The 113719-nt window shown below is 60.1% G+C and carries 112 protein-coding genes, 4 tRNA genes and 2 rRNA genes (1 of these 118 only partly in view); 32 read left to right on the top strand and 86 right to left on the bottom strand.

What is annotated here, in order from left to right; all coding sequences use genetic code 11:
• The first annotated feature begins 103 nt into the window (after positions 1–103).
• The 7 genes from DOCECA_RS25710 (at position 104) to DOCECA_RS25680 (ending at position 9278) form a co-directional block, all read left to right on the top strand.
• On the top strand, positions 104–760 hold the full coding sequence (locus DOCECA_RS25710; RefSeq protein ID WP_434562106.1) for a DedA family protein: 657 nt from the start codon (positions 104–106) through the stop codon (positions 758–760).
• Positions 761–767: 7 nt separating this feature from the next.
• Entirely contained in the window at positions 768–1580 is an 813-nt protein-coding gene (locus DOCECA_RS25705) for a M90 family metallopeptidase (protein WP_420767355.1), read from the top strand.
• A 121-nt stretch (positions 1581–1701) separates the two neighbouring features.
• Entirely contained in the window at positions 1702–2229 is a 528-nt protein-coding gene (gene ppa, locus DOCECA_RS25700) for an inorganic diphosphatase (RefSeq protein WP_003205933.1), read from the top strand.
• Positions 2230–2422: 193 nt separating this feature from the next.
• Positions 2423–3154 (top strand): LexA family transcriptional regulator, encoded by a 732-nt coding sequence (locus DOCECA_RS25695; RefSeq protein ID WP_420767356.1) that lies wholly within the window; start codon positions 2423–2425, stop codon positions 3152–3154.
• Between the two features lie 463 nt (positions 3155–3617).
• Positions 3618–8465, top strand: coding sequence for an RHS repeat-associated core domain-containing protein (locus DOCECA_RS25690; RefSeq protein WP_445571270.1), 4848 nt, complete (start codon positions 3618–3620; stop codon positions 8463–8465).
• On the top strand, positions 8462–8860 hold the full coding sequence (locus DOCECA_RS25685) for a hypothetical protein (protein ID WP_445571269.1): 399 nt from the start codon (positions 8462–8464) through the stop codon (positions 8858–8860). Before DOCECA_RS25690 ends, DOCECA_RS25685 begins: the two co-directional genes overlap by 4 nt.
• A 181-nt stretch (positions 8861–9041) precedes the next feature.
• The gene (locus DOCECA_RS25680) at positions 9042–9278 is read left to right on the top strand and encodes a hypothetical protein (protein ID WP_420767578.1); all 237 of its coding nucleotides are present in this window, start codon (positions 9042–9044) and stop codon (positions 9276–9278) included.
• A 13-nt stretch (positions 9279–9291) separates the two neighbouring features.
• Here the strand turns inward: DOCECA_RS25680 and DOCECA_RS25675 are convergent, their stop codons facing one another.
• Positions 9292–9750, bottom strand: a complete 459-nt coding sequence (locus DOCECA_RS25675) for a GNAT family N-acetyltransferase (RefSeq protein ID WP_445571268.1) — start codon at positions 9748–9750, stop codon at positions 9292–9294.
• Positions 9751–9906: 156 nt separating this feature from the next.
• Between DOCECA_RS25675 and DOCECA_RS25670 the strand changes: the two genes are divergently transcribed.
• The 6 genes from DOCECA_RS25670 to DOCECA_RS25645 all read left to right on the top strand — a co-directional run bounded on the left by DOCECA_RS25670 (position 9907) and on the right by DOCECA_RS25645 (position 15843).
• Entirely contained in the window at positions 9907–10530 is a 624-nt protein-coding gene (locus tag DOCECA_RS25670; RefSeq protein ID WP_420767576.1) for a CDP-alcohol phosphatidyltransferase family protein, read from the top strand.
• A 10-nt stretch (positions 10531–10540) separates the two neighbouring features.
• The gene (locus DOCECA_RS25665) at positions 10541–12298 is read left to right on the top strand and encodes a bifunctional alpha/beta hydrolase/class I SAM-dependent methyltransferase (protein WP_445571267.1); all 1758 of its coding nucleotides are present in this window, start codon (positions 10541–10543) and stop codon (positions 12296–12298) included.
• A complete protein-coding gene (locus DOCECA_RS25660) occupies positions 12298–13635 on the top strand; it encodes a phosphatase PAP2/dual specificity phosphatase family protein (protein ID WP_434609314.1) in 1338 nt (445 codons plus the stop codon). The genes DOCECA_RS25665 and DOCECA_RS25660 overlap by 1 nt, the downstream gene beginning before the upstream one ends.
• A complete protein-coding gene (locus DOCECA_RS25655) occupies positions 13632–14096 on the top strand; it encodes a hypothetical protein (protein WP_445571266.1) in 465 nt (154 codons plus the stop codon). The genes DOCECA_RS25660 and DOCECA_RS25655 overlap by 4 nt, the downstream gene beginning before the upstream one ends.
• A gap of 192 nt (positions 14097–14288) precedes the next feature.
• Entirely contained in the window at positions 14289–14909 is a 621-nt protein-coding gene (locus tag DOCECA_RS25650) for a lysophospholipid acyltransferase family protein (RefSeq protein ID WP_420767573.1), read from the top strand.
• A 1-nt stretch (position 14910) separates the two neighbouring features.
• Complete coding sequence (locus DOCECA_RS25645; RefSeq protein WP_445571265.1) at positions 14911–15843, top strand: phosphatidate cytidylyltransferase; 933 nt, start codon at positions 14911–14913, stop codon at positions 15841–15843.
• Between the two features lie 142 nt (positions 15844–15985).
• Here DOCECA_RS25645 and cyoD read toward each other — a convergent pair whose 3' ends face one another.
• The 12 genes from cyoD to DOCECA_RS25585 all read right to left on the bottom strand — a co-directional run bounded on the left by cyoD (position 15986) and on the right by DOCECA_RS25585 (position 31634).
• Positions 15986–16315, bottom strand: coding sequence for a cytochrome o ubiquinol oxidase subunit IV (gene cyoD / locus DOCECA_RS25640; protein WP_420767572.1), 330 nt, complete (start codon positions 16313–16315; stop codon positions 15986–15988).
• Positions 16315–16929, bottom strand: a complete 615-nt coding sequence (gene cyoC, locus DOCECA_RS25635) for a cytochrome o ubiquinol oxidase subunit III (protein WP_434609307.1) — start codon at positions 16927–16929, stop codon at positions 16315–16317. The genes cyoD and cyoC overlap by 1 nt, the downstream gene beginning before the upstream one ends.
• 2 nt (positions 16930–16931) lie before the next feature.
• On the bottom strand, positions 16932–18905 hold the full coding sequence (gene cyoB / locus DOCECA_RS25630) for a cytochrome o ubiquinol oxidase subunit I (protein ID WP_434609305.1): 1974 nt from the start codon (positions 18903–18905) through the stop codon (positions 16932–16934).
• A gap of 22 nt (positions 18906–18927) precedes the next feature.
• The gene (cyoA, locus tag DOCECA_RS25625) at positions 18928–19854 is read right to left on the bottom strand and encodes a ubiquinol oxidase subunit II (RefSeq protein WP_445571264.1); all 927 of its coding nucleotides are present in this window, start codon (positions 19852–19854) and stop codon (positions 18928–18930) included.
• Positions 19855–19868: 14 nt separating this feature from the next.
• On the bottom strand, positions 19869–20111 hold the full coding sequence (locus DOCECA_RS25620; protein ID WP_420767568.1) for a YdcH family protein: 243 nt from the start codon (positions 20109–20111) through the stop codon (positions 19869–19871).
• Between the two features lie 163 nt (positions 20112–20274).
• Positions 20275–21159, bottom strand: coding sequence for an MBL fold metallo-hydrolase (locus tag DOCECA_RS25615; RefSeq protein ID WP_445571263.1), 885 nt, complete (start codon positions 21157–21159; stop codon positions 20275–20277).
• 273 nt (positions 21160–21432) lie between these two features.
• Positions 21433–22263 (bottom strand): YfaP family protein, encoded by an 831-nt coding sequence (locus DOCECA_RS25610; protein WP_445571262.1) that lies wholly within the window; start codon positions 22261–22263, stop codon positions 21433–21435.
• Positions 22264–22266: 3 nt separating this feature from the next.
• Entirely contained in the window at positions 22267–23886 is a 1620-nt protein-coding gene (locus DOCECA_RS25605) for a DUF2300 domain-containing protein (RefSeq protein WP_445571261.1), read from the bottom strand.
• Between the two features lies 1 nt (position 23887).
• Positions 23888–28456 carry an alpha-2-macroglobulin family protein gene (locus DOCECA_RS25600; protein ID WP_445572191.1) on the bottom strand — a complete coding sequence of 1523 codons (4569 nt, stop codon included), beginning with the start codon at positions 28454–28456 and terminating at the stop codon, positions 23888–23890.
• Positions 28453–29112 (bottom strand): DUF1175 domain-containing protein, encoded by a 660-nt coding sequence (locus DOCECA_RS25595; RefSeq protein ID WP_420767564.1) that lies wholly within the window; start codon positions 29110–29112, stop codon positions 28453–28455. The genes DOCECA_RS25600 and DOCECA_RS25595 overlap by 4 nt, the downstream gene beginning before the upstream one ends.
• Entirely contained in the window at positions 29097–30806 is a 1710-nt protein-coding gene (locus tag DOCECA_RS25590) for a DUF2138 domain-containing protein (protein WP_434609293.1), read from the bottom strand. Before DOCECA_RS25590 ends, DOCECA_RS25595 begins: the two co-directional genes overlap by 16 nt.
• Positions 30807–30842: 36 nt before the next feature.
• On the bottom strand, positions 30843–31634 hold the full coding sequence (locus DOCECA_RS25585; protein WP_420767584.1) for a YfaP family protein: 792 nt from the start codon (positions 31632–31634) through the stop codon (positions 30843–30845).
• Positions 31635–32069: 435 nt separating this feature from the next.
• Between DOCECA_RS25585 and DOCECA_RS25580 the strand changes: the two genes are divergently transcribed.
• The 4 genes from DOCECA_RS25580 (at position 32070) to DOCECA_RS25565 (ending at position 37238) form a co-directional block, all read left to right on the top strand.
• Positions 32070–32312, top strand: a complete 243-nt coding sequence (locus DOCECA_RS25580; RefSeq protein WP_003185917.1) for an exodeoxyribonuclease VII small subunit — start codon at positions 32070–32072, stop codon at positions 32310–32312.
• Complete coding sequence (ispA, locus tag DOCECA_RS25575) at positions 32309–33196, top strand: (2E,6E)-farnesyl diphosphate synthase (RefSeq protein WP_420767562.1); 888 nt, start codon at positions 32309–32311, stop codon at positions 33194–33196. The genes DOCECA_RS25580 and ispA overlap by 4 nt, the downstream gene beginning before the upstream one ends.
• Before the next feature lie 113 nt (positions 33197–33309).
• The gene (gene dxs, locus DOCECA_RS25570; RefSeq protein ID WP_445571260.1) at positions 33310–35208 is read left to right on the top strand and encodes a 1-deoxy-D-xylulose-5-phosphate synthase; all 1899 of its coding nucleotides are present in this window, start codon (positions 33310–33312) and stop codon (positions 35206–35208) included.
• Positions 35209–35357: 149 nt separating this feature from the next.
• Complete coding sequence (locus DOCECA_RS25565; protein WP_445571259.1) at positions 35358–37238, top strand: TonB-dependent receptor domain-containing protein; 1881 nt, start codon at positions 35358–35360, stop codon at positions 37236–37238.
• 137 nt (positions 37239–37375) lie between these two features.
• Here the strand turns inward: DOCECA_RS25565 and DOCECA_RS25560 are convergent, their stop codons facing one another.
• The 12 genes from DOCECA_RS25560 to nrdR form a co-directional block, all read right to left on the bottom strand.
• Complete coding sequence (locus tag DOCECA_RS25560) at positions 37376–38161, bottom strand: cobalamin-binding protein (RefSeq protein WP_434562080.1); 786 nt, start codon at positions 38159–38161, stop codon at positions 37376–37378.
• Entirely contained in the window at positions 38161–38580 is a 420-nt protein-coding gene (locus tag DOCECA_RS25555; protein ID WP_420767558.1) for an MFS transporter, read from the bottom strand. Before DOCECA_RS25555 ends, DOCECA_RS25560 begins: the two co-directional genes overlap by 1 nt.
• Positions 38577–39194: a GTP cyclohydrolase II gene (gene ribA, locus DOCECA_RS25550; protein ID WP_420767557.1), complete on the bottom strand. Its 618-nt coding sequence runs from the start codon at positions 39192–39194 to the stop codon at positions 38577–38579. The genes DOCECA_RS25555 and ribA overlap by 4 nt, the downstream gene beginning before the upstream one ends.
• A gap of 109 nt (positions 39195–39303) precedes the next feature.
• Entirely contained in the window at positions 39304–40062 is a 759-nt protein-coding gene (locus DOCECA_RS25545) for a substrate-binding periplasmic protein (protein ID WP_420767556.1), read from the bottom strand.
• An 11-nt stretch (positions 40063–40073) separates the two neighbouring features.
• A complete protein-coding gene (locus DOCECA_RS25540; protein ID WP_420767555.1) occupies positions 40074–40577 on the bottom strand; it encodes a phosphatidylglycerophosphatase A family protein in 504 nt (167 codons plus the stop codon).
• Positions 40574–41539 (bottom strand): thiamine-phosphate kinase, encoded by a 966-nt coding sequence (thiL, locus tag DOCECA_RS25535; RefSeq protein ID WP_445571258.1) that lies wholly within the window; start codon positions 41537–41539, stop codon positions 40574–40576. Before thiL ends, DOCECA_RS25540 begins: the two co-directional genes overlap by 4 nt.
• 22 nt (positions 41540–41561) lie before the next feature.
• The gene (gene nusB / locus DOCECA_RS25530) at positions 41562–42062 is read right to left on the bottom strand and encodes a transcription antitermination factor NusB (RefSeq protein ID WP_039594265.1); all 501 of its coding nucleotides are present in this window, start codon (positions 42060–42062) and stop codon (positions 41562–41564) included.
• Positions 42059–42535: a 6,7-dimethyl-8-ribityllumazine synthase gene (gene ribH, locus DOCECA_RS25525; RefSeq protein ID WP_039594266.1), complete on the bottom strand. Its 477-nt coding sequence runs from the start codon at positions 42533–42535 to the stop codon at positions 42059–42061. The genes nusB and ribH overlap by 4 nt, the downstream gene beginning before the upstream one ends.
• A gap of 89 nt (positions 42536–42624) precedes the next feature.
• Entirely contained in the window at positions 42625–43716 is a 1092-nt protein-coding gene (gene ribBA, locus DOCECA_RS25520) for a bifunctional 3,4-dihydroxy-2-butanone-4-phosphate synthase/GTP cyclohydrolase II (RefSeq protein ID WP_420767553.1), read from the bottom strand.
• Between the two features lie 16 nt (positions 43717–43732).
• Positions 43733–44395 carry a riboflavin synthase gene (locus DOCECA_RS25515; protein WP_445571257.1) on the bottom strand — a complete coding sequence of 221 codons (663 nt, stop codon included), beginning with the start codon at positions 44393–44395 and terminating at the stop codon, positions 43733–43735.
• 46 nt (positions 44396–44441) lie between these two features.
• A complete protein-coding gene (gene ribD, locus DOCECA_RS25510) occupies positions 44442–45575 on the bottom strand; it encodes a bifunctional diaminohydroxyphosphoribosylaminopyrimidine deaminase/5-amino-6-(5-phosphoribosylamino)uracil reductase RibD (RefSeq protein ID WP_445571256.1) in 1134 nt (377 codons plus the stop codon).
• A complete protein-coding gene (nrdR, locus tag DOCECA_RS25505) occupies positions 45572–46036 on the bottom strand; it encodes a transcriptional regulator NrdR (protein ID WP_013694316.1) in 465 nt (154 codons plus the stop codon). The genes ribD and nrdR overlap by 4 nt, the downstream gene beginning before the upstream one ends.
• Positions 46037–46164: 128 nt before the next feature.
• On the opposite strand from nrdR, the gene DOCECA_RS25500 reads away from it, so the two are divergent.
• From DOCECA_RS25500 to trxA, 3 genes are all read left to right on the top strand, one after another.
• On the top strand, positions 46165–46629 hold the full coding sequence (locus DOCECA_RS25500) for a YbaY family lipoprotein (protein ID WP_434675446.1): 465 nt from the start codon (positions 46165–46167) through the stop codon (positions 46627–46629).
• A complete protein-coding gene (locus DOCECA_RS25495; RefSeq protein ID WP_420767549.1) occupies positions 46626–47285 on the top strand; it encodes a class I SAM-dependent methyltransferase in 660 nt (219 codons plus the stop codon). The genes DOCECA_RS25500 and DOCECA_RS25495 overlap by 4 nt, the downstream gene beginning before the upstream one ends.
• A gap of 186 nt (positions 47286–47471) precedes the next feature.
• Positions 47472–48344: a thioredoxin gene (gene trxA / locus DOCECA_RS25490; RefSeq protein ID WP_434609276.1), complete on the top strand. Its 873-nt coding sequence runs from the start codon at positions 47472–47474 to the stop codon at positions 48342–48344.
• On the opposite strand, the gene DOCECA_RS25485 is transcribed toward trxA, so the two are convergent.
• Positions 48338–48682 (bottom strand): hypothetical protein, encoded by a 345-nt coding sequence (locus DOCECA_RS25485; RefSeq protein ID WP_445571255.1) that lies wholly within the window; start codon positions 48680–48682, stop codon positions 48338–48340. The two genes, trxA and DOCECA_RS25485, sit on opposite strands and share 7 nt — an antisense overlap.
• A 120-nt stretch (positions 48683–48802) precedes the next feature.
• Between DOCECA_RS25485 and DOCECA_RS25480 the strand changes: the two genes are divergently transcribed.
• The 5 genes from DOCECA_RS25480 to DOCECA_RS25460 all read left to right on the top strand — a co-directional run bounded on the left by DOCECA_RS25480 (position 48803) and on the right by DOCECA_RS25460 (position 52879).
• A complete protein-coding gene (locus tag DOCECA_RS25480; RefSeq protein ID WP_445571254.1) occupies positions 48803–49399 on the top strand; it encodes a DUF2796 domain-containing protein in 597 nt (198 codons plus the stop codon).
• A 136-nt stretch (positions 49400–49535) separates the two neighbouring features.
• Positions 49536–50246: an ABC transporter ATP-binding protein gene (locus DOCECA_RS25475; protein ID WP_434562066.1), complete on the top strand. Its 711-nt coding sequence runs from the start codon at positions 49536–49538 to the stop codon at positions 50244–50246.
• A 1-nt stretch (position 50247) separates the two neighbouring features.
• On the top strand, positions 50248–51513 hold the full coding sequence (locus DOCECA_RS25470; RefSeq protein ID WP_445571253.1) for an ABC transporter permease: 1266 nt from the start codon (positions 50248–50250) through the stop codon (positions 51511–51513).
• Positions 51514–51524: 11 nt separating this feature from the next.
• The gene (locus DOCECA_RS25465; protein WP_420767543.1) at positions 51525–52043 is read left to right on the top strand and encodes a DUF3299 domain-containing protein; all 519 of its coding nucleotides are present in this window, start codon (positions 51525–51527) and stop codon (positions 52041–52043) included.
• Positions 52044–52180: 137 nt separating this feature from the next.
• The gene (locus DOCECA_RS25460) at positions 52181–52879 is read left to right on the top strand and encodes an OmpW/AlkL family protein (protein ID WP_434562060.1); all 699 of its coding nucleotides are present in this window, start codon (positions 52181–52183) and stop codon (positions 52877–52879) included.
• Between the two features lie 204 nt (positions 52880–53083).
• Here the strand turns inward: DOCECA_RS25460 and DOCECA_RS25455 are convergent, their stop codons facing one another.
• Together DOCECA_RS25455 and DOCECA_RS25450 are read right to left on the bottom strand one after the other, a co-directional pair.
• Complete coding sequence (locus tag DOCECA_RS25455; RefSeq protein ID WP_420767541.1) at positions 53084–54013, bottom strand: NAD-dependent epimerase/dehydratase family protein; 930 nt, start codon at positions 54011–54013, stop codon at positions 53084–53086.
• Positions 54006–54890 carry a sugar nucleotide-binding protein gene (locus tag DOCECA_RS25450; RefSeq protein WP_420767540.1) on the bottom strand — a complete coding sequence of 295 codons (885 nt, stop codon included), beginning with the start codon at positions 54888–54890 and terminating at the stop codon, positions 54006–54008. Before DOCECA_RS25450 ends, DOCECA_RS25455 begins: the two co-directional genes overlap by 8 nt.
• A gap of 339 nt (positions 54891–55229) precedes the next feature.
• Between DOCECA_RS25450 and DOCECA_RS25445 the strand changes: the two genes are divergently transcribed.
• Positions 55230–59543 (top strand): Lhr family helicase, encoded by a 4314-nt coding sequence (locus DOCECA_RS25445; RefSeq protein WP_445571252.1) that lies wholly within the window; start codon positions 55230–55232, stop codon positions 59541–59543.
• A 180-nt stretch (positions 59544–59723) separates the two neighbouring features.
• Here the strand turns inward: DOCECA_RS25445 and DOCECA_RS25440 are convergent, their stop codons facing one another.
• Positions 59724–61769, bottom strand: coding sequence for a mechanosensitive ion channel family protein (locus tag DOCECA_RS25440; RefSeq protein ID WP_445572190.1), 2046 nt, complete (start codon positions 61767–61769; stop codon positions 59724–59726).
• 362 nt (positions 61770–62131) lie between these two features.
• Here DOCECA_RS25440 and DOCECA_RS25435 point away from each other — a divergent pair, with 362 nt between their 5' ends.
• Genes DOCECA_RS25435 through DOCECA_RS25420 form a run of 4 tightly spaced genes read left to right on the top strand, consistent with a single transcriptional unit; the run spans position 62132 to position 66156 of the window.
• Positions 62132–63058 (top strand): DUF72 domain-containing protein, encoded by a 927-nt coding sequence (locus DOCECA_RS25435; RefSeq protein WP_420767538.1) that lies wholly within the window; start codon positions 62132–62134, stop codon positions 63056–63058.
• Positions 63055–63873 carry an endonuclease/exonuclease/phosphatase family protein gene (locus DOCECA_RS25430; protein WP_420767537.1) on the top strand — a complete coding sequence of 273 codons (819 nt, stop codon included), beginning with the start codon at positions 63055–63057 and terminating at the stop codon, positions 63871–63873. The genes DOCECA_RS25435 and DOCECA_RS25430 overlap by 4 nt, the downstream gene beginning before the upstream one ends.
• Positions 63870–65168: a cardiolipin synthase ClsB gene (gene clsB, locus DOCECA_RS25425; protein ID WP_420767536.1), complete on the top strand. Its 1299-nt coding sequence runs from the start codon at positions 63870–63872 to the stop codon at positions 65166–65168. The genes DOCECA_RS25430 and clsB overlap by 4 nt, the downstream gene beginning before the upstream one ends.
• Complete coding sequence (locus tag DOCECA_RS25420; RefSeq protein WP_420767535.1) at positions 65155–66156, top strand: lysylphosphatidylglycerol synthase domain-containing protein; 1002 nt, start codon at positions 65155–65157, stop codon at positions 66154–66156. The genes clsB and DOCECA_RS25420 overlap by 14 nt, the downstream gene beginning before the upstream one ends.
• A gap of 44 nt (positions 66157–66200) precedes the next feature.
• Here the strand turns inward: DOCECA_RS25420 and DOCECA_RS25415 are convergent, their stop codons facing one another.
• The 3 genes from DOCECA_RS25415 to DOCECA_RS25405 form a co-directional block, all read right to left on the bottom strand.
• The gene (locus DOCECA_RS25415; protein ID WP_305498458.1) at positions 66201–66959 is read right to left on the bottom strand and encodes an alpha/beta hydrolase family protein; all 759 of its coding nucleotides are present in this window, start codon (positions 66957–66959) and stop codon (positions 66201–66203) included.
• Complete coding sequence (locus DOCECA_RS25410; protein ID WP_420767534.1) at positions 66949–68058, bottom strand: DUF3182 family protein; 1110 nt, start codon at positions 68056–68058, stop codon at positions 66949–66951. The genes DOCECA_RS25415 and DOCECA_RS25410 overlap by 11 nt, the downstream gene beginning before the upstream one ends.
• A gap of 190 nt (positions 68059–68248) precedes the next feature.
• Positions 68249–69244 carry a GlxA family transcriptional regulator gene (locus DOCECA_RS25405; RefSeq protein WP_434649890.1) on the bottom strand — a complete coding sequence of 332 codons (996 nt, stop codon included), beginning with the start codon at positions 69242–69244 and terminating at the stop codon, positions 68249–68251.
• 98 nt (positions 69245–69342) lie between these two features.
• Between DOCECA_RS25405 and DOCECA_RS25400 the strand changes: the two genes are divergently transcribed.
• A complete protein-coding gene (locus tag DOCECA_RS25400) occupies positions 69343–69900 on the top strand; it encodes a cysteine hydrolase family protein (RefSeq protein WP_434649889.1) in 558 nt (185 codons plus the stop codon).
• 91 nt (positions 69901–69991) lie between these two features.
• Here DOCECA_RS25400 and DOCECA_RS25395 read toward each other — a convergent pair whose 3' ends face one another.
• Positions 69992–70507: a single-stranded DNA-binding protein gene (locus tag DOCECA_RS25395; protein WP_024778338.1), complete on the bottom strand. Its 516-nt coding sequence runs from the start codon at positions 70505–70507 to the stop codon at positions 69992–69994.
• Between the two features lie 9 nt (positions 70508–70516).
• Positions 70517–71914 carry an MFS transporter gene (locus DOCECA_RS25390; protein WP_434609258.1) on the bottom strand — a complete coding sequence of 466 codons (1398 nt, stop codon included), beginning with the start codon at positions 71912–71914 and terminating at the stop codon, positions 70517–70519.
• A gap of 168 nt (positions 71915–72082) precedes the next feature.
• On the opposite strand from DOCECA_RS25390, the gene uvrA reads away from it, so the two are divergent.
• On the top strand, positions 72083–74917 hold the full coding sequence (gene uvrA, locus DOCECA_RS25385; protein ID WP_420767530.1) for an excinuclease ABC subunit UvrA: 2835 nt from the start codon (positions 72083–72085) through the stop codon (positions 74915–74917).
• Between the two features lie 78 nt (positions 74918–74995).
• Here uvrA and bfr read toward each other — a convergent pair whose 3' ends face one another.
• The 52 genes from bfr to DOCECA_RS25125 form a co-directional block, all read right to left on the bottom strand.
• A complete protein-coding gene (bfr, locus tag DOCECA_RS25380) occupies positions 74996–75460 on the bottom strand; it encodes a bacterioferritin (RefSeq protein WP_420767529.1) in 465 nt (154 codons plus the stop codon).
• A 158-nt stretch (positions 75461–75618) separates the two neighbouring features.
• A complete protein-coding gene (locus tag DOCECA_RS25375) occupies positions 75619–77067 on the bottom strand; it encodes a catalase (protein WP_445571251.1) in 1449 nt (482 codons plus the stop codon).
• 240 nt (positions 77068–77307) lie between these two features.
• Positions 77308–77694 carry a 50S ribosomal protein L17 gene (rplQ, locus tag DOCECA_RS25370; protein WP_003176402.1) on the bottom strand — a complete coding sequence of 129 codons (387 nt, stop codon included), beginning with the start codon at positions 77692–77694 and terminating at the stop codon, positions 77308–77310.
• Between the two features lie 42 nt (positions 77695–77736).
• The gene (locus DOCECA_RS25365) at positions 77737–78738 is read right to left on the bottom strand and encodes a DNA-directed RNA polymerase subunit alpha (protein ID WP_420767527.1); all 1002 of its coding nucleotides are present in this window, start codon (positions 78736–78738) and stop codon (positions 77737–77739) included.
• A 22-nt stretch (positions 78739–78760) separates the two neighbouring features.
• Positions 78761–79381, bottom strand: coding sequence for a 30S ribosomal protein S4 (rpsD, locus tag DOCECA_RS25360; RefSeq protein WP_003176404.1), 621 nt, complete (start codon positions 79379–79381; stop codon positions 78761–78763).
• 18 nt (positions 79382–79399) lie between these two features.
• A complete protein-coding gene (rpsK, locus tag DOCECA_RS25355) occupies positions 79400–79789 on the bottom strand; it encodes a 30S ribosomal protein S11 (RefSeq protein ID WP_002555466.1) in 390 nt (129 codons plus the stop codon).
• A gap of 30 nt (positions 79790–79819) precedes the next feature.
• On the bottom strand, positions 79820–80176 hold the full coding sequence (gene rpsM / locus DOCECA_RS25350; protein WP_009045849.1) for a 30S ribosomal protein S13: 357 nt from the start codon (positions 80174–80176) through the stop codon (positions 79820–79822).
• A 130-nt stretch (positions 80177–80306) separates the two neighbouring features.
• Entirely contained in the window at positions 80307–80423 is a 117-nt protein-coding gene (gene rpmJ, locus DOCECA_RS25345; RefSeq protein ID WP_002555468.1) for a 50S ribosomal protein L36, read from the bottom strand.
• A gap of 30 nt (positions 80424–80453) precedes the next feature.
• Positions 80454–81782 (bottom strand): preprotein translocase subunit SecY, encoded by a 1329-nt coding sequence (gene secY, locus DOCECA_RS25340; RefSeq protein ID WP_018612224.1) that lies wholly within the window; start codon positions 81780–81782, stop codon positions 80454–80456.
• Complete coding sequence (rplO, locus tag DOCECA_RS25335) at positions 81783–82220, bottom strand: 50S ribosomal protein L15 (RefSeq protein WP_003186032.1); 438 nt, start codon at positions 82218–82220, stop codon at positions 81783–81785.
• A 3-nt stretch (positions 82221–82223) separates the two neighbouring features.
• The gene (gene rpmD / locus DOCECA_RS25330; RefSeq protein ID WP_003176408.1) at positions 82224–82400 is read right to left on the bottom strand and encodes a 50S ribosomal protein L30; all 177 of its coding nucleotides are present in this window, start codon (positions 82398–82400) and stop codon (positions 82224–82226) included.
• Between the two features lie 2 nt (positions 82401–82402).
• A complete protein-coding gene (gene rpsE, locus DOCECA_RS25325) occupies positions 82403–82903 on the bottom strand; it encodes a 30S ribosomal protein S5 (protein WP_003186035.1) in 501 nt (166 codons plus the stop codon).
• Positions 82904–82906: 3 nt separating this feature from the next.
• Complete coding sequence (rplR, locus tag DOCECA_RS25320; protein ID WP_003186037.1) at positions 82907–83257, bottom strand: 50S ribosomal protein L18; 351 nt, start codon at positions 83255–83257, stop codon at positions 82907–82909.
• A 10-nt stretch (positions 83258–83267) separates the two neighbouring features.
• Positions 83268–83801: a 50S ribosomal protein L6 gene (gene rplF / locus DOCECA_RS25315; RefSeq protein WP_003186039.1), complete on the bottom strand. Its 534-nt coding sequence runs from the start codon at positions 83799–83801 to the stop codon at positions 83268–83270.
• Positions 83802–83813: 12 nt separating this feature from the next.
• On the bottom strand, positions 83814–84206 hold the full coding sequence (gene rpsH / locus DOCECA_RS25310) for a 30S ribosomal protein S8 (protein WP_017848802.1): 393 nt from the start codon (positions 84204–84206) through the stop codon (positions 83814–83816).
• Positions 84207–84416: 210 nt separating this feature from the next.
• On the bottom strand, positions 84417–84722 hold the full coding sequence (gene rpsN, locus DOCECA_RS25305; protein WP_003186042.1) for a 30S ribosomal protein S14: 306 nt from the start codon (positions 84720–84722) through the stop codon (positions 84417–84419).
• A gap of 13 nt (positions 84723–84735) precedes the next feature.
• Positions 84736–85275 carry a 50S ribosomal protein L5 gene (gene rplE, locus DOCECA_RS25300; RefSeq protein ID WP_030140492.1) on the bottom strand — a complete coding sequence of 180 codons (540 nt, stop codon included), beginning with the start codon at positions 85273–85275 and terminating at the stop codon, positions 84736–84738.
• Positions 85276–85295: 20 nt separating this feature from the next.
• A complete protein-coding gene (gene rplX, locus DOCECA_RS25295) occupies positions 85296–85610 on the bottom strand; it encodes a 50S ribosomal protein L24 (protein WP_003186046.1) in 315 nt (104 codons plus the stop codon).
• An 11-nt stretch (positions 85611–85621) separates the two neighbouring features.
• Positions 85622–85990 carry a 50S ribosomal protein L14 gene (gene rplN / locus DOCECA_RS25290; RefSeq protein WP_420767526.1) on the bottom strand — a complete coding sequence of 123 codons (369 nt, stop codon included), beginning with the start codon at positions 85988–85990 and terminating at the stop codon, positions 85622–85624.
• Positions 85991–86013: 23 nt separating this feature from the next.
• Positions 86014–86280 carry a 30S ribosomal protein S17 gene (gene rpsQ / locus DOCECA_RS25285; protein WP_003194644.1) on the bottom strand — a complete coding sequence of 89 codons (267 nt, stop codon included), beginning with the start codon at positions 86278–86280 and terminating at the stop codon, positions 86014–86016.
• Between the two features lie 2 nt (positions 86281–86282).
• Positions 86283–86474, bottom strand: coding sequence for a 50S ribosomal protein L29 (rpmC, locus tag DOCECA_RS25280; protein WP_002555481.1), 192 nt, complete (start codon positions 86472–86474; stop codon positions 86283–86285).
• A complete protein-coding gene (rplP, locus tag DOCECA_RS25275; RefSeq protein WP_003186052.1) occupies positions 86474–86887 on the bottom strand; it encodes a 50S ribosomal protein L16 in 414 nt (137 codons plus the stop codon). Before rplP ends, rpmC begins: the two co-directional genes overlap by 1 nt.
• A 12-nt stretch (positions 86888–86899) precedes the next feature.
• Positions 86900–87586 carry a 30S ribosomal protein S3 gene (rpsC, locus tag DOCECA_RS25270; RefSeq protein ID WP_003176422.1) on the bottom strand — a complete coding sequence of 229 codons (687 nt, stop codon included), beginning with the start codon at positions 87584–87586 and terminating at the stop codon, positions 86900–86902.
• A gap of 13 nt (positions 87587–87599) precedes the next feature.
• A complete protein-coding gene (gene rplV / locus DOCECA_RS25265) occupies positions 87600–87932 on the bottom strand; it encodes a 50S ribosomal protein L22 (protein ID WP_003103908.1) in 333 nt (110 codons plus the stop codon).
• A gap of 11 nt (positions 87933–87943) precedes the next feature.
• Positions 87944–88219, bottom strand: a complete 276-nt coding sequence (gene rpsS / locus DOCECA_RS25260) for a 30S ribosomal protein S19 (protein WP_002555486.1) — start codon at positions 88217–88219, stop codon at positions 87944–87946.
• 16 nt (positions 88220–88235) lie between these two features.
• Positions 88236–89060 (bottom strand): 50S ribosomal protein L2, encoded by an 825-nt coding sequence (gene rplB / locus DOCECA_RS25255; protein WP_007924198.1) that lies wholly within the window; start codon positions 89058–89060, stop codon positions 88236–88238.
• A 14-nt stretch (positions 89061–89074) separates the two neighbouring features.
• Complete coding sequence (rplW, locus tag DOCECA_RS25250) at positions 89075–89374, bottom strand: 50S ribosomal protein L23 (RefSeq protein WP_002555488.1); 300 nt, start codon at positions 89372–89374, stop codon at positions 89075–89077.
• Positions 89371–89973 carry a 50S ribosomal protein L4 gene (gene rplD, locus DOCECA_RS25245; RefSeq protein ID WP_003186057.1) on the bottom strand — a complete coding sequence of 201 codons (603 nt, stop codon included), beginning with the start codon at positions 89971–89973 and terminating at the stop codon, positions 89371–89373. The genes rplW and rplD overlap by 4 nt, the downstream gene beginning before the upstream one ends.
• 12 nt (positions 89974–89985) lie before the next feature.
• Complete coding sequence (rplC, locus tag DOCECA_RS25240; protein ID WP_003186059.1) at positions 89986–90621, bottom strand: 50S ribosomal protein L3; 636 nt, start codon at positions 90619–90621, stop codon at positions 89986–89988.
• A gap of 80 nt (positions 90622–90701) precedes the next feature.
• Positions 90702–91013, bottom strand: a complete 312-nt coding sequence (rpsJ, locus tag DOCECA_RS25235; protein WP_003186070.1) for a 30S ribosomal protein S10 — start codon at positions 91011–91013, stop codon at positions 90702–90704.
• Positions 91014–91168: 155 nt separating this feature from the next.
• Positions 91169–92362 carry an elongation factor Tu gene (tuf, locus tag DOCECA_RS25230; RefSeq protein ID WP_339481469.1) on the bottom strand — a complete coding sequence of 398 codons (1194 nt, stop codon included), beginning with the start codon at positions 92360–92362 and terminating at the stop codon, positions 91169–91171.
• 31 nt (positions 92363–92393) lie between these two features.
• Entirely contained in the window at positions 92394–94499 is a 2106-nt protein-coding gene (gene fusA, locus DOCECA_RS25225) for an elongation factor G (protein WP_434562044.1), read from the bottom strand.
• Between the two features lie 30 nt (positions 94500–94529).
• Entirely contained in the window at positions 94530–95000 is a 471-nt protein-coding gene (rpsG, locus tag DOCECA_RS25220) for a 30S ribosomal protein S7 (RefSeq protein WP_003186074.1), read from the bottom strand.
• A 102-nt stretch (positions 95001–95102) separates the two neighbouring features.
• Entirely contained in the window at positions 95103–95474 is a 372-nt protein-coding gene (gene rpsL / locus DOCECA_RS25215; protein WP_003186084.1) for a 30S ribosomal protein S12, read from the bottom strand.
• Positions 95475–95690: 216 nt separating this feature from the next.
• Entirely contained in the window at positions 95691–99890 is a 4200-nt protein-coding gene (rpoC, locus tag DOCECA_RS25210) for a DNA-directed RNA polymerase subunit beta' (protein ID WP_420767525.1), read from the bottom strand.
• Between the two features lie 64 nt (positions 99891–99954).
• Positions 99955–104028, bottom strand: coding sequence for a DNA-directed RNA polymerase subunit beta (rpoB, locus tag DOCECA_RS25205; RefSeq protein ID WP_420767524.1), 4074 nt, complete (start codon positions 104026–104028; stop codon positions 99955–99957).
• 220 nt (positions 104029–104248) lie between these two features.
• Positions 104249–104614 carry a 50S ribosomal protein L7/L12 gene (gene rplL, locus DOCECA_RS25200; RefSeq protein WP_007970414.1) on the bottom strand — a complete coding sequence of 122 codons (366 nt, stop codon included), beginning with the start codon at positions 104612–104614 and terminating at the stop codon, positions 104249–104251.
• Between the two features lie 78 nt (positions 104615–104692).
• Positions 104693–105193 carry a 50S ribosomal protein L10 gene (gene rplJ, locus DOCECA_RS25195; protein WP_003206099.1) on the bottom strand — a complete coding sequence of 167 codons (501 nt, stop codon included), beginning with the start codon at positions 105191–105193 and terminating at the stop codon, positions 104693–104695.
• 197 nt (positions 105194–105390) lie between these two features.
• On the bottom strand, positions 105391–106086 hold the full coding sequence (gene rplA, locus DOCECA_RS25190; protein ID WP_030138521.1) for a 50S ribosomal protein L1: 696 nt from the start codon (positions 106084–106086) through the stop codon (positions 105391–105393).
• Entirely contained in the window at positions 106086–106517 is a 432-nt protein-coding gene (rplK, locus tag DOCECA_RS25185) for a 50S ribosomal protein L11 (RefSeq protein ID WP_003176435.1), read from the bottom strand. Before rplK ends, rplA begins: the two co-directional genes overlap by 1 nt.
• Before the next feature lie 117 nt (positions 106518–106634).
• Positions 106635–107168 (bottom strand): transcription termination/antitermination protein NusG, encoded by a 534-nt coding sequence (gene nusG, locus DOCECA_RS25180; RefSeq protein WP_010443972.1) that lies wholly within the window; start codon positions 107166–107168, stop codon positions 106635–106637.
• Between the two features lie 9 nt (positions 107169–107177).
• On the bottom strand, positions 107178–107546 hold the full coding sequence (gene secE / locus DOCECA_RS25175; protein ID WP_024776457.1) for a preprotein translocase subunit SecE: 369 nt from the start codon (positions 107544–107546) through the stop codon (positions 107178–107180).
• Positions 107547–107591: 45 nt separating this feature from the next.
• A tRNA-Trp gene (locus tag DOCECA_RS25170) sits at positions 107592–107667 on the bottom strand.
• 53 nt (positions 107668–107720) lie between these two features.
• Complete coding sequence (gene tuf, locus DOCECA_RS25165; RefSeq protein WP_339481469.1) at positions 107721–108914, bottom strand: elongation factor Tu; 1194 nt, start codon at positions 108912–108914, stop codon at positions 107721–107723.
• A gap of 84 nt (positions 108915–108998) precedes the next feature.
• Positions 108999–109074 (bottom strand) — tRNA-Thr (locus DOCECA_RS25160).
• 26 nt (positions 109075–109100) lie between these two features.
• A tRNA-Gly gene (locus DOCECA_RS25155) sits at positions 109101–109174 on the bottom strand.
• Positions 109175–109198: 24 nt separating this feature from the next.
• A tRNA-Tyr gene (locus DOCECA_RS25150) sits at positions 109199–109283 on the bottom strand.
• Positions 109284–109425: 142 nt separating this feature from the next.
• Complete coding sequence (locus DOCECA_RS25145) at positions 109426–109881, bottom strand: hypothetical protein (RefSeq protein ID WP_445571250.1); 456 nt, start codon at positions 109879–109881, stop codon at positions 109426–109428.
• A gap of 7 nt (positions 109882–109888) precedes the next feature.
• Positions 109889–110638 (bottom strand): pantothenate kinase, encoded by a 750-nt coding sequence (locus DOCECA_RS25140; RefSeq protein ID WP_445571249.1) that lies wholly within the window; start codon positions 110636–110638, stop codon positions 109889–109891.
• Complete coding sequence (gene birA, locus DOCECA_RS25135; protein ID WP_445571248.1) at positions 110628–111584, bottom strand: bifunctional biotin--[acetyl-CoA-carboxylase] ligase/biotin operon repressor BirA; 957 nt, start codon at positions 111582–111584, stop codon at positions 110628–110630. The genes DOCECA_RS25140 and birA overlap by 11 nt, the downstream gene beginning before the upstream one ends.
• Positions 111585–111718: 134 nt before the next feature.
• Positions 111719–111834, bottom strand: a 5S ribosomal RNA gene (gene rrf, locus DOCECA_RS25130).
• Positions 111835–111988: 154 nt separating this feature from the next.
• A 23S ribosomal RNA gene (locus DOCECA_RS25125) occupies positions 111989–113719 on the bottom strand; it runs 1161 nt beyond the window's last position.

Here is a 113719-nt window from a genome sequence, read left to right as displayed (position 1 = left end):
CCGCTCTTCCCTGCTTGTAAGAAAAAGCTACACACCCTGTAGCCCATACTCAAAGCCAGACCCACCAGCCCCGCCGAGTCGGGCCGCCACCAAGGTGTTACACATGGATTTCAACCCCCTCGACCTCATCCTGCATCTCGACGTCTACCTCGACATGCTGGTGACCAACTACGGGACGTGGATCTACGCCATCCTGTTCCTGGTGATCTTCTGTGAAACCGGCCTGGTGGTCATGCCGTTCCTGCCGGGCGACTCCCTGTTGTTCATCGCCGGCGCCGTAGCCGCCGGTGGCGCCATGGACCCGGTACTGCTGGGGGGCCTGTTGATGCTCGCGGCCATCCTCGGCGACAGCACCAACTACCTCATCGGCCGTACCGCTGGCGAAAAACTGTTCAGCAACCCCAACTCGAAAATCTTCCGCCGCGACTACCTGCAGCAGACCCACGATTTCTACGATAAACACGGCGGCAAAACCGTGACCCTGGCGCGCTTCCTGCCGATCATCCGCACCTTCGCGCCCTTCGTCGCCGGCGTCGGAAAGATGAACTACCTACGTTTCTTCGGCTTCAGCGTCCTGGGCACCATCCTATGGGTTGGCGGCCTGGTGACCCTCGGCTACTTCTTCGGCAACGTGCCCTTCATCAAGCAAAACCTGTCGCTGCTGGTGGTGGGCATCATCCTGCTGTCGTTGCTGCCGATGATCATTGGCCTGGTGCGCAGCAAGATGAGCCAGCGCGGCTCAAAAGCCGAAACGCGCTGATCGCTCCATGTGGTCCTTGAGCAACTGGCGCCGCCGACGCGCCCTCGCCAAACACCCCGTGGCCGAGGACACCTGGCAACGGGTGCGCCAGCAATTGAGCTTCCTCGACGGCATCAGCGCCGAAGAAGACCAATGGCTGCGTGAAGCCTGCGTACTGTTCCTGCACGACAAACACCTCACCGCCCTGCCCGGCGTCGAACTGCACCAGGAACAACGCCTGCTGCTTGCCGCCCAGGCCCAATTGCCGCTGATGCACCTCGGCGACCTGAACTGGTACCAGGGCTTCCACGAAATCGTCCTCTACCCCGACGACTTCCTCAGCCCCCAGCGCTACCGCGACGCCAGCGGCATCGAGCACGAGTGGGACGGCGAACACAGCGGCGAAGCCTGGCCCCAAGGCCCAATCATCCTGGCCTGGGACGGCGTGATGGCCAGCGGCGGCTGGGACGGCTACAACCTGGTGATCCACGAACTGGCGCACAAACTCGACATGCTCAACGGCGACGCCAACGGCCTGCCACCGCTGCACGCCGACATGCGCGTCAGCGACTGGGCCGACGCCATGCAACATGCATTCGATGATCTGGACCGCCAACTCGACCACAACCCCGACGCAGAGACCGCCATCGATCCCTATGCCGCCGAAAACCCCGCCGAGTTCTTCGCCGTCACCAGCGAATACTTCTTCAGCGCCCCGGATCTGCTGCACCAGGCCTATCCTCGGGTGTATGAACAGCTCAAGGCGTTTTACCGCCAGGATCCGTTGGCCCGGCTGCGGCAACTTCAGGCCGAAGATCCGGTCTATCAGGCGTCATACTAAGGTCTAGGGCAAAGCCCAAGACCCTGGTAGCGTGGCAACAGCGGCCGAATATGCCTATAATCGCCGCCACTTTTTGGTCAATCCGACCAGTCATCTGGTCAACTAACGGGGGCACCGCCCAATGAGCTACAGCAAGATTCCGGCTGGCAAAGACCTGCCGAACGACATCTACGTCGCGATCGAAATCCCGGCCAACCACGCCCCGATCAAATACGAAATCGACAAAGACAGCGATTGCCTGTTCGTTGACCGTTTCATGGCCACCCCGATGTTCTACCCGGCCAACTACGGTTACATCCCCAATACCCTGGCCGACGACGGCGACCCCCTCGACGTGCTGGTCGTAACCCCTTACCCAGTGGCTCCAGGCTCGGTCATCCGCGCCCGTCCAGTCGGCATCCTGAACATGACCGACGACGGCGGCGGCGATGCTAAAGTCATCGCAGTACCCCACGACAAACTGTCGCAACTGTACGTCGATGTGAAGGAATACACCGACCTGCCACCACTGCTGATCCAGCAGATCGAGCACTTCTTCGCGAACTACAAAGACCTCGAAAAAGGCAAGTGGGTCAAGATCGAAGGCTGGGCCGGCGCAGACGCCGCCCGCGAAGCGATCACCAAGTCGGTTGCCGCCTACAAAGGCTGAGACCGAACTTAAAAAGAACCCCGGTTAACCGGGGTTTTTTTATGCTTGGACCCTGGCTAATACAACTTCGTATTACCAGCGTTTACCTGCGTTTATCCCACTAGTTTTGGTTCCTGCAAACGGAAAGATCATCTTATAAATTCACACGACATGTTTATTGCCGAAAGCACAGTCGCCCCTAAACTTTCCGTTTATGAAAATACATTCCAGTGGCGACCGCTTCAGAGCCCTTCTCAAAGAAGCCAACATCCGATCCGCCGACTTCGCGAAGTTGTACGGCGTAAAATCGCAGCATGTAAATAACTGGTTCAACCGTGGCATCCCACCGGGACGCATCTACAGCATCGCCGGCCTGCTCACCGTCAGCCCGCAATGGCTCGCCACCGGCGAAGGCCCGCAAACCCCACTGGGCCTCGGCCCCGGCACCACCTATGAAGCCGCCGAAAACGACGGCGTCTACAGCGTGGCGGAAACCACGGACATCGAACTGCCGTTCTACAAGGAAGTCCCGATTGCCCCCGGCGAAACCAAAACTTACATCACCGAAATCCCCGATCAATCCATCCGCCTGCCCCGCACCCACCTAGAATCCCTGGAAATCGACCCCAGCGACGCCATCTGCACCACCATGGTCGGTGACAGCATGGCCGAACGCATCGAAGACGGCTCCACCCTCGCCATCGACCGGGGTCTGACCCAAATCGTCGACGGCCAAATCTACGCCCTCGAACACGACGGCATGCTGCGCATCAAATACCTGCACCGCATCCCCGGTAACCGACTTCGGCTGCGCAGCCACAACAGCGCCGCCTACCCCGACGAAGTCTTCAGCGCCGAACAGATCGACGCACAACACATCCACGTGATCGGCTGGGTGTTCTGGTGGTCAACCCTCAACAAACAGAGACCGCCGGTGTCCGATTGACTTCCCAACGGCAGGGATCGCTTTTCGTGGCGAGGGAGCTTGCTCCCGCTGGGCTGCGCAGCAGCCCCCTGCTTTTCCCCTGATTCACCCCTAACCCAATGATTCCACACCACTTACCACTGGGATTCCAAAGCAAACCCGCGTATCCTCCGCCCCACATTTGCGAGCCCACGCCTCGCACCGACAAGGCAGATCACTTTCTGACCAAGTCCCACAGCCGGCCGCAAGAGCCGGATGTACGTTTTGAAGGCTGGTAAGGTTTGTCAAAAACGAACTGAATCAGTCAACGAGAAGCCGGCCATAAGCCGGCTTTTTATTGTCTGAATTCCAAGGGGTCCAGCGGGTTCTTGCCTATCCGGAACCAATTAAAGATTTGCCCTACAGACCCTGCCTCTTTCCCTGACTTATTTCTCCAGCCATCCCCGGCAAAGTCTCGCGCCTTCCTGCGTTGCGAGATGTCTGAATGCGTTTCCCTGACAAGACCCCGTCTCTAAGCGGCGCCATTGGTTCGCTGGTCCTGGCCGTCATGAACAAACCCAATGTCGAGGCGGTGCTACAGGATTTTCGCAATTGCCTGGGCGACTACGACACCTGGGCGCAAAAGTTCTGGAACGGCCAGACGCTGGACATCGAGCAGGTGTTCAAGGTCGGCAATGAGGTCTCGCTCGCGCCTACGAAGGACGGCGGCAAGCAAGTCAGTGCCGTGGTGGCGAGCTGTCCGGCACAAGGTCCATTGACCCTTGTGCATATGTTCCAGGCATCACGTTTCGTGCCAATCGGCGACACACCGGTGGTGCTCGAGCCCATCATTCGGGACGCGCTGGGGAAAGAAACGTTTGGCGATCCAATCCCATACGTCATCGGCCCCAGCGGCATCCTGGAAATCCCTGAATGCGACCGCGGCCAGCGTTACCGCATCAGCTTTTTTCCGAATGTCACGAGCGATCACGTCAGGGCGCTGTATGCCTCTTATCAAACAGCGATCGCCGAGCTCGAAGGTTGGCTGAAAGCCGAGTGGAACGAGTTTCAACCGCTGTGGAAAGAGTTCACCGAAAGCGGTTTCGTGAAGCGTTTTAACGTGTTGCAAGAAGCCGAACAGCGCGATTTTGAAAGAGTCCTCCGTGGACTGTGGGACAACGTCAAACAGATTTTCAATCTGCTGGCGGACCTTCAGGCCAACAGTGAAAAGCTCCTGGAATACCTCACCGGGGCCGAGCTTGAGCAACTGCTGGAAACTTCGTCAGAGGCGATCGCCAAAGCGCTGATGATTGTGAGCGATGAGCCCTTGCTCTTCGTTTACACGGCGGCGTTCACCAGTTGGCTGCGGATGTTGCCACCGCAATATTTGGCCGAAGTCATGGGGGAGATGCGCGCCGAGATTCTGATCAATTTCCTATTGGCGGCTGTCACCGGCGGCCTGGGTTTGGGTCTGCGCCTGAGCGGCAAGGCGCTGCGCTTGGTTCGCTCGGAACGAGCCCGCGCATGGTTGCAGGCCTCGAGCCAACGCCTGGGCCAACTCGGTGGCGACAGCCTTAACGCTCATGCCGATGTGCTCAAGCCGGTCGTGATTGCGGGGCGAGGACCTTCAGTGGGGCCGGCGCCTGTCAGACCCTTGCAAATCACCACGGGAGACTCCCCACCTCTGTCGGTCAGCAATCCTGCCGCGATCGTGCGGGAAAAATCCCAGCCTTCCACTCAGCTAAACAAGTACGAGCCCCACGACGACGCCCCCGCCCAATCGAAAAACCCCAACGGCGACCCCGCCGACAGCGCCGCCCAGACCCGCACCGACGGTTGCCCGGTGTCCATGGTCACCGGCGAAGAGCTGCTCACCCTCGAAGACGGCACCCTCGACGGACGCTTGCCCTTCGTCTTCACCCGCCTCTACCGCACCAGCGCCGCCGACCTGGACATCGGCCTCGGCCGCGGATGGACCCATGCCCTGGCCCATCGCCTGTTGATCGACGGCGAGCAGGTTACCTGGGTCGACCAGGAAAACCGCCGCACCACGTTTCCCCGGCCCAGCCTGCAACGCCCCGCCATCCACAACAGCCTGGCCCGCGCGGCGATTTACCTGAGCAACGAGCCGGACGAATTGATCGTCGCCCAGCCCGGCGAAGACGCTCCTTTCCTACATTTTCGCGACGGTCATCTGACGGCCCTGAGCGATCGGTACGACAACCGCCTGACCGTCCAACGCAACATCTACGGCGACATCAGCCGTCTGGACAACGGTGCCGGCCGCTGTTTGCGTTTGCGCTACGAACATCGGCACCTGGTCGCCATCGACTATCAGAGCTTCCACCCGGCGCTGACCCTTGACGAAGCCTGGCGCACTGAACAGACCCTGGTGACCTACCGCTACGATGCGCGTTCGCGCCTCATCGAAGCGACCAACGCCGCCGGCGAGAGCGAGCGCTACGACTACGACGACCAGCACGTCATCCTCCAGCGGCAACTGGCCGGGGGCGCGAGTTTCTACTGGGAGTGGCAAGGCCTCGGCCCGGCGGCGCGCTGTGTCCGGCATTGGGCCTCGTTCGCGCAGATGGACAGCCGCTACACCTGGGGCGACGACGGCAGCGTCACGGTCCGGCATATCGATGGCAGCCAGGACGTGTATGTCCACGACGACCACGCGCGGCTGGTGCGCCAGGTCGATCCCGCCGGCGGCGAACACCTCAAGGCTTATGACGAACAGGGCCGGCTGATCGCCGAGCAAGACCCGCTGGGCGCCGTCACCGAATACCGCTACGACGAAGTCGGACGGCTGGTGGCGCTGATTCCGCCGGAAGGCGAGCCCACGTCCTACGAATACCGAAACGGTTTCCTACACGCCCGGACTCGCGGCAAGGCCGTGTGGACCTACTGGCGCAATGCCCAGGGCGACATCATCGAAGTCGTCGACCCGGCTCGCCAAAGCACCTGGTATCACTACGACGACCAGGGGCAACTGAATACCATCAGCTACCCGGACGGCGGTGCCCATCATTTTGTGCGAAACCCGTTGGGCCAACTGACGGAAGAAATCCTGCCGGACGACGGCCAGCGAGTTTTTTCCTACGACGCCCTGGGCCGTCTGCTGACCCGTCAAGACGAACGCGGCGCCGTCACCCATTACCAATGGGACGCCGTGGGCCGCTTGCTACAGACCACCCTGCCCACCGGCGCGACCCGTGCATGGAGCTACAACGCCTACGGCAAGGTCACCGCGGAGCGGGACGAACTGGGGCGCATCACCCGCTACGAATACGCCGACGATCTGCACCTGGTCAGCCGCCGCCTCAACCCCGACGGCAGCGAACTGAAGTACCGCTACGACTCGGCGCGGCTGTTGCTGACCGAAATCGAGAACGAATCCGGCGAAAAATATCAGCTGGACTACACGCCCAACGGACTGATCCGACAGGAAACCGGCTTCGACGGCCAGCGCACCGGCTACGCCTACGACCTCAACGGCCACCTGCTGGAAAAGACCGAGTTCGGCGCCGACGGCAGCCAGCGGATCACCGGCTACCAACGCGACACCGCCGGCCGCCTGCTGCGCAAGACCTTGCCCGACGGTGCCATGGTCGAGTACGGCTACGACGCCCTCGGGCGGTTGATCAGCATTGAGGACGGTCATTGGCCGCTGGCCTACGAATACGACAACCAGGACCGCCTCGTCGCCGAACATCAGGGTTGGGCGAGCCTGCATTATCGCTACGACAATGTCGGCCGGTTGGTCCATTGTCGCCTGCCCGATCGCAGCACCCTGGATTACCGCCACCTGCGAGGCGGGGCGCTGATCGCCATCGACCTCAACGGCACGTGCCTGACCGAACACCGCTTCAAGGGCGGCCGCGAACGCCAGCGCCAGCAGGGCCAGTTGCTCAGCGACTACAGCTACGACGAACAGGGTCGCCTCAAGGCCCAGACCGTGTGGCAAAGCCAGCAAAAACAACTGTTCTGGCGTGACTATTCCTACACCGCCAACGGCAACCTCGCTGCGCTTTCCGACACGCGAAACCGACGCGGCTACCAGTACGACGCGCTGGATCGCCTGGTGCGCATCGACTACGCCCACAGCCAACCCCCGGAACACTTCTCCCACGACCCGGCCGGCAATGTGTTGTTCAACGACCGTCCCGGCCCGACCACCCTCAAGGGCAACCGCCTGCTGATGGAGGGCGATCGTCACTATGACTACGACGCCTACGGCAACCTGGTCCGCGAACGCCGCGGCCATGCCCAGTGCCTCGTCACGCAGTACCGCTACGACAGCCAACATCGGCTCATCGGCGTCACCACCCCCGACGGGAGCGAAAGCTCCTACCGCTACGACGCCTTCGGCCGACGCATCGAAAAGACCGAGGACGGCCTCACCACGGAATTCATCTGGCAGGGCGACCAGGTCATCGTTGAAAGCAGCGACCGTCACTACCAGAGCTACGTCTATGAACCCGGCACCTTCCGCCCCCTGGCCCTGCTCGAAGGCGCAGGGCCGGAAAAAGCCACGCCGTTCTACTACCACCTCGACCACCTCGGCACCCCTCAGGAACTGACCAGCCACCAAGGCGAAGTCGTCTGGGCCGCGCGCTACAACGGCTACGGCAAACTCACCGAACTGCGCCACGGCGACGGCAAACGACTGGAACAACCGCTGCGCTTTCAGGGGCAATACCACGACCGGGAAAGCGGCCTGCATTACAACCGGCACCGGTACTACAATCCGGAGACGGGTCGGTATTTGACGCTGGATCCGAGCAAGCTCAAGGGTGGGCTCAATGGGTATCGGTACACCCTGAACCCGACGGGGTGGGTGGATCCGTTGGGGTTGGTGGATTGTCCTGGGACCGGTGGGTGTAAGCCGGCGGTTGGGGTTGAGGAGCCGACAGATAAGGTTGGGGTGAACGAAGGTGAAACATCTCCTCCAAAACCACCGTACCTTTATCGAGGAGACTCAAGAGGGCCCGAGGTCATATTTAAAGAAGGCTTCGTTAGCTTAGGAGAAAGCACCGACCTATTACTTCATGCATTAGATAATACGAATCCACCGAGCAAATATGTCAGTGCGACTACTAACGTCGATGTCGGGATCGATTTTGGATCAAGATACGGGACTCGGAAGGGATACTTATACGTGCTCAAGAGAATTCCTGGCCGTGATGTTAACAAGGAGTTACCCAAAAAAGACATTCCTTTTAGCTATGAACATGAGATTGCGATTCCCGACCGCATAAAACCCGAGGACATCATAGGCGTGACACCTTTGAAAAAAGACGGCTCCTATGTAGGCTATTCACTGCCCAACCCTCAAAGGAAACAGCCATGACAGATAAAAAGATTATTTGGGTTATCAGGAATGGGCACAAAGAAAAAGCCCAACTCGATATTAATGAAAAAACATGCAGTATCTTGCTAACTTTCCAGGATGGCTGGGCGAAAAATTACACAGATCTAAACATCTATAATTGCTTGGGAAATATTATAAAAGAGCATTCAGACGTGAATTTTTTATGCAAGGGGGCGAAGCGAAACGTGCGTCCTTCAAGCATGTCCGCTCAGATGACATCAGGAATCATGGCCTACGAAAACACTTTGGGTGAGCCAGCTTCTAGGCAAAATCTCGTAAACATATTTGATTTTGATGATCAGGACATCATTAACGATCCCCAATTACAGAAAAATTTTTTCTCTGCTTGGATGAAATCGATACAGATAGATTAGTTAACCGTGTCTAGTTTGTACGTGTTTATCGCGAGCAGCTCACCTCCACCGAGGGAGGCAACATTGCTGCCAGAGCCGTACTTCGAACCGGCCGTTGAGCCAACAATCAAAAAAACGGAACCCAATCCCAGCGGCCCCGCTCAATTTTAAAGAGACCAACCCAAGACGGAGCCCCGCCGCCATGAACAACCCTACCCTCACCTTCGCCCAACTCCACCCCGGCGACCGCTTCACCCTACCGGCCGATCACCGTTTATTCACCAAGCTCACCGACAGCACCGCCCGAGAGCACAGCGTGCATTCGATCAATCTGAAGGAAGAAGGCTACGGCTACGCAGAAGACCCAATAAAACCCCTGCCCGAGGAAGCGCCGGTCGAGTACGTCCCGGTAGGTGGCCCGCTGCGGGCTGGAGGCTAGCGCTCAATCGACATTACAAACACCGCACCATCAGCCATTGCTCCTTGCCCCAAGCCTCGAAGCGCTCCAGCACTTCCCAGCCAAGCTTGGCGTAGTAATCCCGTTCACTGTGGGTGTGCAGGAACAACGTCGCAAAACCTGCTTCTTTGCCATGGTTGCAGATGCCTTCGATCAACCGCGCGGCGAGGCCTCGGCGTCGGGCATCCGGGTGGACGAATACGCAGGCCAACCACGGGCCGAGCTCGGGGTGGTCGGGCAGGTCGTCATGTGCCAGCGAGGCACCGCCCAGCAGTTGGTCCTGTTCCATGGCGATCAGGCATTTCCAGCGGCCATCGCGCTGGCCTGCCGAGAATTCCTCCTGCCAGTGGGCCAATGATTGGTGGGCGAATTCATAGCTAAATTCTCGATACAGCCATTCGGCCATCAGGTTGCATTTATCCATGTGGTTGAGGAGCCAATCCACTTGCAGCATCTTAACCATCCTTCTGTAGTCTTTTTCCACCGCGTATACGGCGCAGATGCCTACCCGCGCTCATTCCCAGCAAATACCCACCTGCAAGGCCTCAACCTATCGTAATCTCGCAGCTGAACAAGCCCAGCCCCGAATCCGGCCGAGATCTCATTTCACATGCCTTCCATTTATCAACTCAAGCCTGCCTTCCAAAACCTGCTTCGTCCCACCGTACAACGCCTTTACGACAAAGGCATCACCGCCAACCAGGTGACCTTGCTCGCCGGCTTCGTTTCCGTGCTGGTGGGGGCGGTGATTGCATGGTTCGCCAGCCATCCGTGGGTTTTCGTCCTGGTGCCGGTGTGGATGTTCCTGCGCATGGCGTTGAATGCGGTGGATGGCATGCTTGCGCGGGAGTTCGGCCAGCAATCGAATCTGGGCGCCTACCTCAATGAGCTATGCGATATCATCGCCGACGCGGCCTTGATCCTGCCTTTTGCCCTGTTTCCCGATACCAGCCTGTTGCTCGTGTTGTTGGTCACGCTGTTGGCGTTGTTCAGCGAATACGCTGGCGTGCTGGGCGCGATGGTCGGGGCTTCGCGGCGCTATGACGGGCCGATGGGCAAGAGTGACCGCGCGTTTGTGTTTGGCGTGCTGGCGACCGGTATTGCCCTGGGTTGGCTCGGGGCGCTGTGGGTTGATGGTGTGATGGCGGTGGTTGCCGCCCTGCTGGTTTATACCTTGGTCAATCGGGTCCGCCATGGCCTGAGCCAGGTGTCGGAAAACGCTCCCTCAGCATAAGGAAATTGCAATGCGTGAAGCCCAGGCACTGACGTTCACCACCCACGACGGCGTGGAGTTGTTCTACCGGCACTGGCCGGCTGTCGAGGCCACGGCGGGTGAACCCCGTCAGGCTGTGTTGTTGTTTCACCGCGGTCATGAACACTCGGGGCGCATCGCGCACCTTGTGGATGAGCTGGATCTGCCCGGGTTCGAATTTTTCGCCTGGGACGCACGTGGCCACGGCCAGTCGCCGGGCGAGCGCGGCGACAGCCCTAGCTTTGCTACCAGCGCCCGTGACGTGCAGACTTTTTGCGATCACATCGGCGCCACGCACCAGATCGACGAACAGAACATCGCCGTGGTCGCGCAAAGCGTCGGCGCGGTGATCGCGTCTACCTGGGTCCACGACTACGCGCCGCGCATTCGCTCGCTGGTGCTGGCGTCGCCGGCCTTCAAGGTCAAGCTCTACGTACCGTTCGCCCGTCCGGGCCTGGCGCTGATGCGCAAGTTCCGTGGCAACTTCTTCGTCAACAGCTACGTCAAGGCCAAGTTCCTCAGCCATGACCCGGAGCGGGTGGCGTCCTACGACAGCGATCCGTTGATCACCAAGGCCATTTCGGTGAACGTGCTGCTGGGCCTGTACGAAGCGGCCGACCGGGTTGTAGCCGATGCCCAGGCGATCCAGGTACCGACGCAGCTGTTGATCTCCGGTTCCGACTTCGTGGTGCATCGCAAACCCCAGGAGCAGTTCTTCGAGCGCCTGGGCAGCCTGCACAAGGAGAAGCACATCCTGCCGGGCTTCTTCCACGACACTCTGGGCGAAAAGAACCGTGCGCCAGCCATCGCCAGCGCCCGTCGTTTCATCCTGCAGAATTTTGCCCGCCCGCTGGAGCGCCCTTCCCTGCTGGACGCCGATCGCCTCGGCGTGACCTGCGCCGAAGCCGAAACCCTGGCGACGCCGCTGCCGCACAACTCGCTGCGTGATCTTTACTGGCGCATGACCCGCGCCAGCATGCGCTTTGGCAGCAAGCTGTCTGCCGGCGTGAAACTGGGCTTCGACACCGGTTTCGACTCTGGCAGCACCCTGGACTACGTCTACCGCAACCGCCCCACCGGCACGTCGGCGCTGGGCAAGATGATCGACCAGAACTACCTGAACTCCATCGGTTGGCGCGGTATTCGCCAGCGCAAGGTGCACGTCGAGGAGTTGCTGCGCCTGGCGATGGCCGAGTTGCGCGCCCAGGACCGCGAGGTGCGCATCGTCGACATCGCCGCCGGTCATGGCCGCTACATTCTGGAAGCGCTGCAAGGCGTCAGCCCGTTGCCGGAGTCGATCCTGCTGCGCGACTACAGCGACATCAACGTGCGCGACGGCAGTGCGCTGATCGTCGAGAAGGGCTTGGGCGACATCGCCCGATTCGTCAAGGGCGATGCCTTCGACCGCCAGGACCTGGCGGCGCTGGAGCCCAAGCCGACCCTCGCCGTGGTGTCCGGCCTGTACGAATTGTTCGCCGATAACCAGATGGTCGGCGGCTCCCTCGCGGGCCTGGCCGAAGCGGTGGAGCCCGGCGGTTTCCTGGTCTACACCGGTCAGCCGTGGCACCCGCAACTGGAACTGATCGCCCGCGCCCTGACCAGCCACCGCGCCGGCCAGGCCTGGGTGATGCGTCGGCGCACCCAGGCGGAAATGGATCAGTTGGTCGAGGCGGCGGGCTTTCGCAAGATCACACTGCGTGTCGATGAGTGGGGCATTTTCAGCGTGTCGCTGGCGCAGCGGGTCCAGTAATGAGCGCCGTCATCGCTCCGGTCCGCGAACCCGCGCTGCTGAAACCGGCGGTGCTGTGGCTGCTGTTGCTGGCGCCGCTGTTCTTCACCACGTACGGCTTCGCCACCTGGGTCACGGCCCAGCGTGACGACGTCGGCAGCCTGGTGTTCGGCTGGGAAAGCCACATGCCGTTCATGGCCTGGACGATCGTGCCGTACTGGTCGATTGACCTGTTATACGGCCTATCACTGCTGTTGCCCAACAGCCGCGACGAACTCAAGCGCCACGCCTTGCGCCTGCTCACGGCCCAAGGAATTGCCGTCAGCTGCTTCCTGCTCTGGCCGCTGACTTTTACCTTCCCTCGGCCGGAAATGGACGGGGTGTTCGGCTGGATGTTTGACGTACTGGCCGGCTTCGATAAGCCGTTCAACCAGGCGCCGTCGCTGCACATCGCGCTGCTGGTGGTGCTCTGGGTCTGTTATGAGCGCCACCTGCAAGGCGTCTGGCGTTGGCTGATGCACGGTTGGTTCGCGTTGATCGGCGTGTCGGTGCTGACCACTTACCAACACCATTTCGTCGACGTGCCGACCGGCGCGCTGGCCGGGTGGTTGTGTGTCTGGTTGTGGCCGCTGGACCGGCCAAGTCCGCTGTTGAGTGCGCGCCTGGCGACCGATCCAGCCCGTCGACGCTTGGCCATGCGTTATGGCTTGGGCGCGGCGGCGATGTTCATCCCGGCGTTTGCCTACGGTGGCGCGTGGCTCTGGCTGATATGGCCGGCGGTGGCGCTGCTCATGGTGGCACTGAATTATCTGGTGTTCGGCGCGAGCGGGTTCCAGAAACGTGAAGACGGCCGGCTGAGCCCGGCGGTGCGCTGGTTGCTGGCGCCTTATCTGATGGCGGCGTGGATCAATTCCCGCCTGTGGACGCGCAAGCACCCGCAACCTGACCAGATCATGGATGACGTCTGGCTCGGGCGGATTCCTACGTCGACAGCGCTGAAGGACAGCCCGTTCAACGGGGTGCTCGACCTGTGCGCCGAGTTGTCCATGGACAGCACGGCAATCGCTTATCGCACCTTGCCTGTGCTCGACCTGACCGCACCGACCACCGAGCAATGCCTGGAGGCCGCGCAGAAAATCGAGCACCTGCGCCAGCACGGGCCGGTGCTGGTCTGCTGCGCCTTGGGTTATTCGCGCAGCGCCACCGCCGTGGCGGCGTGGTTGCTAAGCACTGGCCGTGCTGCCAGTGTCGACGCAGCCATTGCGCAGATCCAGCGTGTGCGCCCGCGTGTCGTCCTGCACCCGGCCCATCGCCAGGCGTTGGGGCAAATATCCGCAGGGTTCGGGGAATGGTCATGAGCAGTGACATCGAACTGCACACCGTGGCGAGCTTGTTGCGCCGGGGTCATTCGCTGGATCAGCTTTCCACTGGCCTGACCCTGTTGGCGGCGCTGATCGGCCTGGGCCAATGGCTGGTGGGCAGCGTCGATCCGTGGCTGCTGTTGCTGAGCTTCGGCGTGTTCGTCCTCGGCATGCAGGAAAAATATTTGGCGTTTCGCGTGGCCTTTGATGCCGATCTGTTTCAAATCGTCGCGGATGCCGGCAAGCCACTGACCGAACGCACCCAAGCATTGGACGAGGCCCTCGCCAATCTCGGCCTGCAACCGGCCGAGCGTGGCGGGCGGTCGTGGTCCGAGCGCAGCCACGGCTCGATGCGCCTGCTTCGCCGCCAAGCCTGGCTGGTGTTTACGCAAGCTTTGTTGACGGTGAGCTTCGTCCTGGCCAGTCCCTGGCTGGTTTATTCGGGTCTGGGTGTTTAAGCAATTAATTGGAGATGAACGCCTTTGTGGCGAGGGGATTTATCCCCGCTGGGCTGCGAAGCAGCCCCCGAACCAGGCAACTCGGTGTGCCAGCAAGATTGAGCTAGCTGTTTTAGGGCCGCTTCGCAGCCCAACGGGGATAAATCCCCTCGCCACAGTGATTACTCATGTTTCTCAGGACAAGGAATCCTCATGTTCGAACCCGTGGTCGCCAATCTCATCACCTCCGCCGCGCGGATGGTCACCGGCGCTCGCAGCCTGTGGCTCGGCTGCGCGCCGACGCCGGTACAGCGGATCTATTTCGCCAACCACAGCAGCCACGGTGATTTCGTGTTGCTCTGGGCCTCGCTGCCACCGGCGCTACGCAAGCTCACCCGCCCGGTTGCCGGGGCCGATTACTGGCAAACCAGCCCGGTGCGCCGCTACATCATCAACCGGGTGTTCAACGGCGTGCTGGTGGATCGCGAGCGCAAGGACCCTGCCTACAATCCATTGCAGCCGATGCTCGACGCGCTGGAAAACGGCGACTCGTTGATCATCTTCCCCGAGGGCACGCGCAACCCGGACGAAGGCCTGCTGCCGTTCAAGAGCGGGATCTACCACTTAATGAAAAGCCACCCGGAGGTGGAGGTAATCCCGGTGTGGATCGCCAACCTCAACCGCGTCATGCCCAAGGGCCGCGTGCTGCCCTTGCCGCTGCTGTGCACCACCAGCTTCGGCGCGCCGCTGTGCATCGAGGAAGGCGAAAGCAAAGAGCAATTTCTAGAACGCAGCCGTGCCGCGCTGCTGGCACTGGCCCCGGAGCACGTCTGACATGGATCGATATACCTTGATGTTGTTTGGCGGGATCGGCGCGATTCTGCTGCTGGCTTCGTTGATCGGTTTCATTCTCAAGCTGCGGACCAAAGGCGCGCCGAACTCAGTCATCGAGAACCTCAACGCGCGGATCAACGCCTGGTGGATCATGGTGCTGGTGATCGGCATCGCGTTCTGGCTCGGCAACGCGGCGGTAATCCTGCTGTTCTACGCCGTGTCGTTCTATGCGTTGCGCGAATTCCTGACCCTGACGCCGACCCGGCGCAGTGACTATCCTGCCCTCGTGGCGGCGTTTTACCTGGCACTGCCGCTGCAATACCTGCTGATCTACTACGACTGGTACGGGCTGTTCTCGATCTTCATTCCGGTGTACGTGTTCCTGCTGTTGCCGATCCTCGCGTCGCTGGGCGGCGACAGCACGCACTTCCTCGAACGCGCGTCGAAAGTGCAGTGGGGGTTGATGATCGCGGTGTTCTGCATTTCCTTCGTGCCCGCCCTGCTGACCTTGGACATTGCAGGTTTTGAAGGGCGCAACCTGTTGCTGATCGCCTACCTGGTGATCGTGGTGCAGCTTTCGGATGTGTTGCAGTACGTCTGCGGCAAGTTGTTCGGCAAGCACAAGATCGCGCCGAACCTGTCGCCGTCGAAGACCGTTGAAGGTTTTGTCTGCGGCATTTTCCTGGCCTCGCTGATCGGCGGCGCGCTGTGGTGGATCACGCCGTTCAACCCCTGGCAGTCATTCCTTATCGCTTTGCTGATCAACCTGCTTGGGTTTGCCGGCGGCATCGTCATGTCGGCCATCAAGCGCGACCGGGGCGTGAAGGATTGGGGCCACATGATCGAAGGCCACGGCGGCATGCTCGACCGCTTGGACTCGGTGTGCTTCGCCGCGCCGATCTTCTTTCATCTGGTTCGGTATTGGTGGACTTGAGATAACCCTGACCTGAGGCACCGCTTACCTGTGGCGAGGGAGCTTGCTCCCGCTGGGCTGCGCAGCAGCCCCCAGATCTTAGGGCCGCTCCGCGCCCCAGCGGGAGCTTGCTCCCTCGCCACAAAAGCGGTGTGGTGCACATTCAATGCGCCAACATATTGTGATGCACGCTGTACATGATCCACAGCGACAGCCCCACCAGCAGCGCAATCACCACCGCTGAGAACGCCAGCGCCGTCAGGTTCCAGCGTTGCTGCGGTGAGAAGTTCAGGTGCAGGAAATACACCAGGTGGACGACGATCTGGATCACCGCGAATATCGCCACGATCCCGGCCGTCACGGGCTTGGGCAATGTGGGATACATCACCAGGGCGAAGGGGATGACGGTGAGGATGACCGACAGCACGAACCCGGTGAGGTAGGATTTTGCGCTGCCATGGCTGGCATCGACGCTGCTCTGATGACTGCTCATTACATCACTCCAAACAGATAGACCACGGTAAACACACAAATCCACACAACGTCGAGGAAGTGCCAGAACAGGCTCAGGCAGCCCATGCGGGTCGCGTTGACGGTGGTCAGGCCTTTGCGTTGAACCTGGAACATAACGACAGCCATCCACAACAGGCCGGTGGCGACGTGCAGGCCGTGAGTGCCCACCAGGGTGAAGAAGCCCGTGAGGAAGGCGCTGCGGTTCGGGCCATAGCCTTCGGCGATGAGTTTCTCGAACTCATGGATTTCCATGCCGATAAACGCAAGGCCGAGAAGGAACGTCACGCCGAGCCAGGCCAGCACTTTTTGCTTCTGGCCAGCGCTCAGCGCGAGCATGGCGAAACCGTAGGTGATGCTGCTGAACAGCAGGATGAAAGTTTCCGTAAGGACGTAGGGCAATTCGAAAATGTCGGCGGCGCCAGGGCCACCGGCGACGCTTTGCCCCAGTACCGCATAGGTCGCAAACAGCGTTGCGAACAAGATGCAGTCGGTCATCAGGTAGATCCAGAACCCGAACAGGGTCATGGAGCTGGCGTCCGAGTGCCCGTGTTCGGATTCCGGCGCGGTGGCGTTGGGTTGAACGAGATTGGACATGATCAAGCCTCCGCCAACATCTTGATGCGTTGATTTTCGATGCGCGCCACCTCCTCGGCGGGCACGTAGTAATCGATGTCGTCATCGGCGCTGCGCCAGATCACGCCGCCGATGGTCGCGACCAACCCGACAATGGCCAGCCACCAGATATGCCACACCAGGGCAAAGCACATGATCAGGCTGAACAGGCTGATGACCAGTCCCATGGCGGTGTTTCGCGGCATGTGGATGGCTTGGAAGTCGGCTTCGATGGCAGTTTTCTGCCCACGCTCCTTAATGCCCCAATAGGCGTCGATGCCCTCCACCACCGGTTGCTGGGCGAAGTTATAGAACGGCGGCGGTGACGCCGTGGACCACTCCAGCGTGCGACCGTCCCATGGGTCGCCCGTCAGGTCGCGGTTCTGGTGGCGGTGGCGGATGCTGAAGTAGAACTGCAAGATCTGGCAGACCACGCCGCACAGGATGATGCCGACACCGATCAACTCCAGCTCCAGCCAGGGCCGCCACTGCGGAACATCAAAGTGGTTCAAACGCCGCGTCATGCCCATGAAGCCCAGGAAGTAGGACGGCATGAAGGCGAAGTAGAAGCCGACAATCCAGCACCAGAACGCCGCCCGTCCAAAGCCGTCATGGAGCTTGAAGCCGAATGCCTTGGGAAACCAATAGGTCAGGCCGCACAGGTAGCCAAACACGGCGCCACCGATGATCACGTTGTGGAAGTGGGCGATCAGGAACAGGCTGTTGTGCAGCAGGAAATCCGCCCCGGGCACCGCCAGCAGCACGCCGGTCATGCCACCGATGCTGAACGTGACGATGAAGCCCACCGTCCACAGCATCGGCGTTTCAAAGCGAACTCGCCCGCGGTACATGGTGAACAGCCAGGTGAAAATCTTCACTCCCGTAGGCACGGCGATGATCATGGTCATGATGCCGAAGAAGGCGTTGACGTTCGCCCCCGAGCCCATCGTGAAGAAGTGGTGCACCCAGACGATGAACGACAGGATGGTGATGACGATTGTCGCCCACACCAGCGAGTGATAGCCGAACAGACGCTTGCGGCTGAAGGTGGACGCCACCTCGGAAAAGATGCCGAACGCCGGCAGGATCAGGATGTACACCTCCGGGTGGCCCCAGGCCCAGATGAGGTTGACGTACATCATCGGGTTGCCGCCCAGCTCGTTGGTGAAAAAGTGCATGTCCAGGTAGCGGTCGAGGCTGAGCATGAACAGCGTCGCGGTAAGAATCGGGAACGATGCAAGAATCAGCACCGCCGTGCACAGCACCGTCCAGGTGAACACCGGCATGCGGAAAAGCGTCATACCCGGTGTACGCATTTTCAGGATCGTGACGAAGAAATTCACCCCGGTGAGCAACGTTCCGACCCCGGATATCTGTAATGACCAGATGTAATAGTCCACCCCGACCCCGGGGCTGTAGGAAAGCCCCGACAACGGCGGATAAGCGACCCAACCGGTGCGGGCGAACTCACCGACCGCCAGGGAAATGTTCACCAGCATCGCGCCGGCCACGAATAGCCAGAAACTCAACGCGTTGAGGAACGGGAACGCAACGTCCCGGGCACCGATCTGCAAGGGCACGACGATGTTCATCAACCCCACCACCAACGGCATCGCCATGAAGAAAATCATGATCACGCCATGGGCGGTGAAGATCTGGTCGTAGTGTTCCGGTGGCAGGTAACCGGGCGAACCGTCGGACGCCATCGCCTGCTGCGTGCGCATCATGATCGCGTCGGAAAACCCGCGCAGCAGCATCACCAGGCCCACGACGATGTACATCACGCCGATGCGCTTGTGATCGACCGAGGTGAACCACTCTTTCCACAGGTACGTCCATTTGCGGCGGTAGGTGATGGCGCCGATGCCCGCCAAGGCGACCAGCCCCACCACCGCGAGGGTCCACATGATGATGGGCTCATCCGTCGGGATCGCCTCAAGGTTGAGTTTTCCAAACATGCTGTTCTACTCCAGGATCTTGTTACTGCCCTTGCGGGGCCCCGGCAGGTGATTCGATGCTGCCTTGCATGTGCTCCATGCGATGCTCGACCTCACGGGATCGGTTCATGCCTTCGTACTTATCGATGATGCTCTGGAACAAGTCCGGCTGGACCGAGGCGTAGTGCTCCACCGGGTGCTTGACCGTGGGTCGGGCGAGTCGGGCGTAACTGTCCTTGTCCAACCGCCCTTGCCCTGCGCGGACGTCGGCGACCCACTTGTCGAAGCCCGCCGCATCGGTGGCCAGGGTTCGGAAGTGCATGTCGGAAAAACCCGGGCCGTTGTAGTTGGCGGCGATGCCCCGGTATTCCCCGGCCTCGTTGGCAATCAGGTGCAGTTGGGTCTGCATGCCGGCCATGGCGTAGATCTGCCCGCCCAGTGCCGGTATGAAAAACGAGGTCATGGCACCGTCGGACGTCACGCGAAAGTTCACCGGTGTGTCCAGCGGCATCGCCAACTCGTTGACCGTAGCGATCCCCAGTTCCGGATAGATGAAGACCCACTTCCAATCCGCCGCGATGACCTGCACCACCAGCGGCTTCACGTCCGAATCCAGCGGCCGGTAAGGGTCCAGCGCATGGGTGGACTTCCAGGTGACCACGCCCAGAATGATGATGATCACCAGCGGGACACCCCAGACCACCGTTTCGATCTTTCGCGAATGCGCCCACTCCGGCGTGTATTTCGCCTTTGTGTTGGAAGCGCGGTACTTCACCGAAAAGACGAACGCCATGACGATGACCGGCACCACCACCAGCAACATCAACAGCGTCGAGAGAATGATCAAGTTGCGTTGATCAACGCCGACCTGTCCCTTGGGATTGAACAACACCATGTCGCAACCGCCGAGCAACAGCATCCCGCCGACCAGCAACAACCTTGATAAGTAACAAGGCAGTCGAGTTCGCATGTCTTACGCTTCGCTTATTGAGTGTTTGCCAGTTGCTGCGCGATCTTGTCTTTGATCGACAGGCGCTGTTCCTTGAGCTTACGGATATCGTCACCCTCGACATTGCCCGCCGAAATCGATTCGGCCGCTAGCACTTGGTTATCCAAATCCGTGTATTCATCGAGCAGGCGATCAAGTTCCGGATCCTGCTGACGACGTTGTTGAACCGCCTCTTTGCTGCAATTCAAATCCTGATAAAGATCATGAGAAGCAGGCATGGCCTTCTCCTTTTAACGGTGTTGTTGGGGTACACGATTTTTAGAATTGGCCCCTTCGGCTAAGTTGAAAGAAACATCTGGAAACGGTGACGAACGGCATCGTGAACAAAAAAAAGCCCACGAGACGTGGGCAAAGGGAAGAGTCGTTTTGACTTGGATCGGGTCAGGAAGATTGTTTGCCGGTGGCCGACGGCATTGCATTGGAATCGACACGGACCGGGTGCCGCTGGACGGCCCGCTCCCATTCCTTGGCATCGTGACTGCAGAAAATTTCCACGTGCCCATCCTGGACCCGTGCCAGCTCCCGCAGCCGTTGCTGATTGCGCATCCGCGCCGAACGATAGGTGTCCATCATGTATTGATAAAACTTCAGCCCCGGCGGACAGCGACGCTCGGCTTGATGGACTTCATCGTGAAAAAAATAGGCATCGCCGGCGTGCAGCAACCAGCCGTCGGACGTGCGCACGGCAATGCCCGCGTGCCCGGCGGTGTGGCCTTGGAGCGGCACCAGGAAAATGTCCTCTTCTTCCGCGCCGATTAATGCGCGCACCGAGTCGAATCCGAACCAGGTGTCGCCATCCGGGGCATAAAACTCCCAGTTATCGACGCCCTGCCACTGACGCGCCTGGAACCGGCGTCGACTGATCCAAGTGTCGGCGGTGCGGGCCGCCGCCATTTCGTCGCGCATGACGTGAACCCGGGCCTGGGGAAAATCCTGCAGCCCGCCGGCGTGGTCGAAATCCAGATGGGTAACAAGAATGTGCCGCACGTCGTTGGCATCGAAGCCCAGGCGCCGCACTTGCTCCAATGCAGTGAGGCGATGCTCGAACTTGATGTTGTTGAACGCGCGGAAAAAACGACTCAGACGCTCGGGCGTCTGCACATCGCGCTGGCCAAAACCGGTGTCCACCAGTATCAGACCGTTGGTGTCGGTTTCAATCAACAGGCAATGACACACCAGGCACGCCGTCAGCCCCCGGCTGTAACCGTCGAACAGCTTTCCGCCCACCGGGCACATGCAACCGCAGTTGAGGTGGTGGATATGCATGGAGGCCTCCTGCACGAATGGCGCGTCGATTTCTGGTTATTTCCGGACTCTAAGAAATCGACAGGAAGGCGACAGGCTCAATTCCGCAAAGGCGACAGGCGGTGCCCATGCCTGGCCAAACCACGGATTGGGCGGGAGCGAGCCTGCTCGCGAAAGCGCTGGGTCAGCTTGCATTGATGTTGAATGTGCCCTCGTCTTCGCGAGCAGGCTCGCTCCCACAGGTATTTTTGGTGTTTGAGCGCTCCCTCACCACAGGGATCACAGCCCACAGGTTTATGGGTAGCTGAAGCTCTTCACCAACGTCAGCTCCCCCACCGCCCGCATGGGCACCACGAAGGTTTCCATCTTCTCGCTCGGCGTGCCTTCTTCGGTGATGACGGTAACTTTCGCCGTGGTCAGGGCCTGTTGCGCCTGTTCGACTTGTTCGCCATCGCCTTCTTCATCCTCGTCACTGCGATAACCGCCGCCGTAGTAGTTCACATACACCAGGTATTGGCCTTTGATCGGCGCGGGCATGGCGAAGATTTCCGGGCCGTAGCCGGTGGTGACGTCGACGTCGAGGGCGGCGCCATTGGCGACGGCGCGGTCGCCGTACCAGATGTGGGCGCCGTCGGGCGTAACCAGGTGCAGGTCCAGGTCGGTACCATCGCTGTCCCAGGTCAGCAATACCCGCAGCTTGGCCGGGGTCGCGCCGCCGCTGGTGTTGAGGAATTGCGTGCGGTGGCGCTGCTGGCCATCGGCGCTGCGCACTTCCACGCTGTTGCTGCCGTTGGGGAACGAGAACGGCCGATCGAAGCGGCCTTCCTCATCAACCTTCAACGGCAGGCTCACACCGTTGACGATGAGTTGGCCTGGCTCATTGCTCTTCGGCGTGCCTTTGATCTGACCGCTGATACGCGCCGTGTTCGCCTGGCCCTGGGGCGTGTTGACCGACGAGGCCGGGTAGTTGACGGTCTGGCTGAAGCTTTCGCCCTCGCCGCCCGGCGCGCCGCTGCGCCAGCCGCCGACTGGGGTTTCTAGCTTGATCGGGTCGGCGGCCATGGCCGATGGCAACGCAGCGAGGCCGCAAAGCAACAGCAAGACCTGTGGATAACAGAGTGTCATGGTCTATTCCAGCAAGAGGTGACGGGCGAGCCCTTCGATATAGGTTTCGTCCTGGCCGTTGGGGTGAGCTTCAAAGGCCAGGTGCAGATATTCATGGGTCAGGTCGAGGCGGTCTTGCAGCGACAGCACGCCGCGCACGTAGATGCGCTGGCGCTCGCGGTCCACATACGGCCGGCCGAAGGCGACGCGGCACACCGCGAAGGCACTGATTTCGTTGTAGCCCACTTCGCTTTCCAAGCGTTGACGCCAGCCACGTCGCTGCTTCAGCAACCATTCCTGGGCGGCGGGCAATGCTTGGCAGGATGCCACCGGATTGTCCCAACGGCTGAGGCTCGCGCGCGGATAGGCATGCAGCAGGATCGCGTCGTAACGCTGGCCGTCGTGGGCTTGTTCGACGGCTTGGGCCCAGGATAGTTTGTCCGGGCCGGGTTGATCGGAGTGATAAGTGACGTCGGTGCCAGCCAGGACCAGGTCGCTGGTCCAAGCGGCAATGGCCCGGGTTTCAGGCGCCGCCGGACGTGGCGCGACGCGCTGGCGATGGCTGCTGTCGTCGATGCTCAGGCAATCGCCGTTGCGCTGGGCATTTTGCAGCAGGTAGGTGCGAATCGCCACGGCCAGGGCTTTGGCCGCTTCGGCGGGTTCGGCCTTGGCTTCGCGTTGCAGGACCCGGGCGACGTACTCCTCCCGGTCCAGTCGCGCCACCAGTTTGCCCGGCAGCAGGAACAGTTCGCCGTCGCTGTGGATGTCCAGCTGGTTACCGTTGGTGAACTCGACGCGGTAGTCGCCGCGCAACTGGCCCGGCGTGGCGGGTCGCTCGCCAGCCATCACCCGTTGCAACGGGTAACGGGCAAACAGGTCGACTTCCACGCAGCGTCCGGTGTCCACAGGCCAGCGGGACGGCAGCGCCGTGGCCAAGCCATCGCCGTATTTCTTCAGGACCTGCTGACTGGTGCCGCGGCCACCGGCCCACACCGGGGTGCCATCAGCCAGCCAACCGGCGAAACCGCCTTGGCGCGACGAGGGCCCCTGGTCGCCCAACCAACTCCAGGTCTTGACCCGCAGGCGAGCGCCCAACTGGCCGACCAACCGACCATCCGCCGCGCCGAGCACCACGTCGAGCAATACCCGACGGGCCTGCTCCTGGGCCGGTAGCATCGCCAGCGCCTTGAGCAGTTCCGCCACCGGCACCTGGGTTTGCGGCTGCAAGGTCGGCAGGTCCAACAACCATTTCGGCGCCTGGCGCGCCTGCCAGTAATCACGCCATCGCGGCGCGGAAATCCCGAGTCGCTGGGGTTCGAAATACAAACCACAGGACTTCACCAGCGCCTGATCGCGGCCGATGCTCTGCCCAGCGTTGCAGCAATAGACCTCTTCCTTCGATTCGCCGCGGCATTCGTAAACCGGCTCGCGAGCATCGGTGTCCACCAGCCAGGCGTAGACGAAGAGTTTCCACAAACTGCCCAACGGTGCCTGCAAGGAATTGGTCAACGGCTGGCGATCCAGCACCTGGGTCTGGCTCACCCGCAACAGTTGACCGTCGAAGGCCAGGCGCAACGGCTCCTCCTGCGCTGTCGTCAGCGCAGGAATCAGGCACAACCACCACCAGCCCCAAGCCCTGCGCATGTCAGTTGACCGTCACCTGACCCAGCGCCGGTTTCTGTTCCCGCGCCTGGTTCTGTGGCGCATAGACCTGGGTGAAACGCACCGGCGGCAAGGTGAACTGACCCTTCTGGGAGAAGCGCACCAAATGTCGCAGGCGCAACTCGCCACTGAGGGCATCGACCGGTACCGCGTAGGCCATCTGGCCCGGCTCGAAGCGCGCCTTTTCCAGGGAAGTTGGCTCGCTGTCGGCCATGCCCATCAACTGGATGCCCCACGTGGTGCGCTCCACATCGGCGCCCGGTGGCAACGGCACTTCGAGCATGCCGTAGCGCAGCGGTGTCGCGGCCTTGCTGTTGATGATCACTTCATCCAGGTAGAGGGCGTCGCTGGACAACGGCTTGTTGCCCACGGCTTCAAGCTTGAAGGTGAAAGCCTCGTCGCCCGGCACCAGGCGCGACAGGCGGCGGGTGATGGACACCGCCATCGGCGCGACGGGCGCTTGCTGACTCTGGAAGCTCAATGCCGCTTGCAACGGACGCTCCTGGGCGCCGCTGAGCGTCAGCAAGGTCGGCAACTGCGCGCCCTGCCATTGCCAATAGGTTTCACCCGTGGCGCCTTGCTGGGCTTTCCAACCTTCGCCCGGCGTCAATGCCACGGCCGGCGCGGCCTGTTCGATGCTGCGTTGCAGCCAGGTCAGGGCCAACGCGCGTTCCAAGGTGGATTGCTGCGGCAGCACGCGCTCCAGCAATGCACTGGCGCGGGCCTGATCGAAGCCCTGCAACGACAGCAGCAGTGCTTCCACGAACGGCTGCGAGCTCAGCTCCAACTGCTGTTGCGCGGCCTCGGCCTGACGGCTGAACGCTGCGGGCAACGGCACCTTCGCCTGCTTGGCGAGGGATGCGGTCAACACCCGGGCGCTGGCCAGGCCGAGGGCCGAATCCGGCGCGTACATGACCAGGCTGTCTTCACCGCTGTCCAGCACGCTCTCGGTGCTGTCTTCACTGGCTTTCGCCAGGTCGTCCATCAGCCCGCTGAGCAAGGTATTCACCGGCAGTTGCATCTGCTTGGCGAACGACAGGATCAACGCCCGCTGCAACAGCGGCGTGTCAGCGGCCTGCTTGGCATAGACCTCCAGCACCCGCTGCCAGTGTTCCGCCGGCAGGTTCAGGTCCAAAGCCTTGCTGGCGTGCCAGTCGGCGTAATAGGCATAAGCGGTGAGGAATGCATCCGGCTCGCCGTCCTGGCCCCACCAGGTGAAGCTCGCCGACGGCCCGGCCATCTGCACCAGGCGCAAGCGGCTGTTCTGCATGATCAACCGCAAGCGGTCGCGGATCTGCGGGTTCGACGCCAGGGTCGGATACGCGATGCTCAATGGCAACAGGCGGCTGGCCGTCTGCTCGACGCCGCCGTACGGGTAGCTCAGCAATTCGTCCAGGGCAGAACGGAACAGCGCTTGCGGGCTATCGTCCAGGCGCAAGCGGATATCGCTGGCGTCGGCCGGCAGGTTCAGTGGTGTGTCGCCGCCGGCCACATCGAGGCGCTGGCTCTGGGTGACTTGCCAACCGTTGCCGATGGCATTGAGGTGCATGGCCAGGGCGTCCTGGGTCTCACCGTTCAACTGCAACTGGACGCTCAAGTCGCCGCTGCTCAGTTCCAGGGCCGGCAACGCTACGTAGTTGATGCCATTTTTCAGTTCCGCCACCACGCGCTGTTCGGCGCCGGCGTAGCGGATCAGCAGCTCGGCTTTCAAAGGTTTCTCGGACTGGCTGAAAGTGAACAGGCCCAATTGCGGCTTGTCGCCCGTGCGGAAGCGGGTCGGGCCGCTCCACTTCAGGTACAGCGGTTTTTCCGACGCGATGAATTGCTTCTTCTGGCCCACCTGGCCGTCGTCCGCGATTGCCTTGGCGGTGATGCGCCAGCGGGTCAAGGAGTCAGGCATCTTGAAGGTGAAGCGGGCCTTGCCGTTGGCGTCAGTGACCAGCTCCGGTTGCCAGGCTGCGGTGTCGACATCTTCGCGACGCGGCCGCTCCAGCACCTTGACCCCGCGCTCGCTGCGGTTGGCCTTGCCCGGCGCGCCGGGGCTGCCCGGCAGTGCCACGTCGTAGCTGATGAACGACAGGCTGGCGCTGGTGCGCACGTTGTTGCGGCGCGGGTGATAGAAGAATTGGTCGATGGTTGGCGCGACTTCCGGTTGCAGCGCGTAGACCATCTCATCGACAACGCTGACGGTCAGGTGCGCCGGGATCGCCTTGCCTGCGAACTGGGTGCCCAGGTCGACGGTCACCGTGTCGCCGGGGCGATAGGTCGCTTTGTCGGTGGTGATCGCTACGTCGATCTGCGGCGCGACGACCTTGATGCCTGCGTTCTGGAAACTGTACTGGCCGCCCTTGGTGTACAGCACGGAGAAGGTCAGGTTCGGCGCGAAATGATCCTTCACGGCGATGCGTGCGCGGTACTGGGTATCGCTGAGTTTTTCCATCTTCAGCCAGTCGGCGCCCTTGGAGAGCATCGCGGTGGCCTCGACCTTGTCCCGCTCCAGTGACAACAGCGCGTCGCTGACCGGCTCCGGGAAGGTGATCAGCGCCAGGGCTTCGTCACCCGTCTTGTACTCGGCTTTATCGAGGACGATTTCGACCGTGCCCGGCACGGCCTTGATGCCTTCGCCCGTCACCGCATGGCTGGTCGCGCCGATGGCCCGGCCATGGTCGTCCTTGAGCGTGAGGTTGTAGGTGCCGGGACGGTCGAAGGTCAGGCTGAAGCCCTTGTCGTTGGCGGCGAGCTTGCCTTCGCCGGTGGTCTGGTCTTCCAGACGCACCCAGGCGTAGCTGCCCGGTGTCACGGCCTTGCTTTGTTCGCTGCCCCCTTCGTTGGCGTAGCTGAACGCGACTTTCTCGCCGGCTGCGCTGAAACGTCGAGGCGCGCTCAGGCGGAAATTCGCCGCGCCACGGTCGATGAGGATTTCCTTGGTGGTCTTGACCCGATACGCCGCGCCATCACTGGCGAACACCGTGAGCGTGTAGCGGCTCGGTTTGTCGGCGGCCGGCAAATCGAGCGTGGCGTTGCCCTTGTCATCGGTGGTCACTTCGCTGCTGGTCAGCTCGACCGGGAATTGCCCAAGGTATTGCAGCTCGTTATCCACCATCGACAACTGCTGGGCCCGCAGGCTCAGGCTGACCTTGGCGTTCGCCACTGGCTTGCCGTCCGGGTACAGCAGCACCAGATTGCCCTTGACCGGCTCACCGGTGCGGTAATCCTGCTTGGCCAGGTTCAGCGCGATCTCGAAATGCGGCTTGATGTATTCGGCCACGCGGAAGGCGCTGCTGTAGAGCTGGTCCTTGTAGCTGAAGCGCAATTCATAACCACCGGCCACGGCATTTTCCGGCAGTTGGAAACGACCTTGTGTACCGGCCTTGGAATCGAGCTTCAGGGCCAGGGTTTGCAACGCCGTGCCGGTGGCATCGAGCACGCTGACGTTGACGTCGGCGGCCGCTGGTTGCACCGAGTCGCGGGCGTTCTTGAACTCGCGACCGACGATTTTCAGTGACACCCAATCTCCTGGCCGGTACAGCGGCCGGTCAGTGAAGGCGTAGAGCTTGGTGTCGTAGATTTCGCTGTCGTAGTAAAAGTTTTCCGAGACGAATACTCCGCCCTCTTCGTCTTCACCGATGACAAACGAACGCTCCGGGCTGACGTGCTTGAGACGCACCAGGCCGTCTTCATCAGTGGCACCGCTGCTCATCACGCCCAGGCCGTCGGTCCACAGCACATTGACCTTGGGTACCGAGCGCCCTTCATGCTTGCGCGCGGCCCAGACCAGCAATTCGTCCCCGGCGATCTTGCTTACGGCCACGGTATTGGACACGAAAACCATGGTGGTCGCGCGGTATTTGCCAATCAGCGCTTCCACCAGGTACAGGCCCGGTTTCAACTGCCCCAACGGCACGTAGACGTTACCCGGCGCGACGCTGACGAACTCGCTGGACGAACCGGCCAGGTTGACGCCGGCTGGCGGCTGGATCGGCTTGGCCTGCCACAGCGGATAGCGGAACTGGCTGACCACCGGCAAACCGGGGATCAAGGCGAATTGTGCCGGCGCATCGTATGGCGTCGGCGCGATCAGGGCGTTGCCGATCTTCAGCTCCGGCACCTCTTCGGTAACCTGCTGGCGGGATTCGTAGGAGAACGCCCGCTGCATCACGCGACGGGATTTGCGGTACCAGTTGTCCCACAGGTACGCGAGGGTGTTGGACAGGCCTTCACCCTTGAACTGGCCGTCGCTGACCACCCTGTGGAGGTTCTTTTGGCGCTTGAGGAACTCCAACGGCTTTTCGATCCGATAGACCCGGATATCAGCACCGCCGTAGGGCTCCATGCGAAACCGTCGGTAATCACGCCCCGGGGCTTCGAGGCGGACCATCGCCTGCTCGTCGCTGGCGAAGCTGCTGTCGGCCAGCAGGAAAAAGCTTTCGCCGGACACCGGCGTATAGCCGCTGGGCTCCACGGTGTCTTCGGCATTCACGAGGGGCGCCAACAACAGAGCAAACAGCAGGGGCAGTTTCGAACACAAGCGCAGCATGCGGGCACCGGTCATTGGGTGAGAAAGTTGAGTCGATAGACGCCGATGAAGTTGGGGTTGGCTGCGTCGGGTATCCATCGGGTGTCCTTCCAGTTCATGAGTTGTTGCAGGCTTGCGGAGCGCATGCCGTTGTCGGTTGGGGTGGTGGTGCCGGTGTGATAGGCGATGTAGCGGCCCATCCAGATCATCAAGTGTTGATCGTCGCCCTGATCGAAGAACATCAGGTCGCCGGGGCGGGCCTGGGTGACATCCCGGCCCACCAGGCGGCTGTTGAACTGGATCAGCTTGATCGCATTGACGTAGGGCCCGATCTTGCCGCCGCCCTGTTGCCATTGCTGGGCGAGACGCCGTTGCGCATCGCTGAGGGGCAGTTCCGGCGGCAGGTAGCGATTGGACAAGCCATTGCTGCGCAGCCATTTTTCATCGTGGACCTTGAGCGCTTCGTTGGCCGCGAAACGCACCAGCCCGGCGCAGTCCTGCTGGTACCAGCGCGGGCTCGGGCCTTTGGTCAGCTGTTCCTGGGCGATGCGCACGAACCAGGCGCGAAAGACCTGGGATTGCTGTGCATCCAGCGCCGGCGCCTCGACGGCAAGCGCCGGCCCGCCGAGCAGCAAAGCCAGCAGCAACGCCCATGCGCGGTTGCGAATCAATCCCGTCACAGCGCTTTCCATTCCAGCGGCAACCACTGCCAGCGACCGTCCGGCTCGCTGCCTTCAGGCAATGTCAGGGCGTATTTGCCGTAGCCGCCGAGGGTGCGCAGTTTAGGGATCAGGTAGGTTTGCGCGGCGTTGTAGAACACCGGCTCCATGTCTTGAGGCAGGCTGTCGAGGGTTTCGCGTTGCATCAGTTGCGCCATGGAATCCGGGCCGAAGTAGACCGGCATCAGCAAGTCCTTGGGCACCACGTCGGCCATGGGCGGGAAGCGCTTGTCGAGGGTACCGAGGGCTTTGTCGACCAGCTTGTCATCAAGGGAGAACAGCAACGTCGAACCGTGGCGCGCCAGGCTCACGCGCATGAACGCCTTGCCGGTGATCGCTTCAGGCTGCTCCGCCTCTTTGGCCGCGTAAGGGCCGAAGTTGGTGCTGACCTGGCGTTGCCATTGGTGCGTCGAACCTTGTTGTTTCTCTACCACCGGGAACGCGTGTTCAGCGACATTGTTTTCATATGCCCCCACCATCGAACCAAACAGGTTGCCCAAATCGGCGTCGAGCTTGCCATCGTCTTCGTTCAGGCTCGCCACCAGCAATGGCGTGTACAGGCGAGAATCGGCGTACCAGCACAGGCCCGCCGCGCCCGCCACATGATCAACCATGGCCTGGGCGGCTTTTTCCTCGGCGCCCAGTTTCATCAGCAACGGTTTCTGCTGCTCGGCGGCCAGGGGCAACGCTACGCAGGCGCTGGCGCCCATGGGCATGGCTTGCCAGATCGGCTTGAAATCGAAGTCCGGCTGGTTTTCCAGTTCGTCCATGGCCAAAAAGCTGTGCCAGCCCTTGTCGTCCATGTCGAAGCGCAAGCCGGCGAAGTTCGGGATGAAACGCTGGTAGCCCATGGCAAGCACACTGGCGTTGACCGAGATGCGCTGCTTGACCTCGGGTGCCTTGGCCGCCAGGCCGAATGCTTCGGGGAAGAGTTTTTCCCCCGCCAGCAGGGCTTCTAAGGCCTGGGTCGAAACCATGCCGGCTTCATCGGTAGGGCCATGGCCTTGGTCGTACAGCTTGCTCGGGTTGGAGAGCACGACGAGTTTGTCGCCGTGGGAGGCGAAAACCAGGGATTTGCTGGCGTTATAGCTCAGTTGATAGAGTGCGACCTCATCGCCGCTCACCTTCAGGTCGCCGAGCTTGCTCAACTGGGTGTCATCCAGGGCGACTTTCGCCAGCGGTTCCAGGACCTTGGCCAACCCGCCGCGATCCATCACCAGCAGGAAATCCTTGAGACGACCGTCCGCCCCGCGCCACAAGGCCACGTCCGCCGGCTGGTCGAAAAGCTGCTCGATCAGGCTGTCCTGCAGCTTGAGGTCATGCTCGTAGATGATCCGGCGCAGGCTGCCGATCAGGCCGAGACGGTCGGCGTGGGCTTCGTAATAGAAGACAAAATCTTCGGTGAGCGTGGCCTTGAGAAACGGCACCGTTAACAGGTCCTTGGGCAACTGGCTCAGGGAATGCGCCTCGATCAAGCCGTCGGGACGACTCACGCCGAGTTTTTCCAACGCCAGCGCCATGGGCGGGGCCTTGGGCTTGGTCATGAACCAGCCCAACCCGGCGGCAGCGCCGGCCACCAGGCACAGCCCGATCAGAATCGCCGGCCAACGGCGCCCAGGTTTGGCGACAGGTGTCGGCGTGGTCGGGGAAGCAGTGTTGTCGCTCATATTCACAAGGGCCTATTCATCCGTGGAGCGGAGTACTTAGTAGTTGAACGTCTTGACCAGCAGCAGATCGCCAATGGCGCGCAGGGGCACGACAAAGGTTTCGCGTTTTTCATCGACGGTGTTTTCGTTGAGCACCAGGTTGATCTGCGAGGTGATTACCTCGTTCTGGTTGCTGGCTTCGTCGAAGTTGTAGCCGCCGCTGCCGTAGTTGCCCCAATAGTTCACGTACACCAGGTAAGTGCCGTGCATGGGTGCGGTCATGGTGAACATCTCGGGGCCGGGGCCGTCGACGCCGTCCGGGTCGAGGCCGCCGCCGTTGGTCAGGGCCGGCCGGCCGAAAAAAGCATGTTGGCCGTCGGGTGTGACGATATGCAGGTCGAGTTCGGCTTTCGGATCGTCCCAGCCCAGCACCACGCGGATTTGCGCCGGAGTGCGCAAGTTGTTGGCTTCATAGAATTGCACGCGCTTGAGGGACTGGCCTTCGGAGCTGCGCACCTCGACGCTGTTGGAGCCGGCGCCAAACGCGTACGGCCGGGCGAAACGCCCCTCGTCATCGGTGTAGAGATTCAGCGGGTTGCCGTTGACCGACAAACTATGGGGCTGGCGCGCCGTGCCCATGTCCTTGATCCGGCCTTCGATCATCGTGCGGTTGCGCTGCACGCCCCGATCGATCGGTGGCGTGGGGTAGGCGACTTGCGGGTTTTGCGTGCGATCGAGCAAGCCGTGGTAACGCCAGCCGCCGACCGGCTCCGACATTTCAGCCGAAGGCCCGGCCCACGCCAGCGGCGCGCCGAGCAGCACGATCAACAATGAAAGAAAACGCACTATGCCTCCTGCCATGCACGACGCAACCCGGCGCCCTTCCTCGGCGCTGCTTGTCATTGTTCGGGTTTCGTCTGAAGGCCCCGTCGCAAGAGGGCCGTAGATGGCGCGAAGAGTAGCCATTTGACGGATTTTTCACAATCGGGGGACGCGCGATTCTGTGTGGGAAATCACGTATCGAAGCTGATGTGAGCCGAATACGGAACCCGACGTCACTTCTGACGAAGTCCCGTGGCGAGGGAGCTTGCTCCCGCTGGGCTGCGCAGCAGCCCCAAACCCGCCGTGTTGATCCAGTTTGCGACCGCTGCGCGCGCGAGCGGGAGCAAGCTCCCTCGCCACAAAAGCACTGGATCATAGCCTGCGTTACCCCGCCCTGATTTGCCCGAGCACCCCATGTCTGCTAGTGTCGCGCCGGTTTAACAGTCAACCGGAATAGCCGCCATGGCCCGCAAAAAAGCTGCATTGGATTTCGAACAATCTCTGGCCGACCTGCAGACGCTGGTCGAACGCCTGGAGAACGGCGAACTGTCGCTGGAAGACTCGCTGACTGCTTTCGAGCAAGGTATCGGCTTGACTCGCGACTGCCAGGCAGCGCTGGCCCAGGCCGAGCAGAAGGTACAATTGCTGCTCGAACGCGACGGCGAGCTGACCGAAGAACCTTTCGACGCGGAACAGCCTGAATGATCGGCGCCTATCAGGCCAGCAGCCAGGCCCGGGTCAATGCTGCACTGGAGACCCTGTTCAGCGCCCCGAGCCCGGAACTGGCGCGCCTGTACGAAGCCATGCGCTACAGCGTGATGAACGGCGGCAAGCGTGTGCGCCCGCTGCTGGCCTATGCCGCGTGCGAAGCCCTTGGCGGCGTGGCCGAGCAGGCCAACGGCGCGGCCTGCGCGGTCGAGCTGATCCATGCCTATTCCCTGGTGCATGACGACCTGCCCGCCATGGACGACGACGACCTGCGTCGCGGCCAGCCGACAACCCACAAGAAATTCGACGAAGCCTGCGCAATCCTTGCGGGCGACGGTTTGCAGAGCCTGGCTTTCAGCGCCCTGCTGGACCCGACCCTGAGCGAATGCCCGGCGCAGGTTCGCCTGGACATGGTCAGCGCCCTGGCGTTGGCGGCGGGCCCGGCCGGCATGGTGGGCGGCCAGGCCATCGACTTGGGTTCGGTGGGCCTGAAGCTGGATCAGAGCGCGCTGGAATACATGCACCGGCACAAGACCGGCGCTCTGATCGAGGCCAGCGTCCGGCTCGGCGCCCTGGCCAGCGGCCGGGCCACGCCGGAACAACTGCAAGCCTTGCAGACCTACGCCCGGGCCATCGGCCTGGCGTTCCAGGTTCAGGACGATATCCTCGACGTCGAAAGCGATACCCAGACCCTGGGCAAGCGCCAGGGTGCCGACATTGCGCGCGACAAGCCGACCTATCCGGCCTTGCTCGGCCTCGATGCAGCCAAGGCCTACGCCCTGGAACTGCGCGACCAGGCCCTGGCCGCGCTGCGACCCTTTGACGCGGCGGCCGAACCGTTGCGCGATCTGGCGCGTTATATCGTCGAACGACGCAGCTGATCCACGGTCAACCCATTTAAGTGCGTATCGGCCAAGTTCCGGCCGACGCGTGGGCAGCTTGCGATGCATAAGGTAAACTGCCGCCTCTTTCTATACCTATAACGATTCGCCTGATGCCCACGACGTTTCAAGAGATCCCCCGCACACGCCCGACCACGCCCCTGCTGGACCGCGCCAACACGCCGGACGGCCTGCGTCGACTGGGTGAAGCCGAGCTGGAGACCCTGGCCGATGAGTTGCGCCTGGAACTGCTCTACACGGTCGGCCAGACCGGTGGGCACTTTGGCGCGGGCCTGGGTGTCATCGAGCTGACCATCGCGTTGCACTACGTCTTCGACACCCCGGACGACCGGTTGGTGTGGGACGTCGGGCACCAGGCGTATCCGCACAAGATCCTCACCGGTCGTCGCGACCGCATGGGCACGTTGCGCCAGAAGGACGGTGTCGCCGCCTTTCCGCGCCGCTCCGAGAGCGAATACGACACCTTTGGCGTCGGTCACTCCAGCACCTCCATCAGCGCCGCCCTGGGCATGGCGATTGCCGCCCGCCTGCAAAACAGCGAGCGCAAGGCGATTGCCGTGATCGGCGACGGTGCACTGACCGCAGGCATGGCCTTCGAGGCGCTGAACCATGCGCCGGAGGTCAACGCCAACATGCTGGTGATACTGAACGACAATGACATGTCGATCTCGCGCAACGTTGGCGGATTGTCCAATTACCTGGCGAAGATCCTCTCGAGCCGCACCTACGCCAGCATGCGCGAAGGTAGCAAGAAGGTCCTGTCGCGCCTGCCGGGCGCCTGGGAAATCGCCCGGCGCACCGAAGAATATGCCAAGGGCATGCTGGTGCCCGGCACGCTGTTCGAGGAGCTGGGCTGGAACTACATCGGCCCCATCGACGGCCATGACCTGCCCACGCTGATCGCCACCCTGCGCAATATGCGCGATCTAAAGGGCCCGCAGTTCCTGCACGTGGTCACCAAGAAAGGCAAAGGCTTCGCCCCGGCGGAAGTCGACCCGATCGGTTACCACGCCATCACCAAGCTTGAACCCCTGGATGCCCCGGCCGCCGCGCCGAAAAAGACCGGTGGGCCGAAGTATTCCGGCGTGTTCGGCCAATGGCTGTGCGACATGGCCGCCGCCGACCCGCGCCTGGTGGGCATTACCCCGGCGATGAAGGAAGGCTCCGACCTGGTGGCGTTCAGCGAACGCTACCCGCAGCGTTATTTCGACGTAGCGATTGCCGAACAACATGCCGTGACCCTTGCGGCCGGCATGGCCTGCGAAGGCGCCAAGCCGGTGGTGGCAATCTATTCGACTTTCCTTCAGCGCGGCTATGACCAACTCGTCCACGACGTGGCTGTGCAGAACCTCGATGTGCTGTTCGCCATCGACCGCGCCGGCCTGGTGGGCGAAGACGGCCCGACCCACGCCGGCAGCTTCGACTTGTCCTACCTGCGCTGCATCCCCGGCATGCTGGTGATGACGCCGAGCGATGAAAACGAACTGCGCAAGATGCTCACCACCGGCCACCTGTTCAATGGCCCGGCGGCAGTGCGCTACCCTCGCGGCACCGGCCCGAACGCGACGATCGAGGCTGACCTTGAGCCCATCGAGATCGGCAAGGGCGTGATCCGCCGTCGAGGCAAGCAAGCGGCCCTGTTGGTGTTTGGCGTGCAGTTGGCCGAAGCCTTGAAAGTCGCCGAAAAGCTTGATGCCACCGTGGTGGACATGCGCTTTGTCAAACCCCTCGACGAAGACCTGGTGCGCGAGATGGCCGACAGCCACGAACTGCTGGTGACCATCGAGGAAAACGCCATCATGGGTGGTGCCGGCGCCGCGGTCAGCGAATTCCTGGCGCGGGAAAACATCCTCAAGTCGGTACTGCACCTTGGGCTGCCGGATCTCTACGTCGAACACGCCAAGCCTGCGCAAATGCTGGCCGAATGCGGGCTGGACGAGGCGGGGATCGAAGCGGCGGTGCGACTGCGGTTGCAGCTGTTGGGCCTGTAACTCTTCAGACCACACGGCCCCCCTGTGGGAGCGAGCCTGCTCGCGATAGCGGTAGACCAGTCGATGCTGTGCTGACTGACCTACCGCTATCGCGAGCAGGCTCGCTCCCACATTGGTTTCTGTGTGGACCACGAAATCATGGAACACCAATGAAACGCCGCCTCGCCCTCGCCCTCGCCCTGCTCCCCACCCCCGACCTGCTGGCCAATACCTTCGAACGCGACCAAGCCCTCAAGCTGCCCGACATCCTCATCAGCGCCAACCGCCAGGTAGAGGCCCGCAACGACAGCAGCGCCGCCAACACGGTATTCACCCGTGACGACATCGACCGCCTGCAACCGGCCAGTGTCACCGACTTGCTCAGCCGCGTGCCGGGCGTGCAAGTGGCGCCATTGGGCGGGCGCGGCAGCCTGCCGGGGATTTACATCCGCGGCACCAAGTCGGCCCAGAGCCTGGTGTTGGTGGACGGCCAGCGCATCGGCAACGCCACCTCTGGCGACAGCAACCTGCAACGCCTGAATATCAACCAGATCGAGCGGGTAGAAGTGTTGCGTGGCTCGCGCTCGGTGATCTACGGCGCCGATGCGGTGGGCGGGGTGATCCAGATCTTCACACGGCGCGGCAACGATCAAGGGCTGCGACCACGCCTGCACCTGGGTATTGGCAGCCACCAGACCTGGGAGCGCAGCGTGGGCATGTCCGGAGGCGACGAGCAGACGCGTTTCAACCTCGGCGCCAGCCTGGACGAAACCGCAGGAAGCAATCGGACCCACGAGTCCTACGCCAGCGACCGAGACGCCGACGCCAACCGCAACCGGTCCTTCAGCCTGAGCTTGAGCTATGCCGCCAGCGACGATCTGGAGCTCGGCCTGAACCTGCTGGATAACCGTGGCAAAAGTGAATACGACAACCCGTTCGGCCGCTTCGACCCCAGCACCTTCGAGTCCTTGCCCCAGCAGCCGTACAGCGAGTTTGCGGTAAGCAGTTTCAGCAGTTACGCGGACGCTCGGATCAACGACGCCTGGACGTCCCGCCTCGAACTGAGCCACAGCGAGAACCGTGAGAAAACGTTCGACAAGCTCAGTGATGTTCGCGAAGTCTTCAACACCTACCGCGATTCGGTGAATTGGCAGAACGACGTGACACTGGACGAGCGCAACAGCCTGATCGTGGGCGGCGACTGGTATCAAGACCGGGTCAACAGCAGCACGCCGTTCGAGGAAGACAGCCGCTGGAACCGCGCGGCGTTTATCCAGCATCGCTACCAGGCCGAAACCTTCTCGACAGAGTTGGGCCTGCGCCGCGACCAGAACCAGCAATTTGGTGGCCAGAACAGTTGGAGCGGCACCTTCACCTTGCCAGTGAACTCGGACAACGACGTATTGCTGACCTACAGCGAAAGCTTTCGCGCCCCCACATTCAACGACTTGTATTACCCGGACTTCAGCAACCCAGACCTGAAACCCGAAACGGCCAAGAGCTACGAAGTGCAATGGCGCAGCCAACTTAGCGACAGCGCCCGCCTGGAGGCTTCGCTGTACCGCACGGACCTGGAGGACGCGATCATCTTCGGCAGCGGCTCACGCCCGCAGAACGTTGCGTCGGCGCGGATCAATGGTTTCGAAGCGGCCTTGCGGCAGGAATTGTTCGGTTGGCAGGGCAACCTGGGCCTGGCCTTCATCGACCCACGGGACCGTGACAGCGGCCACACCCTGGCCCGCCGCGCTCGTCGCACGTTGAGCCTGGACCTGGACCGACAATTCGATCGCCTGGGTTTCGGCGCCTCCTGGCAAGCGGTGAGCAGCAGCTATGACGACGAAAACAACCGCAATGCCCTGAGCGGCTATGCCCTGCTCGGGTTGCGCGGCAGTTGGGCGCTGAGCCGGGAAGTGAAGTTGGAGATGAAGGTGGATAACCTGTTGGACAAAGGTTACAGCCGGGCGCTGTATAGCCATGAGGGGTTGCAGCACGGGTATCGGGAGGAGGGTCGGGCGTGGTTGTTTGGGGTGACCTGGACCCCGGAATTTTGATCCAGAATCTGTTGTGCCTGGGCCGCCCCCATCGCGAGCAGGCTCGCTCCCACAATTTGATTCGATGTGAATCCAAAATCAGCGGCGCTACGAATCCTTGTGGGAGCGAGCTTGCTCGCGATTGAAGGCACCGCGGTCTACCGGTCGGGCGCAATCAACCCGCACAGCCGCGCTGTCGCCTCGATCATCTGCCCACTGGGCCGCTCCAGCCCTTTGTCATCCACCAGCAAAAGTCGCCCCTGCGCCACCGGCCAGGCTTTCCAGGCATCGAGCTGTGCCTGATCCGTGGCGAGGATCATCTGCGGCTGGCGCTGGAGTACCGATTCCACACTCACTTGCGGCGCCGGTACGCTCAGGTCGGCAAACACATTGCGCGCGCCGCATATCGCCAAGGCGTCACTGATGATCTGCCCACCGCCGACGGTATACAGCGGCCGGTCCCAGACCTGATAGAACACCGGCACAGGCCTCTCCCGTCGGTAGCGTTGGCGTAGCGCCTCCAGGCGCTGGCGCAGTTGCGCCGCTCGCTGCACGCCCCGCTCCGGGCGGCCGAGTTGGGTGGCTATATCTTGAATTTGCGTAATGAGTTGATCGAGATCGTGGGGCTCGGCGATGTAGATCGGGATGCCCAACGCCTTGAGCTGCTGGCGCTGGGCCGGGCCCACGCTGCCTGGCCAAAGCAGGAGCAGATCAGGCTTGAGGCTGAGCAGGCGTTCCATATCCAGTTGGCCGTAACGCCCAACGGAAGGCAGCTCTTTGAGGGCCGGCGGACGTTCACCACCGTCCAACACACCCACCAGCAGGTCAGCGGAGTCCAACTCAACGACTATTTCAGAAAGCGAGGGCGCCAGGCTGACAACGCGCGAAGCCGCCATCGTCGAGGCGCTGGCGGCCAGCAGGAGGACCGCCAGCCAGAGACGCATCAACCGAGCTGACGCGGGATGCGATACAGGTAGAACAGCACGGCGGTGGATAACGCCAACAGCATCAGCGGCACCGCTTCGAGGCCGACGAATACCGCCAACGCGCCAATCCAGGCCGGCAGGCCTGCCACCAGGAAAGCTGCGCGACGCCGGGCTGCCAGGGTGATCCAGGCCTCGGGTTCTTCAGGCGTATCGAGGGATTTTTGCGTGGCGATCAATGCATTTTTATAGCCGCCGAAAAACCGCAGGCTGACAAACATCGACGCCACGCCCGCGATGAACAGCGGCATCGCCAGCACCGGCAGGATCGCCTCGCCCTGACCAAATACCGTGTTGATCACAAATAATGGCAGCAAGGCCAGCGCCAGGTACTGCCACCAACTGACGGCCAGCCGCCGCCGAACCTGGCCGCGCGTCACGCCCGGTCGACCTCGCCCTGGTGCTCGTTGCCCATCATGTGGTCGAGTTTGCTGGCTTTGGTCGCCAGGTAGAGCTTGTTGTGAGGGTTGTGGCCGGTGTGCAGCGGCACGCGTTCAGCCACCGCGATGCCCATGTCGGTCAGTGCCTTGACCTTGCGCGGGTTGTTGGTCATCAACCGCAAGGCCTTGACGCCCAGGTGTTCCAGCATCGGCAGGCAGATGCTGTAATCGCGCAAATCGGCGGCGAAGCCGAGGCGCTCGTTGGCTTCCACGGTGTCGGCCCCGCCGTCTTGCAATTCATAGGCACGGATCTTGTTCAACAGGCCAATGCCGCGCCCTTCCTGGCGCAAATACAGCAGCACGCCGCGACCCTCACGGGCGATGGCTTGCAGCGCGGCTTCAAGCTGCGAGCCGCAATCACAGCGCTGGCTGAACAACGCATCGCCCGTCAGGCATTCGGAGTGCAGGCGACCGAGTACCGGAGCGCCGTCGGCGAAATCACCCAGGCTCAGCACGACGTGCTCGCGACCGGTGGCTTCATCGAGAAAACCATGCATGGTGAATTGAGCAAAAGGCGTTGGCAGCTTGGAAGCGGCAACAAAAACGACAGGCACCGGTGTGCTCCTGATCTAGTACTGGAGATTCGCAGAGGCGGGCATTGTAACAGCACGATCCGATGGGCGCTTAGGCTGAATTATCACGCATAACCATCGAAAAGTTTGATCACAACTTCGGTGGTTTGCCGTGCTCGTCGAAGGGATAGGGTTGATTCCAACGCTCGAAAATCGGTTTCAGCTCACCGCTCTTCACTAACACTTCCATGCGTCGGTCGAACAGCGCACGCAGCACGCGACCGTTTTCGTTGTCGGCGAAGCCCAGGTACAGCGGTAGATTGATCAGCGGCGACATTTTGAATTGCTGGGGATCGTCGGCCTTGGCGAGCACCTCCTCGATCTCCATGGAAGCATCGATATAAAAATCGGCACGGTCATGGGCCAGCATCGGCAGGATTCCCACGGCGCGATGAATTTCGTTGAAACGTCGTACGTTGGGCAGGTAGTTGTCGTACTCGTAGCCGCGCATCCACACCAGTCGATAGTTGCCGATGGTGGCTAACGTTGGGGACGGCTTGGAGGCCAGTCCGAGGGCATAGATATGATCAACATCGTAGTGCCACTTTGGGTAAAGCACTCCTGCGGACTCATTCCGATAGGCGCCGACCTGCACATCGACCTCGCCGCGCTGCACCAACCCGATCGAGCGCGTGTAGGGCACGCTACGGGTTTCCAGCTTGACGCCTTCGGGCTCGAATACCGCGCGCAAAAGCTCCCACCCCATGCCCTGCCCATCGGCCTGTGTGTAATCGGCCCACTCTTCACTGGCGGCGCGAATCTTGCCGGGCAGCGGCGCCGACTCGGCCACCCGAACGCCGAACAACGCTCCGATACACAGCAACAGCAAAAGTGCGCGGCTTACGCCCATGCCTCGTTCCCTCAGGTGAAACACCACACCAACCCTTGCATTGCAAGCCAGGCAAAAACGCCGGCCAACACGTCGTCAAGCATGATGCCGACACCCCCGTGTACCTTCCGGTCGATCCAGCGGATCGGCCATGGCTTGAGGATATCGAAGAAGCGGAACACCAGGAAACCGGCCAACAGCCATTGCCAACCTTCAGGCACCAGCCACAAGGTGATCCACATGCCGACCATTTCGTCCCAGACGATGCCTTCGTGGTCGTGTACCCGCAGGTCATCCGCCACTTTGCCGCACAGCCAGAAGCCGAACAGCATGGTGATGCCCAGCATCAGCCAGTAGCCCCAATCCGGCAACATCTGCCACAACGGTATAAAGGGTAGCGCAACCAGCGAGCCCCAGGTGCCCGGCGCCTTGGGCAAGGTACCCGAACCGAAGCCGAACGCCAGGAAATGCCAGGGATTGCGCCAGACCGAGGGCGGAACGAATTCGGCCGGTACCTGGTTGGGATGATCTGTCACGGTGTCTCCCCAAAATGTTGATAGCCCCGTGTTTGCGGGGTGATGTCGCGCCCGAGGTCGTCAACCAGCATGACGCCCTGCCCCTGCGTGACACTGCCGACCACATGGATCGGCCAGCCTTCGGCCAGAAGTGCCGACAATCGGACCGACGGCAGGGTGAACAGCAATACATAGTCGTCCCCGCCACTCAGGGCGGCGTGTTGCGCGCCTGACGGGCCGAGCAACGCCAGAAGTGCATTGGACAGCGGAAGCCGGTCACGTTCAACCGTCAACGCCACGCCGGACGCCAGCGCGATATGCCCACAGTCGGCCAGCAGGCCGTCGGAAATGTCCATCGCCGCGCTGGCCTTGCCCCGCAGTGCCAGGCCGAGGTCGATCTGCGGTCGCGGCGCCCAGTAATGGCCCAGCAATGGCTCGGCGACTGCAGGCTCAGCGCTGCGCTGGCCGAGGACCAGCGGCAACGCGCCGGCGGCATTGCCCAGCTCACCGCCGACACACAGCAGATCGCCGGGCTGCGCGCCGCCGCGGGTCAAGGCCTGGCTGGACGGGACGCGGCCGAACACGGTCAGGGTCAGGCTCAGGGGCCCCCGCGTGGTATCGCCGCCCACCAACGCCACGCCGCATGCCCGGGCCATCTGACTCAAACCATGGGCATAGGCTTGCAGCCAATCAGCGGCAATCATCGGCAAGGTCAGGGCAAGGGTAAAGGCGAAAGGGCTCGCGCCCATGGCGGCCAAGTCACTGACCGCCACGGCCAGCGAGCGCTGGCCGAGCAGGAACGGATCGCAAGGATCCGGGAAATGCACACCGGCGACCAGCGTGTCGGTGGAAACCGCCAGCTGTTCCCCGGGAGGGACGGCCAGCAAGGCGCAGTCGTCGCCGATCCCCAGCGCAACGCCCTCGCCGCCCTGCGCGCATGGCGCAGCGGCGAAGTAGTTACGGATCAGCTCGAATTCACCCATAGTCAGTCGTCACAAACGCCAATCAGCGCTTGAACGCCTTCACTTCGGCTTCACGCAGGCGCGGGGCGAGCTTGTCGAGCACACCGTTGACGAACTTGTGGCCGTCGGTGGAACCGAAGACTTTCGCCAGCTCGATCCCTTCGTTGATCACCACGCGGTACGGCACGTCGACGCGCTGCATCAGCTCCCAGGTGGACAAGCGCAACACCGCGAGCTCGACTGGGTCCAGCTCATCGATGGTCAGGTCCAGGCAAGGTGCCAGGGCGTTGTCGATTTCAGTCTTGTGGGCGGGGACGCCGTGCAGGATCTCGCGAAAGTACGCACCATCGACATCACTGAAATCGTTATCGACGCGAAACTGCGCTTCGATCTCGTTCAGCGATTGCTTGGCCATGTGCCACTGATACAGGGCCTGGGTCGCGAGCTGACGGGCTTCGCGGCGCTTGACGCTTTTCGAAGGCTTGCCGGCGTCCGCAGGCTTTGGATCGCGCGGGTTGAAACGATCGCTCTCGTCGCTAATCACTTGGCCTCCAACTGCGCCAGCAGGCTGACCATTTCCAGGGCGGACAAGGCAGCTTCGGCACCTTTGTTACCGGCCTTGGTGCCGGAACGTTCGATGGCTTGCTCGATGGAATCAACGGTCAGCACGCCGAAAGCGACCGGCACGCCGAACTCCATGGACACCTGGGCCAGGCCCTTGGTGCATTCGCCGGCCACGTATTCGAAGTGCGGAGTACCGCCACGAATGACCGCACCGAGGGCGATGATTGCCGCAAATTCGCCCTTTTGGGCGACTTTCTGCGCAACCAGCGGGATTTCGAAGGCGCCAGGCGCGCGGATGATGGTGATGTCGCCTTCGCTCACGCCATGGCGAACCAGCGCATCCACCGCGCCGTCGACCAGGCTTTCAACCACAAAGCTGTTGAAACGGCCGACTACCAGCGCGTAGCGGCCCTTGGGGGCGATGAAGGTACCTTCGATGGTCTTCAGGGTCATTCGTCAGATCTCTTAAAGAGCCGGAGCACGTTCGATACGCGCTCCTCAGTGATATTAGCCACGAATACAGGGGGGGAAATCCCGGGCCATTATTCGGAGGGCACGTATTCTACAACTTCCAGGTCGAAACCGGATATCGCATTAAATTTCATCGGCGCGCTCATCAGACGCATCTTGCGCACGCCCAGGTCGCGCAGGATCTGCGAACCGGCACCGACAATGCTGTAGGTGGTCGGTTTTTTCACCGGTTGCTGCTCGGTGGTCTCACGGATGTGGGCCAACAGCACGTCACCATCGAGTGGATGCCCGAGCAACAGCACCACGCCGCTGCCCGCCTCGGCCACGGCGGCCATGGCCGCGCGCAGGCTCCAGCGGCCCGGTTGCTTGACCATCAGCAGGTCGCGCAGAGGGTCCATGTTATGCACGCGGACCAGGGTCGGCTCTTCAGCACAAACAGTGCCCAGGGTCAGCGCCATGTGCACGTCGCCTTCCACCGAGTCGCGGTAGGTCACCAGGTTGAACTGGCCCAGTTCGCTGTCCAGCGGCTGCTCGGAAATCCGCTGAACGGTACGTTCGTGGATCATTCGGTAGTGAATCAGGTCGGCGATGGTGCCGATCTTGATGTTGTGCTCGGCGGCGAACGCTTCCAGCTCGGCGCGACGGGACATGGTGCCGTCGTCGTTCATCACTTCGCAGATGACGCCGGCGGGCTCGAAGCCGGCCATGCGCGCCAGGTCGCACGCCGCCTCGGTATGGCCGGCGCGGGCCAGGGTGCCGCCGGCCTGGGCCATCAACGGGAAGATGTGGCCGGGGCTGACGATGTCTTCGGCCTTGGCGTCGGCGGCCGCGGCCGCTTGTACGGTGCGCGCGCGGTCAGCGGCGGAGATACCGGTGGTCACGCCCTCGGCGGCCTCGATGGACACGGTGAACTTGGTGCCGAAGCCCGAGCCATTGCGCGGCGCCATCAGCGGCAGCTTCAGCAGCTCGCAGCGTTCGCGGGTCATCGGCATGCAGATCAGGCCGCGGGCGTGCTTGGCCATGAAGTTGATGTGTTCGGCCTTGCAGCATTCGGCGGCCATGATCAGGTCGCCTTCGTTCTCGCGGTCTTCGTCATCCATGAGGATGACCATCTTGCCTTGGCGGATGTCTTCAACCAGTTCTTCGATGCTATTGAGCGCCACGCGGCACCCCCTTGGGTCAGGATTTGAGATAGCCGTTAGCGGCCAGAAAGCTTTCAGTGATATTGCCGGCTGCTGGCTCCGCGGCCTTGTCGCCCAGCAGCAGACGCTCCAGATAGCGGGCCAGCAGGTCGACCTCCAGGTTGACCCGACGACCAGGCCGGTACGAGGCCATGATGGTTTCGCTCAGGGTATGGGGGATGATCGTCAGCATGAACTCAGCGCCGTCCACCGCGTTGACCGTCAGGCTGGTGCCATCGACGGTGATCGAGCCTTTATGGGCGATGTACTTGGCCAGCTCTTTCGGGGCCCGGATACGAAACTCCACGGCCCGGGCGTTATCGGTACGCGAGACCACTTCGCCGACACCGTCGACGTGGCCGCTGACCAGGTGCCCGCCGAGGCGCGTGATCGGCGTCAGGGCTTTTTCCAGGTTGACCGGGCTGCCACTCTTGAGATCGTTCATCGCGGTACAGTCGAGGGTTTCGCGGCTGACGTCAGCCAGGAAGCCATTGCCGGGCAGCTCGACGGCAGTCAGGCAGACGCCGTTAACGGCGATGCTGTCGCCCAACTTGACGTCGCTCAGGTCGAGCTTGCCGGTTTCGACATGCACCCGCACATCGCCGCCCTTGGGGGTGAGTGCGCGGATACTGCCGATGGATTCGATGATGCCGGTAAACATGGAGTCCTCCTCGAGAACGGGCCGCCGCTTGAGCGAAAGCCGGGAATTATACGCTGGCCGATGAAACGGGAACGGCGATGACTCGCCAGTCATCGCCCACGGCGCGGATTTCGGTGATTTTCAGCGGCGCGGCGTCCTTCATCTGCGCCAGCGGCCAGTCCAGCAGCGGTCGCGCCGAGGAGCCCAGAAACTTGCCGGCGATGAAAATCTGGAACTCGTCCACCAGGCCCTGACGGGCAAAGGCTCCCGCCAGGCGCGGGCCGGCTTCCACCAACACTTCGTTGACGCCTCGGGCCGCCAACTCCGCCAACAGGCGGCGCAGATCGACCTGACCGTCGTCACCCGCCACGATCATGCATTCGGGGCCGTTGGCGTACTGTTCTTCCACCGCCATGCAGGTAGCGACGAGCGCCGGGCCCGCCCTGAAAAACGGCGCATCCAGCGGCACTCGCAAGCGGCCGTCCACCAGCACCCGCAGCGGCGGACGGCTCATGGTCAGCGCGGTCTGCTCGGCGTCCAGCCCGAGCTCGTCGGCACGCACGGTCAGCCGGGCATTGTCCGCCAGCACCGTATCGGCGCCGGTCAGCACCACGCTGGCCTGGGCCCGCAGGCGTTGTACCGCCGAGCGCGCGGCGGGGCCGGTGATCCACTGGCTCTCGCCACTCTCCATGGCGGTGCGCCCATCAAGGCTCATGGCGAGCTTGACCCGCACGAACGGCAGGCCATGTTCCATGCGCTTGAGGAAACCTTCATTGAGCTTGCGCGCTTCGCCTTCCAGCACGCCGCTTTCTGTGGCGATGCCGGCCTGGGCCAGCCGCTGCAGGCCGCGCCCGGCGACTTCCGGGTTCGGGTCTTGCATCGCGGCCACCACCCGCGCCACCCCGGCGGTGACCAACGCATCGGCACAGGGCGGTGTGCGCCCATGGTGGCTGCACGGTTCGAGGGTCACGTAGGCCGTGGCGCCCCGGGCATTTTCACCGGCGGCGCGCAGGGCATGGACTTCGGCATGGGGTTCGCCAGCGCGGATGTGCCAGCCTTCGCCGACGACTTCGCCGTCCCGCACGATCACGCAACCCACCCGTGGGTTGGGATGGGTCGTGTAGTGACCGCGTCGCGCCAATTCCAGGGCGCGGGCCATGTAATGGGCGTCGAGGACGGCTTGTTGCGCCGGGCTGGTCATTCTTTCACCGGCTCGCGGGCCAGGCGGTCGATTTCCTCGCGGAACTCATTGAGGTCCTGGAAACGCCGGTACACCGAGGCGAAACGGATGTAGGCCACTTCATCGAGCTTCTGCAGCTCGGCCATCACCAGCTCGCCGACCACCAGGGATTTGACCTCGCGCTCGCCGGTCGCCCGCAGCTTGTGCTTGATGTGCACCAGCGCGGCTTCCAGGCGTTCGACGCTTACCGGGCGTTTTTCCAGGGCGCGCTGCATGCCGGCGCGCAGTTTTTCTTCATCGAACGGCTGGCGACTGCCGTCGGTCTTGATCAGGCGCGGCAACACCAGTTCAGCGGTCTCGAACGTCGTAAAACGTTCGCCGCAGGCCAGGCATTCGCGGCGGCGGCGGACCTGTTCGCCCTCGGCGACCAGTCGCGAGTCGATGACTTTGGTGTCGTTGGCACCGCAGAAGGGACAGTGCATGGTGGGCAGGCAACAAAAAAAGGGAGGGCCATGGTAGCGCATCCCACTGGCAAGACAAGCCATAGGGTTTACGGTATACAGACGGGCTTAACGCCAGATCCATCGAATTCACCTTGCTGGAGCTACCCATGCCGCTACGACCCATTGTTCTGCTCAGTCTCTTCAGCCTGCTGATGGCGTGCAGCAGCGACGCCCCGAAACCCGCCGCGCCAGCCCCGGCGCCCGCGCCTAAACAGGCTCAGGAAAAGGCCCGCCAAGCCACCGAGCTTGGGCCGCTGCCGGCGCATCAGCGAGAACTGAGCGGTACCTTGCAAGGCGTGCCGGCAGGGGCCGAGGTGGAACTGGCGCTGCTGGTGATCGATGACAAGGATCGCCCGCAGCAACTGCTCGCCAGTTCCAGCCTGATCGGCACCAACCAGGCACTGCCCTTCCGCCTGCGCTTCAACCCCGAAGCCTTCCCCGTTGGCGCCCGCGTGGAACTGCGCGGCCGGGCCAGCCAGTCGGGCCAGTTGATCCTGCACCTGCCGGAGCAACGCATCAGCCAACCGACCACCCAGGCGCTGGGCGTCCTGCAATTCGTCAAAGCGCCATGAGGCCACCGCAGGACCTGCAACAAGCGCTGGACGAGTTACTTGGCGATGCACGTTTGGTGGCCTGTGCGCTGCCGGACACAGACTTGAAGCTGTGGTTGATCGACGGCGACAACATGGACCGAGCCTTCAGCCCGGAAGAAACCCGGCGCATCCTCCACGAGCCGCCGTATTGGAGCTTCTGCTGGGCCAGCGGCCTGGCGATGGCGCGCTATCTGGCCGAACAGCCACAATGGGTCGAGGGCAAGCGAGTGCTGGATTTCGGTGCCGGCTCCGGCGTGGCGGGCATTGCGGCGGTCAAGGCCGGGGCGCTGGAAGTGGTGGCCTGCGACCTGGATCCGCTGGCGCTTGCCGCGTGCCAGGCCAATGCAGTGCTTAACGGCGTGACGTTGGGTTATTCGACGGATTTTTTCGCCGAGGCTGATCGCTTCGATCTGATCCTCGTCGCCGACGTGCTCTACGACCGGGCGAACCTGCCGCTGCTGGACCAGTTCCTCAGCCGTGGCCGCGAGGCACTGGTGGCGGATTCCCGGGTGCGGGACTTCCAGCATCCGCTGTACCGACGCATCGAAATGCTCGAGGCCATGACCTTGCCGGACCTGGCTGAGCCGGAGGAGTTTCGGCATGTGAGCCTGTACCACGCGCGGCGCCTGTCTTAAAGCATCGCGAGCAGGCTCGCTCCCACATAGAACTTTGTTCAGTTCATGAAAAATGCAGGCAGCATAAAACACGGTGGGAGCGAGCCTGCTCGCGATAGCGGTCTATCAGGCGCCGCAAGCCCCCGCTTTCAGCCACCCCCACCAAGCCGTATAGTTGCCCCATTCAAGCGTTCTACGAGATTCCCCATGACCCAGGACACGTCTTACATCTTCGACGCCACCACGGCCGATTTCGACCAGTCGGTGATCGCCAACTCTTTTCAAAAACCGGTGCTGGTGGATTTCTGGGCCGAGTGGTGTGCGCCCTGCAAGGCACTGATGCCCATGTTGCAAGGTATCGCCGAGAGCTATCGGGGCGAACTGCTGCTGGCCAAGGTCAACTGCGACGTCGAGCAAGACATCGTCGCCCGCTTCGGCATTCGCAGCCTGCCGACCGTGGTGCTGTTCAAGGACGGCCAGCCGGTGGACGGCTTCGCCGGGGCTCAACCGGAATCGGCGGTGCGGGCAATGCTCGAACCCCATGTGCAGATGCCGCCTCCAGCCGCAGCCGACCCTTTCGAACAGGCCCAGGCGCTGTTCGATGAGGGCCGCTTCGCCGATGCCGAAGCCGTGCTCACCGTGTTGCTGGGCGAAGACAACACCAACGCCAAGGCGCTGATCCTTTACGCACGTTGCCTGACCGAGCGCGGCGAGCTGGGCGAGGCACAAACAGTGCTCGACGCCGTGAAAAGCGATGAACACAAGGCCGCACTGGCTGGCGCCAAGGCGCAGATCCAGTTTCTCGGCCTGGCCAAGGATCTGCCGGACGCCGCCGACCTCAAGGCGCGGCTGGCGAAAGATCCTCAGGACGACGAGGCGGTGTATCAACTGGCGATCCAGCAACTGGCGCGCCAGCAGTACGAGCCAGCGCTCGAGGCGCTGCTCAAGTTGTTCATCCGCAATCGCAGCTACAGCGAAGGCCTGCCCCATAAGACGTTGCTGCAAGTGTTCGAACTGCTGGGCAACGATCACCCGCTGGTGACGACCTACCGTCGCAAGCTGTTCGCAGCGCTTTACTGACCGATCCAGCTGTAGAGCGGCGTATCCCCGCCGCTCAGCACCTTGACCTCGGCGCTGTGGCGCAGGCGCACCAGCAAGCGCTTGCCTGACGAGGCGCTGCCGGTCAGGCCCTCAAGCTGTTCGAGCAAGTCCGGGCCGCTCAGTTGCCCGGCCTTGCGCAACAACTCCCGGGCGATCTGCCACTGGGCGTCATCCTGATTCGTCGACTTGGCGGGCGCCGCCGCGCCTTCGGACTTGGCCACTTGCAACCGCGCGCCGAGCTGCGCCCAGTCGCCTTCATCCATCTCTATCGTCAAGTCCACCGGCCAATCACCGACCGTCCCGCGTATCCGCAACATCAGCGTGCTCCTGAAGATTTCATCTGCCCATGCTCCCATGGGCCTTGCGCGACGCCAAGCAGATGGTCAAACTCCTCGCACTATCGTTATAAGATTACATAACCTTTCTGGAGATTCGTCATGCGTCGTTTGCTTCTTGCCCTGCCATTCGCCCTGCTGCCATTGGCTGTCGCTCACGCGGCGGTGGAGCATGACCACGATCATGAGCATGAACACGAGCACGGCAGCCTGGGCGCCCATGAGCACGGCGTCGCCCGGTTGAATGCGGCCCTGGATGGCCAGACCCTGGAATTGGAATTGGAAAGCCCGGCGATGAACCTGGTGGGCTTCGAACACGCCGCCAGCAGCGATGCCGACAAAGCCAAGGTCGCCGCCGTGCGGGCGCAGCTGGATAAACCCCTGGCGTTGTTCAACCTGCCGGCCGCAGCCAAGTGCACCGTGGCCCAGCAGGAATTGGAAAGCCCGTTGTTCGGTGATGAGCCGGACCACGAAGACCACGACGAAGAGGCAGATGGCGACGAGCACCATGGCGAACACAGCGAGATCCATGCCGACTATCAATTCACTTGCACGGCCCCTGGCGCCTTGAAGAACCTGGATCTGGCGACACTGTTCAAAACCTTCCCGGCCACGCAGAAAATTCAGGTACAACTGATCAGCCCGAGCGGCCAGCAAGGCGTGGAAGTGACGGCCAAGGCGCCAGCGTTGAAATTCTGATTCACCGCAAAAACCATGTGGGAGCGAGCCTGCTCGCGAAGGCGCCGGCACATCCAAACCGATGTTGACTGACTCACCGCATTCGCGAGCAGGCTCGCTCCCACAGGAATTCCCGTTAACCTGAAAAACCGGCGATATGACCCAAGCACTCATCGAACTGTCCGACCTGGGCTTCAGCTGGCCCGGGCATCCGCCACTGCTGGACATCCCGGCGTTTCGCCTGGATGCCGGCGAAACCTTGTTCCTCAAGGGGCCGAGCGGCAGCGGCAAGACCACCTTGCTGGGGCTGTTGGGCGGTGTGCAAACGCCGGATCGCGGCAGCATCCGCCTGCTTGGCCAGGAGCTCACCGAATTGGGCGCGGGCAGCCGCGACCGCTTTCGCGTGGACCACACCGGCTACATCTTCCAGCAGTTCAACCTGCTGCCGTTTCTCTCGGTGCGCGAGAACGTCGAACTGCCTTGCCATTTCTCGAAATTGCGCGCGCAACGGGCCATCCAGCGCCACGGGAGTGTCGATCAAGCCGCCGCCACATTGTTGGCCCACCTGGGGCTGAACGATACGAACCTGCTGGAGCGCCGGGCCGACTCGCTGTCCATCGGCCAACAACAACGGGTCGCCGCCGCTCGGGCCTTGATCGGCCAACCGGAACTGGTGATCGCCGACGAACCGACCTCAGCCCTGGACTACGACGCCCGGGAAAACTTCCTGCGTCTGCTGTTCGCCGAATGCCGCGAAGCCGGGTCGAGCCTGTTGTTCGTCAGTCACGACCAGAGCCTGGCGCCGCTGTTCGACCGTCACCTCTCGCTGGCCGATCTGAATCGCGCCGCCAAGCCACTCGAGGTCTGAGATGTATTTGCTCCGTCTAGCCATGACCAGCCTGGCGAACCGTCGCTTCACCGCGATCCTTACCGCTTTTGCCATTGCCCTCTCGGTGTGCCTGTTGCTCGCGGTGGAGCGAGTGCGCACCGAGGCGCGGGCCAGCTTCGCCAGCACCATCAGCGGCACCGACCTGATCGTCGGCGCCCGCTCCGGCTCCGTGAATCTGTTGCTGTACTCGGTGTTTCGCATCGGCAACGCCACTAACAACATCCGCTGGGACAGCTTCGAGCAGTTCGCCAACAACCCGAAAGTGAAGTGGGCGATCCCCATGTCCCTTGGCGACTCCCATCGCGGTTACCGGGTGATGGGCACCACCGAGGCCTACTTCGAGCATTACCAGTACGGCCGCCGGCAACACCTGGCGTTGGCCGATGGCCGCGCGTTCGCCACCGACCCATTCGAAGTGGTGCTCGGCGCGGAAGTGGCCGAGGCGCTGCATTACAAACTCGGGGAAAAGCTGGTGCTGGCCCACGGCGTGGCGGCGATCAGCCTGGTCAAGCACGACGACAAACCCTTTACCGTGGTGGGGATTCTCAAGCGCACTGGCACGCCGGTGGATCGCACGCTGCACATCAGCCTCGGCGGCATGGAGGCCATCCATATCGATTGGAAAAATGGCGTGCCGGCCCAGGGCAATGGGCGCATCAGCGCCGACCAGGCCCGCAACATGGACCTCACGCCGAAAGCGATTACCGCGTTCATGCTTGGCCTCAACAGCAAGATTTCCACCTTCGCCTTGCAACGCGAAATCAATGAGTTTCGTGGCGAACCGCTGCTGGCGATCCTGCCGGGCGTGGCGCTGCAAGAACTGTGGAGCCTGATGGGCACGGCGGAAAAAGCCTTGTTCGTGATCTCGCTGTTCGTCGTGCTGACTGGCTTGATCGGCATGCTCACGGCGATTCTCACCAGCCTCAACGAGCGGCGCCGGGAGATGGCGATCCTGCGTTCGGTGGGCGCGCGGCCCTGGCATATCGCGAGCCTGCTGGTACTCGAAGCCTTCGCCCTGGCATTGGCCGGGGTCACCGCCGGGCTGGCCTTGTTGTACATCGGCATCGCCGCCGCCCAGGGTTATGTGCAGTCGGCCTACGGTTTGTACCTGCCATTGGCCTGGCCGAGCGAGTATGAATGGGCGCTGCTGGCTGGCATTCTGGTCGCCGCCCTGCTGATGGGCAGCGTGCCGGCCTGGCGCGCCTATCGCCAATCGTTGGCCGATGGCCTGTCGATCCGTTTATGAGGACGTTGAAAATGCCCCGCGCCCTGCTTGCGCTGTTGATGATGGTTTCCCTGCCGCTGTGGGCGGCCGAGCCGAGGGACCTGGCCTGGTCGGAGATGATCCCACCGGATGCGCCGCCGGAAGTGCCGAACATGACGCCCCTGCACGACCTGTCGAAGATGAGCGATGCCTTGGCCGCCGAATCCGCCCCGGCGGCCAAGCAGGACCTGCCCAATGCCCCGGTGGTCAAGGCCCTCGATGGCCAGCAGATCCGCTTGCCCGGTTATATCGTGCCGCTGGAAGTCAGCGAGGAAGGCCGTACCACCGATTTCCTGCTGGTGCCGTATTTCGGCGCCTGCATCCACGTGCCGCCCCCGCCGTCGAACCAGATCGTGCATGTGAAAAGCGAAGTCGGGGTCAAGCTCGACGAGCTGTACCAACCGTACTGGGTCGAAGGGCCGATGCAGGTCAAGCCGTCCACCAGTGAACTGGCCGATGCCGGGTATCAGATGGAGGCGCAAAAGATTTATGTCTATGAACTGCCGGAGTGACCCCGCAGTGATGCGTTGTTTTTGCGATAGCTTGCTCGCGATGGGCTTCATCACATTTTCATTGAGCTGAGTCAAAAGACCGGACCAGACGGCTCCGTACCATGGGACATCAATTTTCGATGCCTTCTGGAGCCCCCATGCACAAGTCTCTGCTCAGCGCCTCCCTCATCGCGCTAGCCCTCGCTGCGCCGTTTGCCCAAGCCCATACCGCCGGCGACATCATCGTTCGCGCCGGCGCGATCACGGTCAACCCGGACGCCGACAGCTCCAGCGTCAAGGTCGACCGTGGCCCGCTGGCCGGCGCCGACCTGGGCGGTAAGGCGACCCTGAGCAGCGACACACAGTTGGGCCTGAACTTCGCCTACATGCTCACCAACAACTGGGGAATCGAATTGCTGGCGGCCTCGCCATTCGAGCACGACGTGAAACTCAAGGGCACCGCACTCGGCGCCGCCAACAACAAGCTCGGCACCCTCAAGCACCTGCCGCCGACCCTGAGCGTGGTCTACTACCCGCTCGACGCCAAGTCGGCATTCCAACCCTATGTCGGCGCCGGCATCAACTACACCTGGATCTATGACGAACACGTCGGCAGCGAAGCCAGCGCCAATGGATTCAGCAACTTTCGCGCGAAAAACAGCTGGGGCATGGCGTGGCAAGTCGGTGCCGACTACATGCTGACAGACAACATCATGATCAACGGCCAGATCCGCTACATCGACATCGACACCACGGCCTATGTCGACAACAACGCCGTGGCCGGCGGTACCCGGGCCAAAGTGGACGTCGATGTGGACCCGTTCGTCTACATGGTTGGGTTGGGTTACAAGTTCTGACCCCACACGACATTGACATGCCTACACACCCCGTGGCGAGGGAGCTTGCTCCCGCTGGACTGCGAAGCAGGCCCGACGAATTTGCGACCGCTTCGCGCCCGAGCGGGAGCAAGCTCCCTCGCCACAGGTTTCACTTGCCACAAAAGCGATGCATGACTCACAAAAAAGGCGCCCCGAAAGGCGCCTTTTTTTCGGCTGCGAAACTCAGCGCCCCAACAACCGCGCCAGCCCCACGCTCATCGGCGTCTGCTTCGGGACGTTGAAGCGCTCCAGTAAACGAGCATTGTTTGCCCGCGAATGGCGGATGTCGCCGGAGCGCGCCGGGCCATGGCTGATCGTAGGTAAATCGCCCACCACCACGGCCAGGGCCTGGAGCATCTGCTTCAAGGTCGTGGCCTGGTTCCAGCCGACATTCACCGCGCCGACCTCCACTTCCGGTTTTTCGATGGCCTGGACCAGCACGTCCACCAGATCCTCAACGTAGACGAAATCCCGAGTCTGCTCGCCGTCGCCGAACACGGTGATCGGCAGGCCTTTCTGCGCCCGTTCGCTGAAGATACTGATGACGCCTGAATACGGCGAGGATGGATCCTGGCGTGGACCATAGATGTTGAAGAAGCGGAACACCACCGGCTCCAGTTCATGCTGGCGACGATAGAAGTCGAAATAGAATTCGCTGGCCAGTTTGTCTGCCGCATAAGGCGTCAACGGCGCCTTGGGCGTCTCTTCGTCGATGGACTGGCCTTCGCCATTGTTGCCGTAGACCGCGGCGCTGGAGGCGAACAGCACCCGCTTCACCCCGGCCTGGCGCATGGCTTCGCAGACGTTCAGGGTGCCGATGAAATTGCTCTGGTGCGTGCGCACCGGGTCGTCCACCGAGGCTTGCACCGAGGCCACGGCGGCCAGATGCGCCACGGCGCTGCAACCGGCCACGGCCCGGGCGACCAGCGCGGCGTCGGCGACATCGCCCTCGATCAGCTCCAGAGCCGGGTTATCCAGCGGCAGGTTGCTGCGCTTGCCAGTGGACAGGTCATCGAGAATGCGCACCGAATGCCCTTTGGCAAGCAAGGCGTCGGTCAGGTGCGAACCAATGAAACCCGCGCCGCCGGTGATGAGAACTGGGCCTTCAGCCATGGCGATAGAACCTATCCAGTAGGGCCGGGAGTGCGGCGCGCCAGGCGCGGGGCTTGATCCCGAAGGTGTGCAGAATTTTCTTGCAGGCCAATACCGCGTGCTGCGGTTCTTCCGCCGCGTCCGGCCTTGCGGCGTGGGCCTGGGGCGTCGGCGACTCGATGGCCAGCGGGTGCAGGGCGCGGGCTTCGGTGAGGATCGCCTGGCCCAAAGCCAGCGGCGTGGTCGCCTCATGCCCGGCGTAATGATAGGTGCCCCACAGCGGCGCCGCGCAATCGAGTTGCTTGAGCACCGAGATGATCACCCTCGCGGCATCGTCCACCGGCGTGGGGTTACCCCGACGGTCGTCGGCCAGCAACAGCTCTTCAGGCTGCTCGGCCCGGGCCAGGAAACGGCCGAGGATGCCGTCGGCGCTGTCGTCCAGCAGCCAGCCAAAACGCAGCAGAACATGTTGCGGGCAAGTGGCGCGCACGCTTTGCTCGATGCGCCACAACGCCTGGCCACGCAGGCCCAGGGGCACCGGTTCATCCTTTTCGCTGTAGGCGGTGGCGCGGGAGCCGTCGAACACGCGATAGCTCGACGGTTGCAGCAAGACAATGTTGTGATGCTGGCACAGTTCGGCCAGGCGCTCGACCGCCCGCTCTTGGCTGGCCAGGCGTTGCTCGCTGACGGTTTCGGCCTGGAACCAGTCGAAGTAGTACGCCAGGTTGATCAAGGCGTCCGGCCGGGTGTCGTCGAGCAACTGCGTGAGGCTCGCGGCATCCCAGCCGTCTTCGGGGGGGCGGGGGGCGAGAAAACCGATGTCTTCTTCCGCACCGAGGCGAATCAGCGCCTGCCCAAGGGCATTTCCGCCGCCCAGTAACATAAGGCGCATTCGCATAAAGTCAGCAGGCCCAGTCTGTTGGCACAAGAATTTGGTCGACAACGCCCGAGGGCGTCGCCGGAATCGTTGCATTTTGCGGGTTTAGTGCGCAACCGTCATCCGTAATGTGTAGATCGCCGGGTTTGCCGTCTTCCAAGGCGGTTGCCGAGCTCTTGTGGCGAGGGGATTTAGCGAAACGTCGCACCGCCCCGCTGGGCTGCGCAGCAGCCCCAACCAAGCAAATGAGGCGAGCCTGACCCACCCAGGTGTTAATCAAAGGGACTGCTGCGCAGTCCAGCGGGGATAAATCCCCTCGCCACTTGCATCCTCCCCACCCCACCCGCCTAAACTGCCCCCATGAATCTGCCCCTTGCAGCCGACCACGCCATGGCAGGCTTTCATCCCGCCGTTCGCGCCTGGTTCAGCCAGACATTCCCGGCCGTCACGGCCGCCCAGGCCCGGGCGTGGCCGTTGATCGGCCAGCGCCGCTCGGTGCTGGTCGCCGCGCCCACGGGTTCGGGCAAGACCCTTACTGCATTTCTCGCGGTCCTGGATGACTTGGTACATCGCGGCCTGGAGCAAGGCGGGCTGCCGGACGAGACACTCGTGGTCTACGTCTCGCCGCTCAAGGCCTTGAGCAACGATATCCAGATCAACCTGCAGAATCCCCTGGCCGGCATCACCGAGCAATTGCAGCGAATGGGGCTGCCGCCCTTGCCCATCACCACCGCCGTGCGCACCGGCGACACGCCGCAAAAAGAACGCTCGGCGATGCGCAAGACCGCGCCGCACATCCTCGTGACCACGCCCGAATCGCTCTATGTGCTGCTCGGCTCCGATTCCGGCCGGCAGATGCTTGCCAGCACCCGCACGGTGATCGTCGATGAAATCCACGCCATCGCCGCCAGCAAGCGCGGCAGCCATCTGGCCTTGAGCCTGGAACGGCTGCAAGCGCTGTGCGCCGAACCGTTGGTGCGCATCGGCTTGTCCGCCACGCAAAAGCCCATCGAGGCGGTATCGCGGTTTCTCGTCGGTGAAGGACGCGCCTGTGAAATTGTCGACATCGGCCACGCCCGCCCCCGCGACCTGGACATCGAGGTGCCGCCGGTGCCGCTTTCTGCGGTAATGGCCAATGACGTCTGGGAACTGGTCTACAACCGCCTCGCCGAGCTGGCCCGGGCGCACCGAACCACACTGGTATTCGTCAACACCCGGCGGCTGGCCGAACGCCTGAGTCGTCACTTGAGCGAGCGCCTGGGCAAAGACTCGGTGGCGGCCCACCACGGCAGCCTGGCGAAGGAGTTTCGCCTCGACGCCGAGCAACGCCTCAAGCGCGGCGAGCTGCAGGTACTGATCGCCACGGCGTCGTTGGAGTTGGGCATCGATATCGGCGACGTCGACCTGGTCTGCCAGATCGCCTCGCCCCGTTCGATCTCGGCGTTCCTGCAAAGGGTTGGCCGCTCCGGTCACCAGGTCGGCGGCACGCCCAAGGGGCGCCTGTTCGCTACCACGCGCGACGACTTGATCGAGTGCGCCGCCCTGCTCGATTGTGTGCGCCGTGGCGAGCTGGACATCCTGCACATCCCCAAGGCGCCGCTGGACGTCCTGGCCCAGCAGATCGTCGCCGAGGTCAGTTGCCAGGAATGGCATGAGCAGGCGTTGCTGGAGATGTTCCGCCGCGCCTCGCCCTATGCCGGGCTCGACGAAGATCATTACCAGGCCCTGTTGCAAATGCTCGCCGAAGGCCTCAATGGCCGGCAAGGCGTACGCAGTGCCTACCTGCACCGCGATGCCGTGACCCGGACCTTGCGTGGACGGCGGGGTAGCAAGCTGACGGCCGTGACCAGCGGCGGCACCATCCCGGACAACGCTGACTACAGCGTGCTGCTCGAACCGCAGGGCTTGAACATCGGCAGCGTCAACGAAGACTTCGCCGTCGAGAGCATCGCCGGCGACGTCTTCCAACTCGGCAATACCTCGTACCGGATCATCCGCGTCGAGACCGGCCGCGTGCGGGTCGAGGACGCCCAGGGCCAGCCGCCCACCATTCCATTCTGGCTCGGCGAAGCCCCAGGGCGCAGCGCCGAACTGTCCCTGGCCGTGGCCCGCCTGCAAGCCCAGCTGGATCAGTTGCTCGGCGCCACGCCGGGCAACCTGCAACCGGCCCTCGACTGGCTGACCGGCACCTTGCACCTGAACCTCGCCAGCGCCGAACAGATCCTCGATTACCTGGCCCCGGCGCGCCTGGCCTTCGGCGCCCTGCCCTCCCAGGACACATTGGTGATGGAACGGTTTTTCGACGAATCCGGCGGAACCCAACTGATCATCCACACGCCTTTCGGCAGTCGCATCAACCGCGCCTGGGGCCTGGCCCTGCGCAAGCGTTTCTGCCGCACCTTCAACTTCGAATTGCAGGCCGCCGCCAGCGAGGACGCCATCGTGCTGTCGCTGTCCACCAGCCACAGCTTCGAACTCGACGAAGTCTGGCGCTACCTCAACAGCCAGAGCGCCGAACAGATCCTGGTCCAGGCGGTGCTGGACGCGCCGTTGTTCGGCGTGCGCTGGCGCTGGAACGCCGGCGTGGCCCTGGCGTTGCCGCGCTACACGGGCGGGCGCAAAGTCGCGCCGCAGATCCAGCGCATGAAAAGTGAAGATTTGATCGCCAGCGTATTTCCCGACCAGATCGCGTGCCTGGAAAACCTCGCCGGCGAGCGTGAGATTCCCGACCACCCGCTGGTGGAACAGACCCTCGACGATTGCCTCCATGAAGCCATGGACAGCGAAGGCTGGCTGGCCCTGCTGCGACGGATGGAGGCGGGCGAGATACACTTGGTCAGCCGCGACCTGCCTGCGCCCTCGCCCCTGGCGGCAGAAATCCTCAGCGCCCGGCCCTATACCTTTCTCGACGACGCGCCGCTGGAAGAACGCCGCACCCAAGCGGTGATCAATCGACGCTGGAGCGATCCGCAGTCCACCGATGACCTGGGCGCATTGGACGCCGATGCCATCCAGGCCGTGCGGGAAGAGGCCTGGCCGACGCCGACCAGTATCGATGAAATCCACGAAGCGCTGATGAGCCTGGCCTGCATCGCCGACAGCGAAGCCAGCGCCGAGCCGTCGTGGCGGGAGGGGCTGCAAACCCTGGCCGAGCGCGGCCGCGCCAGCCATGTGCGAATCAGCGATGAACGCGGCCTGTGGGTGCCGTTGGAGCGGCTGACGTGCTTGCAAGCAATTTATCCACAAGCCCAATGGCAGCCGCCGCTGGCACCGCTGCCGGGGTTTGATGCGCCGTGGGACAGCGACGAGGCCGTGGTGGAAGTGCTGCGCGCGCGTCTCAGTGCCTTTGGCCCGCAGCCATTGACTGCGATCGCCTACCCGCTCGGGCTGTCGCCGGCGCAAGCGACCCAGGCCCTGGCCCAGCTGGAACAGCAAGGCTATGTGCTGCGCGGTCGCTTTACCCCGGGCACCGGGCAAGAGGAATGGTGCGAACGGCATCTGCTGGCGCGGATCCACCGCTACACGGTCAAGCGTTTGCGCCGGGAAATCGAGCCGGTAATGTTGCAGGACTTCATGCGGTTCCTGTTCGATTGGCAGCACCTGTCGCCGTCCAGCCAGGGCCGGGGCAGCGCCGTGCTGCCATCGATCATCAGCCAGTTCGAAGGCTACCCGGCCGCCGCCTCGGCCTGGGACAGCGACCTTTTGCCGGCGCGGATCAAGGATTATTCGCCGAGCTGGCTTGACGAGCTGTGCCGCAGCGGCAAGTTCGTCTGGACGCGCCTGAGCGCCCGCCAGAAGCTGTCCGCCAGCGCCCTGCGCAGCACGCCAATCGTGTTGCTGCCGCGCACCAAGGTCGCGCTGTGGAGCAGCCTCGCCGAGCAGACACCCATCAGCGAACTGTCGCTCAAGACGCAAAAAGTCCATCAAGCCCTCAGTGAACACGGCGCGTTGTTTTTCGATGAATTGCTGCACGAGGCCCACCTGCTGCGCAGCGAACTGGAAACCGCCTTGCAGGAATTGGTCGGTGCCGGGCTGGTGAATGCCGACAGCTTCGCCGGGCTGCGTGCCCTGATCACCCCCGCCAGCAAACGCCAGGCCCGCAGCAGCCGGCGCGGGCGCGGGGCGTTTGTCGGAGGCATGGACGATGCCGGGCGCTGGGCCTTGCTGCGCCGCAGCTCGCCAGCGCCAGAACCCGGCAACCGGCCCGCGCCCACACCGCCCGACACCCTGGAACACATCGCCATGACCCTGCTGCGCCGTTATGGCGTGGTGTTCTGGCGTTTGCTGGAACGCGAAGCCGACTGGCTGCCGAGCTGGCGTGAGTTGCTGCGCACGTTTCATCGCCTGGAGGCGCGAGGCGAGATTCGGGGCGGGCGTTTCGTCAGCGGGCTGGCCGGCGAACAGTTCGCCCTGCCTGAAGCCATTGCGCTGCTACGCGACGCAAGACGTCGACCCGCCGATGGCAGCCTGGTCGCGGTGTGCGGGGTCGATCCGTTGAACCTCGCTGGCACGTTGCTGCCGGGGGCGAAAGTACCGGCGCTGGCGAGTAATCGGCTGGTTTATCGGGACGGGTTGCCGGTGGCTGCGGTGGTTGCGGGCAAGCAGCATCTGTTTGTGGAGTTGGATGCAGAAGGGATGGCTGGGGTCAGGAACAAGCTTATTCAGAAAAGTTGAGGGTGTCTGGCTGGACCCCATCGCGAGCAAGCTCGCTCCCACATTGGATCTACGGTGAATGGCCAACCCTGTGGGAGCGAGCCTGCTCGCTCCCACATTGGATCTACGGTGAATGGCCAACCCTGTGGGAGCGAGCCTGCTCGCGAAGGGGCCACTAGCATCACTATAAAACTGAGCAACTTACTGAGTTTGCTCAGGGGCAGCACCTTCCTCCTTCGGCTCCTCAACCAAGCGCTTCGGCAACACCACCTGCTGTGGATAAGTCTGCGCGAAGTGCACCGACGGCTCGTTATCCACAAGCTTTTTCAACCGCTGGTTGAACGCCCGGCTCACGGCATATTGTCCGCCCGAGACCGTGCGGAACTGGGCGGTGAGGACCACGCCGTTGAGGTCCATCTTGTCCACGCCGAATACATCCAGCGGCCCTTGCAGGTTGAACTTGAGAAATGGGTCCTCGGAGATCGAATCGCCGGCTTCGCGGATCAGCTCGATGGCGCGGTCCACGTCGGTGTCGTAGGTGAACTGCACCGAGAAAAACGCAAAGGCGAATTGCCGGGATTGGTTGGTCACGGCCTTGATCTGCCCGAACGGCACCGAATGCACGAAGCCCTTGCCATCGCGCAGGCGCAGGGTGCGGATGGTCAGGCCTTCGACGGTGCCGGCATGGCCGGAGCTGAGCACCACCCAGTCGCCAATGGACAGCGTGTCCTCAATGATGATGAACAGCCCGGTGATCACGTCCTGGACCAATTGTTGCGATCCAAAACCAATCGCCAGCCCCACCACGCCGGCCCCCGCGAGCAATGGCGCGACGTTGATGCCGAGATTGGCCATGGTGGTGATCGCGCAAATCACCACCAGGATTATTTTCGACGCGTTGCGCAACAGCGGCAGGATGGTCTTGACCCGCGTGCTGGGCTGGCGAGCGCCGCGCTTGTTGAGCGGTGGTTTCAGTGCTTCCTGGATCGCCGTGTCGAGCACTACCCACGTCAACCACGTCACCAGGAAGATCAAGCCAATGCGGCTCAGGGAATCACTGATCGCCCGCCCCACGGCATTGCGCGAGGCGAACTCGAACAGCGACAAGCCCCAGATCCGCCCGAGGATCTCAATGAATGCCACGGCCATGACGATGCGCAACAACCCATGCAACAGGCTCAACAGCCGCCCTTTGTAGGCGCTGTGGCGCTGGATGGCCTCGGCTTTGGGTGATTTGAAGATGTGCTGGAACACGGTGCTGAGGAACACCGTCGCGATCAGCAAAATGGTGGTGAACAAGGCGCAACGCAGGGCCTTCTGGTTGTCCTCGCCGACACCGACCAGGCTCACCGCCGACACCAGTACCATCAGCAGGATCGGCCAGTACCAAAGGCCGGAAAAGATCCGCAGCGACTCCTGCAATGCGGGTTGCTTCAAGCGCTGGGTCAGCGACCGGTTGCGGATCAGATGGGCCACCGGCCGGCGCATGTGGATCACCAGCCAACCGAAGATCATCGAAGCCGACAGGCCGGTGAACACCGCGACGCTGCTGGTGATGTTGCCACCCAGCTGTCGAGCGATCTGCGGGCTGGTCAAGGCATCGCTCAGCGCGGCCAGGAAGCCGATCAGGAACAACGGCCGCGGGCTGAAACGACGAAGGATCGCCACTGCTCGCCGCTTGTGGCCGCCATTGAACATGACGATGACGCAGAGCAGTACCGATGTGGAGACAATGCCGCTGCTGGTGGCGTAGGCAAAACACAACGCCAACGCCCGGCCGACCGACACTTGCAGGAAATGGCTGACATAGAGGGTCAGCGGCAGACAGGCCACGGCCGGTAACGTGTAAGGCAGCAGGTAGCCGAGCAGGTCCAGCATCCGTTGGCGAGTGCGCAGCCAGCGGCGCCGACTCAAACGGCGCATCAGCAATCGCGCGCCGCTCCATATCAGCGCAAACGTCCCCAGCCACACGCCCGAAAGCAACAGGAAATCCCCCGCCACACGCCACGACGAGCGGGACGTCTGATCCACCAGGCGATCCACCTCGTCCGCCGCACGATCCGCCCGCAGACGCCACGCGCCCACCAGGCTGCGGTCAAGGTCGAGCTTGTCCTGGACGTCGTCGATGCTCGAGCTGATGGCCCCCAACAGGCCCCCCTGTACCAGCGGCTCGGGTTCGGCCGGGGCTTCGGCGGGCTTGGAGGTGCCGGGGATCGCAGCGGTCCCGTAGGCGCTGGTGCCGGTCATGGCCAGCAGGAAAAGCAGCAACACAGTGCTCAATCGGGACAAGACGCAGGGCTCCTTCACGCAGGATCGGTAAGGAACTGATCAACAACGGGCCGGCAAGTTCGCTCGGAAGGCCAATACAACCCTGGTGGCGAGGGGATTTTTCCCCGCTGGGCTGCGCAGCGGCCCCAAAAGCAGCCCCTCGGTGTCTCAGGCTGATCATGCCCGACCTTATTGGGCCTGCTGCGCAGGCCAGCGGGGATAAATCCCCTCGCCACAACTGCTCAGCCCCTTCCGTCGGTAAGGCCATCGAAACTTTCCAGCCCGCCCAGCGGTCATCAAAAGACACAGGCGGTACGAGGTCATTGGCACGGGAGGGATACATGACGGCGATCCACATTGGCATTTCCGGTTGGCGCTACACGCCTTGGCGGGGCGACTTCTACCCCAAGGGGCTGGCGCAGAAACGGGAACTGCAATTCGCCTCTCGAGCGGTCAACAGCATCGAAATCAATGGATCGTTCTACGCCCTGCAACGTCCCGAGCGGTATGCCCAGTGGTACGCCGAGACGCCGCCAGGCTTTGTGTTCAGCGTCAAGGCGCCGCGCTTCATCACCCATGTCAAACGCCTGCGGGATATCCACAAGCCGTTGGCGAATTTCTTCGCTTCCGGGGTGCTGGAGCTCAAGGAAAAACTCGGCGCCATCCTCTGGCAGTTTCCGCCCAACTTCAAATTCGACCCGGAGCTGTTCGAGGACTTCCTCAAGCAGCTGCCCCACGACACCCACGCCGCCGCCGCGCTGGCACGCGAGCACGAGTCGCGCCTGGACGGCCACGCCAGCACCGAGACCGATAAGAAGCGACCATTGCGCCACGCGGTGGAGATCCGACATGAAAGCTTCGTCGACCCACGCTTCGTCGCCCTGCTCAAACGCTACGACGTCGCCTTGGTGGTCGCCGATACCGCCGGAAAATGGCCCTATCGCGAGGATGTGACCAGTGACTTCGTCTACCTGCGCCTGCACGGTGCCGAAGAGCTGTACGCCAGCGGCTATACCGACGAGGCGCTCAAGCGTTGGGGCGACCGGATCGAGGCCTGGAGCCACGGCACGCAGCCGAGCGACGCCCAGTTGATCGATCCGAAAAAAAAGCCTCGGGCACGCAAGAGCCGAGAGGTGTTCTGCTATTTCGACAACGACATCAAGGTCCGCGCGCCCTACGACGCGCGCCACCTGCTGGAGCGCTTCGACCTGGACAAGCACCTCGCCACCGCTCCCGGTGAGCGCCCGGCAGAAGGAGTATTGCCATGAGCACGCCAGAATCCAGCGAAGCCACCCGCGAGCCGTTGCAGGACGCCGCGCAGCGCTTGCTCGACCAGGTCAATCGATTCACGGTGCTGACGGTCAATACGCACAAGGGCTTCACCGCGTTGAACCGGCGTTTCATCCTGCCGGAACTGCGCGAAGCCGTGCGCAGCGTTTCCGCCGACGTGGTGTTCCTGCAAGAAGTGCATGGCACCCACGAGCACCATCCCCAGCGCTACAGCAACTGGCCGAGCATTCCCCAATACGAATTCCTCGCCGACACCCTCTGGCCGCAGTTCGCCTACGGGCGCAACGCGGTGTATCCGGCGGGCGACCATGGCAACGCGTTGCTGTCGAAATTCCAGATCATCCGCCACGACAACCTCGACGTGTCCATCAGCGGCCATGAAAGCCGCGGCATGCTGCACAGCGTATTGCGCCTGCCGAACGCTGAGGGTGGACGGGACGTGCACGCCATTTGCGTCCACCTGGGGCTGCGTGAAGGCCATCGCGTCGAACAATTGAAGTTGCTTTGCCAACGCCTGGGCGAGCTGCCGCCCGAGGCCCCGGTGATCGTCGCGGGGGATTTCAACGATTGGCGCGGCAAGGCCACTGACCTTCTCGAACCTTGCGGTTTGCGGGAGGTGTTCGCTGAACAGTGGGGCAAACCGGCCCGAAGTTTTCCGGCACGCCTGCCGATTTTGCGCCTGGACCGGATCTATGTGCGCAACCTCAAGGCCCATCACGCCCAGGTACTGAATGTACGACCCTGGTCGCACCTTTCCGACCACGCACCGCTGTCGGTGGAGATTGAATTATGAGCGCGACGATGAACAAGGCGACGGTGGAAAAGGTCGAGGTACCGCCCACCGAGCGCAACCCGGCGCTGGCCGACGTCGAATATGGCTGGCATGGCAACAACCGCGTCACGCTCCTGGAAAACGGAGAGGAGTATTTCCCACGTGTCTTCGAGGCGATTCGCCGTGCCCAGGAAGAAGTTCTCCTGGAGACTTTCATTCTGTTCGAGGACAAGGTCGGCTTCGAACTGCGGGACATATTGGTGGACGCGGCCAAGCGCGGCGTACGCATCACCGTCAACCTCGACGGTTTTGGTTGCGGTGAGCTGAGCACTGCGTTTCTCGCGTCGTTGAGCGATGCCGGAGTACGCCTGCAAATGTTCGACCCTGCCCCACGGCACCTGGGCATCCGCACCAACTGGTTCCGCCGCCTGCACCGCAAGATCGTGGTGGTGGATGGCGTGATCGCATTCATCGGCGGGATCAACTTTTCCGCTGACCACCTGGGCGATTTCGGCCCCGAGGCCAAGCAGGATTATTCGGTGGAGATCAAAGGCCCGGCGGTGGTGGATATCCATCACTTCGCGCTGCTGCAAACCGGGCGTCCGGCCCGGGCCAAGTATTGGTGGCAACGTCGCCGCAGCCGCCGTACCGAGCTGGCATTCAATGATCATGACGGTCAGGTGCGCCTGGTTTATCGCGATAACCACGAGCATCAGACCGACATCGAGGAGGTCTACCTTCAAGTGCTGCGCAGCGCCCAGCGCCGGGTAGTGATCGCCAACGCCTATTTCTTCCCCGGTTATCGGTTGCTGCGTGAGCTGCGCAACGCCGCGCGACGCGGCGTCGAGGTGCGGCTGATCCTGCAAGGGCAACCGGACATGATGATCGCCAAGCTGGCGGCGCGGATGCTTTATGACCATTTGATCAAGGCCGGCGTGACGATCTACGAATATTGCGAGCGCCCGCTGCATGGCAAGGTCGCCCTGGTGGACGAGGACTGGGCCACCGTGGGTTCGAGCAACCTCGACCCGCTGAGCCTGTCGCTGAACCTGGAAGCCAACGTGCTGATCCGCGACCGCGGCTTCAACCGCGAGCTGTTCGAGCGTCTCGAACACCTGAGCCGCAATCACTGCACCGTCATGCCAGAAAACCACGCCCCGCGCGGGCTGCTCTGGCGCATGACTATCGGTTTCATGGTGTTCCACTTCCTGCGTCATTTTCCGGCCTGGGCCGGATGGCTGCCGGCCCATAAACCACGTCTGAAACCTTTTTCACCGCCGACGGCGGTCCGGAGCGAACCCCATGAACCACTCTGACGCGCACACCGCGCCGAGAGATGCCCATGCGCCGGAACAGGCCAAGCCCAAGTCCCGCTGGAGCCGCTGGAAACGCCCGCTGACCCTGGCTTTTTTCCTGCTGTTGATTGTGCTGTTCACCGCATTGGCTCGGCGCATCGACTGGTCCGAGGTTTTCACCACCCTGGCGGACTTCAAGCTGCGCACGCTTTTCATTGCCGCCGCCCTGACCATCACCAGTTTCGTCACCTACGCCTGCTTCGATCTGATCGGCCGTACCTACATCCGGCAGAAACTTGGGTGGCGGCAGATCCTGCCGGTGGGGGTGATCAGTTATGCGTTCAATCTCAACCTCAGCGCCTGGGTAGGTGGCATCGCCATGCGATATCGACTTTATTCGCGGCTGGGGGTGAGCACGGGCAATATCGCCAAGATCCTGGGCTTGAGCCTGGCAACCAACTGGTTCGGTTATATGACCCTGGCCGGCGTGGTGTTCAGCAGCGGCCTGGTGACCATGCCTCCAGGCTGGAAGCTGAGCAGCAATGCACTGCAAGGCGTCGGGGCGCTGTTGTTGCTGGCAAGCGCCGGCTACCTGCTGGCCTGCCGCTTTTCAAAACGCCGCGCCTGGACGGTTCGTGGGATGGAGATCAACCTGCCTTCCCTGCGCATGGCCGTGCTGCAACTGGCCCTCGGGGCGTTGAACTGGTCGCTGATGGCGGCGGTGATCTTTACGTTGCTGCCGAGCAAACTGGATTACCCGGTGGTGCTCGGGGTGTTGCTGATCAGCAGTATCGCCGGGGTGATCACTCACATTCCCGCTGGGCTCGGCGTGCTGGAAGCGGTGTTCGTCGCGCTGCTGCAGCATGAGGTGTCGCGGGGCAGCTTGATTGCGGGGCTGATTGCCTATCGGGCGATCTATTTCATCCTGCCGTTGTTGATCACGGTGGTGATGTACCTGGTGATCGAGGCGAAGGCCAAGGCGTTGCGGGTCAAGCCTGGGGTCAAGTGATGCGGTGCCTGATCCGACGAACAGGCCCGCCTGGACGCTTATGTCTACCGCTCCTGAATGATGCTCAACCGCTCGCCCACCACCATCTCCGTGATCCAGCTCACCAGGATCGAGGTGTAGGCCTGTTGTGACACGGGGTCGCTCAGGGAATGGTCGGCGCCGTCGATGATCCGGTGGGTCAGCGAATGGGTCTGCTGACAGGCGGCGCGGTAGCTCATGATGGTGGCATGGGGCACATGATCGTCGGTCTCGGACTCCACCAGCAGCACATCGCCTGTGAACTGCGAGCACGCGTGCAAGGCGCGATTGGTGTCGGCATGGACGAGCGTGCTGCGATAATCGAGCAGGTCGGCTTTATCCAGGTCGCGCTTGGGCGTGTGCCATTGCTCGTCGCGATAAAGTGCCGGCACGCGCAAGGCCAGCCAACGCACCGGACGCAGCGAGGTCAGGATCGAGGCCAGGTAGCCACCGTAGCTGGTGCCTACCACGGCTATCGCCGAGGTATCGAGGGCGGGATGGGCGAGCAATCGGTCGTAGGCCGCCAGCAGGTCCCGCAGATTGTCCTCCCGCGTGACCCGTGACAGCGGGATCCCGGCGCCCCCCGTATGCCCGCGCAAGTCGAACGTCAGGCAGACACAGCCCAGGCCGGCGATGCCCTTGGCCCGCTCCAGGTCGCGCTCCTGGCTGCCGCCCCAACCGTGTACGAACAACACGCCGGGGACCTTCGACTTGGGGCTGAGGAAGGTCCCGTTCATATGCTCATCGTCAATGGCAATCTGGATGGTTTCGCTTCTAGCCGTCATAGGATTGGACCGTTACGTATTTGAGTAGGAAATCACCATTCTCTGCCGCGCCGCGATAAACCTCCGTAGCGCCGGCCGGCAGTGGTTGGTCGGTGTAGGTCTCAACCGAGGACACCCGAACCGCGCGGGTCGCGGGATCCTCGACAAACACCTGCAATGCCGCGAGCTCCGCGCTGCTGGCGCCGCCCATTCGCCACGACTGCTCCAGCACGCCGCCGCGAAATTGGCCACCGGTGTCGGTCCCTTGGGCAATGTCGTAGTTGCGCCGCGAAGCAAAGAACGTGGGATACGCCTGGTTGGCAGCGTCATCGAACACCTGCGCCAACCGCACCGCTTCGCGTACATCGTCCGGCAATTCCAGGCCGAGCAACTCGATGTAGCCACCCTGAGCCACCAGCAGGTCAGAGCCGCCGTAGACCTCTTCGCCTTGGTTGTCGCGGGTCAGGTGCTGGACGCCGCAATAGCTCAGGACCTTGCCGTTGATAAAGCTCTGGCCCACGCTCTGGGTCTTGACCTCATTGAGGTTCTGCTCCAGCACGATCCCCTCGCTGAATAACGCCTGGGCGTCTGGAGCCGCGACGATTTCATCGAATTGCGCGATGCTGCGGATAACCCGCTGACCCCGTCCGGCACAAGCATGGATTGGCTTGAAGCGAATCGGCCCGGCGTAGAGCAAATGCTCGGCGGCCTGGCGCGCATCCTTGAGCGAGAAGACGCTGACACCATCAAGCACGACGCCACGGGTCAACTTGCCGAACAGCGGTGACCAGCCCTTCGGCGCGACCGCGTCCTTATTCAACAGACCATGGGCAATCGCCTTGGTGCAGATGAAATCGTGATCGACATAGCCGCCCCAAAGATCGTCCGGTCCCTTGACGCCCAGACGCAACGCGGCCTCTGGACCGATCAGAGTTTGCGTAGGCAACAGATACAAATCCCGCTCGGCGTGTTGCTGGCTGTCGTAACTGCCGCCGTATTCCAAGCCAAGGATATTCGCCAACCAGCGGGCCAGAGCCCTATTGGTTTCGACTTCATGCAGGGGGGCCTGAGGATTGACCGAGTGGGCCACCACTAATTTGTCACGAGGGATCGACGTCATGCGTTGTCCTTTTAACTGCGCTCAATAGCCGTAGCTATAAGGATTGCAGAGATCAGGCCAACGGCTCAGCGGGGGACGAACGGTCGAGGAAACGGGGGGATGGGCGAATAATGTGGCACCGGGCCTGTTTCATTCTGCACGACTGCAAGCGGACGTCCGGCAATTTGCACGACCGTTGCGCACATCCCCGTCAGCCTCTGGGTGCGTTCTGAGGGGTCACGCCAAATTTCGCCCGGTAGTCACTCGGCGCTAAGCCGGTGATTTTCTTGAAAGTCGCTCGAAAGGCAGAAGGGTCCTGATAGCCGACGGTCCAGGCGATGTGATCGATGGTGCCGTTGGTGAATTCCAGCATTTCCCGGGCCTTGCCAACTCGCAGGTGCTGGCAGTATTCGGTGGGCTTGAGGCCCGTGGCCGCGCGGAACCTGCGCAGGAAGGTGCGCTCTTCCAGTCCCGCCTGTTCGGCCATCGCGCCAAGGGAAACATCCACCGCGCCGCTGCGTTGCAGCCAGTGTTGCACCTTCAGGATCGCACCGTCGCCATGCCCCAGGATTGGCGCGAAATTGCTGCCGCACTGGCTCGCGCTGTCGCTGTGCTCGATCACCAGGAACTGCGCGGTGCGTGTGGCGATGCTTGGCCCGAGCAGACGATCCACCAGCCGCAGCCCAAGCTCCGCCCAGGCCATGAGCCCGGCGGTGGTGATCAGATCGCCGTCGTCCACAATGGGTTTATCGGCGTCCAGCTTGATCTTGGGATAACGCGCCGCGAAGGTCGTGGCTGAAGTCCAATGGGTGGTCGCGCTGCGCCCATCCAGCAAACCGCTTTCGGCCAGCAGGATCGAGCCGACGCAAACCCCTCCCAAAACGGTGCCGCCTGCGTGCTGCGTCCGTAGCCAATCCATCAGTGTCGGCGTCGCGATAGCTTCATTGAAGCCGGCAATAGAGGGCGGTATCAACAAGGCGATCAAGGGCGCGTGCGGACCGGCATCGCTGGCAAACACCCGCGACGGCACTTCGCCGTTCGCCGTTTGCCAGTGACTTACGCGCAGCCGTGGCAATTGCACACTGGCCTGCTCCGCCGCGATGGCATCCGCCACCGCAAACAGGTCGGTCAAACCGTGCACCGCCGCCATTTGCGCGCCGGGGTAGATCAGCACGCCGAGTTCGACGAATGCCCTTTCCTGCGCCATTGTCAGTTTTCCCTCGCTTATTGTCGTTGCGGCCAATCGTCGAATCCCGGACAAATGCCAATACTGGCGCCACATCCTGATTAAACGAGGAAGACCCCATGTCAAAGCAAGCGCTCATCGTAGTCGATATCCAGAATGACTACTTCCCCCAAGGGAAATGGCCTCTGGCCGGCGCCGAAGCAGCCGCCGATAACGCCGCCAGGTTGATCGAGGCGTTTCGCCAGGCCGCAAACCAGGTGATTCACATCCGCCACGAATTCACTTCCGACCAGGCCCCTTTCTTCACGCCAGGCTCCGAAGGCGCGCAGTTGCACCCGAAGGTAACCAACCGCGCCGACGAACCCGTGGTGCTCAAACACTTCGTCAATGCGTTTCGCGAAACCGAGCTGCAAGCGACACTCGAGCATCACGGTATCGAACGGCTGGTGGTCGCGGGTAGCATGAGCCACATGTGCATTGACGGCATTACGCGGGCGGCCGCTGACATGGGTTATGAGGTGACGGTGGTCCACGACGCCTGCGCCAGCCGCGACCTGGAATTCAATGGGCTTGTCGTCCCTGCTGCCCATGTCCATGCCGCGTTCATGTCGGCGCTGGGGTTTGCCTATGCGAAGGTGGTGAGTACGGAACAACTACTGGCTGTCGAAAAGCCCTAACCAACTCTCAGGCAGAAAAAAACCGCGCCTCGGGAACCGAAGCGCGGTTTTGTTTTAGCTTGGAGCTTGGGGCTTGATGCTCAGAGCTGCCTCAGAACGGAATATCGTCATCGAAGCTGTCGAAATCCGGTGCCGGCTGCGGCGCGGCCTGTTGTGGGGCCGGGCGCTCGCGTTGTGGCTGTGGCGCTGACTGCGGACGAGGGGCTTGCTGGCGCGGGGCGGACTGCTGGTAGTTGTTGCCACCCTGCTGCTGGTCGCCTTGCGGACGGCCACCAAGCAATTGCATGGTGCCTTGCATGTCGACCACGATTTCAGTGGTGTAGCGCTTGATGCCGTCCTTTTCCCACTCGCGGGTCTGCAGCTTGCCTTCGATGTACACCTGCGAACCCTTGCGCAGGTATTCGCCGGCGATCTCGGCCACTTTGCCGAACATCGACACGCGGTGCCATTCGGTCTTCTCGACCTTCTGGCCGGTCTGCTTGTCGGTCCATTGTTCGCTGGTCGCCAGGCTCAGGTTGGTCACGGCGTTGCCGTTAGGCAGGTAGCGAACTTCTGGATCCTGGCCGCAAGTACCGACCAATATGACTTTGTTAACCCCACGGGCCATAACGTTCTCCTAGGCTTCGCACGCTGCCGGGGCCGGGTTGTTCACCAGGCGCTCGAGCGTCGCACGATCCAATAATTCGGTGTCCAGTTTGATGTATACGGCCGCCTCGTCGGCGACCACCACTGCATCGGTTACTCCAACGACGGCCCTGAGGCGCTCGGCCAGGCCTGCTTCGCGAATGGCTTCGGGCGACAACGGCAAGCGCAGGCTCGTCACATACGGAGGTTCGCGCATGGTAACAGCAAAGGCCAACCAAAGTGCAGCCAGCGCGGCGCAACCCAGGAACACAACCGACAAACCGCCATGCTGGAACAGCCAGCCGCCGAGAATCCCGCCCAACGCCGAACCGAGGAATTGGCTGGTGGAATACACCCCCATCGCCGTGCCCTTGCCGCCCGCCGGTGAAACCTTGCTGATCAGCGACGGCAACGACGCCTCCAGCAGATTGAACGCGGTAAAGAAAACCACGGTGCCGATCACCAGGGCCCGCAGGCTGTCGCCGAACTGCCAGAAGAATAGCTCAGTGAGCATGAGGGTCACGACGGCGCCGAGTAAAACTCGTTTCATTTTGCGTCGCTTCTCGCCATAGATGATGAACGGGACCATGGCGAAGAACGAAATAACCAGTGCCGTCAGGTAGACCCACCAATGCTGCTCCTTGGGCAGGCCGGCCTTTTGCACAAGTGCCAGCGGCAGGGCCACGAAGCTGGACATCAGCATGGCGTGGAGGACGAAGATGCCCAGGTCCAGGCGCAGCAGGTCGGGATGTCTGAGTGTCGGCACCAGCGCCTGGCGGGCCACGCCGGATTCGCGGTGCTGCAAGGGCCCGGTAGAGCGCGGCACGAAGACCGCGACGATGAGGATACCGACCAATGCCATGGCACCGGTTGCCAGGAACAGGCCCGATAAGCCAAAGGCACGCGTCACTAACGGTCCTACAACCATGGCGACCGCGAACGACAGACCAATCGTCATGCCGATCATGGCCATGGCTTTTGTCCGATGCTGTTCGCGAGTCAGGTCTGACAGCAAGGCCATGACGGCGGCGGAAATCGCCCCCGCCCCTTGCAGGATCCGACCGGCGATCACGCCCCAGATCGAATCCGCGTTCGCCGCCAGCACACTGCCGAGGGCAAACACGATGAGCCCCAGGTAAATGACGGGACGTCGCCCGATACGGTCGGAAATAATACCGAAGGGAATCTGGAAAATGGCCTGGGTCAGGCCATAGGCGCCGATCGCCAACCCGATGAGGGCCGGGGTCGCGCCCGCCAGGTCCATGCCATAGGTCGCCAGTACCGGCAACACCATGAACATGCCCAGCATGCGGAAGGCGAACACCAGGGCCAGACCGCTTGCCGCGCGGGTCTCGCCGCTACTCATGCGTTCGCTGTGGGGATCGTGCATGGAAAAACCTCGTGTGAACCGGCGGGGATTCTACCAGTCCCATCGATTGAGGGGGTATATGGCGACCGTTTGCCGCGCAGTCTTCATGTATGACAATTGATAGTGTGTATCCATCCAGTGTTTACCCGTATACTCCTACGTTTTCGACGCCCGCCGAGCGAGGCCACTTTGGACAAGATCCTGATTCGTGGGGCCCGTACCCACAACCTGAAGAACATCGACCTGACCCTGCCCCGGGACAAGCTGATCGTCATCACCGGCCTGTCCGGATCCGGTAAATCATCCCTGGCCTTCGATACCTTGTACGCCGAAGGCCAGCGACGCTATGTCGAATCGCTGTCGGCGTATGCCCGGCAGTTCTTGTCGATGATGGAAAAACCCGACGTCGACACCATCGAAGGCCTGTCGCCGGCGATCTCCATCGAGCAGAAATCGACCTCCCACAACCCGAGGTCGACGGTAGGCACCATTACCGAGATCTACGACTACCTGCGCCTGCTGTATGCGCGTGTCGGCATGCCCCGCTGCCCCGACCACGACATCCCGCTGGAAGCCCAGACCGTCAGCCAGATGGTCGACCTGGTGCTGGCCCAACCCGAAGGCAGCAAGTTGATGCTCCTGGCGCCGGTCATACGCGAGCGCAAGGGCGAACACCTTATGGTGTTCGAAGAACTGCGCGCTCAAGGCTTCGTACGTGCCCGGGTCAACGGCAAGCTGTGCGAGCTGGACGAACTGCCGAAGCTGGATAAACAGAAGAAGCACTCGATCGACGTGGTAGTGGACCGTTTCAAGGTCCGGGGCGACCTGCAACAGCGCCTCGCCGAATCCTTCGAGACGGCCCTGAAACTGGCGGACGGCATAGCGTTGGTTGCGCCGATGGACGACGAACCCGGCGAAGAGATCATCTTTTCCGCGCGCTTTGCCTGCCCAATCTGCGGCCACGCCATCAGCGAGCTGGAGCCCAAGCTGTTCTCGTTCAACAACCCGGCCGGCGCTTGCCCGACCTGCGACGGTCTGGGGGTCAAGCAGTTCTTCGACACCAAGCGTTTGGTCAATGGCGAACTGACCCTGGCCGAGGGCGCGATTCGCGGCTGGGACAGGCGTAACGTCTACTATTTCCAGATGCTCGGGTCGCTGGCGGCTCACTATAAGTTCAGCCTGGACAAACCCTTCAACGAACTGCCCGCCGAACAGCAGAAGTTCATCCTGCAAGGCAGCGGCTCGCAAAACGTCGACTTCAAATACCTGAACGACCGTGGCGATATCGTCAAGCGCTCCCACCCGTTCGAAGGCATCGTGCCCAACCTGGAGCGGCGCTACCGCGAGACCGAGTCGGCCAGCGTGCGTGAGGAACTGGCCAAGTTCCTCAGCACCCAGCCCTGCCCGGACTGCCGCGGCACCCGTTTGCGCCGGGAGGCGCGGCACGTGTGGGTCGGCGAGAAAACCTTGCCGGCGGTGACCAGCCTGCCGATCGGCGATGCGACCGATTATTTCGGTGGGCTCAAGCTGACGGGCCGTCGGGGCGAAATCGCCGACAAGATCCTCAAGGAAATCCGCGAGCGCTTGCAGTTCCTCGTGAACGTAGGCCTGGACTACCTGACCCTCGACCGCAGCGCTGACACGCTGTCTGGTGGCGAGGCCCAGCGTATCCGCCTCGCCAGCCAGATCGGCGCCGGCCTGGTGGGCGTCATGTACATCCTCGACGAACCGTCCATTGGCCTGCATCAGCGGGACAACGACCGCTTGCTCGGAACGCTGAAACACCTGCGGGACATTGGCAACACAGTCATCGTGGTCGAGCACGATGAGGACGCGATCCGCCTGGCCGACTATGTAGTGGACATCGGTCCCGGCGCGGGCGTGCACGGCGGCCACATTGTCGCCCAAGGGACGGCGGCCGAGGTCATGGCGCACCCTGACTCGTTGACCGGCAAGTACCTGTCTGGCCGAGTGAAGATCAAGGTGCCGGCCAAACGTACGCCGCGTAACAAGAAGTTGTCGCTGACCCTCAAGGGCGCCCGCGGCAACAACTTGCGCAATGTCGACCTGGAAATTCCCATTGGTCTGCTGACCTGCGTCACCGGCGTATCCGGCTCCGGCAAGTCGACGTTGATCAACAACACGCTGTTCCCGCTGAGCGCCACGGCCTTGAACGGTGCCACGACCCTGGAAGCCGCCGCCCACGACAGCATCAAGGGCCTCGAGCATCTCGATAAAGTCGTTGACATCGACCAGAGCCCGATTGGCCGGACGCCACGTTCCAACCCCGCGACATACACCGGATTGTTCACACCGATCCGTGAGCTGTTCGCCGGCGTACCGGAATCGCGTTCACGGGGCTACGGGCCAGGCCGGTTCTCGTTCAACGTCAAGGGCGGACGCTGCGAAGCCTGCCAGGGCGATGGCTTGATCAAGGTGGAAATGCACTTCCTGCCCGATATCTACGTGCCGTGCGACGTATGCAAGAGCAAGCGCTACAACCGGGAAACACTGGAGATCAAGTACAAGGGCAAGAACATCCACGAAACCCTGGAGATGACCATCGAAGAGGCCCGGGTCTTCTTCGACGCGGTGCCGGCATTGGCGCGCAAGCTCCAGACATTGATGGATGTAGGCCTTTCGTACATCAAGCTCGGGCAGTCGGCGACGACCTTGTCCGGTGGGGAGGCCCAACGGGTGAAGCTATCCCGCGAGCTGTCCAAGCGCGATACCGGCAAGACCCTGTATATCCTCGACGAGCCGACCACCGGTCTGCATTTCGCCGATATCCAGCAGTTGCTCGACGTGCTCCACCGCCTGCGCGATCACGGCAACACCGTGGTGGTTATCGAGCACAACCTGGACGTGATCAAGACCGCTGACTGGCTGGTGGACCTGGGGCCGGAGGGCGGATCCAAGGGCGGACAGATCATCGCGGTGGGTACGCCGGAACAAGTGGCGGAAATGAAGCAGTCCCACACTGGGCACTACCTCAAGCCATTGCTGGAGCGTGACCGGGACTGATTGGCCCGGACACGAAAAAGCCCCTGGCATCCCATCGATGCCAGGGGCTTTTCGTTTTCAGAGAGAACCTGCCTACGATCAATATTGCGATTGCAGGTAATTCTCCAACCCGATCAGCTTGATCAGGCCCAACTGTTTTTCCAGCCAGTAAGTGTGATCTTCTTCGGTGTCGTTGAGCTGCACACGTAAGATCTCGCGAGTTACATAGTCGTTGTGCTGCTCGCACAGCTCGATACCTTTACACAAAGCAGCGCGAACCTTGTACTCCAAACGCAAGTCGGCAGCGAGCATGTCAGGCACGGTAGTGCCGATGTCCAGGTCGTCCGGACGCATGCGTGGCGTGCCTTCAAGCATCAGGATCCGGCGCATCAGCGCATCGGCGTGCTGAGCCTCTTCTTCCATCTCATGGTTGATACGTTCGTAGAGCTCGGTAAAACCCCAATCCTCGTACATCCGCGAATGGATGAAATATTGATCACGGGCCGCCAGTTCGCCGGTCAGCAACGTGTTGAGGTAATCGATTACGTCTGGGTGACCTTGCATCGCCCTACATCTCCACAAGCTTTGAAAGGCTCTAGTTTGAACCAAGCTGACTGCAAGGTCACTCGCCCAGCGCAACAAAAGCGAAGAAAATCTAAGAAAAGAGCGCTAAATAACGCAAAAACCGCCCAAATGAGGGCGGTTCTGCTTCTCGTTTAGACTTAGTTAAGCTGTACGCCCAACGCCTTCGCGATACCCTCTCCGTAAGCAGGGTCTGCCTTGAAGAAATGCTGCAGTTGGCGATCAACCACATCAGCCGACACGCCTGCCATTGCACCGGCGACATTGCTGATCAACAGCGCCTTCTGTTCCTCGTTCATCAAGCGGAACAGCGCACCTGCATGGCTGTAGTAGTCGGTGTCCTCGCGATGATCATAACGATCCGCTGCACCGCTGAGGGCCAGTGCCGGTTCCGCATAACGCGGGGCTTGCTTCGGCGCCTCCACGTAACTGTTGGGCTCATAGTTTGGCGCTGCGCCGCCGTTACTGCCAAAAGCCATGGAACCGTCGCGCTGGTAGGTATTGACCGGGCTGCGCGGAGCATTCACCGGCAGTTGCTGGTGGTTGGTACCTACGCGGTAGCGGTGAGCATCGGCGTAGGCGAATACACGGCCCTGCAACATGCGATCAGGCGAAAGACCCACGCCCGGCACCATGTTGCTCGGCCCGAACGCCGCTTGCTCCACTTCAGCAAAGTAGTTCAAGGGATTACGATTCAGCTCGAGTTCGCCGACTTCGATCAGCGGGAATTCCTTCTGCGACCAGGTCTTGGTCACGTCGAACGGATTCTCGTAATGGGCTGCAGCCTGGGCTTCGCTCATGATTTGGATGCAGACGCTCCATTTTGGAAAGTCACCGCGCTCAATTGCATTGAACAGGTCGCGCTGGGCGTAATCCGGATCGGTGCCCGCCAGGCGCGCGGCTTCTGCCGGCGCGAGATTCTTGATGCCTTGCTTGGTCTTGTAGTGCCATTTAACCCAGTGACGTTCGCCTTGGCCATTGATCAGGCTGTAGGTGTGACTGCCGAAGCCGTGCATATGACGGTAGCCGTCAGGAATACCCCGATCGGAAAACAGAATGGTGACCTGGTGCAGCGCCTCTGGGGAATGCGACCAGAAATCCCACATCATCTGGGCACTCTTGAGGTTGCTTTGCGGCAAGCGTTTCTGAGTGTGGATGAAGTCTGGGAATTTCAGCGGGTCGCGGATGAAGAACACCGGGGTGTTGTTGCCAACGATGTCCCAGTTACCTTCTTCTGTGTAGAACTTAAGGGCGAAGCCTCGAGGATCGCGCTCGGTATCCGCAGAACCGCGCTCGCCGCCCACGGTAGAGAAGCGAAGGAACGTAGGCGTCTGCTTACCGACCGATTCGAACAGCTTGGCGCTGGTGTATTGGGTAATGTCACGCGTTACGGTAAACGTACCGTATGCGCCCGACCCTTTAGCGTGCACGCGACGCTCGGGAATATTTTCGCGGTTGAAATGAGCAAGCTTCTCGATCAGGTGGAAATCATCGAGCAGCAGCGGGCCACGAGGACCTGCGGAGCGAGAGTTCTGGTTATCGGCGACGGGGGCGCCGCTAGCGGTCGTAAGCGTTTTGATCTGGCTCATGCTCAATTCTTCCTAGGTCGGTCTTCGGACTGCCGGCTAATCGGCTGGTGAGGAGTATTGATCAACAAGATGAGCGCCACAAATTCATTAAATTGTGCGCTTCAATAGAAATTATCTAACAACAACCCCAACGCCATATAGTGGCGTTTGCGACCCAAGCAAGCTTGTATGAATAAGCTGTTTTCTTGCGAGCACAAAAAACCGGGCACTGGGCCCGGTTCTTCGTTTCAGACTGTCGTCTTACTCGGCGCTTACAGCTTCGCCAGCAGTAGCACGATCAACCAACTCGACGTACGCCATAGGCGCGTTGTCGCCAGCGCGGAAACCGCACTTGAGGATGCGCAGGTAGCCACCCTCACGGGTAGCGTAACGCTTGCCCAGGTCGTTGAAGAGCTTACCAACGATGGCTTTCGAACGGGTACGGTCGAAGGCCAGGCGGCGGTTAGCCAGGCTGTCTGTCTTGGCCAGAGTGATCAGCGGCTCGGCAACGCGGCGCAGTTCTTTGGCTTTCGGCAGTGTAGTTTTGATCAGCTCGTGCTCGAACAGCGACACCGCCATGTTCTGGAACATGGCCTTGCGGTGCGAGCTGGTGCGGCTCAGGTGACGACCACTTTTACGATGACGCATGGTTCATTCCTTACCAAACACAACGTTCGGTGATTACGACGATCAGGCAGTCGCCTTGTCGTCCTTCTTAAGACTTGCAGGCGGCCAGTTGTCGAGGCGCATGCCGAGGGACAGACCGCGGGAGGCCAGAACGTCCTTGATTTCAGTCAAGGATTTCTTGCCAAGGTTCGGAGTCTTCAACAGCTCTACTTCGGTACGCTGAATCAGGTCGCCGATGTAGTAGATGTTTTCCGCCTTAAGGCAGTTAGCCGAACGTACAGTCAGTTCCAGATCGTCAACCGGGCGAAGCAGGATCGGATCGATCTCGTCTTCCTGCTCGATAGCCTCAGGCACGATGTCACCCTTGAGGTCGACGAACGCAGCCAACTGCTGTTGCAGAATGGTTGCAGCGCGGCGGATTGCCTCTTCAGGATCCAGGGTACCGTTGGTTTCCAGATCAATAACCAGCTTGTCCAGGTTGGTACGCTGTTCGACACGGGCGTTTTCCACCACGTATGCGATACGGCGAACCGGGCTGAACGAAGAGTCAAGCTGCAAGCGACCAATGCTGCGGCTTTCGTCTTCATCGCTCTGACGCGAATCTGCCGGTTCATAACCACGACCACGAGCTACGGTGAGCTTCATGTTCAGGGCGCCGTTAGACGCCAGGTTAGCGATTACGTGATCGGGGTTAACGATCTCGACATCATGATCCAGCTGAATATCGGCAGCGGTAACCACCCCCGAACCCTTCTTCGACAAGGTCAGCGTAACTTCGTCACGACCGTGCAGCTTGATAGCCAGACCTTTAAGGTTCAACAGGATTTCAATTACGTCTTCCTGTACACCTTCGATGGCGCTGTACTCATGGAGCACACCGTCAATCTCGGCCTCGACTACTGCACAGCCGGGCATTGAGGACAACAGGATGCGGCGCAGCGCGTTGCCCAGGGTGTGGCCGAAACCACGCTCGAGAGGCTCGAGTGTGATCTTGGCGCGGGTTGGACTGACAACCTGCACATCAATATGGCGGGGTGTCAGGAACTCATTTACCGAAATCTGCATGGATGCACCTATTTTCTAGCCCTTACTTGGAGTAGAGCTCGACAATCAGGCTTTCGTTGATGTCGGCGGACAGATCACTGCGAGCAGGAACGTTCTTGAAAACGCCCGACTTCTTCTCAGTGTCTACTTCTACCCATTCTACGCGGCCACGTTGGGCACACAGATCGAGAGCTTGGACAATGCGAAGTTGGTTCTTTGCTTTCTCGCGAACAGCAACCACGTCACCAGCACGAACCTGGTAGGACGGAACGTTCACGGTCTGGCCGTTAACGCTGATCGACTTGTGCGATACCAGCTGACGGGATTCGGCACGAGTAGAACCGAAACCCATACGGTATACAACGTTGTCCAGGCGGCATTCGAGCAGCTGCAACAGGTTTTCGCCGGTTGCGCCTTTCTTGCCAGCAGCTTCTTTGTAGTAGCCGCTGAATTGACGCTCGAGAACGCCATAGATACGACGGACCTTCTGCTTTTCACGCAGTTGGGTGCCGTAGTCGGACTGGCGACCGCGGCGTTGGCCGTGGATACCAGGTGCTGCTTCGATGTTGCACTTCGATTCGATCGCGCGCACGCCGCTCTTCAGGAAGAGATCGGTGCCTTCGCGACGAGCGAGTTTGCATTTTGGACCAATGTAACGAGCCATTCTTTACAATCTCCTGGATTACACGCGGCGCTTCTTCGGCGGACGGCACCCGTTGTGCGGGATTGGCGTCACGTCGGTGATGCTGGCGATCTTGTAGCCACAGCCGTTCAAAGCGCGGACTGCGGATTCACGACCTGGACCTGGACCTTTGACGTTGACGTCGAGGTTTTTCAGGCCGTATTCCAGCGCAGCTTGACCAGCACGCTCAGCAGCTACTTGAGCAGCGAACGGGGTGGACTTGCGGGAACCGCGGAAACCCGAACCACCGGAGGTAGCCCAGGAAAGAGCGTTACCTTGACGGTCGGTAATGGTCACGATGGTGTTGTTAAAAGAAGCATGGATGTGGGCGATGCCATCAACCACTGTCTTTTTAACTTTTTTACGAGGACGAGCAGCAGGTTTTGCCATGATTAAATTCCTGTCGATTCGCTGGGGCGATTACTTGCGGATCGGCTTACGCGGACCTTTACGGGTACGCGCGTTGGTCTTGGTACGCTGACCGCGTACTGGCAGACCACGACGATGACGCAGACCGCGATAGCAACCGAGGTCCATCAAGCGCTTGATTTTCATGTTGATTTCGCGACGCAGGTCACCTTCAGTGGTGAACTTCGCCACTTCGCCACGCAGCTGTTCAATTTGCTCGTCGCTCAGATCCTTGATCTTTGCGGCTGGGTTGACCCCAGTCTCTGCACAAATTTTCTGTGCAGTAGTGCGACCAACACCATAGATGTAGGTCAGCGAGATAACAGTATGCTTGTTATCTGGAATGTTAACGCCTGCAATACGGGCCATTCAGTGGGACTCCAATTGACAGCTACCTACGCCCCGGAAGCCAAGAAATAGGGCGCGAGATAATATCGCTGTAATAACAAATAATCAACCCGGCAGCGCACTAGCTGCCGGGCTTAAAGCACAATCACACTCAGCCTTGGCGCTGTTTGTGACGCGGTTCCGCGCTGCAAATTACCCGAACAACACCTTCGCGGCGAATAATCTTGCAGTTGCGGCACAGCTTTTTCACCGATGCACGAACTTTCATCACCAACTCCTCGAACCTTATGGACGCTACTCAGCGCAACATGCCGCTGCCGTAGCCCTTCAGGTTGGCTTTCTTCATCAGGGATTCGTACTGGTGCGAAACGAGGTGCGATTGTACTTGGGACATGAAGTCCATCACAACCACGACCACGATCAGCAACGAGGTCCCGCCAAGGTAGAACGGAACGTTTGCCGCAACCACCAGGAACTGGGGAAGCAAGCAGACGGCCGTCATGTAAAGAGCACCGAACAAGGTCAAACGAGTCAGAACGCCATCAATGTAGCGCGCAGACTGCTCACCAGGACGGATACCCGGAATAAAGGCACCGGACTTCTTCAGGTTTTCCGCTACGTCTTTCGGATTGAACATCAACGCCGTATAGAAGAAGCAGAAGAAAATAATCCCTGCACTAAACAGCAGAATATTCAACGGCTGACCAGGAGCGATCGACTGCGAGATGTCCTGCAACCAGCCCATACCTTCAGACTGGCCGAACCAGGCACCCAACGAAGCCGGGAACAGCAAGATGCTGCTCGCGAAAATGGCCGGGATAACACCGGCCATGTTCACCTTCAACGGCAAGTGGCTGGTCTGCGCAGCAAAAACCTTACGGCCCTGCTGACGCTTGGCGTAGTGAACAGCAATACGACGCTGACCACGCTCGATGAACACCACGAAACCGATAATCGCTACTGCCAGCAAACCGATGGCAACCAGAGCAAAGATGTTGATATCGCCCTGACGCGCAGACTCGAAAGACTGCCCGATCGCTCTCGGAAGACCGGCGACGATACCTGCGAAGATCAACATCGAGATACCGTTGCCAACACCACGCTCAGTAATCTGCTCACCCAGCCACATCATGAACATCGCGCCCGCCACAAAAGTGGTTACCGCGACGAAATGGAAGCCAAAGTCACCAGTGAACGCTACGCCCTGCCCCGCCAGACCGATGGACATGCCAACGGCCTGGACGAGAGCGAGGACGACAGTGAGGTAGCGGGTGTACTGGCTGATCTTGCGACGGCCAGCTTCACCTTCCTTCTTCAACTGCTCCAACTGCGGACTGACAGCGGACATCAGCTGCATGATGATCGATGCCGAAATGTACGGCATGATCCCCAGTGCAAAGATGCTCATCCGCTCCAGCGCGCCGCCGGAAAACATGTTGAACAAGCTAAGAATGGTCCCCTCATTCTGTCGAAACAGGTCCGCGAGTCGGTCCGGGTTGATACCTGGAACCGGGATGTGTGCGCCTATTCGGTAGACGATAATCGCCAGGAACAGAAAACGCAGACGAGCCCAGAGTTCAGACATACCGCCTTTGCCGAGCGCAGAGAGAGCACCTTGCTTAGCCATTTATTCCTCGAACTTGCCGCCAGCTGCTTCGATAGCCGCACGCGCACCTTTGGTGGCGCCGATTCCCTTTCCGATGGTGACAGCACGAGCAACTTCGCCCGACAGCATGATTTTCACACGCTGTACGTTCTGGTTGATCACGTTGGCATCCTTCAGGGACTGCACGGTGACGATGTCGCCGTCCACTTTGGCCAGCTCGGACAGACGCACTTCAGCGCGGTCCATGGCTTTCAGGGAAACGAAACCGAACTTCGGCAGGCGACGATGCAGCGGCTGTTGACCGCCTTCAAAGCCTGGAGCGATGGTGCCACCGGAGCGGGAGGTCTGACCTTTGTGGCCACGGCCACCGGTCTTGCCCAAACCACTACCGATACCACGGCCCGGACGATGCTTTTCGCGACGGGAACCCGGCGCTGGACTCAGATCATTGAGTTTCATCGATTAACCCTCGACACGCAGCATGTAGTAAGCCTTGTTGATCATCCCGCGATTCTCGGGAGTATCCTGGACTTCTACAGTGTGACCGATGCGACGCAGACCCAGACCCTTAACGCACAGTTTGTGGTTAGGGATGCGGCCGGTCATGCTTTTGATCAGCGTAACTTTTACGGTAGCCATGATCAGAAGATCTCCTTGACGCTTTTGCCACGCTTGGCGGCAATGGATTCAGGAGACTGCATTGCTTTCAAACCCTTGAAAGTGGCGTGAACCACGTTTACCGGGTTAGTCGAGCCGTAGCACTTGGCCAGAACGTTCTGAACGCCAGCAACTTCGAGGACAGCACGCATAGCGCCACCAGCGATGATACCGGTACCTTCAGAAGCAGGCTGCATGTACACCTTCGAAGCGCCATGGGCAGACTTCATTGCGTACTGCAGGGTGGTGCCGTTCAGATCAACCTGGATCATGTTGCGGCGAGCAGCTTCCATTGCCTTCTGGATCGCAGCAGGCACTTCACGCGACTTGCCACGGCCGAAGCCAACACGGCCCTTACCATCACCTACCACGGTCAACGCGGTGAAAGTGAAGATACGGCCGCCTTTAACGGTTTTGGCTACGCGGTTAACTTGAACCAGCTTCTCGATGTAGCCTTCGTCGCGCTTTTGGTCGTTATTTGACATAACTTAGAACTCCAGCCCAGCTTCACGAGCAGCATCAGCCAGCGCCTTGACGCGGCCGTGGTACTTGAAGCCAGAGCGGTCGAAAGCCACCTGCGAGACGCCAGCGGCTTTAGCACGCGTAGCGACCAGCTGGCCAACCTTAGTGGCCGCGTCGATGTTGCCAGTGGCGCCATCACGCAGTTCTTTATCCAAAGTCGAGGCACTTGCCAGGACTTTGTTGCCGTCGGCCGAAATGACCTGGGCGTAGATGTGCTGCGACGAGCGGAACACGCAGAGACGCACGACTTCGAGTTCGTGCATTTTCAGGCGTGCTTTGCGAGCGCGACGCAGTCGAGTAACTTTTTTGTCGGTCATTTGCTATGCCCTACTTCTTCTTGGCTTCTTTACGACGGACGACTTCGTCCGCGTAGCGCACACCTTTGCCTTTGTACGGCTCTGGTGGACGGAAGTCGCGGATCTCGGCGGCCACTTGACCTACCAGCTGCTTGTCGATGCCCTTGATCAGGATATCGGTCTGGCTAGGAGTCTCAGCGGTGATGCCTTCCGGCAGTTCATAATCCACTGGGTGCGAGAAGCCAAGAGCCAGGTTCAGCACTGTGCCTTTTGCTTGCGCTTTGTAACCAACACCGACCAGCTGGAGCTTGCGCTCGAAGCCTTGGCTTACGCCTTGGACCATGTTGTTAACCAACGCACGAGTGGTACCAGCCATTGCGCGAGTCTGTTGATCGCCATTGCGAGCAGCGAAACGCAGCTCACCAGCTTCTTCAACGATCTCAACGGACGAATGGATGTTCAGTTGCAGAGTGCCCTTGGCACCCTTCACCGAAAGCTGTTGGCCTGCGAATTTGACTTCGACACCGGCTGGCAGCTTAACGGGGTTCTTAGCGACGCGTGACATGCTTATCCCCCCTTAGAACACAGTGCAAAGAACTTCGCCGCCGACACCGGCAGCGCGCGCAGCACGATCCGTCATCACACCTTTGTTGGTGGAGACGATAGACACGCCCAGGCCGCCACGAACTTTCGGCAGATCCTCAACGGACTTGTACTGACGCAGGCCAGGACGGCTAACGCGCTTCACTTCCTCGATGACCGGACGGCCTTCGAAGTACTTCAGCTCGATGGACAGCAGAGGCTTGATTTCGCTGCTGATCTGATAACCCGCAATGTAACCTTCGTCCTTCAGGACTTTGGCAACAGCTACCTTCAACGTGGAAGATGGCATGCTTACGACGGACTTTTCAGCCATCTGGGCATTACGGATACGAGTTAGCATGTCCGCTAACGGGTCCTGCATACTCATGGGCTAGACGCTCCTAATACACAAAAAATTAGCCTTTCGGCTAGTACGTGTCGCCGAGCGCATCCGCGCAATAAAAACACGGGCTCAGGCGAGCCGGGTATTCTAGACACACCCCAGAAATGAATCAAGCCCCAAAAGGGGCTTGATTCAAGTTCAAGGTCACCGGCGGTCAGGATCTCGCGACCCCGAACACCAGGACATTGACAGTGCTTACCAGCTGGCTTTGACCAGACCTGGAACGTCACCACGCATAGCGGCTTGACGCAGCATGTTACGGCCGAGGCCGAACTTGCGGTACACGCCGTGCGGACGACCAGTCAGGCGGCAGCGGTTACGCATGCGCGAGGCGCTGGCGTCACGTGGCTGCTTCTGCAGTGCTACGGTAGCTTCCCAACGCGCTTCTGGACTTGCGTTCAGATCAACGATGATAGCTTTCAGCGCTGCACGCTTGGTGGCGTACTTGGCAACGGTGAGCTGACGCTTCAGCTCACGGTTCTTCATGCTCTTCTTGGCCATTGTCCTACTCCAATCAGTTGCGGAACGGGAATTTGAAAGCACGCAGCAGCGCGCGACCTTCTTCATCCGTCCGAGCAGTGGTGGTCAGGGTAATGTCCAGACCGCGGAGAGCATCGATCTTGTCGTAATCGATTTCCGGGAAAATGATCTGCTCTTTCACGCCCATGCTGTAGTTGCCACGACCATCGAAGGACTTGGCATTCAGGCCGCGGAAGTCGCGAACCCGAGGCAGGGAGATCGACAGCAGACGATCCAGGAACTCGTACATACGCTCACGGCGCAGGGTCACTTTGACGCCGATCGGCCAACCTTCACGGACTTTAAAGCCAGCGATGGATTTCCGAGCGTAAGTCACAACGACTTTCTGACCGGTGATCTTTTCCAGGTCGGCAACGGCATGCTCGATGACTTTTTTGTCGCCGATCGCTTCGCCCAGACCCATGTTCAGGGTGATTTTGGTAACGCGCGGAACTTCCATCACGTTCGAAAGCTTAAGTTCTTCCTTAAGTTTCGGTGCGATTTCCTTCCGGTAAATCTCTTTTAGTCGTGCCATGGTCTTCTACCTAGCAGTGTTCAAGCATCAACCGCTTTTTGGGTCGACTTGAAGACACGAATTTTCTTACCGTCTTCTACTTTGAAACCAACGCGGTCAGCCTTGTTGGTTTCGCCGTTGAAGATGGCGACGTTGGAAGCGTGCAGTGGCGCTTCTTTCTCGACGATACCGCCTTGTACGCCCGACATCGGGTTAGGCTTGGTATGACGCTTGACCAGGTTCAGACCACCAACAACCAGACGGTTGTCAGCAAGAACCTTCAGCACCTTACCGCGCTTACCCTTGTCTTTGCCGGCGATCACGATGATCTCGTCGTCACGACGAATCTTTTGCATGTCGGATCTCCTTACAGCACTTCTGGGGCGAGCGAGACGATCTTCATGAACTTCTCAGTACGAAGTTCACGGGTCACTGGCCCAAAGATACGGGTGCCGATTGGCTCTTGCTTGTTGTTCAACAGAACAGCAGCGTTGCCATCAAAGCGGATGATGGAGCCGTCAGCACGACGAACACCGTGGCGAGTGCGGACTACGATAGCAGTCATCACTTGGCCTTTTTTCACCTTACCGCGAGGAATTGCTTCCTTGACGGTAACTTTGATGATGTCACCGATACCAGCGTAACGACGATGGGAGCCACCCAGCACCTTGATGCACATAACACGGCGAGCGCCGCTGTTATCGGCCACATCGAGCATGGATTGAGTCTGAATCATATAATTTCTCCGACCCCTAGCCCTTAGACTTCCACAGCGCGTTCGAGAACATCAACCAGCGCCCAAGACTTGGTCTTGGCCATCGGACGAGTCTCACGAATAGTGACCTTGTCGCCGATGTGGCACTGATTGGTTTCGTCGTGCGCGTGCAGCTTAGTCGAACGCTTAACGTATTTACCGTAGATCGGGTGCTTAACGCGACGCTCGATCAGAACGGTGATGGTTTTGTCCATCTTGTCGCTGACAACACGGCCAGTCAGCGTACGGACAGTTTTTTCGGCTTCAGCCATGATTACTTACCTGCCTGCTGGTTGAGCACAGTTTTCACGCGAGCGATGTCACGCTTAACTTGCGAGAGCAGATGAGACTGCCCCAACTGGCCAGTTGCTTTCTGCATACGCAGATTGAACTGGTCGCGCAGCAGGCCGAGCAGTTGCTCGTTCAGCTGCTGTGCTGATTTTTCACGAAGTTCATTCGCTTTCATCACATCACCGTCCGTTTAACAAAGGAGGTGGCGAGCGGCAGCTTTGCAGCAGCCAGGGCGAAAGCCTCACGCGCCAGCTCTTCAGAAACACCCTCGATTTCGTACAGGACTTTGCCTGGCTGAATCTGGGCAACCCAGTACTCCACGTTACCCTTACCTTTACCCATCCGAACTTCGAGTGGCTTCTTGGTGACAGGCTTGTCCGGGAATACACGGATCCAGATCTTGCCGCCACGTTTTACGTGACGGGTCAGAGCACGACGCGCTGACTCGATCTGACGAGCGGTGAGACGACCACGAGCAACAGACTTCAGCGCGAACTCGCCGAAGCTGACTTTGCTACCGCGCAATGCCAGGCCACGGTTGTGACCGGTCATCTGCTTGCGGAACTTCGTACGCTTTGGTTGCAACATTTGGCGTACCCCTTACTTAGCAGCTTTTTTACGAGGCGCTGGTGCTTGTGGCTTCAGTTCTTCTTGGCGACCACCAATTACTTCGCCTTTGAAGATCCAAACCTTTACACCGATCACACCGTAGGTGGTGTGAGCTTCGTAGTTGGCATAGTCGATGTCGGCACGCAGGGTGTGCAGTGGCACACGACCTTCGCGATACCATTCAGTACGTGCGATTTCAGCACCGCCGAGACGACCGCTCACTTGGATTTTGATGCCTTTGGCACCAATGCGCATTGCGTTCTGTACAGCGCGCTTCATAGCGCGACGGAACATTACACGGCGCTCCAGCTGCTGAGCTACGCTCTGCGCAACCAGCATACCGTCGAGTTCCGGCTTGCGGATCTCTTCGATATTGATGTGCACAGGCACACCCATTTGCTTGGTCAGGTCCTGACGCAGTTTCTCAACATCTTCACCTTTCTTCCCGATAACGATACCTGGGCGAGCGGTGTGGATGGTGATACGTGCAGTCTGAGCCGGACGATGGATATCGATACGGCTGACGGACGCGCTTTTTAGTTTGTCTTGGAGATACTCACGCACCTTCAGATCAGCGAACAAGTAGTCCGCATAAGTCCGACCGTCTGCGTACCAGACGGAGGTGTGCTCCTTGACGATTCCCAGGCGAATGCCAATGGGATGTACTTTCTGACCCATCTCTTCGACTCCGTTACTTGTCAGCAACCTTGACAGTGATATGGCAAGACCGCTTGACGATGCGATCAGCACGGCCTTTGGCACGTGGCATGATGCGCTTCAGCGAACGCCCTTCGTTGACGAAAACGGTGCTGACCTTCAGGTCATCAACGTCTGCGCCTTCGTTATGCTCGGCGTTGGCTACGGCCGACTCCAGCACTTTTTTCATGATCTCGGCGGCTTTCTTACTGCTGAAAGCCAACAGGTTGAGCGCTTCGCCCACCTTCTTCCCGCGGATCTGGTCGGCGACCAAGCGGGCTTTCTGGGCGGAGATTCGAGCGCCCGACAACTTAGCGGCTACTTCCATTTCCTTACCCCTTAACGCTTGGCTTTCTTGTCAGCCACGTGCCCACGGTATGTGCGGGTACCGGCGAACTCGCCCAGTTTGTGGCCGACCATGTCTTCGTTCACGAGAACTGGGACGTGCTGGCGACCGTTGTGTACAGCGATGGTCAGACCGACCATTTGTGGCAGGATCATCGAACGGCGCGACCAGGTCTTAACTGGTTTGCGATCGTTCTTTTCCGCCGCCACTTCGATCTTCTTCAGTAGGTGAAGATCAATAAAAGGACCTTTTTTCAGAGAACGTGGCACTGTCGTATCCCTCTATTTACTTGCGACGACGGACGATCATTTTGTCGGTACGCTTATTACCACGAGTCTTCGCGCCCTTAGTCGGGAAGCCCCATGGCGATACCGGATGACGACCACCAGAGGTACGACCTTCACCACCACCATGTGGGTGGTCAACCGGGTTCATGGCAACACCACGAACGGTTGGGCGAACGCCACGCCAGCGCTTGGCACCAGCTTTACCCAACGAACGCAGGCTGTGCTCGGAGTTCGAGACTTCGCCCAGGGTCGCACGGCATTCAGCCAGTACTTTACGCATCTCACCAGAACGCAGACGCAGGGTCACGTAGACACCTTCACGAGCGATCAGCTGAGCCGAAGCACCAGCGGAACGAGCGATTTGCGCGCCTTTACCTGGCTTCAATTCGATGCCGTGTACGGTGCTACCAACTGGAATGTTACGCAGTTGCAGAGCGTTGCCCGGCTTGATCGGCGCCAAGGCACCTGCGATCAGCTGGTCGCCAGCGCTCACGCCTTTAGGGGCGATGATGTAGCGACGCTCGCCATCTGCGTACAGCAGCAGAGCGATGTGAGCAGTACGGTTTGGATCGTATTCGATACGCTCGACGGTGGCAGCGATGCCATCCTTGTCGTTGCGACGGAAGTCGACCAGACGATAATGCTGCTTATGACCACCACCAACGTGACGAGTGGTAATACGGCCATTGTTGTTACGACCACCAGACTTCGATTTTTTCTCGAGCAGCGGTGCGTGAGGAGCGCCTTTATGCAGCTCCTGGTTGACCACCTTGACCACAAAACGGCGGCCAGGGGAAGTCGGTTTGCATTTAACGATTGCCATGATGCACCCCTTCCTTACTCAGCACTGCTGCTGAAATCGAGATCTTGGCCTGGCTGAAGGGAGATAACTGCCTTCTTCCAGTCATTACGCTTGCCCAGACCGCGAGCAGTGCGCTTGCTTTTACCCAGAACATTCAGGGTAGTAACGCGCTCTACTTTGACGCTGAACAGGCTTTCGACGGCCTTCTTGATTTCCAGCTTGGTTGCATCGGTTGCAACCTTGAAAACGAACTGGCCTTTCTTGTCTGCCAGAACCGTAGCCTTCTCGGAAACGTGCGGGCCAAGCAGAACTTTAAATACGCGTTCCTGGTTCATCCCAGCAGCTCCTCGAATTTCTTCACGGCCGACACGGTGATCAACACCTTGTCGTATGCGATCAGACTGACCGGATCGGAACCCTGCACGTCACGAACGTCGACGTGTGGCAGGTTGCGAGCAGCCAGGTACAGGTTCTGATCAACAGCGTCAGACACGATCAGGACGTCAGTCAGACCCATGCCATTCAGCTTGTTCAGCAGATCTTTGGTTTTCGGTGCTTCAACAGCGAAGTCCTGAACCACGACCAGACGATCAGTACGCACCAGCTCAGCAAGGATGGAACGCATTGCTGCGCGGTACATCTTCTTGTTCAGCTTCTGGGAGTGATCCTGAGGACGAGCTGCGAAAGTGGTACCGCCGCCACGCCAGATTGGGCTACGGATAGTACCGGCACGAGCACGGCCAGTACCTTTCTGACGCCATGGGCGCTTACCGCCACCAGAAACGTCGGAACGGGTCTTTTGCTGCTTGCTACCTTGACGGCCGCCGGCCATGTAGGCCACGACTGCTTGGTGAACCAGCGTCTCGTTGAATTCGCCGCCAAATGTCAGTTCGGAAACTTCGATCGCTTGAGCGTCATTTACATTTAATTGCATGTCAGCTTCCCCTTAACCGCGAGCCTTGGCTGCTGGACGTACAACCAAGTTGCCGCCAGTAGCGCCAGGAACAGCGCCCTTGACCAACAACAGATTGCGTTCAGCGTCCACGCGCACTACTTCGAGGGACTGCACGGTCACGCGCTCAGCGCCCATATGACCGGACATTTTTTTGCCCTTGAATACACGACCAGGAGTCTGGCACTGGCCGATAGAGCCTGGAACGCGGTGGGATACGGAGTTACCGTGGGTGTTATCTTGCCCGCGGAAGTTCCAACGCTTGATCGTACCCTGGAAGCCTTTACCTTTGGACTGACCGGTTACATCAACCAGTTGACCAGCAGCGAAGATTTCAGCGTTGATCAGATCGCCGGCCTGGTACTCGCCTTCTTCAAGGCGGAATTCCATTACGGTACGACCAGCGGCTACGTTCGCCTTGGCGAAGTGGCCAGCTTGAGCAGCTGTTACACGCGAAGCGCGACGCTCGCCGACAGTGACTTGCACTGCACGATAGCCATCGGTCTCTTCAGTTTTGAACTGGGTGACGCGATTCGGCTCGATCTCAATGACCGTGACCGGAATGGAGACACCTTCTTCGGTGAAAATACGGGTCATACCGCATTTACGACCGACTACACCAATAGTCATGTTGTAAACCTCATGAGTGTACGGGGCTTTCACCCGCTATGGCCGCCCATTTCAGAGCGTTACACGACTAAGACCGAGTCTTAGCCGAGGCTGATCTGCACTTCCACACCGGCCGCAAGATCAAGCTTCATAAGAGCATCAACGGTTTTATCCGTTGGCTGGACGATGTCCAGAACGCGCTTATGAGTACGGATCTCGTACTGGTCACGCGCGTCTTTGTTGACGTGCGGGGAGACCAGAACGGTGAACCGCTCTTTACGGGTAGGCAGTGGAATTGGACCACGCACTTGAGCACCAGTACGTTTCGCGGTTTCCACGATTTCCTGGGTGGATTGGTCGATCAGGCGATGGTCAAAAGCCTTCAACCTGATACGGATTTGCTGATTTTGCATTGGATTTCAGACTCCGGCTGCTATTCCCACCGGGCGCAATACGCCCGTTAAAAGGAGGCGCAATTCTATAGACGCCCCTGATAGGTGTCAACCTAATAAAAAAGCCCCCGCTAAGCGGGGGCTTTCCTGTTCATCGAGTCGACTCTGAAAGAGTCTTATTCGATGACTTTGGCTACGACGCCAGCGCCGACGGTACGACCGCCTTCACGGATAGCGAAACGCAGGCCGTCTTCCATTGCGATGGTCTTGATCAGAGTGACAGTCATCTGAATGTTGTCACCTGGCATTACCATTTCAACGCCTTCTGGCAGCTCGCAGTTACCAGTCACGTCAGTTGTACGGAAGTAGAACTGTGGACGGTAGCCTTTGAAGAACGGAGTGTGACGACCGCCTTCTTCCTTGCTCAGAACGTAGACTTCTGCGGTGAACTTGGTGTGCGGCTTGACGGTGCCTGGCTTGACCAGAACCTGGCCACGCTCAACGTCGTCACGCTTGGTGCCGCGCAGCAGTACGCCGCAGTTCTCGCCAGCACGACCTTCGTCGAGCAGCTTGCGGAACATTTCAACGCCGGTGCAGGTAGTTTTCTGAGTGTCGCGCAGACCGACGATCTCAACTTCTTCCTGGATACGGACGATGCCACGCTCAACACGACCAGTCACAACAGTACCGCGACCGGAGATCGAGAATACGTCTTCGATTGGCATCAGGAACGGCTTGTCGATAGCACGCTCTGGCTCTGGGATGTAGCTGTCCAGAGTTTCCACCAGCTTCTTGACAGCAGTGGTGCCCATTTCGTTGTCGTCTTGGCCGTTCAGAGCCATCAGAGCCGAACCGATGATGATTGGAGTGTCATCACCTGGGAAGTCGTAAGTGCTCAGCAGGTCGCGCACTTCCATCTCAACCAGTTCCAGCAGCTCAGCGTCGTCAACCATGTCAGCCTTGTTCAGGAAGACAACGATGTACGGAACGCCTACCTGACGGGACAGCAGGATGTGCTCACGGGTTTGTGGCATCGGACCATCAGCGGCCGAGCAAACCAGGATCGCGCCGTCCATCTGGGCAGCACCGGTGATCATGTTTTTTACGTAGTCGGCGTGACCTGGGCAGTCAACGTGTGCGTAGTGACGCACGGACGAATCGTATTCAACGTGAGCGGTGTTGATGGTGATACCGCGAGCTTTCTCTTCCGGGGCGCTGTCGATCTTGTCGAAGTCAACCTTGGCCGAACCGAAAACTTCGGAGCAGACACGGGTCAGAGCAGCGGTCAGGGTAGTTTTACCGTGGTCAACGTGGCCGATGGTGCCAACGTTGACGTGCGGTTTGTTCCGTTCAAATTTTTCTTTAGCCACGACAATTAACTCCTAGCTTAAAGGGGCTGGATCAGCCTTGCTTTTTGGTAACAGTCTCGACGATATGCGACGGAGCTGTATTGTATTTTTTGAATTCCATAGAGTAGCTTGCGCGACCCTGAGACATGGAGCGAACGTCGGTTGCGTAACCGAACATCTCACCCAACGGAACCTCGGCGCGGATAACCTTGCCGGAAACCGTATCTTCCATACCCAGAATCATGCCACGACGACGGTTAAGGTCGCCCATGACATCACCCATGTAGTCTTCAGGCGTAACGACTTCTACCGCCATGATAGGTTCAAGCAACTCACCACCGCCCTTCTGGGCCAGTTGCTTGGTAGCCATGGAAGCAGCCACCTTAAACGCCATCTCGTTGGAGTCGACGTCGTGGTAAGAACCGTCGAACACAGTCGCCTTCAGGCCGATCAGCGGATAGCCGGCAACAACGCCGTTCTTCATCTGCTCTTCGATACCTTTCTGGATCGCCGGGATGTATTCCTTAGGAACCACACCACCAACGACTTCGTTCAGGAATTGCAGACCTTCCTGACCTTCGTCAGCCGGTGCAAAACGGATCCAGCAATGACCGAATTGGCCACGACCGCCGGACTGGCGAACGAACTTGCCTTCGATTTCACAGCTCTTCGTGATGCGCTCACGATAGGAAACCTGAGGCTTACCGATGTTGGCTTCGACGTTGAACTCACGGCGCATCCGGTCAACCAGGATGTCCAGGTGCAGCTCGCCCATGCCGGAGATGATCGTCTGACCAGTCTCTTCATCAGTCTTGACGCGGAAAGAAGGGTCTTCCTGAGCGAGCTTGCCCAGAGCGATACCCATTTTTTCCTGGTCGTCCTTGGTCTTAGGCTCAACGGCAACCGAGATAACCGGCTCCGGGAAGTCCATGCGAACCAGGATGATTGGCTTGTCAGCGTTGCACAAGGTTTCACCGGTGGTGACGTCCTTCATGCCGATCAAGGCCGCGATGTCGCCAGCGCGCACTTCCTTGATTTCTTCACGGGCGTTTGCGTGCATTTGCACCATACGACCCACGCGCTCTTTCTTGCCTTTTACCGAGTTGATCACGCCGTCGCCGGATGCCAACACGCCCGAGTAAACTCGAACGAAGGTCAAGGTACCCACGAATGGGTCAGTAGCGATCTTGAACGCCAAAGCCGCGAACGGCTCGTCGTCACTTGCGTGACGCTCCATTTCCTCTTCCTCGTTATCCGGGTTGGAACCCTTGATAGCAGGAATGTCGGTTGGAGCAGGCAGGAAGTCGATAACGGCGTCGAGAACCAGGGGAACGCCCTTGTTCTTGAAGGAAGAACCGCAAACAGCCAGAACGATCTCACCAGCGATAGTACGCTGACGCAGAGCGGCCTTGATTTCCTCGTTGGAGAGTTCTTCGCCCTCGAGGTACTTGTTCATCAGCTCTTCATTGGCTTCGGCCGCAGCCTCAACCATGTTGCTGCGCCATTGCTCGGCTTCTTCCAACAGCTCGGCAGGAATTTCCTTACGAACAGGGACCATGCCCTTGTCGGAGTCATTCCAGTACACGGCCTGCATGTTGATCAGGTCGATCTGGCCCTGGAAGTTGTCTTCCGAACCGATAGCGAGCTGGATAGGCACCGGAGTGTGACCCAGACGCTGCTTGATCTGACCGATCACGCGCAGGAAGTTGGCACCAGCACGGTCCATCTTGTTTACATAAACAAGACGTGGAACACCGTATTTGTTGGCCTGACGCCATACGGTTTCCGACTGAGGCTCAACGCCCGAAGTACCACAGAACACAACGACCGCGCCGTCGAGTACACGCAGGGAACGCTCAACTTCAATGGTGAAGTCTACGTGGCCCGGGGTATCGATAACGTTGAAGCGATGCTCGTGCGGGTACTGCTTCTCGGAACCTTTCCAGAAGGCGGTGATAGCAGCAGAAGTAATGGTAATACCACGCTCCTGCTCCTGAACCATCCAGTCTGTGGTCGCGGCGCCGTCATGCACCTCGCCCATTTTGTGACTTTTGCCGGTGTAAAAAAGGACGCGCTCGGTGGTGGTGGTCTTACCAGCATCCACGTGAGCAACGATACCGATGTTACGGTAGCGGTTAATCGGTGTAGTACGAGCCATAAAGCCCTCGCAAATTGAGTGACGCTAAAATTAGAAGCGGTAGTGCGAGAAAGCCTTGTTGGCTTCAGCCATACGGTGCACGTCTTCACGCTTCTTAACTGCAGCACCTTTACCTTCAGCAGCGTCCAACAGTTCACCAGCCAAACGCAGGGCCATGGACTTCTCGCCGCGCTTGCGGGCGAAGTCTACCAGCCAGCGCATTGCCAGGGCGTTACGACGGGAAGGACGAACTTCGACCGGAACCTGGTAAGTAGCACCGCCTACACGGCGCGACTTCACTTCGACCAGCGGAGCGATGGCGTCGAGAGCTTTCTCGAAGATTTCCAGGGGATCGCTGTTCTTGCGTTCCTTAACTTTGTCCAGTGCGCCATAAACGATACGTTCGGCAACGGCTTTCTTGCCGCTTTCCATAACGTGGTTCATGAACTTGGCGAGAATCTGGCTTCCGTATTTCGGATCGTCCAGAATCTCACGCTTGGCTGCTACGCGACGTCTTGGCATGATAAGCCCTCAAGCGGTCTTCAGGTTAGCCCGGGACAGCGGATGCGTGCCCGACCTTACTCTTATCGACTCAATAAAAATGAAAAACTGCAAAACGACCGATTACTTCGGACGCTTGGTACCGTACTTCGAGCGACCCTGGTTACGACCTTTAACGCCGGAAGTATCCAAAGAACCGCGGACGGTGTGGTAACGAACACCTGGCAAGTCTTTTACACGACCGCCGCGGATCAGTACCACGCTGTGCTCTTGCAGGTTGTGACCTTCACCACCGATGTACGAGGAAACCTCGAAACCGTTGGTCAGGCGCACACGGCATACTTTACGCAGTGCCGAGTTAGGTTTTTTCGGCGTGGTGGTATACACACGGGTGCATACGCCACGACGTTGCGGGCAGTTCTGCAGCGCAGGCACGTCGGATTTCTCGACGATACGCTTACGCGGCTGACGTACCAGCTGGTTGATAGTTGCCATCTACTAGCTCCACTGTTGTCTTGCGACGCTATTGTCTTACAAGAAAAGCAAAATGGCAGGAACGAATTCCCGCCAAATTTAGGGGATCAAGAGTCTAAAGAGGATCTTGTCCCCAGTCAAGGCAAGGCCCCGACCTCCCCGCCCACCGAATCTCGACAATTTGTCTCGATCCGCCGAACGGGATGGCCAGGGCCAGGCACTTAATCAACGCCGAACTCAGTTACCGCTCGAGTTCAGTGCTTCGGTCAGTGCAGCTTCCACTTCACTGGCGCTCACGCGCAGCGGCTTGTCTGCATCACGACGACGCTTGCGTTCGCTGTGATAGGCCAAACCGGTACCGGCCGGGATCAGACGACCCACGACCACGTTTTCTTTCAGGCCGCGCAAGTAGTCGCGCTTGCCGGTTACCGCCGCCTCGGTCAGTACGCGAGTGGTTTCCTGGAAGGAAGCCGCCGAGATGAACGATTCGGTGGACAGCGACGCCTTGGTGATACCCAGCAGTACGCGAGTGAACTTGGCAAGGAACTTGTCCTCGTTCGCCAGACGCTCGTTTTCCACCAGCACGTGAGTCAGTTCCATCTGGTCGCCCTTGATGAAGCTGGAGTCGCCAGACTCGGAGATCTCAACTTTACGCAGCATCTGACGCAGGATGGTCTCGATGTGCTTGTCGTTGATCTTCACGCCCTGCAGACGATAAACGTCCTGGATTTCGTTCACGATGTACTTGGCCAGCGCACTGACACCCAGCAGACGCAGGATGTCATGTGGATCGCTCGGACCGTCGGAGATAACTTCGCCGCGGTTTACCTGTTCGCCTTCGAAGACGTTCAGGTGACGCCACTTAGGAATCAGCTCTTCGTACGGATCGCTACCGTCGTTCGGGGTGATAACCAGACGGCGCTTGCCCTTGGTTTCTTTACCGAACGCGATGGTGCCGCTGACTTCAGCCAGAATCGAGGCTTCTTTCGGACGACGAGCTTCGAACAAGTCGGCAACACGCGGCAGACCACCGGTGATGTCGCGAGTCTTCGAAGTTTCTTGCGGGATACGAGCGATAACATCACCGATCGCGATCCGCGCACCGTCCGCAACACCGACCAGGGCGTTGGCTGGCAGGAAGTACTGAGCGATTACGTCAGTACCTGGCAGCAACAGATCCTTGCCGTTGTCGTCGACCATCTTCACGGCCGGACGGATGTCCTTGCCTGCAGCTGGACGATCTTTTGCGTCGAGCACTTCGATGTTGGTCATACCGGTCAATTCGTCAGTCTGACGCTTGATCGTGATGCCTTCTTCCATGCCCACGTAGGTCACGGTACCTTTCATCTCGGTGACGATTGGGTGAGTGTGCGGATCCCACTTGGCCACGATGGCACCAGCGTCGACCTTGTCGCCTTCCTTCACCGAAATCACGGCACCGTACGGCAGCTTGTAGCGCTCGCGCTCACGACCGAAGTCGTCGGCAATCGCCAACTCACCGGAACGGGAAACGGCGACCAGGTGACCGTCGACACGCTCAACATGCTTCAGGTTGTGCAGGCGGACAGTACCGCCATTCTTCACCTGAACGCTGTCGGCCGCGGAGGTCCGGCTTGCCGCACCACCGATGTGGAACGTACGCATGGTCAGCTGGGTACCCGGCTCACCGATGGACTGGGCAGCAATAACGCCGACCGCTTCACCGATGTTCACCTGGTGACCACGTGCCAGGTCGCGACCGTAGCACTTGGCGCAGATGCCGTAGCGGGTTTCACAGCTGATCGGCGAGCGCACGATCACTTCGTCGATGCTGTTGAGTTCGATGAATTCGACCCACTTCTCGTCAACCAGGGTGCCAGCAGGAACGATGACGTCCTCGGTACCCGGCTTGAATACGTCACGGGCGATGACACGACCCAATACGCGCTCACCCAGCGGCTCTACAACGTCACCGCCTTCGATGTGCGGAGTCATTACCAGGCCATGCTCGGTGCCGCAATCGATCTCGGTCACGACCAGATCCTGGGCAACGTCTACCAGACGACGAGTCAGGTAACCGGAGTTCGCCGTTTTCAACGCGGTATCCGCAAGACCCTTACGAGCACCGTGAGTGGAGATGAAGTACTGGAGTACGCTCAAACCTTCACGGAAGTTCGCAGTAATCGGGGTCTCGATGATGGAGCCGTCCGGCTTGGCCATCAGGCCACGCATACCGGCGAGCTGACGGATCTGCGCAGCAGAACCCCGCGCACCCGAGTCGGCCATCATGTACATCGAGTTGAAGGATTCCTGGTCGACTTCCTTGCCATGGCGGTCGATGACCTTCTCTTTCGAGAGGTTGGCCATCATGGCCTTGGATACTTCGTCGTTCGCCTTGGACCAGAGGTCGATCACCTTGTTGTACTTCTCGCCCTGGGTTACCAGGCCGGACGCGTACTGGCTTTCGATCTCTTTCACTTCTTCGGTGGCTGCACCGATGATGCGGGCTTTTTCATCAGGGATAACGAAGTCGTTAACACCGATGGAAACGCCGGAGATGGTCGAATAGGCAAAACCGGTGTACATCAACTGGTCAGCGAAGATCACGGTCTCTTTCAGACCAACCACGCGGTAGCACTGGTTGATCAGCTTGGAGATCGCCTTTTTCTTCATCGGCAGGTTGACGACATCGAAGGACAAGCCTTTCGGCACGACCTGGAACAGCAGCGCACGGCCGACGGTGGTGTCGACGATACGAGTGTTGGTCACGCTGTTGCCATCACGATCGTTTACGGTTTCGTTGATCCGCACCTTGACCTTGGCGTGCAGTGCGGCTTCGCCGGCACGGAACACACGGTCAACTTCCTGCAGGTCCGCGAACACACGACCTTCGCCCTTGGCGTTGATCGCTTCACGAGTCATGTAGTACAGACCCAATACAACGTCCTGGGACGGAACGATGATTGGCTCACCGTTGGCTGGCGACAGGATGTTGTTGGTCGACATCATCAACGCACGCGCTTCGAGCTGGGCTTCCAGCGTCAGCGGTACGTGCACGGCCATTTGGTCGCCGTCGAAGTCGGCGTTGTACGCAGCACAGACCAGCGGGTGCAGCTGGATAGCCTTACCTTCGATCAGTACCGGTTCAAACGCCTGGATACCCAGACGGTGAAGGGTCGGTGCACGGTTGAGCAGCACTGGGTGTTCGCGAATTACTTCGGCAAGAACGTCCCAGACCTCTGGCAGCTCGCGCTCGACCATCTTCTTGGCGGCCTTGATGGTGGTCGCAAGACCACGCATTTCCAGCTTGCCGAAGATGAACGGTTTGAACAGTTCCAGGGCCATTTTCTTTGGCAGGCCGCACTGGTGCAGACGCAGGGTCGGGCCTACGGTAATTACCGAACGACCGGAGTAGTCAACACGCTTACCGAGCAAGTTCTGACGGAAACGACCCTGCTTACCCTTGATCATGTCAGCCAGGGATTTCAGAGGACGCTTGTTCGAACCGGTGATAGCGCGGCCACGACGACCGTTGTCGAGCAATGCGTCCACCGCTTCCTGCAACATACGCTTTTCGTTGCGCACGATGATGTCCGGAGCGGACAGATCGAGCAGGCGCTTCAAGCGGTTGTTACGGTTGATCACCCGACGATACAGATCGTTGAGGTCGGAAGTCGCGAAACGACCGCCATCAAGCGGAACCAGCGGACGCAGGTCTGGCGGCAGTACCGGCAGAACGGTCAGCACCATCCACTCTGGCAGATTGCCGGAACCCTGGAAGGCTTCCATCAACTTCAGACGCTTGGACAGCTTCTTGATCTTGGTTTCGGAGTTGGTTTGCGGAATCTCTTCACGCAGACGACCAATCTCGTGCTCCAGGTCGATAGCGTGCAGCAGTTCGCGGACAGCTTCGGCACCCATGCGGGCATCGAAATCGTCGCCGAACTCTTCCAGCGCTTCGAAGTACTGTTCGTCGTTGAGCAGCTGACCTTTTTCAAGAGTGGTCATGCCTGGATCGATAACGACATAGCTCTCGAAGTAGAGAACGCGTTCGATATCACGCAGGGTCATGTCCATCAGCAGGCCGATACGGGACGGCAGCGATTTCAGGAACCAGATGTGGGCAACCGGCGAGGCCAGTTCGATGTGCGCCATGCGCTCACGACGAACTTTTGCCAGCGCGACTTCAACGCCGCACTTCTCGCAGATCACGCCGCGATGCTTCAAGCGCTTGTACTTACCGCACAGGCACTCGTAATCCTTTACCGGGCCAAAGATCTTGGCGCAGAACAGACCATCACGCTCGGGTTTGAACGTACGGTAGTTGATGGTTTCCGGTTTTTTTACTTCACCGAACGACCACGAACGGATCATCTCAGGCGAGGCCAATCCAATACGGATGGCGTCGAACTCTTCGACTTGACCCTGGTTTTTCAGCAAATTCAGTAGGTCTTTCAAGGCCTTTCCTCCTGGCGGAGCAGAGAGCGGGCAAAACAGCCCCGCTCTCGATTCGCGTCACGTGTTATTCGGTTTCCAGATCGATATCGATGCCGAGGGAACGAATTTCCTTGATCAACACGTTGAAGGACTCGGGCATGCCCGGCTCCATACGGTGATCGCCGTCCACGATGTTTTTGTACATCTTGGTCCGGCCGTTCACATCGTCCGACTTCACTGTGAGCATTTCTTGCAGAGTGTATGCAGCACCGTATGCTTCCAGTGCCCAGACCTCCATCTCCCCGAAACGCTGACCACCGAACTGCGCCTTACCACCCAGCGGCTGCTGGGTAACCAGGCTGTAAGAACCGGTAGAACGAGCGTGCATCTTGTCGTCTACCAAGTGGTTCAGCTTCAGCATGTACATGTAGCCAACGGTAACCGGACGCTCGAACTTGTTGCCGGTACGACCATCGAACAGCTGCATCTGGCCGCTTTCTGGCAGGTCCGCCAGTTTCAGCATGGCCTTGATTTCGCTTTCCTTGGCACCGTCGAACACCGGGGTAGCCATTGGAACGCCGCCGCGCAGGTTCTTCGCCAAGTCCAGGATTTCCTGGTCGGAGAAGGTGTCCAGCTCTTCGTTGCGCCCGCCGATCTCGTTGTAGATCTCGTGCAGGAACTTACGCAGATCAGCGACCTTGCGCTGCTCTTCGATCATGCGGTTGATCTTCTCGCCCAACCCTTTGGCCGCGAGGCCCAGGTGAGTTTCGAGAATCTGACCAACGTTCATACGCGAAGGTACGCCCAACGGGTTGAGAACCACATCGACCGGGGTGCCATTGGCATCGTGCGGCATGTCTTCAACCGGCATGATCACGGAGACCACACCCTTGTTACCGTGACGACCGGCCATCTTGTCGCCCGGCTGGATGCGACGACGGATTGCCAGGTAAACCTTGACGATTTTCAGCACGCCTGGAGCCAGGTCATCGCCCTGCTGCAGTTTGCGCTTCTTGTCTTCGAACTTGTCGTCCAGCAGACGGCGGCGATCAACGATATAGGCCTGGGCCTTCTCGAGCTGCTCGTTCAGAGCATCTTCAGCCATGCGCAGCTTGAACCACTGGCCATGCTCAAGACCGTCGAGGACTTCGTCGGTGATCTCCTGACCTTTCTTCAGGCCGGCGCCGCCTTCGGCTTTGTGGCCGACCAGGGCGGAGCGCAGACGTTCGAAAGTCGCGCCTTCGACGATACGGAACTCTTCGTTCAGGTCCTTGCGGATCTCGTCGAGCTGAGTCTTCTCGATGGACAGTGCGCGAGCGTCACGCTCAACGCCGTCGCGGGTGAAGACCTGTACGTCGATGACGGTACCTTTGGTGCCGGTAGGCACGCGCAGGGAGGTGTCTTTCACGTCGCTGGCTTTTTCACCGAAGATCGCACGCAGCAGCTTCTCTTCCGGAGTCAGTTGGGTCTCGCCTTTCGGAGTGACCTTGCCGACCAGGATGTCGCCAGCGCCTACTTCAGCACCTACATAAACGATACCGGCTTCGTCCAGCTTGTTCAGTGCAGCTTCACCCACGTTCGGGATGTCCGCAGTGATTTCCTCTGGGCCAAGCTTGGTGTCACGAGCCACACAGGTCAGTTCCTGGATGTGGATCGTGGTGAAGCGGTCTTCCTGGACCACACGCTCGGACAGGCAGATGGAGTCTTCGAAGTTGAAGCCGTTCCATGCCATGAACGCGATGCGCATGTTCTGACCCAGCGCCAGTTCACCCATGTCGGTGGACGGGCCGTCGGCCATGATGTCGCTGCGCTGAACCCGATCACCTTTGCTTACCAGCGGACGCTGGTTGATGCAGGTGTTCTGGTTGGAGCGGGTGTACTTGGTCAGGTTGTAGATGTCGACACCGGCTTCGCCCGGCTCTACTTCGTCATCGGCAACACGAACCACGATACGGCTGGCGTCGACGGAATCGATCACACCGCCGCGACGAGCCACGACGCAAACGCCGGAGTCGCGCGCAACGTTGCGCTCCATGCCAGTACCTACCAGCGGCTTATCGGCACGCAGGGTCGGTACAGCTTGACGCTGCATGTTCGAACCCATCAACGCACGGTTGGCGTCGTCGTGCTCGAGGAACGGGATCAGCGACGCTGCAACCGACACTACCTGCTTCGGCGATACGTCCATCAAGGTGACGTCTTCCGGCGCCTTGACGGTGAACTCGTTCAAGTGACGAACAGCTACCAGCTCGTCGGTCAGGACTTTCTTGTCGTTCATCGTGGCCGAAGCCTGGGCGATCACGTGATCAGCCTCTTCGATGGCAGACAGGAACACGATCTCGTCGGTGACCAGGGCGTCTTTCACCACACGGTACGGGCTTTCGAGGAAGCCATACTGGTTGGTGCGCGCATAGGCGGCCAAAGAGTTGATCAGACCGATGTTCGGACCTTCCGGCGTTTCGATCGGGCATACACGACCGTAGTGAGTCGGGTGTACGTCACGAACTTCGAAGCCTGCACGCTCACGGGTCAGACCGCCTGGGCCGAGTGCGGAAACACGACGCTTGTGGGTGATCTCGGACAGCGGGTTGTTCTGGTCCATGAACTGGGACAGCTGGCTCGAGCCGAAGAATTCCTTCACCGCCGCGGCCACTGGCTTGGCGTTGATCAGGTCTTGCGGCATCAGGCCTTCGCTTTCAGCCATCGACAGGCGTTCCTTGACCGCGCGCTCTACGCGCACCAGGCCAACACGGAACTGGTTTTCGGCCATTTCGCCTACGCAGCGAACGCGACGGTTACCCAGGTGGTCGATGTCATCGACGATGCCTTTGCCGTTACGGATGTCGACCAAGGTCTTGAGCACCGCAACGATGTCATCCTTGTTCAGCACGCCCGAACCTTCGATCTCGGTACGACCGATACGACGGTTGAACTTCATCCGGCCGACCGCGGAGAGGTCATAGCGCTCAGGGCTGAAGAACAGGTTGTTGAACAGGGTCTCGGCAGCATCCTTGGTTGGCGGCTCGCCAGGACGCATCATGCGATAGATCTCGACCAGGGCTTCCAGCTGGTTGCCGGTGGAGTCGATCTTCAGCGTGTCGGAGATGAACGGACCGCAGTCGATGTCGTTGGTGTACAGGGTCTCGATACGAACGACCTGAGCCTTGACGATCTTCGCCAGGATCTCGACGGTGAGCTCGGTATTGCACTCAGCGATGATCTCGCCGGTGGCTGGATGCACGATGACCTTGGCGGTGGTGCGACCCAGGACGTAGTCCATCGGCACCTGCAGCTCTTTGATACCGGCTTTTTCCAGCTGGTTGATGTGGCGAGCAGTAATACGACGGCCTTGCTCGACAATAACCTTGCCCTTGTCGTCCTGGATATCCAGGACCGCGATTTCACCGCGCAGGCGCTGAGGCACCAACTCCAGGCTCAGGTTCTCACCTTGCACATGGAAGACGTTGGTGGTGTAGAACGCGTCCAGCACTTCTTCGGTCGTATAGCCGAGCGCGCGCAGCAGTACCGATGCAGGCAGCTTGCGACGACGGTCAATACGCACGAATACGCAGTCTTTCGGGTCGAACTCGAAGTCCAGCCACGAACCGCGGTAAGGAATGATGCGCGCGGAGTAGAGCAGTTTGCCGGAACTGTGCGTCTTACCACGGTCGTGGTCGAAGAACACGCCCGGGGAACGGTGCAGCTGGGAAACGATTACACGCTCGGTACCGTTGATTACGAAGGTACCGTTCTCAGTCATCAGGGGGATTTCACCCATGTAGACTTCTTGCTCTTTGATGTCCTTGATCGCTTTATTCGACGATTCCTTGTCGAAAATGATCAGGCGCACTTTTACCCGCAAAGGTACGGCGTAAGTAACACCGCGCAATACGCATTCTTTGACATCAAATGCCGGTTCGCCCAGGCGATAACCGACGTACTCCAGCGCAGCATTGCCGGAGTAGCTGATGATCGGGAAAACGGATTTGAAGGCCGCATGCAGGCCCACGTCGCGGAACTGATCTTTAGTCGCTCCCGCTTGCAAGAATTCACGATACGAATCCAGCTGGATGGCCAGGAGGTACGGCACATCCATGACGTCCGGCAACTTGCTAAAGTCCTTGCGGATACGTTTTTTCTCAGTATATGAGTAAGCCATCAGCGTTCCCCAGCTTGGTCACCTGCTTGTTTGGCCCCTCCCGACGGGAGCAGCCAGAAAATCGTGCAAACCCCATGGTTTGCGCCACCACATCGGGTGGTTACAGCTCGCGATCAGCACCGACCCAGTCGGCTGCCAATAACGGAAAAAGGCCGGTGGCAAGAGCCACCAGCCATCAGCCTGTCGCTTAACGCTCGGGCTGGAGACGCAAAGTCGATGCTTACTTCAGCTCGACTTTAGCGCCTGCTTCTTCCAGTGCTGCTTTGGCTTTGTCAGCTGCGTCTTTGGCAACAGCTTCCAGAACCATGGCAGGAGCGCCGTCAACTACAGCCTTGGCTTCTTTCAGGCCCAGACCGGTCAGTTCACGTACTGCCTTGATCACGTTTACTTTCTTCTCGCCAGCTTCGGTCAGCATGACGTTGAATTCGGTTTGCTCTTCAGCAACGGCAGCGGCAACAGCTGGACCAGCGGAAGCAGCAGCAGCGGTAACACCGAATTTTTCTTCGAAAGCTTTGATCAGCTCAACAACTTCCATTACGGACATGTTGCCAACGGCTTCGAGGATATCGTTTTGAGAGATAGACATGACTCTAAATTCCTGGATTGGGGGACGGCCTACGCGACCATCGAAATAAACAAAAAACGCGAAAAGGAGTGTCGAGCCTTAGGCTGCGGCAGCTTCTTTCTGGTCGCGCAGTGCCGCCAGAGTACGAGCCAACTTGCTGGTAGCGCCTTGAATCACGCTCATCAGCTGGGAGATTGCTTCGTCACGGGTCGGCAGAGTTGCCAGTACGTCGATCTGGTTAGCTGCGAGGAACTTGCCCTCGAACGCAGCTGCCTTAATCTCGAACTTGTCCTGACCTTTGGCGAATTCCTTGAACAAACGGGCAGCAGCGCCAGGATGTTGGGTGGAGAACGCGATCAAGGTCGGGCCGGTGAACACGTCGTTGAGGACACTGTATTCAGTGTCAGCAACAGCGCGCTTGAGCAGGGTGTTACGTACTACACGTACGTAAACGCCAGCTTCACGAGCCTCTTTACGGAGTCCGGTCATAGCGCCTACTGTTACGCCACGGGCATCAGCCACGACAGCGGACAGAGCAGCTTTGGCAGCCTCGTTGACTTCAGCGACGATGGCCTTCTTGTCTTCGAGTTTAATTGCCACGGGTTTAACTCCTGCTTGTTACCGTTTCATCCGATCGAAACCGAATGTCGTTTTGGTGTCTGATTCGGTAAGGAACCGGGAGCACCATCTGCGTAGGCTTGTGGTTTAAGACTTTCGTCGCCTACGGTCTTGGACAGCCCCCGCCAGGCAGGGACCCCAATATTTGATTGGCGCAATCGCTTGCGCCAACCTTTGTCTTACGCGTCGAGCGAGCTCTGATCGATGATCAGACCTGGGCCCATAGTGGTGCTCAGGGTAACGCGCTTGACGTAGATACCTTTCGAAGAAGCTGGCTTGATGCGCTTCAGATCAGCGATCAGAGCTTCAACGTTTTCCTTCAGCTTGACGGCGTCGAAGCCGATTTTGCCAACGGAAGTGTGAATGATGCCGTTCTTGTCGGTGCGATAACGAACCTGACCGGCCTTGGCGTTTTTAACCGCGGTGGCTACGTCTGGGGTTACGGTGCCGACTTTAGGGTTAGGCATCAGACCACGTGGACCGAGGATCTGACCCAACTGGCCTACAACGCGCATGGCATCCGGGGATGCGATCACGACGTCATAGTTCAGGTCGCCGCCTTTCATTTCAGCAGCCAGATCGTCCATGCCTACGCGATCAGCACCAGCGGCCAGAGCAGCTTCAGCTGCTGGGCCCTGGGTGAACACGGCAACACGAACAGTCTTGCCAGTGCCGTGTGGCAGCACGGTAGCGCTACGTACGACCTGGTCGGATTTACGTGGGTCAACGCCCAGGTTAACAGCAACGTCGAACGACTCGCTGAACTTGACAGTCGACAGCTCGGCCAGCAGAGCGGCGGCGTCTACAAAGTTGTAGGCCTTGCCTGCTTCGATTTTGCCGGCGATAGCCTTTTGACGCTTGGTCAGCTTAGCCATTACACACCCTCCACGTTAAGGCCCATGCTACGAGCAGAACCGGCGATAGTACGCACGGCTGCATCCATATCAGCTGCAGTCAGATCCGCGTTTTTGGTTTTCGCGATTTCTTCCAGCTGAGCACGGGTAACGGTGCCAACCTTAACGGTGTTTGGACGAGCGGAACCGCTGGTCAAACCTGCAGCCTTCTTCAGCAGAACCGAAGCAGGGGTGCTTTTTGTTTCGAAAGTGAAGCTGCGGTCGCTGTAGACAGTGATGATCACTGGAGTCGGCAGACCTGGCTCAAGACCCTGAGTACGGGCGTTGAAAGCCTTGCAGAATTCCATGATGTTCACGCCGTGCTGACCCAGTGCAGGACCAACAGGTGGGCTTGGGTTAGCCTGAGCGGCCTTCACTTGCAGCTTGATGTAAGCGGTAATCTTCTTGGCCATGAGGCACTCCAATTACGGGTTCGAACGCCTCGAAAGGCTCCCCGGTTGCTTGCGCGTTTATCCCAGTGACGACAAAACCCCACAGCCTTGGGCTGCGGGGTTGGGATGCCTGTCCAATCAGACCTTTTCGACCTGACTGAACTCCAACTCTACCGGAGTAGAGCGACCGAAAATGAGCACCGCGACCTGAATCCGGCTCTTTTCGTAGTTAACCTCTTCAACCGTGCCATTGAAGTCAGCGAATGGACCGTCGGTGACGCGTACAACCTCACCTGGCTCAAACAATGTCTTCGGCTTCGGCTTGTCGCTACCATCAGCGACACGACGCAGAATCGCTTCCGCCTCTTTATCTGTGATCGGCGCCGGCTTGTCGGCGGTACCGCCAATAAAGCCCATCACCCGAGGGGTATCCTTGACCAAGTGCCAAGTCCCTTCGTTCATATCCATCTGTACCAGCACATAGCCTGGAAAGAACTTACGTTCACTTTTGCGCTTCTGGCCATTACGCATTTCAACCACTTCTTCAGTGGGAACCAGAATCTCGCCAAAGCCATCTTCCATGCCTGCCAGCTTCACACGCTCTATCAACGAGCGCATAACATGCTTCTCGTAACCCGAGTAAGCATGCACAACGTACCAACGCTTAGCCACGGGACACCCTTAGCCAACAATCAAGGAAACAAGCCAACCGAGCAGGGAATCGAGCCCCCACAGCAGCAACGCCATCACCAAAACAACAGCCACAACGATCAACGTGGTCTGCGTGGTTTCCTGGCGAGTCGGCCATACGACTTTACGAATCTCGGTGCGAGCTTCCTTAGCGAGTACAAAGAAAGACTTGCCCTTGGCTGTCTGCAGGCCTACAAAGGCAGCTACAGCAGCAATGGCAAGCAATGCAAGTACACGGTACAGGATCGGCGAAGCAGAAAAATACTGATTGCCAACAACGCCAACAACCACCAAAGCGACTACCACTAGCCACTTGAGCAGATCGAAGCGAGAGCCTTGAGCTTCAGCTTTAGGAGTCATCTATGAAGATCCTGTGAAAAGAAAGCCAGACACACCGAGTGAATCTGGCAGGTCAGGAGGGAATCGAACCCCCAACCTACGGTTTTGGAGACCGTCGCTCTGCCAATTGAGCTACTGACCTAAAACAAAATCAGGCCGACCATTATGCCGGCCCGAAAAAGACATTACAACTATTTACTCGATGACTTTGGCTACGACGCCGGCGCCGACGGTACGACCGCCTTCACGGATAGCGAAACGCAGGCCGTCTTCCATCGCGATGGTCTTGATCAGAGTGACAGTCATCTGAATGTTGTCACCTGGCATTACCATTTCAACGCCTTCTGGCAGCTCGCAGTTACCAGTCACGTCAGTTGTACGGAAGTAGAACTGTGGACGGTAGCCTTTGAAGAACGGAGTGTGACGACCGCCTTCTTCCTTGCTCAGAACGTAGACTTCTGCGGTGAACTTGGTGTGCGGCTTGACAGTGCCTGGCTTGACCAGAACCTGGCCACGCTCAACGTCGTCACGCTTGGTGCCGCGCAGCAGTACGCCGCAGTTCTCGCCAGCACGACCTTCGTCGAGCAGCTTGCGGAACATTTCAACGCCGGTGCAGGTAGTTTTCTGAGTGTCGCGCAGACCGACGATCTCAACTTCTTCCTGGATACGGACGATGCCACGCTCAACACGACCAGTCACAACAGTACCGCGACCGGAGATCGAGAACACGTCTTCGATTGGCATCAGGAACGGCTTGTCGATAGCACGCTCCGGCTCTGGGATGTAGCTGTCCAGAGTTTCCACCAGCTTCTTGACAGCAGTGGTGCCCATTTCGTTGTCGTCTTGGCCGTTCAGAGCCATCAGAGCCGAACCGATGATGATTGGAGTGTCATCACCTGGGAAGTCATAAGTGCTCAGCAGGTCGCGCACTTCCATCTCAACCAGTTCCAGCAGCTCAGCGTCGTCAACCATGTCAGCCTTGTTCAGGAAGACAACGATGTACGGAACGCCTACCTGACGGGACAGCAGGATGTGCTCACGGGTTTGTGGCATCGGACCATCAGCAGCCGAGCAAACCAGGATCGCGCCGTCCATCTGGGCAGCACCGGTGATCATGTTTTTTACGTAGTCGGCGTGACCTGGGCAGTCAACGTGTGCGTAGTGACGCACGGACGAATCGTATTCAACGTGAGCGGTGTTGATGGTGATACCGCGAGCTTTCTCTTCCGGGGCGCTGTCGATCTTGTCGAAGTCAACCTTGGCCGAACCGAAAACCTCGGAGCAGACACGGGTCAGAGCAGCGGTCAGCGTGGTCTTACCGTGGTCGACGTGACCGATGGTACCAACGTTGACGTGCGGCTTATTACGTTCGAACTTTTCCTTAGCCATCGAAATCACCCCTAGGAGAAGAATTTAGCAAGTCACACGAGCCATTAAAACAAAGGCAGATATTTTCATATCTGCCTTGTAATATGGAGCTCTTGAGCGGATTTGAACCGCTGACCTCACCCTTACCAAGGGTGTGCTCTACCAACTGAGCTACAAGAGCAAAACATTTTGCACAACCTGCAAACTTGGAGCGGGTAGCGGGAATCGAACCCGCATCATCAGCTTGGAAGGCTGAGGTTCTACCACTAAACTATACCCGCGGAGCTTGCAGCTCACGCTAAAACTGGTGGAGGGGGAAGGATTCGAACCTTCGAAGTCGTAGACGTCAGATTTACAGTCTGATCCCTTTGGCCGCTCGGGAACCCCTCCTAAGCGAGCCGGCATTCTATATCATGCCAGCCTTCTGTCAAGCATTTTCTCATTAAAAACCTGAGGTTAGCTGCGTTGACATCGCTCCGCACTGATAACCGTTAAAGGTCTTCACTGCGAAGCGGGCGCCATTCTATGCAAACTACCCAGCAGGCGCAACCCCTTCGCATGGCATTATTTTATGTTTTAACTCATTGAATTCTTTAGAAAGGTTTTGAACCAACCCTTCATTAACCTTTCCTGCGCTTTCAGGAACAACCTGGACCCAAAATCCTCCGACCTCAGGTGCACCTTCGGAGCTCAGCACAGATGTACGCCCCATCACGCCCAACGAAACCAATCGCTGCTCCAGCTGCCTGGCCAGCTCAGCACGAGCAAAACCGCCTAGATAATTACAACTCTTGCGCACCTCTCCGGACTTGCCGAAATCACGCCTGACAAGCGAATCCGCCGTTTCACTCAGAAGATGAATATCCTGCTGCGAGCCGCGATACAAGCTCAGTGGCGTTACATCCTTGGCCCGCAGCGGGGCCTCCTGCTGATGCCAGACATAGTAGAAGCCATTCAGAACCAGTAACAACAGAAACAGCCACCGCATAGAAACCTCAAGACAAAGGACAAGCCATCGCCAAGCCAACAAAAACCAGGTCAGGCGCAACCTTGGCTTGCGGTACAACCCCAACAACCAGACTGGCGTCCCCTCCCGTTAAAAACACCTCGAAATCCTGCCCCCAGTATTGCCGCGCCAATTCAAGCTGGGTCAGGACGAAACCTCTGAGCATCAGCATACAACCGCGCTCAACCGCCTCGACCGTCGCCCTTCCCGGAGCAAGAGTCTCGTGCGCTCGCTCGGCAGCAGTGTCATCGTAGCGAATTCGCCGAGTATGGGTACGCAACTGGTTGCGCATCAAAGGCATGCCCGGACAAATGAACCCCCCTAGATGCTCACCGTCCGCCGCCACGAAGTCGGCTGTAACGGCCGTGCCAAAATCGAGCACCAGGCAAGCGCCGGAAGCGAGGTGGAAACCGCCAAGCAAGGCAAGCCAACGATCAAGACCTAACCGATCGTACTCTTCGTAACCATTTGTCACGCCCGCCATTTCTCGAGCCGGTACGGCACGCACCACTGACATCCCGAAGGTCTGTGTCAAGGAAGCGACCAACGAGTCAGTTTCCTCGGGCGTCCTGACGCTGACCAGACGGCATTTCTTTAGCTGAAACCTCTGGGCATCGCTCAGGCTGGCGAGCAGATCATCATCGGAACCGACCACACCACCTTCAACAGGCGTAACACCGTCGGAGCAAAGAACCCGCCATTTGATAAAACTGTTGCCGCAATCGAGCTCAAGAATCATCACGCAACCTCAAACTGAGCTCACCGCCGCTAAAGCTCTTTTCCACACCATCCACCTTCAAACGCAGCGCTCCCTGGTGGTCAATGCCCATCACAACGCCGTCAATTTGCTTCACACCCGCAATTAGCGAAACGGCACGGCCCTGCCATAAATGATAGTTTTCCCACTCCAGCTGGATCGCCGCAAACCCCGACGCATGATGCAACTCGAGGTATTGTTGAAGCTTCGCGCTCATATGGACCACAAGATCGTTACGATCAAATACACGGCCTGCCTCTAGGCTCATGGACGTCCACTGCTGATCAACCTCGTCAGTTGATTGCATATTCACGTTGACCCCGACACCCAGGACGACATGACAGACGTCCGCCGGATCACCCACTAATTCGAGCAAGATACCGGCAATTTTTTTGTTGCCCACCAACACATCGTTGGGCCATTTCAACCCAGCCTCAGCGATTCCAAAATCACGAAGCGCATGCATGACAGCGAGCCCAACGACGAGACTCAGCCCTTCGATTTGCCGCATACCGCCATCAATGCGCAAGACCAGACTGTAATAAAGATTGGCAGCGAACGGACTGACCCATTTACGGCCACGACGACCGCGGCCAGCGAGCTGCCGCTCAGCCAAGACCAAGAATGGCGCATCCACTCCGCGCTCTATGGAACGCAACGCTTCGGCATTGGTAGAGTCGATGGAGTCATGGATATAGACAGGCCACTCAAAGCCTTCTTTCGCGCAGATTTTCGCAGCATCCAAAAGTGACAGCGGCCTAGCCAACTGATACCCCTTGCCTCTAACTTTATGAACAGACAATCCCAACTCGGCCTCCAGATGCTGCAATTGCTTCCAGACAGCACTGCGACTGATGCCCAGCCCGGCACCTAGTGCCTGGCCTGAATGGAAACGACCATCCTTCAGAAGTTTTAACAACGTGAGCATACGAACCGCGCCTGATTACCGAGGCCAGCATGATAGTCGTGCACAGGACTGTTGCATAGAAACTCGAAACGGCTTTACCAAGCGCAAAAACAAAACCCCTACCTGCATCAGCAGATAGGGGTTTCGGAATTTAATCTTGACGATGACCTACTCTCACATGGGGAAACCCCACACTACCATCGGCGATGCATCGTTTCACTTCTGAGTTCGGGATGGGATCAGGTGGTTCCAATGCTCTATGGTCGTCAAGAAATTCGGTAGCCAGCGCGTGCCTTACGGTCACGTTCCAGCGAATGGGTATGTGATAGCGTGTTGCTTGTGAGTATCTCGAACTTTCGGTTCGTTTCGTCTTCACAACACCGCAATCTGGCCTCTTTCGAGTCTACAAATTGCTTGGGTGTTATATGGTCAAGCCTCACGGGCAATTAGTACAGGTTAGCTCAACGCCTCACAGCGCTTACACACCCTGCCTATCAACGTCGTAGTCTTCGACGGCCCTTCAGGGAGCTCAAGGCTCCAGTGAGATCTCATCTTGAGGCAAGTTTCCCGCTTAGATGCTTTCAGCGGTTATCTTTTCCGAACATAGCTACCCGGCAATGCCACTGGCGTGACAACCGGAACACCAGAGGTTCGTCCACTCCGGTCCTCTCGTACTAGGAGCAGCCCCTCTCAAATCTCAAACGTCCACGGCAGATAGGGACCGAACTGTCTCACGACGTTCTAAACCCAGCTCGCGTACCACTTTAAATGGCGAACAGCCATACCCTTGGGACCGGCTTCAGCCCCAGGATGTGATGAGCCGACATCGAGGTGCCAAACACCGCCGTCGATATGAACTCTTGGGCGGTATCAGCCTGTTATCCCCGGAGTACCTTTTATCCGTTGAGCGATGGCCCTTCCATACAGAACCACCGGATCACTAAGACCTACTTTCGTACCTGCTCGACGTGTCTGTCTCGCAGTCAAGCGCGCTTTTGCCTTTATACTCTACGACCGATTTCCGACCGGTCTGAGCGCACCTTCGTACTCCTCCGTTACTCTTTAGGAGGAGACCGCCCCAGTCAAACTACCCACCATACACTGTCCTCGATCCGGATAACGGACCTGAGTTAGAACCTCAAAGTTGCCAGGGTGGTATTTCAAGGATGGCTCCACGCAGACTGGCGTCCACGCTTCAAAGCCTCCCACCTATCCTACACAAGCAAATTCAAAGTCCAGTGCAAAGCTATAGTAAAGGTTCACGGGGTCTTTCCGTCTAGCCGCGGATACACTGCATCTTCACAGCGATTTCAATTTCACTGAGTCTCGGGTGGAGACAGCGCCGCCATCGTTACGCCATTCGTGCAGGTCGGAACTTACCCGACAAGGAATTTCGCTACCTTAGGACCGTTATAGTTACGGCCGCCGTTTACCGGGGCTTCGATCAAGAGCTTCGCGTTAGCTAACCCCATCAATTAACCTTCCGGCACCGGGCAGGCGTCACACCCTATACGTCCACTTTCGTGTTTGCAGAGTGCTGTGTTTTTAATAAACAGTCGCAGCGGCCTGGTATCTTCGACCGGCGTGGGCTTACGCAGCAAGTGCTTCACCCTCACCGGCGCACCTTCTCCCGAAGTTACGGTGCCATTTTGCCTAGTTCCTTCACCCGAGTTCTCTCAAGCGCCTTGGTATTCTCTACCCAACCACCTGTGTCGGTTTGGGGTACGGTTCCTGGTTACCTGAAGCTTAGAAGCTTTTCTTGGAAGCATGGCATCAACCACTTCGTCACCCAAAGGGTAACTCGTCATCAGCTCTCGGCCTTAAGATCCCGGATTTACCTAAGATCTCAGCCTACCACCTTAAACTTGGACAACCAACGCCAAGCTGGCCTAGCCTTCTCCGTCCCTCCATCGCAATAACCAGAAGTACAGGAATATTAACCTGTTTTCCATCGACTACGCTTTTCAGCCTCGCCTTAGGGACCGACTAACCCTGCGTCGATTAACGTTGCGCAGGAAACCTTGGTCTTTCGGCGTGGGTGTTTTTCACACCCATTGTCGTTACTCATGTCAGCATTCGCACTTCTGATACCTCCAGCAAGCTTCTCAACTCACCTTCACAGGCTTACAGAACGCTCCTCTACCGCATCACTTACG

Source organism: Pseudomonas sp. E102 (assembly GCF_052660185.1).
The sequence above is the reverse complement of the archived record's forward strand: the minus strand, read 5'-3'. Positions and strand labels throughout refer to the sequence as shown.

Coding starts and splice junctions, on each gene's coding strand:
- DOCECA_RS25445 (WP_445571252.1), top strand. CDS start 55,230: ATGAATCTGCCCCTTGCAGCCGACCACGCCATGGCAGGCTTTCATCCC.
- DOCECA_RS25415 (WP_305498458.1), bottom strand. CDS start 66,959: ATGACGGCTAGAAGCGAAACCATCCAGATTGCCATTGACGATGAGCAT.
- bfr (WP_420767529.1), bottom strand. CDS start 75,460: ATGCAAGGTCACCCAGACGTAATCGATTACCTCAACACGTTGCTGACC.
- cyoC (WP_434609307.1), bottom strand. CDS start 16,929: ATGTCCAATCTCGTTCAACCCAACGCCACCGCGCCGGAATCCGAACAC.
- rplL (WP_007970414.1), bottom strand. CDS start 104,614: ATGTCTATCTCTCAAAACGATATCCTCGAAGCCGTTGGCAACATGTCC.
- DOCECA_RS25590 (WP_434609293.1), bottom strand. CDS start 30,806: ATGAGCGACAACACTGCTTCCCCGACCACGCCGACACCTGTCGCCAAA.
- rplA (WP_030138521.1), bottom strand. CDS start 106,086: ATGGCTAAGCTGACCAAGCGTCAAAAGGCTATCGCCGGCAAAATCGAA.
- DOCECA_RS25665 (WP_445571267.1), top strand. CDS start 10,541: ATGCGTGAAGCCCAGGCACTGACGTTCACCACCCACGACGGCGTGGAG.
- DOCECA_RS25680 (WP_420767578.1), top strand. CDS start 9,042: ATGAACAACCCTACCCTCACCTTCGCCCAACTCCACCCCGGCGACCGC.
- DOCECA_RS25600 (WP_445572191.1), bottom strand. CDS start 28,456: ATGACCGGTGCCCGCATGCTGCGCTTGTGTTCGAAACTGCCCCTGCTG.
- rplR (WP_003186037.1), bottom strand. CDS start 83,257: ATGACCGACAAAAAAGTTACTCGACTGCGTCGCGCTCGCAAAGCACGC.
- DOCECA_RS25615 (WP_445571263.1), bottom strand. CDS start 21,159: ATGCATATCCACCACCTCAACTGCGGTTGCATGTGCCCGGTGGGCGGA.
- DOCECA_RS25460 (WP_434562060.1), top strand. CDS start 52,181: ATGCACAAGTCTCTGCTCAGCGCCTCCCTCATCGCGCTAGCCCTCGCT.
- rplV (WP_003103908.1), bottom strand. CDS start 87,932: ATGGAAGTAGCCGCTAAGTTGTCGGGCGCTCGAATCTCCGCCCAGAAA.
- DOCECA_RS25435 (WP_420767538.1), top strand. CDS start 62,132: ATGACGGCGATCCACATTGGCATTTCCGGTTGGCGCTACACGCCTTGG.
- DOCECA_RS25480 (WP_445571254.1), top strand. CDS start 48,803: ATGCGTCGTTTGCTTCTTGCCCTGCCATTCGCCCTGCTGCCATTGGCT.
- DOCECA_RS25475 (WP_434562066.1), top strand. CDS start 49,536: ATGACCCAAGCACTCATCGAACTGTCCGACCTGGGCTTCAGCTGGCCC.
- DOCECA_RS25690 (WP_445571270.1), top strand. CDS start 3,618: ATGCGTTTCCCTGACAAGACCCCGTCTCTAAGCGGCGCCATTGGTTCG.
- DOCECA_RS25485 (WP_445571255.1), bottom strand. CDS start 48,682: ATGTTGCGGATACGCGGGACGGTCGGTGATTGGCCGGTGGACTTGACG.
- DOCECA_RS25365 (WP_420767527.1), bottom strand. CDS start 78,738: ATGCAGATTTCGGTAAATGAGTTCCTGACACCCCGCCATATTGATGTG.
- rpsG (WP_003186074.1), bottom strand. CDS start 95,000: ATGCCAAGACGTCGCGTAGCAGCCAAGCGTGAGATTCTGGACGATCCG.
- rplO (WP_003186032.1), bottom strand. CDS start 82,220: ATGAAACTCAATGATCTGAGTCCAGCGCCGGGTTCCCGTCGCGAAAAG.
- nrdR (WP_013694316.1), bottom strand. CDS start 46,036: ATGCACTGTCCCTTCTGCGGTGCCAACGACACCAAAGTCATCGACTCG.
- rplN (WP_420767526.1), bottom strand. CDS start 85,990: ATGATTCAGACTCAATCCATGCTCGATGTGGCCGATAACAGCGGCGCT.
- DOCECA_RS25500 (WP_434675446.1), top strand. CDS start 46,165: ATGCCGCTACGACCCATTGTTCTGCTCAGTCTCTTCAGCCTGCTGATG.
- rpsQ (WP_003194644.1), bottom strand. CDS start 86,280: ATGGCTGAAGCCGAAAAAACTGTCCGTACGCTGACTGGCCGTGTTGTC.
- DOCECA_RS25705 (WP_420767355.1), top strand. CDS start 768: ATGTGGTCCTTGAGCAACTGGCGCCGCCGACGCGCCCTCGCCAAACAC.
- DOCECA_RS25395 (WP_024778338.1), bottom strand. CDS start 70,507: ATGGCCCGTGGGGTTAACAAAGTCATATTGGTCGGTACTTGCGGCCAG.
- rpsJ (WP_003186070.1), bottom strand. CDS start 91,013: ATGCAAAATCAGCAAATCCGTATCAGGTTGAAGGCTTTTGACCATCGC.
- DOCECA_RS25470 (WP_445571253.1), top strand. CDS start 50,248: ATGTATTTGCTCCGTCTAGCCATGACCAGCCTGGCGAACCGTCGCTTC.
- rpoB (WP_420767524.1), bottom strand. CDS start 104,028: ATGGCTTACTCATATACTGAGAAAAAACGTATCCGCAAGGACTTTAGC.
- rplW (WP_002555488.1), bottom strand. CDS start 89,374: ATGAACCAGGAACGCGTATTTAAAGTTCTGCTTGGCCCGCACGTTTCC.
- birA (WP_445571248.1), bottom strand. CDS start 111,584: ATGCTCACGTTGTTAAAACTTCTGAAGGATGGTCGTTTCCATTCAGGC.
- DOCECA_RS25645 (WP_445571265.1), top strand. CDS start 14,911: ATGGATCGATATACCTTGATGTTGTTTGGCGGGATCGGCGCGATTCTG.
- rpsM (WP_009045849.1), bottom strand. CDS start 80,176: ATGGCCCGTATTGCAGGCGTTAACATTCCAGATAACAAGCATACTGTT.
- DOCECA_RS25455 (WP_420767541.1), bottom strand. CDS start 54,013: ATGGCTGAAGGCCCAGTTCTCATCACCGGCGGCGCGGGTTTCATTGGT.
- DOCECA_RS25695 (WP_420767356.1), top strand. CDS start 2,423: ATGAAAATACATTCCAGTGGCGACCGCTTCAGAGCCCTTCTCAAAGAA.
- DOCECA_RS25465 (WP_420767543.1), top strand. CDS start 51,525: ATGCCCCGCGCCCTGCTTGCGCTGTTGATGATGGTTTCCCTGCCGCTG.
- DOCECA_RS25605 (WP_445571261.1), bottom strand. CDS start 23,886: ATGCGCAGGGCTTGGGGCTGGTGGTGGTTGTGCCTGATTCCTGCGCTG.
- rpsL (WP_003186084.1), bottom strand. CDS start 95,474: ATGGCAACTATCAACCAGCTGGTACGTCAGCCGCGTAAGCGTATCGTC.
- rpsK (WP_002555466.1), bottom strand. CDS start 79,789: ATGGCAAAACCTGCTGCTCGTCCTCGTAAAAAAGTTAAAAAGACAGTG.
- rplK (WP_003176435.1), bottom strand. CDS start 106,517: ATGGCCAAGAAGATTACCGCTTACATCAAGCTGCAAGTGAAGGCCGCT.
- DOCECA_RS25660 (WP_434609314.1), top strand. CDS start 12,298: ATGAGCGCCGTCATCGCTCCGGTCCGCGAACCCGCGCTGCTGAAACCG.
- DOCECA_RS25685 (WP_445571269.1), top strand. CDS start 8,462: ATGACAGATAAAAAGATTATTTGGGTTATCAGGAATGGGCACAAAGAA.
- DOCECA_RS25140 (WP_445571249.1), bottom strand. CDS start 110,638: ATGATTCTTGAGCTCGATTGCGGCAACAGTTTTATCAAATGGCGGGTT.
- DOCECA_RS25565 (WP_445571259.1), top strand. CDS start 35,358: ATGAAACGCCGCCTCGCCCTCGCCCTCGCCCTGCTCCCCACCCCCGAC.
- DOCECA_RS25375 (WP_445571251.1), bottom strand. CDS start 77,067: ATGAGCCAGATCAAAACGCTTACGACCGCTAGCGGCGCCCCCGTCGCC.
- DOCECA_RS25405 (WP_434649890.1), bottom strand. CDS start 69,244: ATGGCGCAGGAAAGGGCATTCGTCGAACTCGGCGTGCTGATCTACCCC.
- DOCECA_RS25440 (WP_445572190.1), bottom strand. CDS start 61,769: ATGACCGGCACCAGCGCCTACGGGACCGCTGCGATCCCCGGCACCTCC.
- ispA (WP_420767562.1), top strand. CDS start 32,309: ATGATCGGCGCCTATCAGGCCAGCAGCCAGGCCCGGGTCAATGCTGCA.
- DOCECA_RS25420 (WP_420767535.1), top strand. CDS start 65,155: ATGAACCACTCTGACGCGCACACCGCGCCGAGAGATGCCCATGCGCCG.
- DOCECA_RS25595 (WP_420767564.1), bottom strand. CDS start 29,112: ATGGAAAGCGCTGTGACGGGATTGATTCGCAACCGCGCATGGGCGTTG.
- cyoA (WP_445571264.1), bottom strand. CDS start 19,854: ATGCGAACTCGACTGCCTTGTTACTTATCAAGGTTGTTGCTGGTCGGC.
- DOCECA_RS25580 (WP_003185917.1), top strand. CDS start 32,070: ATGGCCCGCAAAAAAGCTGCATTGGATTTCGAACAATCTCTGGCCGAC.
- secE (WP_024776457.1), bottom strand. CDS start 107,546: ATGACTCCTAAAGCTGAAGCTCAAGGCTCTCGCTTCGATCTGCTCAAG.
- DOCECA_RS25710 (WP_434562106.1), top strand. CDS start 104: ATGGATTTCAACCCCCTCGACCTCATCCTGCATCTCGACGTCTACCTC.
- DOCECA_RS25620 (WP_420767568.1), bottom strand. CDS start 20,111: ATGCCTGCTTCTCATGATCTTTATCAGGATTTGAATTGCAGCAAAGAG.
- DOCECA_RS25430 (WP_420767537.1), top strand. CDS start 63,055: ATGAGCACGCCAGAATCCAGCGAAGCCACCCGCGAGCCGTTGCAGGAC.
- dxs (WP_445571260.1), top strand. CDS start 33,310: ATGCCCACGACGTTTCAAGAGATCCCCCGCACACGCCCGACCACGCCC.
- rpsE (WP_003186035.1), bottom strand. CDS start 82,903: ATGTCAAATAACGACCAAAAGCGCGACGAAGGCTACATCGAGAAGCTG.
- DOCECA_RS25675 (WP_445571268.1), bottom strand. CDS start 9,750: ATGCTGCAAGTGGATTGGCTCCTCAACCACATGGATAAATGCAACCTG.
- DOCECA_RS25495 (WP_420767549.1), top strand. CDS start 46,626: ATGAGGCCACCGCAGGACCTGCAACAAGCGCTGGACGAGTTACTTGGC.
- tuf (WP_339481469.1), bottom strand. CDS start 108,914: ATGGCTAAGGAAAAGTTCGAACGTAATAAGCCGCACGTCAACGTTGGT.
- DOCECA_RS25390 (WP_434609258.1), bottom strand. CDS start 71,914: ATGCACGATCCCCACAGCGAACGCATGAGTAGCGGCGAGACCCGCGCG.
- rpmC (WP_002555481.1), bottom strand. CDS start 86,474: ATGAAAGCGAATGAACTTCGTGAAAAATCAGCACAGCAGCTGAACGAG.
- rplP (WP_003186052.1), bottom strand. CDS start 86,887: ATGTTGCAACCAAAGCGTACGAAGTTCCGCAAGCAGATGACCGGTCAC.
- rplB (WP_007924198.1), bottom strand. CDS start 89,060: ATGGCAATCGTTAAATGCAAACCGACTTCCCCTGGCCGCCGTTTTGTG.
- rplC (WP_003186059.1), bottom strand. CDS start 90,621: ATGACTATTGGTGTAGTCGGTCGTAAATGCGGTATGACCCGTATTTTC.
- rplX (WP_003186046.1), bottom strand. CDS start 85,610: ATGCAAAAGATTCGTCGTGACGACGAGATCATCGTGATCGCCGGCAAA.
- cyoD (WP_420767572.1), bottom strand. CDS start 16,315: ATGAGCAGTCATCAGAGCAGCGTCGATGCCAGCCATGGCAGCGCAAAA.
- rpsH (WP_017848802.1), bottom strand. CDS start 84,206: ATGAGTATGCAGGACCCGTTAGCGGACATGCTAACTCGTATCCGTAAT.
- rplQ (WP_003176402.1), bottom strand. CDS start 77,694: ATGCGTCATCGTAAAAGTGGTCGTCACCTGAGCCGCACCAGCTCGCAC.
- DOCECA_RS25410 (WP_420767534.1), bottom strand. CDS start 68,058: ATGACGTCGATCCCTCGTGACAAATTAGTGGTGGCCCACTCGGTCAAT.
- ppa (WP_003205933.1), top strand. CDS start 1,702: ATGAGCTACAGCAAGATTCCGGCTGGCAAAGACCTGCCGAACGACATC.
- DOCECA_RS25560 (WP_434562080.1), bottom strand. CDS start 38,161: ATGCGTCTCTGGCTGGCGGTCCTCCTGCTGGCCGCCAGCGCCTCGACG.
- DOCECA_RS25145 (WP_445571250.1), bottom strand. CDS start 109,881: ATGCGGTGGCTGTTTCTGTTGTTACTGGTTCTGAATGGCTTCTACTAT.
- DOCECA_RS25670 (WP_420767576.1), top strand. CDS start 9,907: ATGCCTTCCATTTATCAACTCAAGCCTGCCTTCCAAAACCTGCTTCGT.
- rpsN (WP_003186042.1), bottom strand. CDS start 84,722: ATGGCCAAGAAGAGCATGAAGAACCGTGAGCTGAAGCGTCAGCTCACC.
- secY (WP_018612224.1), bottom strand. CDS start 81,782: ATGGCTAAGCAAGGTGCTCTCTCTGCGCTCGGCAAAGGCGGTATGTCT.
- DOCECA_RS25515 (WP_445571257.1), bottom strand. CDS start 44,395: ATGTTTACCGGCATCATCGAATCCATCGGCAGTATCCGCGCACTCACC.
- rplD (WP_003186057.1), bottom strand. CDS start 89,973: ATGCAATTAAATGTAAATGACGCTCAAGCGATCGAAGTTTCCGAACTG.
- DOCECA_RS25450 (WP_420767540.1), bottom strand. CDS start 54,890: ATGCGAATGCGCCTTATGTTACTGGGCGGCGGAAATGCCCTTGGGCAG.
- rplE (WP_030140492.1), bottom strand. CDS start 85,275: ATGGCACGACTAAAAGAGATTTACCGGAAGGAAATCGCACCGAAACTT.
- trxA (WP_434609276.1), top strand. CDS start 47,472: ATGACCCAGGACACGTCTTACATCTTCGACGCCACCACGGCCGATTTC.
- clsB (WP_420767536.1), top strand. CDS start 63,870: ATGAGCGCGACGATGAACAAGGCGACGGTGGAAAAGGTCGAGGTACCG.
- rpsD (WP_003176404.1), bottom strand. CDS start 79,381: ATGGCTCGTTACATTGGTCCAAAATGCAAACTCGCTCGTCGCGAAGGC.
- DOCECA_RS25545 (WP_420767556.1), bottom strand. CDS start 40,062: ATGGGCGTAAGCCGCGCACTTTTGCTGTTGCTGTGTATCGGAGCGTTG.
- rpsC (WP_003176422.1), bottom strand. CDS start 87,586: ATGGGTCAGAAAGTACATCCCATTGGCATTCGCCTGGGAATCGTCAAG.
- rplF (WP_003186039.1), bottom strand. CDS start 83,801: ATGTCACGCGTCGCTAAGAACCCCGTTAAGCTGCCAGCCGGTGTCGAA.
- rpmD (WP_003176408.1), bottom strand. CDS start 82,400: ATGGCTACCGTAAAAGTTACGCTGATCAAAAGCATGACCGGCCGCATC.
- thiL (WP_445571258.1), bottom strand. CDS start 41,539: ATGGGTGAATTCGAGCTGATCCGTAACTACTTCGCCGCTGCGCCATGC.
- fusA (WP_434562044.1), bottom strand. CDS start 94,499: ATGGCTCGTACTACACCGATTAACCGCTACCGTAACATCGGTATCGTT.
- DOCECA_RS25650 (WP_420767573.1), top strand. CDS start 14,289: ATGTTCGAACCCGTGGTCGCCAATCTCATCACCTCCGCCGCGCGGATG.
- cyoB (WP_434609305.1), bottom strand. CDS start 18,905: ATGTTTGGAAAACTCAACCTTGAGGCGATCCCGACGGATGAGCCCATC.
- rpmJ (WP_002555468.1), bottom strand. CDS start 80,423: ATGAAAGTTCGTGCATCGGTGAAAAAGCTGTGCCGCAACTGCAAGATT.
- DOCECA_RS25610 (WP_445571262.1), bottom strand. CDS start 22,263: ATGACACTCTGTTATCCACAGGTCTTGCTGTTGCTTTGCGGCCTCGCT.
- ribD (WP_445571256.1), bottom strand. CDS start 45,575: ATGACCAGCCCGGCGCAACAAGCCGTCCTCGACGCCCATTACATGGCC.
- DOCECA_RS25655 (WP_445571266.1), top strand. CDS start 13,632: ATGAGCAGTGACATCGAACTGCACACCGTGGCGAGCTTGTTGCGCCGG.
- DOCECA_RS25400 (WP_434649889.1), top strand. CDS start 69,343: ATGTCAAAGCAAGCGCTCATCGTAGTCGATATCCAGAATGACTACTTC.
- ribH (WP_039594266.1), bottom strand. CDS start 42,535: ATGACCCTGAAGACCATCGAAGGTACCTTCATCGCCCCCAAGGGCCGC.